The following is a 115,343-nucleotide window of genomic DNA, read 5'->3' as shown; positions in this document are numbered from 1 at the left end:
GCCCAAGCGGCTCAGACTGCCGTTGAGTCAGCGCCGCCCGGTATTGAGACGGCTCCCCCACAGCAAGCATCGCAGCAATTCGCAAGGTCCCAAGCGATCGCCGATGTTATGCAGATCGGCGACTTCGATATCAATCTCCGGAGTTGCCCAGGGACGACCTGTTCAGCATTGGTCGTAATCCCGAAGCATGGGCAGGTCAGCGTCGATGCGACATCGATTCGCAACGTTACTGAAGCGTCAGGTGCACAGACGCCGTGGGCACGGATCACTTATTCTGGCCCGTATTGCGAACCGGCGACGCTGGATCAGCAGCGAGGGTGCGTCACCTTGCATGAGCCAGGCGACCCCGTCGTAGGCTGGGTGAACTTCCAGCGATTGTCGGCTGCTCCGACTAGCCAGTAGCCAGCAACGTGTTCGCCCACTGAGCGTTGGACTGGGAAGATGATGCGCATATCCGTGGAGTCAGGAAATAGGGCAACGCCGAAGGGCGACGTAAATCTGGCGAAAGGTGTCGAACGATGCGATGGCCGCCGAACTTCCGGGTTCGGCCACCAGCTGCCGTTCACGATTTGCGTCATATGGCCATTTGAGCGGCGGCTCCACATTTTGAACCAGCCATTGCGAATGCCGTGACCCGAGTGACTGCCGAGACTCGATGTCAGCAATTCCCGAGAACAAAGCGATCCCTGCGGCGGAGCCTTCTTCTACTGACTCGTTGGCGACATGCGCACGTCGATTTGCGTTTCGATTGTGTCAAACGCAGCTTCAAAACCTAATTCGGTGAGTATGCGCCTCCGGAGGAACCTCGGTCAAAGCCGATATTCCTCGATTTGGAGTTAGAAGGCCTTTAAGTTTAGTCACAGAGTGGCTCATTGAGATCATGAGGCGGCGATCAGCAGGCATGGGATTCGCGCATTGGTCCGCGCTGTGCGTTAGCAATCCGTGACCCAGAGGTCTAATTTTGACTGAGCTTGTGCGCGAAATGACTTGTTGTTCGACTGGAGGTCCCGTTTCATATTGCTTACCATGGGCTAGGTGGTAGAAGTCAAAACGCCAAATACACGATTCAAACGCGAACCTCGGCGGCGCGGGCTCACAATGCGGCACTAATTGAGTTTAGCCATTTGTTGTCATGGCGATGACGCGCGAGCGTGGCTGGCCGCCCCCGTCGCACTCCTGTAGTCTGCGAATCATTTCGGCATCGAATCCTTTTACATATAGGAATCCTGTACACCTTTGCCGACGGTTCGTATTGCATGCGCCCGCCCTCAAAACCCGAGCGTTTTCCGGTGTGATGACCAGTAGAGCAAGGAGAAACGAAATGTCATACGCGCTTTTTGACGGAGCAAAAAAGTGGCCCTCCGGCAGAGTGCCTTTTGCCATTGACGAGCTGTCGTTTCCACCCGGCTCACCCCAGCGGCTAAACATCGATAACGCGGTTGAGGCATGGAACACCACAGCAGCAGTCGTGCGGGTCGTTCCCCGCGTTGACGAGCGGGACTACGTGCGGTTCATTCCGGATGAGCTTGCCACTGCCTCTGTAGTCGGCCGCCGGGGCGGGCGCCAGGATATCAACGCCGCTTATTTCCCGGCAATCCCGGCCGGTGCGGGAGTGTCAGCGATTAATCAACTCGCGCATCAGGTCGACTGCTTTTACTTTGACGGCGCTGGCGCGCTGCGGGTTAACTGGGTTGTCGACATCGGCACGTGGACTGGACCGAATGCGCTGACCGGGGAGAATGCCGGGAAAGCCGGGCAGCCAATCGCGACCGCTCGTCAGTCAGCTTGACGACCAAATCGACGTGTTCTTTGTGGACAATAATGGCGTGGTGAATGTGATGTGGGTCGCGGACGCCGGGGCGTGGCAGGGCCCAGCGGGACTAACCCCGCCCGGGACTGCGGTGCCGAATTCACCCATTGCCACAGATCGACAGACAGATCACCAGATCGACATATTCTTCGTCGACGGCAAGGGCGTGGTCAACGTGATGTGGGCGGTGGACACCGGTAACTGGCAAGGACCGGTCGGGCTGACACCACCTGGCACCGGCGCACCGGGCAGTCAGATAGCGACGGCGCGGCAGACAGACAATCAGATCGACATTTTCTTCGTCGACGGCAAGGGCGTGCTCAACGTGATGTGGGTGGTGGACGCCGGTAACTGGCAAGGACCGGTCAGACTCACTGCCCCTGGTGCTGCTGTGGCCGGCTCGCCGTTGGCGACGGCGCGGCAGACAAAGAATCAGATCGACATCTTCTTCGTCGACGGCAAGGGCGTGGTCAACGTGATGTGGGTGGTGGACACCGGGAACTGGCAAGGACCGGTCGGGTTGACACCAGCTCGCACCGGCTCACCGGGCAGTCAGATTGCGACGGTGCGGCAGACAAAGAATCAGATCGACATCTTCTTCGTCGACGGCAAGGGCGTGGTCAACGTGATGTGGGTGGTGGACACCGGGAACTGGCAAGGACCGGTCGGGCTGACACCAGCTGGCACCGGCGCACCGGGCAGTCAGATAGCGACGGCGCGGCAGACAGAGAATCAGATCGACATCTTCTTCGTCGACAGCCTCGGGGGGCTCGACGTGATGTGGGTCGTCGACGCCGGTGCCTGGCAAGGACCCGTGGCATTCTTGCCTAACCAGTATGCAGCAGGATCGGTAATCCACGAACTCGGACATACCTTTGGACTGTTTCACGAGCATCAGCGGCCAGATTCGGGAGCATTCGTAAAAATCGTGGGTGGCGGGCCGCCTAGTTACGGGACGGTGTCCGGAGCCGCCCCGATCGGTCCGTACGACTGCGGATCGATCATGCACTATGGGCCTAGCAATACGCCGCCGACATTGCAGGTCATCAATCCAGCCACCTGCACCAACGTCGGCCAGCGCGTTGCTCCAAGCGCAGAAGACATTGCCGCCGTCGACTATCTGTATGGGCGGGTAACTACAGCTGGCGCGCCGGTCGTCGCCCGCGACCAGACGCCCGGCCAGCTTGATATTTTCGTCGCGGACCGCTTCGGCTCAGTGGCCGTTAAGTGGGTGCAAGGCGTTGGCGCCTGGAAGGGGGCCATCGAGATGAGCGCTCCGGGAAGCGTCACGCCCAGTCAGCCGCTGGCGACCGCGCGGCAGGGGGATCACCAAATTGACGTGTTCTTCGTTGACGGAAACGGTGTGGTCAACGTGATGTGGGTGGTCGATGGCGGAGCGTGGCAGGGACCTATCGGATTGACGCCGCCGGGCACGGCCGTGCCACGGTCGCAATTGGGTACGGCACGGCAAATGGATCACCAAATTGACCTCTTCTGCGTCGATAAAAACGGTGTTGTTAACGTGATGTGGGTGGTCGACGAGGGCGCGTGGCAGGGACCGGTCGGACTGACGCCGCCGGGGTCCGCCGGGCCGGGTGCGCCTATCGCGACCGCAAGACAAACCGAGAATCAGATTGACCTGTTCTTCGTGAACGGTCGCGGCGTGGTCACCGTGATGTGGGTAGTCGACGGCGGAGCGTGGCAGGGACCGATCGGATTGACACCCCCGGAGTCGGCTGCGAGAGGATCGGCATTGGCGACGGCCCGGCAAACAAAGAATCAAATCGACCTGTTCTTCCTGAACGGTCGCGGCGTGGTCAATGTGATGTGGGTGGTCGATGCCGGCGCGTGGCAAGGACCAGTCGGGCTGACCCCGCCCGAGTCGGCTGACGGGGGCGCGGCTTTGGCGACGGCCCGGCAAACGGATAATCAGATTGACCTGTTCTTCGTCGATCGCCACGGCACGGTCAACGTGATGTGGGTGGTCGATGCTGGCGCGTGGCAAGGACCAGTCGGGCTAACGCCCCCGGGTGCCACCCGTAGTGGCGCGCCCATAGTCGCGGCACCGCAGACGGGCAATCAACTGGACATCTTTTTCACCGACGGCAACGGTGCAGTGAACGTGATGTGGGTCATCGATGCGGGCGCGTGGCAAGGTCCACCTGTCATTCAATAGGCAAACGCCGGTCTAAGAGGATGGCCACCGGGCGAGGAGAACGTAACCGGCCGAGCATCTGTCTCTGTACTTGGGTCGACGAACGGCCGTTGCACCTCGAAAGCCGTCCCAAGATTGAGTTGGCTCGACGGACTGTAACGGGTGTGCGCCGTGAAAAGGTGGCGCTTTCCAGCGGGTGCAAGCCCCGCGCGGCAAATGCTCCAGCCGGAAGCAACCTATAAGGACTTTCCCTTTTTGCAAGCTTGAGGTTTATTCGGTCATTGATTGATTCCGATGTTGTGGCGGACACGATGGCAGATCGGCGGCGGGGCAGACTGCATACCTATAAACGGCCTTGTTGGGGCACTGTCGCTTCTGTGCCCGGGCCCGGATAGTAACCGCGCAGCAGGACTCCATCCGGAGCGCGGCGCCACGCATGAGATGCGTCGCCTGAAGCTTCCTCGAGTTCGCCTGCTGCCGGTCTGACCTGTCGCTATCCATGCCTGTTGCGTCCTAGTGTTGGGAGTGGCCCCTTTGGGGTGCTGTACGGTGGTGTCCTGTGTTTCGGGGATCGTGGTGCGGCTCACGAGTCACGACGGACGGATCGGGGTATGGGAGGGATCGAAGCGCTCGCCTTTGGCGAGGATCGCCCAGAGGATTCGCGCGTGTTTGTTGACGATGGCCACCAGCGTTCGATACCAGCCCGCCCGCGGGCGGAGCTGAACGATCCAGCGCGACAGCCGGTCTGTTCGTCGATGCGCACTCGTTAGGGCCGAGCGAGCACCTTGGAACAGCAGGGTGCGCAGATAGGTGTTGCCCTGCTTGGTGATGTGGCCGAGCCGGGTTTTACCGCCACTGCTGGCCTGTTTGGGCACAGAGCCAAGCCAGGCGGAAAATTGCCGTCCGTTCCTGAACACGCGCGCGTCACCGACAGTCGCGACGGCGGCCGACGCGGTGAGCGGCCCGATACCAACGATGGCCATGAGGCGTTGCGCGTTGGCGTCATGTTTGACCCGCGCGGCAATCTGCGAGTCATACCACGCGATCTGCTCGTCGAGGGCGTGGATGTGATGCCAGCCGGCGAGGAGCGCGGTGCGTGCGATACCGTCCAGCTCCGTGGTCCCGTCCTCCAGTGCCTCGACGAAGTGGTCACGGAACGCGTCGATGCCTTGCGGGAGGAACACGCCGAACTCGAACAGTTCGCCACGCAGGCGGTTGACGAGTGCCGTACGCTCCTCGACAAAGCCGCTGCGCATCCGGTGCAGCACCAGAACGTTCTGCTGGTCAGCGGTCTTCAGCGCGACGAAACGCATATGGGGGCGGCTCGCTGCTTCACAGATGGCTTCCGCGTCCAGCCGGTCGTTCTTCACGTGCTTTCCGCCTTTGCGGTACGCCGCGGCGAACTGTGGGGCGATCAGGCGGACTTCGTGGCCGAGCGCGCGAAGCTTTCGGCCCCAGTAGTGGGCCGCGCTGCAGGCTTCCATGGCCACCAGGCAGGGCTCGAGATTGGCGAACCATTCGAGAAACTTCTGCCTTGGGATCGCCTTCCTGACCGCCACGCGCTCCATTGAGTCGACTCCATGTACCACGATCAGGTTCTTGGCGAGGTCGACGCCGATACGAGTAATCTTCTCCATGACTTTCCCCTTCTCAGATGGGTTGCCAGCACCAACCATCGTGGCATATCGCTACGCCACGGAATGGGGAAAGTCCTTTCTAATTCGGAGCAATCGTGGAGGCAACGAAATGGCTGAAGCCTTCGGTGATGCGTGTCACAAATTGGTGACAGCGCGAGTGTGCAGGCCGTAACGCGAGTGAACGCCGAGCAAACCTCGAAAAGGTCGATGCGCAGGCCGACCCGACAACCCTATCGGGGAAGGCTGATACGGCTGGGCGAATGAGCAGGCTGGACGCCCAGTCGCTGCGCCGGGGTAGTGGCGACAGCATGTACACAAGGAAAGCGTACGCAACACGGGAAGTCCCTCGGCGTGGTCAGGGATGACCAACCGGACGCCCGTGAGGGACAGGCCGGGCGCCTTGGGATGACGGAGAGGCCCGTAGTACCGCTGAAGCCGGGTAATGCCGGTGGAGGGAAGGGGCCTCAGTTCAAGACGAACGCAATACGTAGTGAGGACGTGGAGATTGGGCAACCTATCAACTCCGATTCGTGTTCAGAAGCTGCAGATGGCGTTACACGCGAAAGCGAAGGCAGAAGCCGGGTATCGCTTCTACGCGCTGTACGACAAGATCTATCGCGAGGATGTGCTGGCGCATGCGTACGCCCAGTGTCGCTCGAACAGGGGCGCGCCGGGTGTCGACCGGCAGGACTTCGCGGATGTTGAGGCGTATGGGGTGCAGAAGTGGCTCGGCGAACTGGCGCTTGCGCTCAGGCAGGAGAATTACCGGCCGGACCCTATCAGAAGAGTGTTTATCCCGAAGGCCAATGGCAAGTTGAGGCCACTGGGCATCTCGACCTTGCGAGATCGGGTGTGCATGACAGCAGCAATGCTGGTGCTCGAACCGATCTTCGAAGCGGACCTTCCATCAGAGCAGTACGCTTACCGCCCGGGGCGCAACGCCCAGCAAGCGGTGACCGAGGTGGAGGAACGGCTGCATAGAGGGCAAACGGACGTTGTTGACGCCGACCTCGCGGACTACTTCGGAAGTATTCCTCACGCCGACTTGATGTTGTCGCTCGCGCGACGCATCGTTGATCGGCGGGTGCTGCATCTGATCAGGATGTGGCTGGAATGCCCCGTTGAAGAAACCGATAACCGAGGCCGGAAGACACGTACGACGGAGGCCAGGGACAGCAGACGTGGCATTCCGCAAGGATCACCCATCTCACCTTTACTGGCAAATATGTATATGCGCCGGTTTGTGCTGGCATGGAAGAAGCTTGGACTTCAGCGCAGTCTTGGCGGTCGCATCGTGACCTATGCGGACGATCTTGTGATCTTGTGCAAGCGGGGTAAGGCCGAAGAGGCTTTGTCGCGACTGCGCGCGATCATGAGCAAGCTGAAGTTGACGGTCAACGAGGAGAAGACACGAATCTGTAAAGTGCCGGAAGGCGAATTCGACTTCCTGGGTTTTACGTTTGGGCGGATGTACTCAGCGACAACTGGTCAGGCCCGCATGGGCATGCGCCCGTCGAAGAAGAGTATCCGGCGCATGGTCGAAAAGATTCATGCAATGACCGCCCTCAAGACGGCATGGCAAGAGACCACGGAACTGGTGGGCAGGTTGAACCGCACGCTGCGCGGCTGGGCGAACTACTTCCAGGTAGGGAGCGTTAGCCGGGCATACCGTGCACTCGACAGCTACACCGCGACGCGGTTGCGCCGGTGGTTACGCAACAAGTACAAGCTCAGACGTCGCAGGGGCGGGACCTATCCATCCTCGCACCTCTACGGGCACTTCGGTCTCGTACGTCTGAGCGCCCGCGGGGGCGTAGCCTGGCGTGTGTGACGGCGTGAGGTCTTGTCCGAGAGCCGGATGCGGGAGATCTGCATGTCCGGTTCGATGAGCGGGGTGTGGAAACGGGGTTAGGGTGAAGTTATTCGGGCACCGCCAGACGAAAGGGGCGGCAACAGACAAACCGAACCTACCGCTACCGCGCCACATCTCGACTCTACCGGCTCATGCCTTTTGCATCGCGTTCGCGGCCAAGATGAACGTCGCGCTCGGTCGTCGGGCGCTGATCGGCCAATTTCGGCCACTCGACGCCTTGGCGGTAATCGTCAACAATCGAACTCTTCGCGCTGCGGCCGCGAGGCCGGTGCAAACATTCGCAAACTCGACGTCTAAATTCGAACTAAACGAAACTATGGAACCGCTTATTTCTGTTGCATGGCTACAAGAAAACCTGACAAGACCGGACCTCATCATTCTGGAGGCAGGCCTGCCATCGGCGGTGTCAGCTGGTGCAGTACCACCGCCTGAGGACGAGGGAATTCCAGGATCCATATACGTTGACCTCAATAAGTATTTCGCAGACGAGGATCAGGTTTTACCTCACATGCTAGCCACACCATACAAATTTTCGGAGGATGCGCAGGCGCTGGGAGTAAATCAAGACCATACGATCGTTGTGTTCGATAAGTTTGGCATTTACGCAAGCCCGCGACTGCGGCTCGCATTCAAGGCCATGGGGCACGACAAGGTCGCGGTGCTCAATGGTGGCCTGCCTGCCTGGCGAGCGACCGGTCCCACGAATGCACCGAGTCAGGTCGGCTCGCGCAGACAGCCAGGCAACTTCGTTGCGAACTTTCGACCGAGGGTGTTTTGCGACGCTGAATCTGTCTGCGAAGCGATGCAATCCGCTGACCATGCGATTGTCGATGCGAGGTCTTCGGGGCGATTCAAGGGAACGGCTCCCGAGCCTCGTGCGGGCCTGCGTGGCGGACATATCCCAAGCGCAGTAAATATGCCCTTCGACTCCGTGCTGGATCAAGGCGTTATGCGTTCGGCGGACGAATTGCAAACAATCTTCGACAGTCATTCTTTAGCATCGAAGCGACTCATTTTTAGTTGTGGCTCCGGAGTGACGGCGTGCGTTCCCGCCCTAGCGGCGGAGGTGATCGGCGTAACCGATATAAAGGTATATGACGGCTCTTGGTCTGAATGGGGTGCCCGCCATGACTTGCCAGTAACCACCGACTAATTGACACGCTTAGTCCCGCTTCACTGACGGGGAACCGGAACTCGCGGGATAGCGTTCGAGTCGGCTACTCGCAGCGCAAGCCACTACGCCCGCGAATGACCGTTCAAGAGAAATGCGAGCGGCCGGAACGGGTCGAGGGTGTGTGGAAACGCATGCGAAATGCGGTGCTCGAAAAAATTGACCCTCCAGACCGCTCTGTATTGGCCTAGTGCCAACTCGGGAAGGGTATAGCGACACCCAAAAACCGAGTACTTTGGCGTTTTCACACATCCTCGGTCGACATGAGCCCGATTGGATTTTATGCAATCTGAGCTAGGGGCAGTTGACCATCGGTCGCTAAGTGGACGGTCGCATTCGGACGATCGGCTACTTTGCAGCCAAACTATAAGTATTATCCCTTAAGTTTCCGTCCTTCTTGTCGTTATACAGAATTGCCCGGCAAGCCGGTGACCAGGTGGCAGATCTTGAAAGATGGAACTCCGATATGCGGTTGAACAACATGAAAATAGGAGCGCGCCTCGCGCTGGCGTTCGCAGTCACGTTGCTTCTAACGTTCGCACTTGCAGCCGTATCACTGAGTGGACTGAGTGGCTTCAACCAGGACGTCAATAACGTCACGCGCTCGCGCATGCCGGTGTTGTGGGATCTGCACAAGCTGCTCGAAATCACTCGCGGGCAGGCGGTGATGGAACGCGACGCATTGGCCGCGTTGGCAGGCAACCAGTCGGAGGTCGTAAGCGGCAATCTGCAATCGATCGGCAATGGTCACGATATCGTGTCCAAGGCAGTCGAAGAAATCCAGCAACTCCTCGACACGGACCAGGGCAAAGAGCTCTGGGCCCATGTAGCGTCCGCCCGTCAGGCGTATTTGTCCGACCGGGCGGCAGTCATCGCGCAGATCAAGGCCGGCGACGCCGAAGGGGCACGCCAGAAGTTACTGAGCGAACAGGTGCCGCTGGAGAACCAGTATCTCGGCGCAGTGCAAGCCCTGATCGATTATGTCGGCAACCAGGTGGCGACCGAGCACGACGCATCGAGCGCATCGTATGCCAACGCTCGCCTGCTCGTACTGGTGCTCGCGGCGCTCGCGCTGGCGGTCGGAGGGGCCTGCGCGCTGCTGGTCACGCGCTCGATCGTCCGGCCGCTGCAAGTAGCCGTCGATGCGGCTGAGAAAGTTGCGCAGGGCAACCTGGCCACGCGGATCGACGCGGATGGCAGGGACGAGACGGGGCAACTGCTTCGCTCGCTTCGCAGCATGACCGAAAGCCTGTCTAACACCGTCGGCGAGATCCGCCTGGGCGCCGAGTCGGTAATGACGGGCGCGCGACAGATCGCGCAGGGCAACATCGACCTGTCTTCTCGCACGGAGGAGCAGGCGGCGTCGCTGCAGGAAACGGCGGCGAGCATGGAGGAACTCACGGCTACCGTCAAGCAGAACTCGGAGAACGCTCGCCAGGCGAGCGGCCTCGCGGACAGTGCGCATGCTGTTGCCAAAGAAGGTTCGGCAATCGTCGGGGAGGTAGTCGGGACGATGGCGGGCATCGAGGAAAGTGCGGGCAAGATCGCCGAAATCACCGGCGTGATCGAGGGCATCGCGTTCCAGACCAACATCCTCGCACTCAATGCGGCGGTGGAGGCAGCGCGTGCGGGCGAGCAGGGTCGGGGCTTCGCGGTGGTAGCCAGCGAAGTGCGCTCTCTGGCGCAGCGCTCGTCGGTAGCGGCGAAGGAAATCAAGGAGCTGATCGAGACCTCGGGCAGCCGCGTGCAAGCCGGAACCGACCTGGTCGCGCGGGCAGGAGAGACGATGGACAAGGTTGGCACAGCGATTCAGCGCGTGACCGACATCATGGGCGAGATCGCGTCGGCTTCGAGCGAGCAGAGCCGCGGCATTGAACAGGTGCACCAGGCGATCAGTCAAATGGACCAGGTCACGCAGCAGAATGCGGCGCTGGTCGAAGAGGCGGCGGCAGGGGCTGGCTCGCTGGAGGACCAGGCGAAGCAGTTGCGCGCTGCGGTGGCGGTGTTCCGCACGGCGCAGGCCGATATCGCCGCGCCAGCCGCGCGCCCGCTGTCTGTTGCGAAGCCGCCAGCAGCGAAGCGGCCCGTCCGTGTGGCCGAGCGTGCCGTATCAACCACGAAAGTCCCCGCGCCGATACCGCGGCGCGCTGACTCGCCGGTGACGGTCGAGGGCGCAGACTGGGAAACGTTCGACAGCGTCGCATGAAGAGAAGACATCAACGCCGGTCAGCCAGTAGATCGCCACGGTAACTCGTCCCATCGTCTGGCGGACAGTCTGCAACGGTTTTGAACGGCGGCTTTCCGCAAAACCAACCTTCTCTTTGGGGTCGATCCCGGCCTCTCGTTGCCACTGCGAAAAGCACGCCGCTCGCTCAACATACCATACGCAATCACCGGTCCAGGCACGACGCCGATAGCCACGTCGGTCCCGCCGATGCCCGGCCTTTCTGGCCTAAGATATTTCAAAGAAGATCCGTGCGAGGGGCATCATGAAAGCACTTATCGTTGCTGCGACATTGGCGGCTGGCTGTTAGTAAGCACCTCACGACGACCGTCGTAGACGGCGGCGAGAACCGACATCAAAGTGGTGCCCATCATTTTCGATTTGATGGACATCACTGTGACAGAGTCGGAAGCCAGGCCGGGTAGCCGCAAGGGACGCCCGAATTATGATCGCGAGTTTCGACGCCGGCTTGCGGCCGCGGCATGTGAGCCTGGTGCGTCGGTCGCGAAGCTGGCGCGGGACAATGGCATCAATGCAAACATGCTGTTTACCTGGCGGCGTCGCTATCGCGAGCAATTGCAGGCGGAAACGACGTGCCTGATTCCAGTGGCGGTGGTTCATGAGACGCCGCCGCAGCGCGTGGCGATGCCCCCAGATCCAAGGGACGTCTGCAACCGGACTGCACGAGCCGGGACGATCGAGATTCGGTTCGGTGACGTGGTAGTCAAGGTCAACGGCGTTGTCGACGCCGACACGCTACGCGTCGTCCTGGGGAGCGTGCGATCGTGATCTCTCTACCCACGGGTACACGCGTCTGGCTGGTGGCAGGCGTCACCGACATGCGCTGCGGGTTCCAGGGGCTGGCGGCAAAGGTGCAGACGGCGCTCGAGGACAATCCGCTGGGTGGCAACGTGTTCATCTTCCGGGGCCGGCGCGGCGATCTCGTGAAGGTCATGTGGGCGACCGAAGACGGGCTCTGGCTTCTTGCGAAGCGGCTTGAGCGTGGTCGCTTCGTCTGGCCACACGCCGATGGCGGCAAGGTCCATCTGACGGCGGCGCAACTGTCGATGTTGCTCGAAGGCATCGATTGGCGGCAGCCGCGTCGTACGGCTGCGCTGTCGATGTTGTAAACCGCGAGGAAGGCTCGTAAACTGCGCCACATGTCGAACGGCGCTGAACTTCCTGACGATGTTGCAACCCTGCGGGCCTTGCTGGTCGAGGCGCGTGCCCAGCTTGCCGAACGCGATCTGGAGATCGGGCAGCTCAAGGCGCAGATCGACAAGCTCAAGCGCATGCAGTTCGGACGCAAGTCCGAGCAGTTGGACCGGGAGGTCGCGCGGCTCGAAACCGCGCTCGAGGACTTGACCGGTGAGCGTGGTGTCGCTGATGTGCGACGCGCCCACGAATCAGGCGCGAGCACGCCTGTGGGCGACGCATCGCCGAAAGAAGCGCTGCCGCCGCATCTGCCACGCGAAGAACGCGTACTCGACGCCGACGCGACCTGCCCGAAGTGCGGCAGCGCCATGCAGCCGCTCGGAGAAGACGTGTCCGAGCAGCTCGCCCGCGTCGCGGCAATGTTCAAGGTGATTCGCACGATCCGGCGCAAGACGGTCTGTCCGTGCGGCCACCACTTCTCGCAGCCGTCCATGCCCGGCCTGCCGATCACGCGCAGCATTGCCCATCCGAGCCTGCTGGCCGACATCCTCGTCTCGAAGTACGCTGACCACGCGCCGTTGTACCGGCAGTCGCAGATTGCCGCGCGCGACGGCGTGAAGCTGGATCCGGCCAGCATGGGACGCTGGGTCGGCCAGTGCGAGGCCCTTTGCGTGCCGCTGACCGAGGCGCTGCGCCGCTACACGATGGCACCGTCGAAGCTGCACGCGGATGACACGCCGATCCCGGTGCTCGAGCCGGGCAGGAAGAAGACAAGGACCGGGCGACTGTGGGTGTATGTGCGCGATGACACCCGTTCGGGCTCGACCGAACCGGCCGCGGTGTGGTTTGCTTACTCGCCCGACCGCAAAGGCATCCACCCCCAGACCCATCTCGCTGGATTCGAGGGCATCCTGCAGGCCGACGCCTACAGTGGCTTCAACGAACTGTACGAGAGCGGCAAGATCCGTGAAGCTGCATGCTGGGACCACGCGAGACGGTACCTCTACGACGTGCATGCCCGAACGCCTACCGAGGCGACCCGAGAGGTGCTCGAACTGATCGGTGGACTTTACGGCATCGAGGCGGACATCCGTGGCAAACCCGCTGCTGAACGGCTGTGCGTGCGGCAGGAGAAAAGCGTGCCGCTGCTCGCGACCATCAGGACGTGGATGACGGACAAGCTCGCAACGCTGTCGAAGAAATCCGAACTGGCCAAAGCGATCCGTTACTCGCTCAACCAGTGGGACGCGCTCGCGCTGTACTGCGAAGAGGGTCGTGCTGAGATCAGCAACGCCCTGGCCGAAAACGCGCTGCGCTGTGTGAGTCTGGGCCGCAAGAACTTCCTGTTCGCCGGCTCCGACAGCGGAGGCGAGCGGGCAGCCGCGATGTACGGTCTGATCGGCACATGCAAGCTCAACGGGATCAACCCGCGCGCCTACCTCGAATACGTCCTGACCCATATCGCTGACCATCCCATTAACCGCATCGACGAACTGTTGCCCTGGAACGTGGCCACGAAGCTGCCTCGGCAGTCTGGCCCATCGGCGTCTGCTGACACGTAACCCGATTCCCGATCATGCCTCACGCGGGCGCCGCGTTGCGGACGGCCGTCGCGAGGTGCTTACGGCTGTTCCATCACCTACGCGCAGACTTACCCGCAGGGAGCGCTGGCTGACCAAAGCACGGGGGCCTATAGAGCGCAATTGGAAGCGCAGAAGCAACAGATCGAACTCCAGAACGAACAACTCCAATTACTGAAACAACAGCGCGACCTGGATTTGCTGAGGCAGCAGCGCGAACTCGATTCGCTGAGACAACAGCGCCAATTTGACTTGCTCAGACAGAAGCGCTAGATCGCAGTGAGGCGCGGCACACGCCTCAAGATCCGGCTGAGGCGATTCCCGGCCATCTTGAGACACTCGTAGGCGCGCCGCGGCGGACATTGCAAAGTCGGCTTCGAGCCAGACAGCGGACGCTGGCCGATCGGCCATAGCTGCCGCATCGCCGGCTCAGCCGGCTCGCGGACCGCAACCGCCAGAAAAGTGCTCGTGCTGCGTGCAATCACGATAAAAGTTCTGGATAAACCGGCACGGTGAACTGAAAGATAGCGCCGCGCGGCACGTTCGCGCTCGCCCACAATCGGCCGCCGTGTGCTTCGATGATCGAACGGCAGATTGACAGTCCCATCCCCAAACCGGCGGACTTCGTTGTGTAGAACGGGGCGAAGACGTGTTCGGCGCTGTCCGCGGCAAAGCCCGGCCCCGAATCGAGCACCGCCACGAGCACGCAGCCAGCGTCGGCTGTCCCGGTGGTGACTATTATTTCTCGTGCGCCATCGCTGACGCCGCTCATCGCCTCGATCGCGTTGATGACCAGATTGAGGAGGACTTGTTGCAGTTGCACTCGGTCGCCTTCGATATGCGGCAAGCCCCCCGCGAGTTGCGTCTGCACCGAGGCGCCGCGCTTCGTTGCTTCGCCACGCGTGAGCTCGATCACCTCGCGGATCGCCTCGTTGAGGTCCATCCGTTCCTTCCGTGGTGGCGCCTTCTTGATCAGCTCACGAATCCGGCCGATTACGTCCTCCGCACGATTGGCGTCTTTCACGATACGGCCGAGCGCCTGCCGGACCTTCTCCGCGTCAAGAGGCTGCGCGCTCAGCCAGCGCAGCGCCGCCTGGGCGTTAGTAACCGTCGCGGCGATCGGCTGGTTGACCTCATGGCCGATCGAGGCCGCGAGCTGGCCCATGGTGGCCACGCGGTTCGCGTGTGCCAGCTCGATCTGCACCTCACGCAAAGCCTCCGCTGCGCGCCTGGCCTCGGTGATGTCCTCGCACACGATCAATACGACCGGTCGCTTCTTGATCAACATCGTTCTGGCCGTCTCGCGAACCCAGAGTACCGCGCCATCCTTGCGGACCTTGCGCAGTTCCCAGCTCATCGGTCGGCCGAGTTGTTCGAGACAAAGGGCGGTATTCCTCTGGACGGCCTCCCGGTCCGCCTCGAGAAACAGGTTCTGCACGGGAGAACCGATCAATTCGTCGGCCGTGTAGCCAAGCTGCTCGGCACCAAGGAGGTTCACGGACAGGATGATGCCGGCCGCATCCACCATGAAGAACATGGTCGGGTTGTTCTCGAAGACGGCCTTCCATTGCTCCTCGCTCTGCCGCAGCGCCTCTTCCGCCCGCTTGCGCTCGGTCAGATCGAGCACGAACGCGACACCTTCCTTCCGACTTGCTTCAAACGCGGCCGTACCGATCATGACGGGCACACGGCTGCCGTCCTTCCTGATGTACTCCTTTTCGAAGGGCTGCGCGCGCCTCGTCTGCCCGGCCTCCACCAGGGCCCGTTCGCTGCCCGGGAGCCATTCCTGCGGCGTCAGATCCCTCCAGCCTACGCGACCGGGGCCTATATCTTCACGCTCGTATCCGACGATGCGCAGAAATGCGTCATTGGCCTCGAGAATCTCACCATCGAAGTTCCAGACAATGATCCCGATGATGTTGGCATCCACGAGGCGCCGGATCTTCGACTCGCGTTCGAGCAGTATTTGTTCGGTGCGTTTGCGCTCGGTGATATCCATGACCGCGCCCACGAAACGAAAGCGATCCGGATCAGAGCCGCTCACACCATGCGCCACAGCTCGAACGTGCTTGATAGAAGCATCAGCCATCAGCAGACGATGCTCGACCGTAAATGCCTTCCTTTCGCTTGCGGCGCGGTGAATGATTTGCTGCACACGGACACGATCGTCCGGATGCGTCCGGTCGATGATGGCCTGCACGGTGGGCTTGATGGCAGCGTCGAACTCGAATATTCGATAAGTCTCATCTGACCAATAGAGCTCGCCGCTCGACAGGTTCCAGCCAAAACTCCCTGTGTGGCTCAGTCGCTGGGCTTCCGCCAGATACATCTCGCTCCGGCGTAGCGCCTGCTCGACATTCTTGCGTTCGGCTCGCTCACCTGCTTCGCGCAGCGCGCGCCGCACTGCGGGCACGAGCCTCGACAGCCGCGTTTTCAGAACAAAATCGGTAGCCCCACGCTTCAGCGCCTCTACCGCCAGTTCTTCGCCAAGCGTGCCGGAAACCAGGATAAAGGGCACCCCGGGACGTTCGCTCTGAGCGATCTCCAGTGCCGAGAGGCCGTCGAACGCCGGAAGTTGGTAATCCGCGAGAATCAGGTCGATTCCAACGGTTTTCACCGCCGCCTCGAAGTCCGCGCGCGATTGCACGCGAACGATTTCGCAGCAGAGATGATCGGCTTGAAGGAGCTCTTGAATGAGTTCGGCGTCATTCGCGTTATCTTCCAGCAACACAATGCGAAGCCCCGACATTATTGCCCCTTCCTCATGCTGCCCGGCGGTGGCTCATTGATGACTGCCCAGAAGATGCCCAGCTCCTTGATGGCATTTACAAATTCATGAAAGTCGATCGGCTTCACTACGTACGCGTTTACCCCGAGCTTATAGCTTCGCATCATATCTTTCTCTTCGTGGGACGATGTGAGCACCACCACGGGGATGAGCTTCAAACGTTCGTCCGACTTCACGGTGTCCAGGACTTCCAAGCCATCGACCTTGGGGAGTTTCAGATCCAGTAACATGACTGAAGGGTTCTCGTTGTAGCGATCGGCAAATTCCGCCCTGCAATAGAGGTAATCCAGGGCTTGTTCTCCGTCCCGGGCAACCACTACCTCGTTTGCCAAGTTACAGTCTGACAGCGCGGCCAGAGTGAGTTCGACGTCTCTCGGGTCATCCTCGACGAGCAGAATGCGTCCTAGTCGGTCCATGGTGTCCTTGCAGTCATTGCCGTTGCACCGTGTGCCTTAGGCAGTGAGAAAAAGAAAGTAGCGCCCTGATCCACCCCCCCCTCGGCACGGACCTTGCCTCCGTGGCGGACGATGATGCGTTGAACGATAGCTAGTCCGATGCCAGTACCTTCAAACTGCTCCGGGAGATGCAGACGTTGAAAAACGCCGAACAGCTTATGGGCATACCGCATGTCAAAGCCTGCACCATTATCTTTCACGAACATCTCCACCACGTCTTTATTCGGGTCCACGCAACCGATCTCGATTTCGGCCCGCGTTCGCATGCGTGTGAATTTGACCGCATTGGCGACGAGGTTGGCGATAACCAGTCGGAGCATGGGACGATTCCCGTAGCAGACCGGAAGAGCGTTGATTGTCCATACAATGTCTCGCCCGCTCGTGTCTTGCCCGATCTCCGCAACGACCTCCCTGACGAGCTGATCGAGGCTCACCGGCATCTTTGTGGTCTCCACCTGTCCGACCCTGGAAAAGGCCAGCAAATCGTCGATCAGGTTACTCATTCTTTTTGCCGCCTCGATAATCGTCTGTATGTAGCGACGACTTTTATCATCGAGCGAAGAAGCCGCCTGTTTTTGCAGTAGCTCGGAGTATCCGATCACATGGCGAAGTGGCGCGCGTAGATCGTGCGAGACGGAATAGGCGAAGGATTGCAGTTCCCTGTTACTCGTTTCAAGCTGCTCAGCCCGCGCGGTGACTTCCTGATTGAGCCTGTGAATCTCGCTTTCTTTATGCTGACTCTGTTGCAATTCGGCCTGAAGGCGATCGCTGGTGTGACGAAGCTCAGTTTCGATTCGCCGTCGAGCAGCGACGAAACCGGCAAAGATCAAGCCCCACGTCGTGAAAACTAAAAAACGCGGAAAATTTTTGCTTGAAAAATCGATGGTGTACAGCGGCTCCGAAAGAAAATAATCGTAGGATGCCACCGATAGCACGACTGCCAGCACGGAAGGTCCTACCCCTACATACCAGCAAACAACGCCGATGGCGAAGTTAAAAGGGGACCCGTAGATGTCGTGGACCCCGAAAGACCGGAACACGAGCGCCAGCCCAAGTGCAGCCCCAACGCAGACGACGGAAAAGCCGTAGCGCAGAATCGGTGAGCGACTTTGCAAGTCCAGATGCGAGTGCGCCAAGCTTCGCCTCATTGCCAACGGTGCGGACCCCCCTGAACCAAAAATTATAGTCGTCCGGGTTCCGATCGTTAAGGAGGCGGGGACGCCAACGCGGAGGCGTTGGCGAGCCGGCTCATGCTTGTGTCCGTTGTCGGCCTCAATCATCGCAATGGTGCGGGTGTAGTCCACCAACGCTTCGTCTGCCAAATAGACCGTCAGAAGTCTTCCGCTGAACCGATCCACACCGCTTGACAAACACGGATATGCAAATCGGCGAGCGGCAGTTCAGGGTTCAATAGCTGCCGCCGATGGGGTGCCGGGTTCAAGGTCCGGAGTGGGTCGGCCACGGCCTTCTGCGCAACTCGTAGCTTGGGGTTCAGGAGTAGGAACGTCGGCGCCGTGCCGCCGCCGTTTCCGCGCTCCGACCGCTTCGAGCAGCGGCCCAACGATGTCAGCCAATTGCTCCCAAAGCCGTGCTCAACGCACCGTTCACATGGCTGACAGGGCGAGATTGCCCTTGTGCGGAAATTTGCTCACGAAATGTGCAGTCGATTTCATGCATCCGTTCCCGTGCTGGTTCCCGGCCGTGCGCGGATGCGTGTCAACACCAGCCATGCGAAGAGCGCCACACTGATACCGACAACAATGGAGGCCAAGCCGATTACCGGCTCCACGGCTGTATAGCCCTTGAGCCGCAGCGCCAGCGCGCTCAGCATCACGGGCAGACCGATGTTGTGCAGCCAGAACTGCACCGTCGCTACTGGCCCCTCAGCGATCGCCGGATGGGCCATGCCGATTAGCGCGAACAGCACCATCGTGACCCAGCCGACGAGGTTGAGGTGCGCATGTACGCAGTGAGCGTATGGTCGCCGGAGGCTCCCATCACGATGCCCAGCGCCACTGCAGCGGCGAAATAGACGACGGCTACGCGGAACCAGGCGCGGCTGCGAGCGTTGTCGGTCATGGCATTGCTCCTTGATGGTCAGTGGCCGTTACGGCGCAGCCACAGTGGCGTCCAATTGCTGCATGATCGAAGCGAGATCGATCCACACGTTCTCGCGCCGGATCAGGCCATCGGGCGCCATGTCGAACACATGCAGCAAGCGGAAGCTCAGCCGCCGACCGCCGCCGGGAATCCCGAAGGGCGTGCCCGGCGCAGTGCCCTCCCACACGCTTTCATCGACGACGAAGTCCGGTCCGTAATAGCGGCGCAGCGAGGTCACCTTCTCGCCTGAAAGGTCCGCGAACAGCGCGTCGTAGAAGACGCGTGCCTCTTGTCTGCCGTGCAGTGGGCCAGTGGGCGAGCCCACCACGTCATGTTCGACGTCCGGGACCATCGTGCTCAGCACGCCCTCGACGTCGTCTTCTGCCTCGAAGCGGAAATGACGATCAATGATGCGATCGAACTGCTCCTTGAGAATCGGTTCCATGGTGCTCCTCCGTAATGTGACGATCACTTATAATAAGATCATGTCTTTTCGTGAGACTGCGGTCTCATTATTGAACGATGAAAATCAAAACGTCAAGCGCGACCGCAGGTCCCGCGCCGGCCGGTGAAGGCCGCGCCAATCAACGCCGGCGCACACGGCTCGCGCTCATCGAGGCGGCGCTCGCGCTCTGCGAGGGCGGCCGCAAGCCCAGTTTTCCGGAGGTCGCGGAGCGCGCAATGGTGTCCCGCGCCACGGCTTATCGCTATTACTCCTCGGTCGAGGACCTCATCAGTGACGCAATGTTCGAGCGGGCGGTGCCTCCGCTGGAAAGCTTCTGCCGTCCTGGACACGACGATCCGGCCGAGGTGGCCGCCCGCGCCGCGCGCACCATGAACAAGCTATTGCTCGATGATGAGGTCGGCCTGCACGCGGTGGAGCGTTCATTTATGTCGGCATGGTTGGACAACCCGCCGGAATCGCGACCGCCGCGGCCGGCGCGGCGCCTGCAGTACGTCGGTCCGATCATCGAGGCATTGAAGAACGAGTTGACCCCGGCCGCGCGCCGACGGCTCGCCCACGCGTTGACCATGCTGATGGGAACTGAAGCCGCACTGTCGCTGCGCGACGTCGCCGGCGCGAGCACCGACGAGGCGTTGGCTGCGAGTAGCTGGGCTGCGCAGGCCTTGGTGCGGCAGGCGCTTGCCGAGGCCCGCGAACGACCCCGCAAGCGCTAGGTCAGGCGACCGGTCTCGCCAGGAAGAGACAAAAAGTCGTATGAAGGGAGGGACAGCCACGGGCCGATTGCGGGTTGCCGCACGGGGCAGAAATCGGCCCAGATTGTGTCAAAACGGTTTTTGGAGCGCTAAAATTTGCCATCCGACAGCGAGGGATAAGCAGGATGAAACGGTTCGTTCAAGGCGACAATCGTACGCAAAGCTTTCTCCTCCCTGAAGCGCTCGATGACTACGTGACGGACACAAATCCCGTGCGCGTAGTTGATGTCTTTGTAGATGAGCTTGATCTTCATAAGCTTGGGTTTGAAGGCGTCGAACCAGCGTTGACAGGTCGGCCGTCGTATCACCCCGAGGTGATGCTCAAGATCTATATCTATGGTTACCTGAACCGGATCCAATCGAGCCGTCGCCTTGAACGCGAGGCCCAGCGCAACGTCGAACTCATGTGGCTCACGGGCCGCCTGGCACCGGACTTCAAGACCATCGCGCGGTTCCGCAAGGACAACGGCAAAGCGATCCGTAGCGTCTGCCGTCAGTTCGTCGTGCTGTGCCAGCGTCTGGACCTCTTCGCCGAAGCGATCGTTGCGATTGACGGCAGCAAGTTCAAGGCGGTGAACCACCGCGACCGTAACTTCACGAGCGCGAAGCTTGAACGACGCATGCGCGACATCGAGTCAAGTATCGCCCGCTATCTCGATGCGATGGACACAGCGGATCGTCAGGAGCCTGCCATCGCAAAGGTCCGGACAGAGCGATTGCAGGACAAGATTGCGGCCTTGAAGGAACAGATGCGAGGCCTCAAGGAGATCGAGGTCCAACTCAACGCAGCACCCGACAAACAGGTATCGCTCACGGACCCGGATGCCCGTTCGATGAAGACACGAGGAACGGGGGTCGTCGGCTACAACGTCCAGACTGCGGTTGACACGAAGCACCATTTGATTGTCGCGCATGTCGTTACCAATGATGGCCTCGATCGTGATCAGTTGACGTCGATGGCGAAGCTTGCCCGCACGGAGATGGCCGTCGACAAGCTCACTGCAGTTGCGGATCGGGGCTACTACAAGAGCGAGGAGATACTTGCATGCCATGAGGCCGGAATAAGCGTGTTCATTCCGAAGTCGGTGACATCGAGCGCAACAGCTAATGGTCGCTTCGGCAAGGATGACTTCATTTACGACGCACAAACGAACGAATATCGGTGCCCGGCAGGCGATCGGCTCATCTGGCGATTTTCAACTGTTGAGCGCGGTCTGAAGATCAGCAAGTACTGGAGTTCAAACTGCCAGCAATGTTCGCTAAAAGGGGACTGTACGCCAGGCCCTCAACGTCGCGTGGCGCGCTGGGAACACGAAGCTGTTCTTGACGAGATGCAGGCGCGACTTGATCACGCCCCTGAGATGATGCGCATCCGGCGACAGACTGTCGAGCATCCGTTCGGGACGATCAAGGCATGGATGGGCGCCACTCATTTCCTGACGCGGACCCTCGAACGTGTGAGCACGGAAATGAGCTTGCACGTGCTGGCGTACAACATGAAGCGAGTGATCAAGCTACTCGGTTCAGAAGCGGTGATGACGGCGATGCGGGCGTGACGCCCGCCGGGAGGTGCTGCGCGGTCGCGATACTTTCGACTTTGATTTGACGTCCGGCCGCCGCAATCGAAAAGTCGCGACCTGCGGCAAGCCAGGTTTCGTTAATTTCCGGTGTCTACGCGTTTTGACACGCTCTGGGCCAGGAGCAGCCGTTCGACATCGACGCCTAGATCGTTAGCAATCGATGCTCAAATCTCGAAGCTTGCGGGAACGTAGGCGACAAAAACCGCGTCGCCGGGGGGCGACGCGGGATATTAAGGGATGGCATACTTCGACTCACTGCGCCTTGAGATATCCCACATAATAGACGCCGATAGTGTTTCCGCCGGGATCCCTTATCGGTTCATAGCCCGTCACGTAAGGCTTACCGAGGATGTCGGCTTCGCCATAGTAGGCACTGCCGTTGCGGATGGCCGCGATGGCCTTACCCTTTGGGTCGAGAACGGTGCCAATAGCCCGCGACCCGTCGTCTTTCTGCACGTTCGTCGCCACACGGACGAAGTCATCGCCGCTCTTCACGAATAACGTCGCAGTTCCGCCAATCTCCTGTTTCACTTCATCGACCACGGCGAAGTTGTTATTGATCTTGGTCATGCCAAAGTACAACGCCGGGACAGGTTTTCCCGCAACAGCATCTTCTCCCTTGATTCCTGGTGCACCCAACTTGGCGGTTTTTGCCTTCAGCATGCTCATGGCCTGCTTTACGTTCTCCGTAGGCTGCGCATGGCTCATGACGGGGAGAAATAGCGACAATGCTATTCCATACACTCCAAGGACAACCCAACGCGGAATGAAACTCATTCCTTTTTTGTTAGGCATCATGTTATCCACTGATCAATATTGCCGATTAGGTAGGGCGACAATGTCCCCATGATGGGCCGATCACCCATCCTTTCATTTTCATTTTAGGTCGCAGCGAATCGCCAGTAAGCAATTCTTGCCAAAGCGCGGCGTTCGCCGAGTTGTTGATGCACGAACAGTTTGCCTCCCTCTGTCGGTGTGCGAGTCTCAGACCTTGGTTTCGTTCGTTAAGCCGCCTTTCTTCGCCGAGTGTCAGCTTAAGAGAACGACAACCGGCTGCTTCGGGTCGCGTGCTGTCGATCGCTGGCTGACGAGGTTTAACCTGCATATGCAAAATCGTATGGGTCGGCACCCGGCCGAGGCCGTGTGAAAACGCAAAAGTACTCGGTTTTTGGGTGTCGCTTTACCCTTCCCGAGTTGCCACTAGGCCAACACAGAGCGATCTGGAGGGTCAATTTTTTCGAGCACCGCATTCCGCATGCGTTTTCACACGGCCTCGGCCATGAACCGCCATTCAGAGAGACGGGAAAGCTGCCGCTGGAACGGCCGCAATGGTCCGAAACCTGACTGACGCGCTACGCACGCAACTCGGCCTTATGGAAAGCTTCGCATAAGGCCGACGACTTGCCCGTCAGTTCACGCCTGATGCACAACACCTTTGACCGACAATAGTCCGCGAGCGAAAGCAGGGAATGTCAATACACGTCCATTGCTTTTGGACGGCGCTGCCGCGAAGCAGGCGTACAGCCGTCGATGGGCACCGCCGGCGATGCCTATGACAACGCGATGTGCGAGTCGTTCTTCGGCACACTCGAAGCCGAACTGCTCCGTCGCGAACACTTCGCGACCCACGAACAGGCAAAGGCGGCGTCTGTTCCCGTTTCTGGAGAGCTGGTACAACATACGCCGCCTGCACAGCAGCATCGGCTACTGTTCGCCGCTCGAGTTCGAAAACCTGCATGCGCAAGGTCAAAGCTTATCGCCGCGCGGGTTGTCCACCGCCAGGCAGCGTCGTGGTCGTGACAGGCGACCCGCCGCCCGGCCGTGGACCACCCGCGATCCAACATTATTGGCAGGTGCCACACCGCATTAAACTCAACTGCAGATCTATCCGTCGAACCGGTCAACCTCAGGTGTGCGCGTTCCTTTCGGCGCATGAATCAACAGTTTTCCTTCGATTCGCGCGCCATGGCAATGCCTAGCTTGGCAGTCACTTGCCGACCGAGTTGACGCGTTTTCACACCCTCGGTCCGATAGTACCCTTCGTTTAGCATGCTCCAGCGGGGGATGCGGTCACCGTCGCAGCGATGCACAATATTATGGAGGTGGCGAGCGCGCAATAACCACGCGCTAGTCATGATCTGGCGAAGGAGCGTGCGATGGGAACCATCGAAAACTCAACTAACCTGCTCACGAAACTCGGAATCGCCGTACCGATCATCCAGGCGCCGATGGCCGGTTGGGCTACCCCGGCGCTGGCGGCAGCGGTGTCCGGTGCGGGTGCGCTGGGCTCCCTTGGTCTTGGCGGCACCACTGCCGAGAGTGCTCGCGCCCTCATCCGCGAAACACGTTCGCTCACCGACCGGCCATTTAGTGTCAATGTCTTCTGCCACGTTCGCCCCGTCGCGGACCCAGCGCGCGAGGCCCGTTGGCTCACGTATCTGAAGCCGCATTTCGCGCGTTTCCATGCGCAGCCACCAACGGCCCTCGGCGCGGGGTACGCGAGCTTTGTCGACGACGACGCGATGTTGACGATGCTGTTAGAAGAACGCCCAGCTGTCGTGAGCTTTCATTTCGGGCTGCCACCCTCGCAAAAAATTGCCGCGCTACGCGACGCCGGCGTTGTGCTGATGGCGACGGCCACCAATTCGGACGAAGCGGGCCAAATTGCGGCAGCGGGAATCGATGCCATTGTTGCGCAAGGGATCGAGGCGGGCGGCCACCGCGGCATGTTTGATCCGGCGTTGGCGGACGAACGGCTCGGTTCGATGGCTCTCGTCCGATTGCTGCTGCGCGAAACATCGCTGCCCGTGATTGCCGCAGGTGGGATCATGGACGGCGCATGTATCGCAGCTATGCTCGCGCTGGGTGTGCAAGCGGCCCAGCTCGGAACTGCTTTTCTTACCACGGCTGAGTCTGCTGCGAACGAAGCCGACCGTGCCGCGCTTCTTGACCGCCGAAGCAGGACCGTCTTGACAAGGGCAATCTCTGGCAGGCCGGCTCGTGCCATCGAAAATCATTTCACTAAACTCGGGCAAGATCCCGACTGCCCCCCGGTACCGGAGTTTCCGTTGGCGTTCGCGGCGGGCAAAGCGCTCAATGCTGCGGCACAGGCGCACGGTAGCTCGGAATATGCAGCGCAATGGGCGGGGCAGGCTGTACGCCTGTCGCGAGCAATGCCGGCTGCCGACCTCGTTGCCATACTCGTGCACGAAATGGTCTGTTCAATCACGTCGTTATCAGCTGACTCGTTATCACTTTCGGATTTCGGGGCATCGAAGTCGACTACTTAAATTGGTATGGTGCTCGGGCTTTCATCGGAACCGGCTGCGTTGAGCGGCGGCACGGTCATTGAGCGGGTGGTCTCGTCGCGGGAAGGAACTGCCGTCACCGGGCGCTTCCGCTTGCGTACACCTTGGATGGCCAGCCTCTGCGGTGATCGGCGTCGTTTTGAGACGACGGAAGATATATGGTTGATAACTGTTGAGGTCGGAAGTTATTTGCGTAATAGGTATAGTGAAAGGCCGCCGCTTTTGAATGAAAAATGGCCCAGAGCGGAAGTTATTTGGTTAATTTTTCGGAAGCCAATCGAGTTCCTCTACAGAGATTTTTTTGATTACCGATCGCGGACTGGCCCCGACCGGCCTGTTCACGCATCAGCAGCCGCGATCGCCAACCAAAAAAATCTCTGCTTTATCGCGGCCAGCACAGTCGCTGGAAGCCTTCGAATCAGCCACCCTGCAGGGCTGGCTTGCGACTACCTCGGCGACGACCCACGGTGCGAGTTCGTCGATGCGGTCGATCAGGCTCGGACAGTTGAAAGCGCCAGATTTAGCACGAAAGGGACGATTGCCCCATAAACCTCTCGCTGCGTAGCGGGGAGTCATCCATCACATCAGAACCCAAAGACACACAAACGATCTCAGTCCACGGTTCCAGGGTACACCGATGGGAATGAACATCTATCTGGAAAATTCGTCCTTGAGCGCCGCGTATATCCTGCGATATCGTGCGAGGCGGTCCGCGGCCAAGGACCGCTGCGCTGCATCAGGCTCGCATACCTCGATCGTTGCCGGCGATTTACACACCTGCGTGACGTTTTCTTTCGTGACGGCCAACCGCGCAAGCCGTGCAGCGCCCAAAGCGCCACCGACATCTCCGCCATGATGACGGCGCATCGCAACACCAGTGGCTGTTGCACAAAGGGTCGCCCAGAAACGGCTACGCGAGCCGCCCCCGATGAAGGAGGCGATGTCCAGCGTCGTCCCGGCATCTTGTAGCGCGGCGTAACCGTCGGCCATCGCGAAAGCCACGCCTTCCATCACGCTGTACGCAAGGTCGGCCTCACCGTGAACACCGGTTAGTCCCCAGAACGCACCTTTTGCATTCGCGTCATTGTGTGGCGTACGCTCACCGCTCAGGTACGGCAGGAACAGCGGCGCGCCTCGCGCGTCGGCCTGCTCGGCGAGACTGGCGAGCTCGCTGACGCCCTTCCTGAGCACGTTGGACAGCCATGCGAGACTCGAAGCCGCCGACAGGATGACGCTCATCTGATGCCAGCGGTCCGGCAGGCAATGGCAGAACGCGTGCACCGCCTGCGCGGGATTCGGCGCAAACCGGTCAGTCCCGGCAAACAGCACGCCAGACGTGCCCAGTGACAGGAAGGAGCTACCAGCGTCGGTGACGCCCATGCCGATCGCGCTGGCCGCGTTATCACCCGCACCGCCGCACAGGAACACCGGGCTGGCGATGCCCCATTCGCGCCGCAATGTATCGTTTAACGGTGCCGCGACTTCGCTGCCTTCTACCAGCCGGGGCATGTGCTCACGCGAAAGGCCGGTCGCGCAGAGCATCCTGTCCGACCAGTCACGCTTCGCGACGTCGAGCCACAGCGTGCCCGACGCATCGGACATGTCGGAGACGAACTCGCCAGTTAGCCGCCACGCCACGTAGTCCTTCGGCAACAGGACCTTGTGTGTCGCGTGGAATACAGCCGGTTCGTATTTGGACAGCCAGAGCAGTTTAGGCGCCGTGAAACCCGGCATTGCGAGGTTGCCGGTAATCGAGCGCGACTCTGGAACCAGCGCTTCGAGTTCCACACATTCAGCAAACGCCCGCGTGTCGTTCCACAGGATGGCCGGGCGCAGTACTTGACCGGCGCGGTCAAGCAGGGTCGCGCCATGCATCTGTCCAGATAACCCAATCCCGCGTAGCGTCGCAAAGCCCGCGGGATGGGACGCCCGCACCTGCGCGATCGCATCGAGTGTGGCGTGCCACCACGCCTGCGGGCTCTGTTCGGACCAGTGGGAGTGGATTTTCTCGACTTCGAGTCGCGCGCTGCCGGTCGCGATCATGCGCGATTCGTCGTCTGTGAGTAGCGCTTTTACCTCGGAGGTCCCAAGGTCGATTCCAAGGAAGGTCAAAAGTATTGTCCTGGTTCTTGCGGTCGACTCGTCTTGCCGAAGCAAAACGTCAAGCCGCGATCATGTGTTCGTTAAGCTGATGCAGCGCGCGAAACTTCGACGGCGGCATCGCCTTCGTTGAAAGGAATTGACGATTGAAGTTCGATAGATTGTTGAAGCCCACGCGATAGCAGATCTCCGTCACGCTAAGCGTCGAACACATCAGCAGTTCACACGCTTCGTTGATCCTGAGCCGGTTCTGGTACTGCACGAACGTACACCCTGTATGTCGCCGGAAAAATCGTGTAAACGTGCTCACGCTCATGCCGGCAAGCTCGGCGACATCAGCTTCACGCAATGTGCCCGGAAGGTTCTGCTGGATGTACGAGAGCACCTGATTGATCGTGGACTGCATGTAGCGATGCGCGTTGACGTTGTATGCCGGCCCGGCCAGCAAGGTTCGCTCAGTACACGACGACAACCTGTCGAAGATTGACATCAGCAATTCGACGCGGCGGCAACCGTGTGTAACGGCGAGCTCCAGCATCATCGGTGCGATGGCCAGACCCACCTCATCTGGAAACTGTGTTCCGCGCGCCGCATCGTCGACCAGGCCGACGATCGACTGCAGCTCGGTGAACGCAGCCACCATGTGTTCGACCGCGTCACGCGAAAATTGCAGAACCACGTCGCGCAACGGCACGGTTTCGCTCTCGCCGATTTCGCTGATCCAGTTGTGCGGCAAATTCGGCCCGGTGATCACCAGGTTACCTGGCGCGAAGTCGCCGATGAAATCGCCGACAAAAAACTTGCCGGTCGACGCCCGGATGACGTGAATCTCATACTCAGGATGAAAGTGCCATTTCGCCACGGTATGCGGATAGTCGTGCGCCCAGGCACGGAACGACTCGTCCTTTCGCGTGTGCACCAACTCCAGGTCTGGATTCATACCGCGTCTCCTCCTCGGCGGCCTCGACGCCGCGTCTTCTTTATCAATGCAAGGCCGTCCGCTGCACGTCCGTGTCTCGATGTGGCGGACTGGCGAGCGTTGCTCCGGTGCCGCGTGAAACGGGCAATGAGACGTTTTGCTCCGTCTCGGCGTCGAAAACGTGCAGGTCGGCTACTTTGAACTGAAACGTTACCACGCTATCCAGTTCAGGGAGATCACTCGCAGGTACCAGGGCGGTCAGCCTCTCGCCGGCGAATTCGAACGTGACAAGCGCCTCTGCGCCGAGCAGTTCGATAAGCTCGACCTTGCCGGGAAGCCTTTGCGAGCTGGGTTCATCGTCCGCGGAGGTCACCTTCAGATAGTTCGGCCGAATCGCCAGCTTCACCTTCTGGCCCGGCTGCAAGCGGGCGAAACGCGGCCCGGCCAGAGCCCAGCGCTGGCCCTGCACCTGGACGAAGCAGGTTTCGTCTGTCCGCTCGACCATCCCGGCGATGAGATTCATCGCGGGTGTGCCGATGAACCCCGCGGCGAATAGCGTATGAGGGAAATGGTATAGATCGGATGGCGTGCCGGCCTGCTCGATCCGTCCGCCCCGCATCAGGATCACACGATCGGCGAGCGTCATGGCTTCGAGCTGGTCGTGCGTCACATACACCGTCGTGGTCTTCAGACGCTGGTGTAGCCGCTTGATGTCGCCTCGCAATTGGGCTCGCAGTTTCGCGTCGAGGTTGGACAGCGGCTCGTCGAAGAGGAATACCTCGGGTGTCTTGATCATTGCCCGGGCGATCGCAGCGCGCTGCTGCTGGCCGCCCGACATGGCCCGTGGTTTGCGATCGAGCAACGTATCGAGGTTCAGCATCGCGGCGACTTCCCGCACGCGACGGTCGATCTCGGCGGCCGGTGTCTTCAGACGGCGCAAGCCAAAAGCGATGTTGTCATACACGCTCATGTGCGGATACAGCGCATAGTTCTGGAACACCATCGCAACATTGCGCTCGCGCGCCGGCAAGTCGTTCACGATGGTGTCGCCGATCGCAAGATCTCCGCCCGTGATACCTTCCAGACCCGCGATCATGCGAAGCATCGTGGACTTGCCACATCCGGATGGCCCGAGCAACACCACGAACTCACCGTCGTCGATTTCAATATCGAGGGGATGCAGCACCGGCGGCCCGCTGTCGTAACGTTTCGTGAGGCCGTTGCAGACGATTTTGGCCATGGCTCAGTCCATCTCGATCTGGATCTTGACATCGTTCGGGCGACCCGCCGCCGCCTCTTCGAACGCTCTGAGGCCGTCGGCAAATGCAAACTTGCGCGAGATGAACGGCTTCACATCAATCATGCCCGAACTGATCAGCGCCAGCGCGCGTGGGAACACATTCGCGTAGCGGAACACCGATTCGAGACGCACTTCCTTCGCCTGCATGGCGACGACATCGAGTGGCACGCGGTCGACCGGCATGCCGACAAGGACTGCGCAGCCGCCAGGGCAAAGCAGATTGAACAGGTCATCGTAGACCTTTGTGTTGCCGCTCGCTTCGAATACCACATCGGCACCCCAGCCTGCGGTGACATCGCGAACGATGTCGGTGAGTCGTTGCTCGCGCACGTCGACTGTAGTCACCGCTGGATTATCGGCAAAGAGCGCCAGTTTTTCCTTGATCACGTCCGCCAGAATGACGCGCGACGCGCCGCCCGCCAACGCGGCCAGGGCGGTCATCGCGCCGATGGTCCCCGCGCCGATCACGACCGCGACATCGCCCGGTTCCATCGCAGCCTTCTTGGCGGCCTGTAGCCCGATTGACAGCGGCTCGACAATCGCGCCCTCCGCGAAGGACACATTGTCGGGAAGACGGAAGGTGAAGGCGGCCGGATGTACGACATAAGGCGTCAGGCAGCCGTGAATCGGCGGGGTTGCCCAGAAACGCACGGTGGGGTCCAGGTTGTACAGTCCGCGCATCGTTGCCGGCGAGTCGAATTGCGGAATGCCCGGCTCCATGCAAACCCGATCGCCCACCCGCAGGTGCTCGACCTCGCTGCCGGCTTCGACCACGGTGCCGGACGCTTCGTGACCCAGCACCATCGGTGCTTCGACCTTGAACGGTCCGATGCGTCCGTGCGTGTAGTAGTGGACATCACTGCCGCAAACGCCAACCGTATGAATCTTGATCTTGACATCGCGAGGGCCGACTTCGAGCGGCAGGTCGATATCGCGCAGCGCGAGTTGGCGCGCTTCTTCGAGTACGAGGGCTTTCAAAACAGTCTCCTTACTTGCCTTTGAGCATTGAATTCAACAGCCGGCTCAGGATGCCGACGAAAATGATAGGAGGAAGCGCGAGCAGGACGGTGGAAGCATTGATCACGCCCCACGGCACCTCCTGTCCGAGGGAAGTGAATGCGGAGGCCACGACGGGCAGCGTCGCGCTTCTCGACGACGTCAAGGCGAGGGCGATCATCAGTTCGTTCCAGACCAGTACGAAGCTGAACACGATGCCGCCCATCAGCGTGGTTGCGCTGATCGGCAATGCAATCCGCCAGAACACCCCGTACGGGCCGTACCCGTCCAGCGTGGCGGCTTCTTCGACTTCACGCGGCAGGCGCTGGAATACCGGAATGGACAACCACGTGATGGTCGACAGCGTGACCAGCAGATAGGTCACCACCATCGACAGCTTCGTGTCATACAGCCCAACATCGACCCAGATAGCAATCAACGGGACGGCGATTGCGACCGGCGGCAGAAACCGCAGCGACAACAGAAAGAACTGGATGTCGCGCTTGCCCGGCAGGTGATATCGTGCGATGACATAGGCTGCGGGTACGCCGAGCAGCGCGCCCAGCACGACAGCAGAACCGACGATAGAAAGACTGTTGGCGAGTCCGATGAGTACCTCGGGGCTAGACACGACCTGCCGGTAGTTGTCGAGTGTCGGCGTAAAAAAGAAGCGCGGCGTCGGCGTAACGATGTCGAGCAGGTTTTTCAACGAATTGAGAAACGCCCAGAAGATCGGAAACACGGCCACTATGGCGAGCACCGCACCGAACGACCAACTGGTGCTTCGCGAAATCAGTCTTCCCATTTGTTCACCCGCTTCCAGATGAAGGTGAAAATCAGTGTGGTCGCGACCATCATCAGCACGGCCATACTCGAGGCATACGAGACCTTTCCGGACAACCCGATGCCTTGCGAATACGCGTACATGTCGAGGGTTTCAGTCGTGATCCCGGGGCCGCCTTTGGTCATCACATAGACCAGATCGAACGAGCGCAGCGACTCGACCATCTTGATGAACACCAGACTCATGATCGGCACCTTCAGCATCGGCAATGCGATATACGCGTAGACCTGCCAGGTGCGCGCGTAGTCGAGACGGGCGGCTTCGAGCGGCTCGGGCGGCAGCGTTTCAAGCAGTTTCAATATGACGACCCCGAAGAACAATCCCCACTGCCAGATATCGACGACTGCTACCGCGTACAGCGCGAGATGCGGATCGGAAAGAAAAGCCGTGTTCTCAACGCCCAGCAGACCAAGAAACCAGCTGAGAATGCCGGTGAGGGGCGAATACATGAACTTCCAGATGAAGGCCGCCGAGACTCGCGGTAGAAGCACGGGCACGATTAGCAACAGCGAAATGACGCTGCGCATCCGGCCGTGGATCTGCTCGAACAGATAGATCGCAACCAGAACGCCGACCACGACCGCGCCGACCACCGTGGTGATTTCCCAGATTGCCGATACTTCGATGGAATTGAGGAACCGTCTGTCCGAGAACAGCCGGGCGAAATTGCGCAGCCAGACGTACTCGCTGTCCGGATAGCGCAGCACGCGATTTCTCAATGCGAGGTTGATTGCCGCGACAGTGGGAACTAGACCGAGGACCGCCATCAAGGCAAGAGGCGGGCCAAGAAATACGAACGGAAGGCTGGTTTTACCCCGATTGAACATTGACTTCTCCAACAACGTAGAATCCGCGAACTCAGTGTTCCTGTGAGACCACGACTGGATCGGCGGTACCCCTTGCAGTACATCGCGTGCTGCAAGGGGCATGCGCGTTACTTCTTCGCGCTGTGTTCCATCGCGTCCTGAGCGTACTGAACGGCGTCGTTCAACGTTGCCTGAACATCCGGCTGCGTACCCGTGAACACCTCCTCCAGCGCAATACCGAGGTTGTCGCCGATATCCGGCCACTGCGGGCTTGACCAGATCGTGACCTTTGTCACCGGGTTGGTATCGTTCAGGCCAGCGAGAATCTGCGGCTTGACGTGCTTCTGGAAGTAATCGCTCTTGATCGTGCTCGAGCGGTTGTAGTCGCTAAAGACGTTGTCGCGAAGGCGGGCCTGCTCCTGATCCTTGCCGGTCGCCCAGGCAATGAACTTTCCTGCCGCCTGACGCGTGCATTCGTCCTTGGCGCCGACAGAGGAAATCGCGAGGCCATGACCGTAGGCAGCCGACGGCAACGGTGCCGGCGGCCTGACGTATCCCACCTTGTCCGCCACGCTCGACTTGGTCGGATCTTCCATCCAGTCGGCGAACGGCGTTGACTCGATCATGAAGGCGACCTTGCCGGAACGGAACGCTTCGAGCGCATTGCTCCAGTCGTACGTCGCCGAACCGGGAGGCGCGTATTTGAAGAGGTCCCGATATAGTTGCGTCGCCTTCACCGCGGCCGGCGAATTGAAGGACGGCTCCTGGCTCCTGTTGGTCCAGGTGCCGCCCTCTGCGAGCATGAACGGCGCCCAGCGCCATACATTCATGCCGGAACCGCGTTGTCCGCGTGCGACCCAACCGTACATGTTTGGCGGCGCATTGAGCTTCTTGATGTCCGCAACGAGTTCGTCGAGCGTTTTCGGCACTGGGAGATGCGCTTTCTCGAGAAGGTCACGACGGTAGAACAGGAAGTCGCCTCCGCCGATCAGGGGAGCGAAATAGGCGACGCCCTTATAGCTAGCCACGGCGCGCCTGCCTGGCAGGAAGTCGTCGTAGTCGGCGTCTTTCGGGTAGTACTTCAGCAGCGGTACGATCCAGCCCGCCGACGCAAACTCGGCGACGTTCGCCTCATCGACGTAATAGATCTGATAGGAACCTGCGCCCGTCGACGCGTCGAGTCGCGATTTCGAACGACGGTCGTTTTCACCAAAGTAGTTGATTTCAATCTTGGTACCGCTGCGCTTTTCATAGTCGGGCAGCGACTTCTCCATGACTGTCAGGCCGAGGCTCTTCTGGGCAAGCACCTTGAGCACGGGAACATTGCAGGTTTGTGCCGTCGCCAGCATGGGAAAGCTTGCGCCGAGGAATGCGCAAGCTGTCAACAATCGAATTGGTTTCACGCTCGTCTCCGCTTTTGAACTGTTCTTTGGCATCGCCATACGGGCGCTGCGATTTGGAAGCAGAGCAGACGTACGGTGATGAGAACTGTAGTGGTCGTGGCCAATGACCAGCCACTGCAAAAGGCGAAAGCCGGTGATACTTTTTGCTCATGCTTTGGATGCGGTGCACAAAAATGTGTCAGTGCTCGAAGCGGCCCGGTATATGCCCACGCCGTGGGGGGCGCCGGTCAGCGGTCGCTTCGATTGCTGTGGACACAGCCTTCGACAGGCTTGCACCACAACCCTCACCGACAAAGACAATGTTCAGGCTGCTGATCAACGAGTTTGACCAGATACCGGATTCAGCCCTCGTCGCGCTGGGTGCGAGAACGAATCCGGACGCCTTCGCCGTTTGTTGTGACTTTCCTCCGCGCTTATAGAGCGGATGATTGACGCAAACGCGCGTACGGCCGGAGAGCGCGTTTATCGCTGTGCCACAGCAGGCCGGGCGCACGCGTCGGTGTCGGGATTTCGAGGGGAATCAGCCTTACGTCTTCGCGCCTGGCTGCGTGTTCCGAGACGATTGCGGCGATGTCGGTGGAATTCACCAGTTCCATCATTGGCGCGATAGCATTCATTTCGGCAACGACAACGGGCGTTGCGTTAGCCATGCGGGAGCACTCTTCAGGAAGCGACCGGATGGCGAACGAGCGGGGAAGAAGAACGATCTTCATGCAGATGCGGTTCTGACATCCGGACAAAGCGCCGCGTCAAGAAAGGATGCGCTGCGCCGACGGCCAGCATCATCTCTTACGTGTACAACGCCTCGAATCGCAAGATGGATGCGTTTTGGGGTTTGTACGTCACGCCAAGGTCGAGTTCGTTGCGTGCAAGAGACGTCGCGATGTCGTCTCCTGACATTTCCATCACTTCGACACGAACGGACGGATGACGCGCTACGAAAACCGACATGCATCTCGGGATAATGCGCACGGCCACCGTTTCCCCGCTGGGGTTATCAGTTGCGCCGTGCGTTGGTATTTACGCTTCCAGTTGAACTTGCGCGACATTGAGAAGTTGCTCTTCGAGCGCGGCGTGGTCATGACGTATGAGACGATCCGATGCTGGTGCGACAAATTCGGCGCAGACTTCGCTCGTCGCGTGAAAGCGGCGCGACACAAGACAGGCAGCACCTGGCATCTCGACGAGATGTTTGTGACGCTGCGTGGCGAGCCTTACTTGCTTTGGCGTGCGGTTGATGAACATGGTGCCGAACTCGACATCGTGTTGCAGAAGCGACGCGACAAGGCGGCCGCCAAACGCTTCTTCAAGCACGTGCTTCGTTCGTGTCCGGTGCCATGCAAAATCGTCACTGACCAGCTGCGGAGCTATCCGGCCGCGAAGGCGGAGTCCGCGAACTGGCTAACGTCAGGCATGTGTTCGTTAAGGCGAGAGTCGAGTGATAAGGAAGGGAATACGGGTGAGAAAGGAGAACGGCGTCTGCTGCAGACGTCGTGCAAATGCATCACCGCGCAATCAGATTAGACGTGCAAGACGAACAAGACAATTCCACAAATGGAAGGGATTGCCCCTGCTTATGAACGACTCCCTTGTACCTGCGTATGACTGGTCGATGGCAACTACTTGCGGGACGCTTGCTAAGGCAAATCCTTCCCGTCACCACATCGATGATATACGCACGTATAAGAGCACTATGCTCACGGAGGACTGCCACAACCGTTCGTAGAATGGCCTTCGTGGGTCTGTCGGCTTATTCTGATTTCGTCGAGGTGGTGTTATCACAATGATCCCCGCCGGTTCCATGCGCCTCAAGTGGACAAATGGAACCACCTTTCGAGCCGGCTCAGGCCGGCTCTCTTTTTCACCGCGAAGCCGGTGAGTGGCGGCAAGGATCGGCGCATCGACAAGGACGCGCTCGCGGTGTTTTCGCGTCGTGGTTGCGGACGTCTCGGTGCTGAGCTGATAGCGGCCGCACGAGGTCTACCTCGTCCGTTGCCGTCCCATGTCCCCGACGGCGCACAATGATGGATTGGCGCGATGGCTATACGCTCCTTTACCTTTTCGACTAACGTGAAAGCTAAATTTTTCAGGCATTGGTTGCAGGATCCTATGTCTGTCGGCGCTATTGCACCGTCTTCCCGATATCTCGCCGCTGCCATGGCTGAAGGGGCGGAGGCTTTTGACGCAATTGTCGAAGTGGGCGGGGGAACAGGCGCCATTACCCAAGCACTCGCGAATCGTAATCCAGAGGCGCGTCTGGTTGTATTCGAACTGTCGGAGCAACTCGCTGACGGCCTGCATGCGCGGTTTCCTCATGCTCAGGTGGTCGCCGGCGCATTCCACGAAAATGTCTCCGTGCTGCACGACCTTCCTCCGAGAACGGTAGTCGTGTCGGGCTTGCCCTTCAGGTCATTGCCGGCCGGGATTGTGCACCCAACAGTGGAAGCGCTGGCTGATGTTTTGCGCGCAGACCAGGCGCGCCGCCTCGTTCAGTTCTCGTACCGGCTGCGCGCTCCATTTGCGGCGCCTGCGGATTTTGTCTGGCGTCGGGTTTGCACTGTCTGGCGAAACGCCCCGCCTGCCAACGTGTGGGAACTCCGGGGCAAACCGGTTTCAGCCTGATGCGATACTGAGGGGCAACGGTTCAAGGTTGGGCAAACGCCTCGGCACGCATCGTGGTCGTGGCGGAACTCTCTCCAACGCGACGTCCGTCTGTTAGTGCATCGCGGCTGCGACAAGAAGACGGAATGGGAGCGCGGTCAGCATTGCAGCGGCAAACCCTACGCACCACAGAATGACAAAACCACATCATTCGGGTTCCGTATAGACGGCTCCAATTTTCAGTTTTTTTCTGGCATCACATTCTCCGTTTATAAGATCATTAGTCATGCGAACGCGTCGGACCGTACGTGTCGGATCAACTCCGGGCCGACGGCGAACACACGAAGGCGATGAGCTTGCTCACAACCAGTAGCGTGGCCTTGGCAGAGGATCCGCCTTGGGATCGATCCCTCGCGCCGCGAGATTCGTTCGAATGACAAGAAAGGCGGACGCCGCAGAGAAGACGATTCTACGAACGGTTGCCGCAGTCCTCCGGGACCGCCGCGTTCTCATACGTGTGTATATCCCGAAGAGTCCAGCAACCGACGGGTCGTGGTTTGCGGCATGTTCCGAGAGCTGTTTTCCGTCACTCCGCCATACGCAGGTATAAGACAGCCATTCCCCTATAGGCGCGGTCTATGTCGTTCGTAGGATGGTCTTGTTTGTCTCGCCGATCTAACCTGATGTTCAGCCGGGGCATTTGCGCGATGCATGTCGTCAAACGCAAGCGCACCCTTCTGTCATCACGGAGCCGGGGTTTAGCGCCGCGATGCGTTGCGGTCGTGCTCACGCTTTGCATTGGCGGCTGTATGAGCGGTCGAACTGTTCAGGTCGATACCGCGAGCCTCTTTCCCATGGTGACGGCGAACGCGTCGGGCTCTCGCACCGGCATGGGCGCCAATGCTGCATCGGCTGCAGGGAATGCCACGGTTGGCTCAACTGTCGCAGGCGTACGCAACACCGTCTCGGTCAGCACAGGCGACGGACGCGCAACTGGCCGGCGAGCGCAGCCGTTTTCGAGCAGTGATGGATCGTTCGCCCTACGAGCGCTGCATGGGTTCGACGCGTTGCACGCCGAAGTCCTTGAGCGCATTGCTTGGCATGTCGACGGCCTGCTCGGTAACGGCGTTATATAGCGACGCGCACTCGTCGGACTTCCAGTGACGCTCCGAAATGACTGAAACGTCATCCAGCGGCCATGTCGTGTTAACGATCGAAGTCCGATAATGACAACCGAGACCATTCCAGTCCACTCGAGACTGACTGGGCGAGCAAACCGCAATCGATGCAGTACGCGAAGAGCAATTGATGTTGGCTCGAGTCTCCATGCTGGGCGGCTCGCGGCATGATTGTCGCCGGATATGCTCTCGGATCGCCGACGTGATAGTCTCGGCCTCAGGTATTCAATCTTCACGCCGCCCCGGACCAACATGCACACACGGTGGACCACTGACGACATTGCGCCGCAGACCGGCAAACGAGTGCTCATCACGGGAGCGAATAGCGGTATCGGCTATCAGGCCGCGCTGACGCTGATGCGCAAAGGGGCACGGGTCATCCTGGCATGCCGCGATAAACGACGCGCAGAAAAAGCTCTCGCCCGCCTGAAAGCCGAAGTTCCCGGAGCAAGCGCGGAACTGGCGATTCTCGACCTCGCTTCCCTCGCGTCCGTCCGCTCGTTCGCGCAGAAAGAACTCGCGGAGCAACGCCGCATTGATATTCTGGTGAACAATGCCGGCGTCATGGCGCCGCCGAAACGTCTTGAGACCACCGACGGCTTCGAGCTGCAGTTCGGCACCAATATGCTTGGCCATTACGCACTCACGGCGCTGCTCATGCCCGCTCTCGAACTTGCCGCGGCTGAATCGCCTGACCGGCCGCGTATCGTGACGATTGCTTCCATCGCGCACAAGCAGGGGAGAATTGATTTCGACGATCTGCAGTCGGAGAAGCATTATTCGCCGATGCAGTCGTATCGCCAGTCGAAGCTGGCGAATTTGATCTTCGCCTTTGAGCTCGACCGTCGACTGCGCGCGGCGAATTCCCGTGTCATGTCTGTAGCCGCCCACCCCGGGGTCGCGAACACCAATCTGTTTCGTTCCGGCGATCGATCCACGCTCTCACGGGCTGCTCGCAGCCTCGCTGGCCACGTTATCAGCGTCGCGCTGAATAGCGAATCCGCCGGCGCGCTGCCGACGCTCTACGCGGCGACGTCGCCCCACGTCGATGACGGCGGCTATTATGGGCCGCAAGGTTTCCTCGAGGCACGCGGGCGCAGAATCGGCGAAGCGAGTGTCGCGACGCAGGCCATGGATGAATTGACCGCCCAGCGTTTGTGGCAGGTATGCGAATCGCTCACGCAGATTCGCTTTCATCTGCAGTCCGAGCGGACCGCGTGAGTTGGACGCACGATGCCGCCGGATTTTTTTTGAATCGCGTTAATTGAACGACAGGTTGCAGCACCATGCGAATACTGATTATCGAGGACGAGCCGAAAATGGCTACCTATCTCCGCAAGGGGCTCATGGAAGCGAGCTTCCAGGCGGATACCGCCCTTGACGGCAAGGAGGGCCTCTTCCTTGCGCTTAGTGAAGACTACGATCTGATTCTGCTTGACGTGATGCTGCCCGAACTCGATGGGCTCGAAGTCCTCAAGCGCATACGGGAGAAAAAACATACGCCGGTACTGCTGTTGACGGCTCGCGACACGGTCCAGGACAAGGTCGTCGGGCTCGAGTCCGGTGCGGACGACTACCTGTCCAAACCGTTCGCCTACGCCGAATTGCTGGCGCGGGTCCGTGCGCTGCTGCGAAGGCCGGCGCAGTCGTCGGTCACTGTTTTGTGTGTCTCCGACATGGAGATCGATCTCGTCAGGCGGCGCGTGCGGCGCGGCAACGTGCGCATCGAATTGACGGCTCAGGAGTTTGCACTGTTGAAGTTGCTCGCCGAGCGCCAGGGCGAAGTGCTGACCCGGGCTTTCGTGACTTCCCACGTGTGGGATATCAACTTCGACAGCGACACCAATATCGTGGACGTCGCGGTCAAGCGTCTGCGCACGAAGATCGACAGCCCGTTCGAAAACAAGCTGCTGCATACGGTTCGCGGCATGGGCTACGTGCTGGAGGACAGGGCATGATTGGGGCCGGCGCGCCGTATTCACTGCTGAAGCGGCTCGCGCTCGCATTTTCGATTCTTGCCATCCTGGTGCTGTCGCTCGCCGGCGGCCTTCTCTACCATACGCTCTCACTGGAACTGCGACGCCGCGACGACAGCGAAATTGCCGTGAAGCTTCAGGAGTTCATGGCGCAGGCTCGCACATTGGGCAGCGCGGTATCGGTCGCGCAAAACGGTGCGGTATTTCAGGAGGCGCTGCTTTCACATCCCGCGGTGTCTTTCGCGATATCCGGCGGGGGTGGTGAACTGTTGGTGTACACCGGGGGACGCGGGCAGCGTCTGGCATCCGGGCTGGGCAAAGACGCCGGATCTGGTCCGTTCACCTGCAATCCGCCGGTCGTCGGGCCTGCCCGCTGCGTTGTGGGGCGAGAAAAGCTGTCGTCCGGGGAAACGATCCAGATCGTTCTCGCGCACGCGTCTCATGTACGGCGCTCGGTGCTGCGCGCTTTTCAGGAGGACCTATTGCTCGTGCTCGTCGGCGGTTCGCTGCTGATGGGCTCACTCGGTTATGCGATCGCGAAACGGGGCCTCGCGCCTGTGAAAACGATTGGTGCTCGCATTTCCAGCATCGAGGCACACAATCTGGACAATCGTCTGCAGATCGGCGGCGGCCCCGTCGAGCTTCACGACATAGCTGTCCCGGTCAATCGCATGCTCGACCGGCTCGAGCGCGCCTTCACGCGCCTCTCGCAGTTCTCGTCGGATTTGGCGCACGACATGCGCACGCCGCTCGCGAATATCATCAGCTCCTCGCAAATCACGCTGTCCAGGCCGCGCACGATTGATGAGTACGAGACGCTCATCGATTCGAATATCGAGGAGTGCGAGCGACTGCAGCGCATGATCGAGACCATGCTGTTTCTCGCGAGGGCGGATCATGCCAGACAGCAACTCAAGCTAGGGTCGCTCGACTGTCAAAGCGAATTCGCCAAACTCACCGCATTTTTCGATGCCGTCGCGGAGAATAAGAGCGTTCGGTTCTTCATCGATGGGCCCGTGCAAGTGCGAGCCGATCCGACGCTGTTCAGGCGCGCCGTCAGCAATCTGCTATCCAATGCGCTGGAGCATGCCGGGACCGCGTCCGAAGTCGTGCTACGAGCGTTCCGCGCGGGAGAGTATGTGGCCGTGCAGGTCATGAATAACGGCGAGAGCATTCCGCCCGAACATATCGATAAAATCTTCGAACGCTTTTATCGCGTCAATGCTGCCCGCGAGGGATCGGCGAAGAATACCGGCCTCGGTCTTGCGATCGTCAAAGCGATCATGGAATCGCACCGAGGCAAGGTCGAAGTGCTGAGCCGCGCAGGCAGCACGGTGTTTACGCTGTATTTTCCGGCTCTCGTCTAAAGCGCGGCGCGCCGCGCCGCAGCCCGTTCTCCTCTTCTACCTCGCGCACGTCGCCAGCCTCAATGTCAAAAATGACATTTAGCCGCAATGTGTGTATCAGCCGCAGATTTCGATAATTGACACCAGGCGATCGAGGGCATTAAGTCCTCGCTCTTCGAGTGTGTCAGGTCAATTCGATTCTGCGAGGGACTCATTGAAAACCAACTACCAGAGACGCCTGTATGCGTCCGTCGCCGGGGCCGGCTTGATCGTTCTGTGCGGCGCCTTCGCGATTCATTCGCGGACCACGCGGGCAACGGCCGAACCCGTAGCGGCTGAATCTGCCACGTCAGCGGCAGCGAGCAGTACGCCTACCGTTTCCAACGCCGTCGACCTGGCGCCCGAGGCGCTCTCGAACCTGCATCTGCAGATCGCCGACGCGGCGCTTCGCCCAGGCGTGCGGACCATCACCGCGCCGGGCGTGATCGCCTTCAACGGCAAGCAGCTCGCACAACTGAGTTCCCCATCCAGAGGTCGGATCGAGGCCGTCGACGTCGCGGTTGGCGACCACGTGCGTGCGGGGCAGCGACTTGCCGTGCTCGACGAGTTCGACCTCTCCGATGTGCGCAGCCAGCTCGCCAGCGCGCAAGCCGCGCTCGCCGATGCGACGGCCGCAGCCGAAGCGGCACACGCCGCGCTCGCGCGCGGCACTGAGTTGGTCGACGCCGGCGGCATTGCGCAAAGCGAACTCGAGCGCCGTCGCGCGATCGCGGCCAATGCCGATGCCACGCTGCGCTCCCGGCAAGCGGATCTGCAGAAATGGCGCGGCATGACACAACGATTGATGCCGATCGATGCCGCCGCGAAGGCAAAAGGCGACATGCGCACCCTTGCCGCATTGAGTCCGCGCGACTCGCTCGGCGCCGTGGTCGCGCCATTCGACGGTGTCGTCACGGCAGTGAGTACGGCCGCCGGCAACATCGTCGATACGTCGCAGTCGCTCGTCACGGTGACGGATCTGTCGACCGTGTGGCTGCAAGTCAGCGTGCCGGAACACGACGCCGCTGCCGTGCACGCGGGTCAGACAGTCGCGGTGAACGTCGATGCCTATCCGAATCAGCCGTTCAACGGACGCGTCATCGACGTCGCGGATCAGGCCGATCCGAATACGGGCACCGTCACGGTGCGTTGCGAAGTGCCGAACCCCGGCGGCCTGCTGCGCGCCAACCTGTTCGCCACGGCAAACATCGCGGCGCCGCTCGGCCACGATTCCGTGCTGGTGCCCGATTCCGCGTTACAGGACGTGAACGGGCAGACGGTCGTATTCGTGCCTGCGGGTCAGGGTCACTTCCTCCCGCGCACGGTCCATACCGGCGTGGCCGAGAGCGGCATGACCGAGATCGTGAGCGGGGTCAAGGCCGGAACGCCGGTGGTCGCCGACGGCAGCTACTGGCTGAAGGCCGCGCTGATGCAAACCACCATTCCCGACGAAGGCTGAACCGCGAGCGCAGGTCATGATTACGAAGATTGTCGATGCGGCGCTGAAGAATCGCGCCATGGTACTGATCCTGGTCGCCGTACTGATCGCCTTTGGGCTCGTCAGCATGCAGCGACTGCCATTCGATGCGCAGCCCGATATCTCGCCGGTCCAGGTGCTCGTGACGACGCAGGCGCCGGGGCTCGCTCCGGTCGATATCGAACGCTCGATTACCGCGCCCGTCGAACTCGCCCTGCAAGGGTTGCCCGGCATGCAGGCGCTGCGCTCCATTTCCCGTTATGGGCTGTCGGTCATCTACGTGCGCTTTGCCGACGGCTCGAACATCTATCAGGATCGCAATCTGATCGGCGAGCGCCTGCAGACGGTGCAGCTTCCGCCCGGTACAAATCCGCCTCAGATGGGACCGCTGTCGGATGGCCTGAGCGAGATCTATCAATTTCAGGTGCGTGGCCACGGGCAATCGCTGATGACGCTGCGAACGTTGCTCGACTGGCAGATCGCGCCGAAATTCCGCGAAGTGCCGGGCGTGGTCGACGTCAACGTCAACGGCGGCGAATTGAAGACCTACGAAGTGCAGGTGGCGGACGACGCGCTCACGCGCTACGGCCTTTCGACCGCCGACATCTTCAATGCCGTGCAGATGAACAACGGCGCGGCCGGCGGCGCGACCATCGAGCACAACGGCGGGGAGGCCATCATTCGCGGCGAAGGGCTGCTTCGCAACGCGACCGACATCGGCAACATCGTGTTGCGCACCGAGCCGGATGGCACGCCGCTTTACGTTCGCAATGTCGCGCGCGTCGTCGAGGCGCCGATGCCCCGGCTTGGCGCAGTCACGCGCGACGGCCAAGGCGAAGCCGTTGTCGGCGTCGTTCTGATGGGACTCGGGCAGAACACGCGTATCGTCGCGCAGCGGGTTCAGGACGCCGTCAGGGAAATCAACAAGACGCTGCCGCCCGGCGTCGAAATCGCACCGTACTACAACCGCGCCGACCTGATGAACCGCGTGCTGCATACGGTTGCTCACAACATGGTCGAAGGCGCCGTGCTCGTGATTGCCGTGCTGCTGCTGTTGCTCGGCAATGCGCGCGCCGGCCTGATCGTCGCGCTGGCGATTCCTTTGTCGATGCTGGCCGCGGCGATTGCCATGTACAGCGCGGGTATGTCCGGCAATCTCATGAGCCTGGGCGCCATCGATTTCGGCCTGCTCGTCGACGGCGCGGTGGTCATGATCGAGAACATCGTACGGCGGCGCGCGGAAGCACCGGCGCGGCCCATGCGGGCGGTCGTGCTCGAGGCATCCCGGGAAGTGGCGCGGCCCGTCACGTTTGCGGTCCTGATCATTACCGCCGTCTATCTGCCGATTCTCAGCCTCCAGGGCGTCGAGGGAAAGATGTTCCGCCCGATGGCGTTGACGGTCGTGTTCGCGCTCCTCGCGTCGCTCGTGATCACGTTGACCGTGATGCCCGTTCTCGCGAGCTTTCTGCTGCGCGGCAAGGTGGCCGAACACGAGAGCCGCATCGTCCATTGGGTACGGCGGCGCTATGAGCCGGTGCTCACGCGCGCAGCGCATCGTCCCGTGCTGACTATCGGGCTTGCCGTGCTGCTGCTCGCGCTCGCGGGCGTTCTCGGCTCGCGCCTCGGTGCGGAATTCCTGCCGCGTCTGGAAGAAGGGGCGCTCACGGTCACGACCACGAAGCTGCCCGGCATTTCCGTGCCGTCGGCGGTCGAGTCACAGACGATGGTCGAGCGAACGCTAATGCGCTTTCCCGAAGTCCAGTCGGCAGTCACGCTCGGGGGCAGTTCCGAGATTCCCACCGATCCGATGGGTGTCGAGCAAAGCGACACTTTCATCATGCTCAAGCCGAAATCGGAGTGGAAGACCGCGCAGACTCAGGAGGGACTGGTCGAAGCGTATTCGGATGCGCTCAATCGCGCGGTTCCCGGCCTCACGCTCGATTGGGCCCAGCCGATCCAGATGCGCATGGACGACATGCTGGCGGGCGTGCAGGCGGATGTAGCCGTGATGATTCACGGCAACGACCTCGACGCGTTGCACGATACCGCGCAGCGTATTGCGAGCGTGATCGCTCGCGTGCCGGGAGCCGCCGACGTGCAGGCGCAACAGACGGTCGGCCAGCCGTACTTGCGCATCATCGTGAACCGGGATGCGGTGGCGCGCTATGGCCTCAATGCGAGCCAGGTGCTCGACGTGGTGCAGGCGCTTGGAGGCCGCACGGTTGGCTCGATTTCGAATAACGATGGCCGCTTCGATATACGCGTTCGTCTGACGCCGCAAGACCGCACTGATGTGGCGCGAATCGGCGCGCTACGCGTGAGCAACGGCGCGGGCAAGGCCGTGCCGCTCGCCGAAGTCGCCGACATCCGGATGGAGCCCGGTCCTTCGACGATCGAGCGCGAAGAGGGGCAGCGCGTGATCATGGTGCAGGCCAACGTGCGCGGCCGCGATCTCGCCGGGTTCGTGCTCGCTGCGCAACATGCCGTGGCCACGCAGGTCAAGCTTCCGCCCGGGTACAGCCTGTCCTGGAACGGCAGCTTCAAGAATCTGCAGGAGGCGATGTCGCGGCTCTACGTGGTCGTGCCCGTCGCCCTGGCGGTGATCTTCGTCCTGCTTTATCTGATGTTCGACAGCGTGAGCCTGGCGGCACTCATCTTCTTCAACGTGCCGTTTGCGGCAATCGGCGGGATCCTGGCGCTCTGGACTCGCGGCCTGCCGTTCAGCATTTCGGCCGCCGTCGGCTTCATCGCGCTGTTCGGCATTGCGGTGTTGAACGGGGTCGTGCTGGTCAGCTACATCGTCGAGAAGCGGGCGAGCGGCCTTGGCGCTATCGAGGCTGCGCGGCAGGCTGCCTTGACACGGCTGCGTCCCGTGCTGATGACGGCGACTGTCGCGAGTCTGGGCTTCCTGCCTATGGCTTTTTCCACGAGTTCCGGCGCGGAAGTTCAACGGCCGCTCGCCACGGTGGTGATCGGTGGACTGATATCGGCCACGCTGCTGACCTTGCTGGTGCTGCCGTCCCTGTACCCGTGGTTCGACCGCCGCAAGCGCACGGTGCCGCAAGAGCAGACCGTACCGGAATACGCAGAATGACACAGGGTGCTACTCACATGATCACCTTCAAACGTTCGTCCAGCCTGTTGATACCGTTGCTGCTCGCGGGTTGCGCGGTCGGTCCCAACTTCACGCAGCCTGCCGCACCGGCTGCAGCCGGCTATACGCAAGCGCCGTTGCCTTCGAGGACCGCGGCGGCGGCCGGCGCGGATGGGCCGCCGCAGGACTTCGTCGCCGGCGGCGATATACCCGGGCAATGGTGGACGCTGTTCCAGTCTCCGCAGTTGAACCAGCTGATCGATCGCGCGTTCAGGCGCAGCCCGACGATCGACGCCGCACACGCTGCACTCACTAGCGCGCGTGAAAACATGCTGGCGCAGGAGGGGGCGTTCTTCCCCAGCATCGGTCTCGATGCGTCGGGCAGCAGGAACGGGACGCCGACTGCGAGCCTCGCACCGGTCGCGGCGAACAACCAGCGCATCTATTCGCTCTACACAGGCGAGCTGACTGTTTCATATTCGCTCGACGCATTCGGCCTGAATCGCCGGACCGTCGAATCGGCGGCCGCGCAAGCCGAGAACCAACGCTTCGAACTCGAAGCGGCCTATCTGACGTTGAGCAGCAACGTGGCGCTCGCGGCGATCGACGAAGCGGCCTTGCGAGGTCAGCTTGCCGCGCAAGAAGAGATGATCAAGGCCGACACCGAACTCGCGGACATCGTCCGCCGTGAATACACGCTCGGCGAAGCCGCACAGGCCGATCTGTTGCAACAGCAGGCTGTGCTCGCCCAGGCGCAAGCGGCGTTGCCGCCGCTCGAAAAGCAACGGGCGCTACAGCGCGATGCGCTGACTGCTCTGGTGGGAGGCTTTCCGAATGAAGACCTGGCGGTGCACTTCGATCTGGCGGACCTGCACCTGCCTGACAATCTTCCGGTGAGTCTGCCGTCCAGGCTGGTCGAGCAACGCCCGGATATTCGCGCCGCTGCCGCCACGCTGCACGCGGCCTCCGCACAGGTCGGCGTCGCCATCGCCAACCGGCTGCCGCAGATCTCACTGACCGCCGCACTGGGCACCTCACCGAATGCTCTCGCCAACGCGTTCACGCCCTACAACCAGTTCTTCAACGTGGTCGGCAAGGTCGCGCAGCCGATCTTTCAGGGCGGGGCGCTGCTGCACCGCCAGCGCGCCGCACAGGCGGTCTACGAGCAGGCCGGGGCGCAGTATCGCCTGACGGTCATCAACGCGTTCCAGAACGTTGCCGATGTCTTGCAGAGTGTGCAAGCCGATGCGAAGACGCTGGAAGCGTCCGTGGCCGCCGAACAGGCTGCATCGCGCAGCCTCGAGATCGCTCGCCGGAAGCTGCAGACGGGGGAGATCGCTTACCTGTCCGTGCTGACGGCACAGCAAAGCTATGAAACGGCGCACGTCGCCGCGATCCAGGCGAGAGCTGCGAGGCTCGCGGACACGGCGGCGCTCTTTCAGGCCGTCGGCGGCGGTTGGTGGAACAGGTCGGACGCGCTGGTCTCGAGCGCGGCGCTGAAAGAAGCTCATTGAGTCGGACCACGCGACACATTCCCCATGATACGAACTCTCATTGGCCTGATCTTCGTCGCTCTGCTGAACGGCTGCGCCTATTCGTCGGCACAGGCTCACCGTGCGCCGCTTGCGCAGACTGCGACAACCCGGACCGTCGACTATGCGGGCCTGCCCTGTGGCAATCAGCAAGTGCACGTCAAATCGCCGCCGTGCTACTTCCCGCGCGAAGCGCAAATACCTGCCGCCACGCTGCAGGCGGGGACGGCGTCATCGCATTGAGTACGACGCATTGCGCCCGGCAGTCGAAGCGTCCAGCTTGCCGGGCGCGCTGCCGACTCGACTGGGCGTGCGACAGCATCGACCCGCTCGCGGCGCTGATGTCCTGCTTCGCGCCCGTGCAAGCATTTGGGCGCGCTGGAACAAGTCCACGGAATTTCGTTCACCTACCCTTGGTTTCGTGCGATGCAACGAGGCGTACATAGGGTGGGCCTTTGACATCTGCCGTTCAGGAGTATGGGGATGAACAAAAATATTGTCGGTCATGGACGTGGCATGCCGCGCGCAGGCGGTTTTGGCCGCCGCTGGCGCGAGCTGCTTCTCGGCGCTGCCAGTCTGCTGGCGCTGCTGATGTCGGGTCACGCTCAAGCCGCCGCGCCGGTGCCCGCCGAGTGCGCCGCGTTGCAGGCGAAATACCCGCAATTCAAGGGCAAGACGCTGATCAACGCGATCAACCCGCACACGCCGGGTTACGAAGCGCTGGACCCGAACGATCCGACGAAATACATCGGCTTCGACATCGATCTCGGCGAGGCGATCGGCAATTGCCTCGGCTTCAAGATGGCGTACAAGCCTGTCGCGTTCTCGGCGCTGCTGGCGACGCTGCAAAGCGGTCAGGCTGACATCGTGATCTCCGATATCTATGCGACCGAGGAGCGCGCGAAGGCGGCAGACTTCATCACCTATTCGAAAGTGTTCGACGGCGTGCTGGTTGCGAAGGGCAATCCGAAGAAAATCAGCGGCATCAACCAGACGATGTGCGGCACGACCGCTGCGGAGAACACCGGCTACGTCGAAGTGCCGCTGATCCAGAAGCTCGCACCGGCTTGCAAGGCGGCGAACAAGCCGGAAGCTGCCGTGCAGCTGTACGACAACAACGCGAACGCAATCCAGGCGATTCTCTCAGGCCGCGCCGATACGTACATCAACGACGTCAATACGGTGGACCAGGCGGTCAAGGCGTATCCGGGCCAGCTCGAAAAGGCCAATGCGGTGACACTGCCGTATTCGATTGGTATCGGCGTACCTAAAACGAATCCGGCAATGCGCGCGGCGGTAATGGCGGCGCTCGTCGCGATCCAGAAGTCCGGCACCCAGACCGAGCTGCTGAAGAAGTGGTCGCTTGGTGCTGAAAATCTCGAAACTCCCAAGCTGATTGCCTCGAACTGATGAATTTGTTCCTGCACTATGTCGGCCTGCCGTATCTGTTAAGCGGCATCGGCTTCACCATCGCAGTCACGCTCCTCGGGCTGGCTGGCGGTCTGATCGTGGGACTGGTGCTCGCGAGCATGCAACTGAGCAAGGTGGGGCCGCTTGCCGTCATCGCGCGCGGCTACACGGTGATTTTTCGCGGAACGCCGCTGATCCTGCAACTCGTGTTCGCGTACGACGCGCTGCCGCACATCGGTTTGAAGTTGAGCGCGATGGGCGCCGCGGGTCTCGCGCTTGCGGCGAACGAGGGGCCGTTCATCGCGGAAATCCTGCGCTCCGGCGTGCTCGGCGTCGACCGTGGGCAAGTTCTTGCGGCGCAGGCGCTCGGCATGACGCCGACCGTGTTGCTGCGCCGTGTGATCGCGCCGCAGGCGATCCGCACCATGGTGCCGGCGCTCGGCAACGAATCGGTCAGCGCGTTGAAGAACTCGTCGCTGGCCTCCGTGATCGCGGTCGACGAACTGACCTTGCGCAGCACGCAACTCGCGTCGTCGACGTTTGATTTCTTCTCGATCTTCTTTGCGTCCGGGCTGATGTATCTCGTGCTGACCGGCTTGATTGCCGCGATCCAGCTATTCGCCGAAACCGCGCTCGATCTCGATCGCAGTCCGTCCGTACGCTTTGCGCGACTGCTGCCGTGGCGCCGGGCCGCGCTCGCCGTGGAGCCCTCCTCCGCAAGCGCGACGCTATCCGTCGGTGCGCCGCTCGACGCCGCGCCCGTGCCGGTTGCGCGCAAAGCCCATGCGGAGCGCGCAAGCCGCTACGAGCTATTGCAGACGCAGAAAGCGGCGGTGCAGGTGAAAGGGCTGAGCAAGCGTTACGGCAAGCAGACGGTGCTCGACGGCTTCGACCTCACGGTCCGCTTCGGCGAGGTCATTGCGCTGCTCGGGCCGAGCGGATCGGGCAAAAGCACGCTGCTGCGCTGTATCAATCACCTGGAGCAGTGGGATGCCGGCGAAATCCGTATCGGCGGCAAGCGCATCGGTTTTCGGGTCGACGGTCAACCAATGACACAGGGCGACCTCGCCAACGAGCGAGCGAGTGCCGGCGTCGGCATGGTGTTCCAGCATTTCAATCTATTTAGCCATCTGACGGCATGCGAGAACATCGCCGGGCCGCTGCGCTGGGTGCACGGGATGCCACCGGCCGACGCCGAGCGCCGCGCGCGCGAACTGCTCGAACGCGTCGGCCTCAGTCATCGCGCGGATGCGTTGCCGCGACATCTGTCGGGCGGCCAGCAGCAGCGCGTCGCGATTGCCCGCGCGCTGGCGCCGAATCCTCGCGTGCTGCTGCTCGACGAACCGACCTCCGCGCTCGACCCCGAACTCGTCGGCGAGGTACTAGACGTGATTCAGCGGCTCGTGGACGAAGGCGGCCTGACCATGATCATCTCCACGCACCAGTTGCGCTTTGCCGATCAGGTCGCCGATCGTGTCGTGTTCATGAGCGGCGGCGCGGTGGTCGAACAGGGACCCACGCATGAAGTGCTCACCCAGCCGCGCCATCCGTTGACAGCTCGATTTCTGAGCGTGATGGGCGCGGACGACCGGCTCGAAGTCGCGTCTTGACGACGCACGCCATTCAGCATCGCCCGGCCGTTCGTGCCGGGCGTCTTACGAGGTTCGAACAGACATGAAGCACCATACACTCCCGGTTTCGCCTGAAACGGTTCACTGGGGTTACTTCAGCAAACAGGTCGCGCCCGCGTTGACGCTGCGTTCCGGCGACCGGGTCACCATCGAGACGCTGACCCACCATGCGAACGACGACCACGAACGGATGGTCGCGGGCGACCCCGGCGCCGAAAGCATCTTTCAGTGGACCCGCGAGCACAAGGCGATGCCGCGCCGGGGCGCGGGGCCAACCGATGGACCGTTTACGCTTGGGTCGGGCGAAGGTGTCGGCGTGCATCTGCTGACCGGGCCGGTCGCGGTCGAAGGGGCCGAGCCCGGCGACGTGCTCGAAGTGCGAATCCTCGACGTGCGCCCGCGGCCGAGCTGCAATGCGTGCTATCGCGGCCGTTGTTTCGGTTCGAATGTCGCCGCATCGTGGGGCTTTCATTACCACGATCTCATCGAGGAGCCGAAGCCCCGTGAAGTCGTGACGATCTTCGAGCTCGATACCTCGGGCGAGCCATTTGCGCGTGCGGTCTACAACTACGTGTGGACGCCGCAAACCGACCCGGACGGCGTGGTCCACGCGATGATCGATTACCCGGGCGTCAAGGTCGACCCTACGCTGGTGAAGAAACGCGAGAACATCCTGCCGAACGTGAAGGTGCCGGCCAGGCTGCATTTCGGCACGATGGGCCTCGCGCCGGCGGAGCTCGACTATGTCAGCTCGATTCCGCCCAGCTACACCGGCGGCAATATCGACGATTGGCGCGTCGGAAAAGGTGCGCGGATGTATTACCCGGTCGCGGTCGAAGGCGCATTCTTTTCTGTCGGCGATCCTCATGCGGCGCAGGGTGACAGTGAACTTGGCGGTACGGCGATCGAAACCTCGCTCACCGGCGACTTCGAGTTCGTGCTGCACAAGAAGAATGACCTCGGCGGCACGATTCTCGAAGGCCTCACGCACCCGATGCTGGAAACCGACGACCAATGGTCGGTGTACGGATTCACTTTCGCCAACTACCTGGCGGAACTCGGCCCGGCCGGACAGACCGAGGTGGCACAGCACGCGAGCCTCGACAAGGCAATGCGCGACGCGTTCCGCAAGCTGCGCCGTTTCCTGATGACCGTGCACAGGCTAAGCGAGGATGAGGCCATTGCGCTGATGTCGGTCGCCGCGGATTTCGGCGTCACACAGGTGGTCGACGGCAATTGGGGCGTGCATGGATCAATTCGCAAGAACGTCTTTGTCGGCGGCGCCGGCCGCTGAGACGTGCCGCTCGGGCCGCAGGCGATTCGCCGCGCGTGTGCGCGGGCGTCCCGTATGCGTCAGGTTAGTGCACAGGGGCGTTGCTGGTGCCTGCGCGCGCAATCATCGCGGTCGGGCGGCCACCGGCGCTCGGGCCGCCGCGCCCTCGCGATGCACCCGACCCGAGTTGGTGCGGTTATTGCTTTTTTGGGCGACCCGTACCGCTCGTCGAATCTGTCCTCGGGTAGCGGGCGTTGCGCTCGTGCGACGCGCGTCTGTTCTGGAGTCAACGTTGGATTTGCTGCGCTTTACTACCGAGTCCTATTCGGAGGCCGAACGGCTTCGCGCGTGGGTTAAAGCGCTTGACACGATGGGGTGGCGTAGCGGTGCGATTGCTTCTGTGCGGGCGTTGCGTGGCACGATCGTCGCGCAGAGGTCGCCCGGCGGTTTCGATCTGGGCCTGCTGGCGTCGGTGGCGCAGACGCTCGAACCAAATGCTGCCTGTGGCGACGGCGTGCTGATCGTGCTGCACCTTGACGGTGTGGCGACGCTGCAGGCCAACAGCGGACGTCAGCCTCTGGCAGTGAACGACCTGGTCTTTCTGCCGTCGGGCGAAGGCGCCTCGCTGCTCTTCGCGACCGATTTCCGCGCTTTTGTCGCGCGTGTACCGCGCTCGGCGATCAGGGGGCGGCTGTTTGCATCGTCGATGAACGCCGGCCGGATCGCCGGAGATGCCGGTGTCGGGCACGTGTTTTCCGGTTTTCTTGCGTCGCTTGCGGAAGGCGTGGAGATGTTGTCCGCCAACGACCTGCGTCCGCTTGAACTCGCGCTGGTCGAGTTTCTGGTGGCGATTCTGTCCGTGCAACAGCGCGAAACGCCGATTAGCGGACTGACATCGTCACAGGCGGCCATCTTCTCGCGCGTGTGCCGCAGTATCGATGCGCAGCTTGGCGACCCCAACATCAGCCTCGCGCGTCTCGCCACAGAGGAGCGCGTCTCGCAGCGCTACCTGCAAAAGCTGTTTGAAACTGCCGGCCAGAACTTCTCCACGTATTTGCGGCTGCGCCGCCTTGAACGCTGCAGGGCCGAACTCGTCGATCCGCTCCACGAAAAGACGTCGATTTCGGATATCTGTTTTCGTTGGGGCTTCAACGCTCCCGCGCATTTCAGCCGTGCGTTTCGCGAGCAGTACAAGACGTCGCCGCGCGCCTTCCGTCATGAAGCGAGCCTCGATTTGGCCCGACATGTGGTGCAGCGCATTTCGCGCGGATTGCCGCTCCACACGGATGCGCTGCTGGCTCCCGCGCAAACCGCGTCGCGGGAAGCAACGCTCGACGCTGACGGTGCGATCGTGGCCAGTCGCCCCGTCGACACGCGAACCGGTTCGAGGCAGGCAATCAGCAGCCGGTCCGGCAAGCCGCGCCACCATCTGTTGCGTGCAACGGCCAACACGGTACATTGGGGCTATTTCTCACACGACCTGAAGCCGGTGCTCGAAGTCGACAGCGGCGATAGCGTGACGATCGAGACACTGACGCAGCATGCGTCGGACGACTGGGCGCGTATGGTGGCCGGCGATCCAGGCGCTGAAAGCGTGTTCCACTGGACCGCCGAGCGCAAAAACGTGAACCGGCGCGGCGCCGGACCGATCGACGCATCGATCTACGGTCGAGGCGCAGGCGAAGGGTTTGGGGTGCATATCTGCACCGGCCCGATTGCGGTACGTGGCGCCGAGCCGGGCGACATACTGGAAGTCAGGATCCTCGAGGTGCATCCGCGGCGCTGCGCGAATCCGCAATTCAGCGGGCGGGCGTTCGGCAGCAATGCGGCCGCGTGGTGGGGTTTCCATTACCGTGAATTGTTGACCGAGCCTAAACCGCGCGAAGTCGTCACGATTTATGAACTCGACGCAGAGCCCCGGCCGGACCAGGGCACGCCCTTTGCGCGCGCGGTCTACAACTACCGCTGGACGCCGCAATGCGATCCGTTCGGTGTCGTGCATCCGACCATCGACTATCCGGGCGTTCCGGTCGATCATTCCACCGTTGAGGAAAATTATGGAATTCTCAAGGGTGTCAAGATTCCGGTGCGCCCGCATTTCGGTCTGATCGCGGTCGCGCCGCAACAGGACGGTCTCATCGACTCGATTCCGCCGTCCGCGTTCGGCGGCAACCTGGACAACTGGCGCGTCGCGCAGGGTGCGAGCGTCTATCTGCCGGTGGGTGTTCCCGGGGCATTGCTGTCGGTCGGGGATCCGCACGCATCGCAGGGCGATTCCGAGTTATGTGGGACGGCGATCGAATGCTCGCTGACCGGCGAGTTCCAACTGATATTGCACAAGAGAGCGACTTTGGCTGGCCAACCGTACGCGGATCTCACGTATCCGCTCGTCGAAACCGCCGACGAGTGGGTACTGCATGGATTCAGTCATGCCAACTATCTGGCTGAATTCGGCACGCACGCGCAGAGCAAGGTCTACGAGAAGTCGACGCTGGATCTCGCGATGCGTGACGCGTTCATCAAGACGCGCCGCTTTCTGATGACGACCAAGGGCCTTACCGAAGACGAAGCAATCTCGTTGATGTCGGTCGCAGTCGACTTTGGTGTGACACAGGTCGTCGACGGCAACTGGGGTGTGCACGCGATCATCCGCAAGGCCTTGTTCACGGAATAATCATCTTGTCGTGCGTGCGCGATCGGTCTGCCGAAGCGGTGCGCACGGTGCTTTCCTTTTTTCGGAGTTACCTCGAATGGACGTATCTACAAAATTCTGGATGGTCGAGGGCGGCCCGACACCGGTAGGCCCTTTCTCCCATGCAACCGAGCACGACGGCTGGGTGTTTCTCACCGGCCAGATGCCGACGTCGCCGGAGGACGACAACGCACCGCTTCCCGAAGGCGTGGCCGCCCAGACGACACGAGTGATGGACAATCTGATACTGGTGATGACGGGGATGGATCTGGGCCTCGAACATGTCCTTTCGGCGCGGATTTTCCTGACCGAATTCAAACGGGATTACGCGACGATGAACGCCGTCTATGCAGCTTATTTTCCGACTGGGAGATTGCCGGCGCGGACCTGTATCGGCGTAACCGGATTGGCGCGTGACGCGCTCGTCGAAATTGACTTCATTGCTCGCAGGCCGGGTTGAACAGCGACTCGATGCAGCCGTTATACCTGGCAGTCAATGTGCCCATGCTACCGCGTCGTCTCGACGGTCACCTCGCCGTGCAACAGGAATGAGGTCATCTCAGGTGCGTCGCGACGGGCATCGGTCACGAGCGTCCACTCGCGTTCGAGCGGTGTCCAGTGTTGCTGGCTTGCGCGGTCCAGCTTGTGCGAGGTGACCAGTACGAAGAGTTGGGCAGCCTGCCTGATAACGCATTCCTTCAGGTAGGCCTGCTCCGCTGACGCCTCGCAGAGGCCTCGGTCAGCCACCACGCCGTCCGCGCCGAGAAATGCCTTGTCGACCGACAGGCGGCTCAAGGCAAGCTGCGCAAGCGGGCCGAGCGTGCTCATGCTGGTGGGACGCAGATCGCCGCCGATCAGCGTGACGGGCACTTCGCTCGCAGCGAGCGTGTTGACGGCCAACAGATTGTTGGTCACAACGCGAACCTCGCGACGGCCGGCGAGCAAACGTGCCATTGCCGCGGTGGTGGTGCCGCCGTCGAGAAAGATGGCGTCGCCATCCTGCACATGGCTCACGGCCACGCGCGCGATGGCCTCCTTTTGCTCACGAAAACTCTCGCGGCGGCTATCGAGCGATTCCTCGGGTTCGTGAATACCGAGCGAAGCGGCCGCGCCTCCGTAGGTGCGCACGACGCGCCGTTCGTCGGCGAGCGCGCGCAGGTCGCGGCGAACCGTCGCCTCGGACATGCCGAAGTGCTCGCACAACGCGCTGACATCGGTCATGCCGGAGAGGACGGCCTGCAGCATTGCCTCGCGGCGGTTCGTAACTTTCATGGTGATGGTTTGCCTGGGTGGTGCGCCGTGTAAAGGCGTCGAATCGCGTAAGTGTAATCAAACGGGCTGGCGGGGCAATGGGGCGGGGCAGGCAGGTGTGCGCCGCGCGAATGTGCCCGCCTGCGGCTGCAGGCCTGCTGCGTCAAATTAACTGAATTGATTGAATCGATCAATTCAGGCGAAAGCCATCGCCACCATCATTTTCCAAATTCCCTCTGCAAAAAGACGTTATTCCAGAAAAATTTGCGCGAAGCGGGGGGCGGGCGTACACTCATAAATGATTGAATCGATCATTAAAGTGATCATATCGATCACAAACAACCGTGAGACAACTATGGCCCAACTACCCATCAAGCGCGCCATCGAACGCGTACCCGGCGGAATGATGATCGTCCCGCTCCTGCTCGGCGCAGTCATCGCCACCTTTCTGCCGGGCATGCCGAAATTCTTCGGCTCCTTCACGAATGCGCTGTTTACGGGTGCGTTGCCTATCCTTGCTGTGTTCTACGTGTGCATGGGCTCGTCCATCGATATCAAGGCGACGCCCTATCTGCTGAAGAAGGGCGGCGCGCTGTTTGCCGCGAAGGTGGGGACGGCGATTGTCGTCGGTTTCGTGCTGGGCCATTTTCTTGGCGAGATGCCCGTCTCCTCCGGACTGTTCGCCGGCATGTCGACGCTTGCGGTCGTCGCCGCGATGAACGACACCAACGGCGGCCTCTACATGGCGTTGATGGGGCAATATGGCAAATCTGAAGACGTCGGCGCGTACACGATCATGTCGCTCGAATCCGGCCCGTTCCTCACCATGGTCACGCTCGGCGTGGCCGGGCTTTCGGCGTTTCCCTGGCAGACGCTGGTCGGCAGCGTCCTGCCGCTGGCGGCCGGCATGCTGCTGGGCAATCTCGACCGGGAAATGCGCGCCTTTCTTGGCCGCGCCGTGCCGGTCATGATTCCGTTCTTCGCGTTGGCGCTCGGTGCGAGCCTCGACCTGCACAAGGTATGGCAAGCGGGCCTGCTGGGCATCGGCCTCGGCATTGCCGTGGTGATCGTCACGGGCATTCCCCTTTACCTGACCGATCGGCTAACGGGCGGCACGGGTGTCGCTGGGGTGGCGGCCGCCAACACGGCGGGCAACGGCGCGGCGGTGCCGGCGCTGATCGCCGCGGCCAATCCGGTCTACGCTGAAGCCGCCAAAAGTGCGACGCTGCTGGTTGCCGCGTGCGTGGTCGTGACGGCCATCGTCTCGCCCATACTCACCGCGGCTGTCGCAAAGCGTGTCGCCACGCGCACGGAAGCGAGAGACTCGACCGTCGGAGCGACACGTTGAGCATGAGTAAACTTCTGATCGTCGCCGACGACCTGTCCGGCGCCGCCGATTGCGCGATTGCCTTCGCCGCTGCTGGTCTGCGCACGGCGGTGAGCCTCACGGCGGCGCAGGCAATACCGCACGCCGAAGTGATCGCGGTGGATACTGACACGCGCCGTATGTCGCCCGCTGACGCGGCACGTTGCACGGGCGCGGCGTGGCAGGTATACGGCGCGCCGGCCTGCCGGTTGTACAAAAAAATCGATTCCACCTTGCGCGGCAACTGGGCGGCCGAAGTCGCCGGCTTGCAGCCGCTCGCGGGGCTCGCCATTGTCGCGCCGGCTTACCCGGCAACCGGGCGTACTGTGTGTGACGGCCGGGTCTTCGTGCACGGCATTCCGCTCGAAGAGACCGAAACCTGGCAGCTCGAACACGCTGAACGTTCTGCCGATCTCGCGACGATGCTGGAGTCCGCGGGCCTCACCACGGCGCTGCTGACGGTCGCGGCGCTGCGCGGCGATCGGCGGACATTGCGCGAGACGCTTGGCGCGGTGATGCGCGGCGGCGTGCAGGCGCTGGTCGTCGATGCGCAAACCGATGCGGACCTCAGGGCGCTCGCCGAGGCCACGGCGTCGCTCGACGGCGCGTTCTTCTGGGTCGGCTCCGGCGGACTGGCTCGCGAGCTGGCTTTGGTGAGCAGCCATTCCTCGCCCGCGCCGGACCAAAACGCGGCGGCGCCGCAGATGTACCGGCAGGACGGCGCGGTGCTGATTCTGGTCGGCAGCCTCTCGGCGGTCTCGGAGCAGCAATGCGCGATGCTGCGCGAGCGTGCGGGCATCGCCGAGTTCGTGGTGCCGCCCGCCTTGCTGCGAGACGCCGAGCGGCATCCGCAATGGCCGGGCTGGCAGGCCCGCGTGGCCGCTCACCTTGGCGAACGCACCGATCTGCTGCTGCGAATCGGGCGCGACGAAGCGTTCAATCCGGCCGAAGGTGCGCACCTGTCGAAGGCGCTGGCGGCGCTCGTTGCGCCATCGTTTGCGCATCTCAGCGGACTGATCGCCACCGGCGGCGAAACTGCGCGCGCGATGCTGAGCGCGGTCGGTATCGCCAGTTTGCAATTGCTGTCGGAGATCGAGCCGGGCGTCGCGGTAGCGCGTCCGCATGGCCGCGAGCACCTCAGGATTGTCACCAAGGCCGGCGCATTCGGCAGCGCGCATGCGCTGTACGGCGCTTACCTTCATCTGAGGAGCGCGACCGACTCCGCGCACGGCGGGCCGGAAGTCAGCAGCCCGGCCGGCCCCTCCACACCCTCAACGGCTTGCAACACGAGCCCACGGAATTCAGCCAAAACACTATGAGCAACTACCTTCCTGTCATCGGCATCACGATGGGCGACGCAGCCGGCGTGGGTCCCGAGATCGTGGTCAAGAGCCTGACGCACGAGTCGGTCTATCAGCAGTGCCGCCCGCTTGTCATCGGCGATGCGGCACGCCTGGAACGCGCGAATGAGATTCTCGGCGGTAGCGCCACGGTGCGTCGTATCGAGAACGCGTCGGAGGCCCGCTATGAGTCGGGGACCATCGAGTGTATCGACCTCGCGCTGATTCCCGTCGACCTGCCATTTGGCAAGCTGTCGGCACTCGCGGGCGACGCCGCCTACCGCTACATTGCGCGCGCGGTCGAGCTGGCAAAAGCCGGCGAGATCGACGCGATCTGCACGGCACCCTTGAACAAGGAGGCGCTTCACGCTGGCGGTCACAAGTATCCTGGCCACACCGAGATGCTCGCATATCTCACAGGCATCGACGAAGTCTCGATGATGCTCGTCGCGCCTAAATTGCGCGTGATTCACGTGACCACGCACATTGGCATCATCGATGCGATTCGCAAGATCGAGCCGGGCCTCGTGCAGCGCACGATCGAACGCGGTCATGCGACGCTCGTGAAGGCCGGCATCGCCAATCCGCGCATCGCCGTGTGCGGCATCAATCCGCATGCGGGCGAGAACGGCCTGTTCGGTTACGGCGAGGAAGGAGAAAAGATCGTTCCCGCGGTGCAGCGTCTTCGCGAGCGAGGCTGGGACATTGAAGGTCCGTTGCCTGCCGACACGCTTTTCTTCCGCGCCGGACGCGGCGATTTCGACCTGGTGGTCGCGATGTATCACGACCAGGGTCACGGTCCGGTCAAAGTTCTTGGGCTGGAGGCGGGCGTCAATGTCACGGTCGGTCTGGATGTGATCCGCACCTCGGTCGATCACGGCACGGCGTTCGACATCGCCGGCAAGGGCATTGCCGATGAGCGCAGTCTCCTCGAAGCCTTGCGTCAGGGCGCCGAGCTCGCCACGCGGCGAACCTGAGGCGCGGCGATGGGAGTACCTGTGCGCAGAACCGCGGACTTTCACCAGAAGCTGCTGGAGGCCGGCGTCGCGCTGTTTGCCGAAACCGGTTATCACGGCACCGGCGTGAAGGACATCGTTGCGCGCGCCGGCGTGCCGAAGGGTTCGTTCTACAACTACTTCGACAGCAAGGAAGCGTTTGGCGCGGCGATCCTGCGTCACTACGCGGACGAGCAGGCGGCAGAGTGGCAGCAGTATTCGATCGAAGCGGATGCGCCTGATCCGCTGCTCGCGCTACGCGGCATCTACGAGCGCATGGTGGCCGACTACGAGGCTTGTGAAGATCGTTGCGGATGCCTGTTAGGCAATTTTGCCGGCGAGATCGCGCAGTCGAGCGATCTGTGCCGTCGTGCGGCGCGCCTGACGGTCGACGAATGGCGCATGCGTTGTGCGGAGTACCTGCGCCGAGGACAGGAGTTCGGTTCGGTGCGCCGCGATCTTCCGGCTGAAGCAATGGCAGACCTTTTCTGGAATATGTGGGAAGGCAGCCTGTTGCGGATGAAGCTGGAGGACTCGGTCGAACCTTTGAAGACCTGTGTGCATTCGATGTTCGATCTGTTTTTCAAGTCCCGGCAATAACAGTAAGCGAGGTCGGCGCGCCGGGCGGCGCGCAGTCGCTCTGCGGTGCGCGGTTTGTCCGCAGTTGAGACGACCGGTCATATCAATGCAGGAAAGCAAGGTCCCCATGCAAAACTTCATGTTCCACAATCCAACTCGCATTCTGTTCGGCGAAGGCCAGATCGCCGCACTCGACACGGAGGTCCCGCCCAACGCGCGCGTGATGATCACGTGCGGCGGCGGCAGCATCAAGAGCAATGGCGTGCTCGCGCAAGTACAGGCAGCGCTCGGCGAGCGCCCCTATTTCGTGTTCAGCGGCATCGAGCCCAATCCCACCTACGAAACCTTGATGCAGGCGGTCGAGTTGGCACGTGAGCGCGACCTCGACTTTCTGCTCGCAGTCGGCGGCGGCTCGGTGATCGACGGCACGAAGTTCATCGCGGCCGCACTGAAGTTCGACGGCGAACCGTGGGACATCCTCGCGAAACAGGTCGAAGTGCGCGACGCGATGCCGTTCGGCAGTGTGTTGACGTTGCCGGCCACGGGTTCCGAAATGAACAACGGCGGCGTGATCAGCCATCGCGCGAAAGGCGACAAGCTGCCGTTTCGCAGCGATGCAACCTATCCGCGATTTTCCGTGCTCGATCCGGTCACGACCTACTCGCTGCCGCCGCGGCAGATCGCCAACGGCGTCGTCGACGCATTCGTTCATGTCGTCGAGCAGTACCTGACCTATCCGGTCGATGCGAGAGTGCAGGACCGCTTTGCTGAAGGGCTGTTGATCACGCTGACCGAAGTGGGTCCGCAGGCGCTTGCCGAGCCGCACAACTATGCCGTGCGCGCCAACCTCATGTGGACCGCGACGCTCGCGCTCAACGGCCTGATCGGCGCGGGCGTGCCGCAGGACTGGGCGACTCACATGCTCGGCCACGAAATCACCGCGCTGCACGGGCTCGATCATGCGCAGACGCTCGCGATCGTGCTGCCGGCCATGCTGAGCGTGCGACGGCAACAGAAGCACGCCAAGCTGCTGCAATACGCGGAGCGCGTCTGGAACATTACCGAGGGTAGCGAGGACGAGCGCATCAACGCGGCGATCACCGCAACCCGCGTGTTCTTCGAGCGCATGTCGCTCGGGACCCGGTTGCGCGACTATCAGATTGACGGCAGCTCCATCGGCACGCTGATCAACAAACTTGAAGAGCACGGGATGACGGCGTTGGGCGAGCATGGCAACGTGACGCTCGAAGTCAGCCGCCAGGTCTATCAACTTGCAGTCTGAGCGATCCCGTGTCCGCTTGACTGTTCTCCTGGATTATCACCATGAAGATTGGATTCGTAGGTCTTGGCTCGATGGGCGCCGCAATTGCGATGAACCTGATCGAGTCGGGGCATGAGGTGCATGTTTTCAACCGCACGGCCGCGAGGGCGGAGCCTTTGCGCGCCGCTGGCGCACGGGTCGCCGCAAGCCCGGCGCACGCCGCGGAGTCGGCTGACGTCGTTTTCACGATGGTCGCCGACGATGCCGCGCATGCCGCCGTCACGTTCGGCGAGGCCGGTATTGCTAGCGCGCTGCGACCGGGCGCGCTGCATATCTCGATGAGCACGATTAGCGTGGCGGCCGCGCAGGATCACGCGGCGCGCTACCGCGAAGCGGAGCTCCCTTTCGTGTCCGCACCGGTATTCGGCCGGCCCGACGCCGCTGCGGCGCGCAAGCTCTTCATCATGGCCGCGGGCGAGGACACGCATCTCACCGTCGCGGTCCCGCTTCTCGAGCAACTCGGACAGTCGGTCGGCATCGTCGGCACGGATCCTTCGCAGGCGAACCTCGTGAAGCTGATCGGCAATTTCATGCTGTCCGCGATCATCGAGACTTTGGGCGAGGCCTGTGCGGTGGCCGGCAAGGCGGGCATCGACCCGATGCGCCTCGTCGAATTGCTGACGAGCGCGAACTTCAACGCGCCGCCGTACAAGATCTACGGCCCGTTGATCGCGTCCCAGCAGTTCCAGCCGCCGGGTTTTTCGTTGCCGCTCGGCCAGAAGGACAACCGTCTGATGCTGGCGGCCGCCGAGGCGCTGGGTGTGCCGTTGCCGTTGGCGAGCCTCGTGCGTGACCGCTTCCTGACCTTGCGTTCGCAAGGGATGGGCGCCGCGCACGACTGGTCGGCCGTAGCGTTGTGTGCGTTGTCCGATGCGGGTATGAGCAAGCCGGTCCACTTCCCGACCTAGCCGCCTCGCGGCTGATTCGGCGGTCTTCACGCTGAGCCACACGATGACGAGCGCTGCCGCGGCCAGCCGCGGCAGCAGTAAGCCGTCCAGGGGCTACCATCCGAATCTTTGCCGGAGACTGTCTGCACTGAACGAGGATGTGAGCCGCACGGCGAAGATTGTCATGTCATCGGTGGCCTCAGCATGGCTCTTTTCAGACCCCTCTCCGAAACGCGCCACAGCGGTAATCAAATCAGGGTATCGCGTGGCGGGTTCGTCTGACCTTGGCAATGACCGCGCCGATGGCATGCAGTGGGAGCGTTGTTTTACGAACGTGGACTGAAGGTCGGCTGGCAAATGGTGACTGAGTTCCTGCAGCAGTCAAGCGAGACCGGCCAGTTGCGCAAGCGTGACCCGGCCGTCGCGGCAGCGCATCTTCGGGCGCTGTGCGAAGCGGAGTTGGTGGAGCTTTGCCTGTTGGGCGTGCCGGCGGACACGACGCCGCGCAACGTCACGAAAGTCGTTCACAGAGCGGTTGACGTGTTCCTGGCCGCGTATGGATGCGCACAGTCGCCGGGCTGATAGCGCTTCACGTCAGTCCGGCAAACGCCCGGAATGGACGTGCCACAGCTTCCAGACAGCTTCGCGTTGGATCCAGATCTGCGTGACGAGCGCGCGAATCTCGACCTCAGATCCATCCGTCCTGCGCACCAGCGATTGCTCAAGCCGACCCGTCGTAATCACCATGTCTGGCAGAAACCGGTACGCGAGCGGCTGCGGACGTTCAATCTGCCGTGTCTCGATCTTGTCGGTGAGGAAAGTCAGATACTCCGACTTGCCATGAACGTAGCCGGATGAATGAACGAACATCAACTCGTCGTCGAGAAGCGAGGCCAGTGTCAGCATGTCCCCTGACACCGTAGCGTCGCAGCGTTGTTTTTCCATTGCGTCGACGGCGGTTTGAGCGAACGCATTCTTCATCATGATTCCCCTGCGGATGCGGCATGCGCGCGGCCCGTCAGGAACGGCACCGGCTGCCAGTTCAGTTGTATGTTCGTGGGCATTTTCCGCACCGCGAGTCGTTCGCCGCGGTCAACGCAATAATTCGCCGCTCAGTCGATTTCCCTGCGAAATGGGTTCGGCCGCGAACCTTCCCATCGGCAATGCACAGCTTGCAATCAGCGCGACCGCGGATGCGCCCATAACGTAGTAGGCTGGCGCTGCGAGGGAACCGGTCTGGCGAATCAGTAGAGTGGCCAGCAACGGCGCAAAACCGCTGAATACGACGACAGACAGGTTGTATGCAAGCGCGATTCCACTGAATCTGACCTGGACAGGAAATTGATCGGCGAGTACCGACGCCCACGTACCGCTTGCCAGTGAGAAAACGACGCCGGCGAGGACAAATAGCACGACCGGATCGACGGTATGGTTGACGAGCGCTTGATAGAACGGGTAGCTCAACAGGATCAATAGCGCCGCGGACGTGCGCAGGAGATACCGGCGCGGGATCTTGTCCCCGAACCAGCCCGCAGCGAGCAGGCCGAAAGAGCTGACAATCAGATAGGCGTTCTGGGCAATCGCCGCGGTCCGGGGCGCGTAGTGCAACTGCTGCACGAGATAAGCGGGCATGTGACCGTACAGTATGCCGTTGACGCCGGCCATCACCGCGATCGTGAGCGCTCCCGTCGCAACGGCCTTGCCATGACGTCGCAGCGTCTCGCGAAACGGTTGTTTGACTACGGCTCCGTGCATCTCCTTGAACTCGGGCGACTCGTCCAGATTGCGGCGCATCCAGTAGGAGACAATCCCGCAAACGCCGCCGAACAGGAACGCGATCCGCCAGCCATATGCCGCCGCATCCGCACTCGACAGGTAGGTCTGGATGCCGAGGTTGACGAACGTAGCCAGCAACACGCCCACGTTGACCGCGCAAATGATGATGCCCGCGGCAAGGCCCGCGCGATGCGGTGCCGCTTCCACCGCATAGGTGATGGCGCCGGGCATTTCTCCGCCGACGCAAAAACCCTGCAGCATGCGAAGCATGATCAACAGGATCGACGCGGTCATGCCCCAGCTCTGGTAGTTGGGCAGCAGCCCCAGACAGATGGTCGCGGTCGTGACCACAATGATCGAGCCAAGGAATACCGGACGCCGGCCATAACGGTCGCCCCAGCTACTGAGCACAATCCCGCCGAGCGGCCGGATCACGTATCCGATCGCAAGCACGGAGAAAGTCGCGAGCATGCTGATCAGCGACGACGCATTCGGGAAAAACTGGGCCGCGATGTTATGCGCAAAAAAGCCGTAGACGATGAAATCGTAAAACTCCAGCGAGCCGCCAAGGCTCGCGATGAGAATCATCTTCCACTGCGACCATGTCAGGCCGGGGGGCTGCGGTTGGTCGGCGCCGCCGACCGGATTACGGGTTGTCTCCATGACTCCTCCAGTGATTGTTGGCTTCTGTGTCCAATGATGTGCGTGCGTTGGTAACGATGTCTCTCGCGCTTCAACGCGTTTTGCGGGCTTACCAGGTCATGCGCTCTCTGTCTGCAGGCCAGGTAATGCGTGTTCAAGCAGACAGCACAAGGATTCCGCCTCCTGAGCGACGCCATACACATACCGGTCGGGACGTATAAGCACAGCCGAAGCGCCGGTTGAAGCTAACCACTCACGGACGGCAACCCCTTCGCTGGCGACGATCTCGACGCCAGCCTGCGCGGCGCGACTGGAAATGTCGCTACATTCAGCGAGCAACTCCGGTAGCACGACGAGTGCAAAGCGATAACCGACCACGTCGTCCAGCAGGCGTCCGTCCGCCAGACGGGGTTGGGGTGCGATTTGTCCAACAACGCCTGACGGTTCATCGAGACAGGCTCCCGGGCCGAGCTTCGGTTGCGGGGTGACGAAATTGCGAATCGCTGCGCTCATTTCGCTGTCACGGCTGCTAGCAAGTTCCGGACGGGTCGTCTGAATCACGGACCCGAGCTGTACCGCTGTTTTGATAAATTCGCGCACGTGCGGCGAACGCTCGGATTCGTACGTATCGAGCAGGGTATCAGGCGCCTCTGCGCGGATGACGGCACCCAGCTTCCATGCGAGATTCGACGCGTCGCGAATGCCGGCCGCCATCCCCTGGCCCATGAAGGGCGGCGTCTGATGCGCTGCATCTCCGGCAAGCAGAAGTCGTCCACGGCGCCAGCCGTTGGCCACCACCGAGTGAAAGGTGTAGATGGCGGAACGTTCGAGGCGTGCGTCGGCCGGCGAAATCCAGCGAGCGAGCTTGCCCCACAGCCACTCATGAGAACCGAGTTGTGCCGCATCATCGCCGGGCATCACCATGATCTCCCAGCGGCGGCGATTGCCGGGGCCGCGCGTGTAGGTGGTCGGGCGCGCCGGGTCGCAGTATTGAATCGAGTAATCGCCGAGGTCGGGCCGAGGGGTGTCAAGCAATACGTCGACGACCACCCAACGTTCATGCGATTTCAGATCGGTGAGTTCAGTGCCCATGAAGCGCCGCGCAATCGAGCGTGCGCCGTCGCAGCCGACGACGTAACGGGCAGTGGCATGGCCGAGCTTGCCGCAACTCGTGTTTTCGAAGCGGAGCCGGACGCCATTGCTCGTTTCGTCTAGCGCGAACACTTCGTGACGCAGGCGCACATCGACATTCGGCTGGCCGGCCAGGCGTTCACGTAACGCGTTCTCGAGATCGGGCTGATGAAACTTGTAACTCGCGCACCAGCCGTGCGGCCCGATGCAAGTAGGGCGCTGCCAGTCGATCAGCAACGTGCCCTCGGCGTTCACGAATTTCATGCCGGGACCGACAAACAGCTTGGGAAGCAGTGAGTCCGCGATGCCGACGGTCTGGAACACGCGCATGCATTCGCCATCGAAGTGCACTGCGCGAGGCAGCGCGAAAATGTCCTTGTCTCGCTCCAGCACCAGCACCCGCAAGCCTTCGATTGCCAGAAGGTTGGCCAGCGTCGCGCCGGTGGGCCCGAGGCCGATGACTGCCACGTCGTAATCACACGCGTGCGTCGAAATGGTTTTATCTGACATGTCTGAGTCCGTCTGGAAGACGCCGGGCGCACGCACAGCGTGAGTCCGGCGCCGGGTGTTACTCGTCGGCAACCGGATTGGACAGCACACCGATCCGGTCAACCTCCACTTCTGTCACGTCGCCCGGCTTCATGAAGAGCGGCGGGTTGCGTTTCGCCCCGACGCCGCCGGGCGTGCCGGTCACGATCACATCTCCTGGAGAGAGCGGGGTGAAGGTCGACAGGTAGGCGATCTGTTTGGCGATGCCGTGGATCAGCATCTGCGTCGTCGCGCGTTGTACTTCCTGGCCGTTCAGGCGGGTGACGAGCGTCATTACCGCGTTGGGTTCGATCTCGTCGCTCGTCACCATCCACGGCCCGAACGCGCCGGTGCGATAAAAGTTTTTACCCGGCCCCCACTGGCTCGTATGGCGCTGCCAGTCCCGCACGGAGCCGTCGTTGTAACAGGCGTAGCCAGCGATGTGATTCCACGCGTCGGCTTCGGCAATGCGCCGTCCGCCGCGACCGATGACGACGGCAATTTCGCCCTCGTAGTCGAACTGCTGCGACTCCGGCGGACGCAGCATCGGCTGGCCATGGCCAACCTGCGAAGCCGGCACGCGCATGAAGATGACCGGCTGCTCGGTGGTCTCGCGATTGGTTTCCTTGACGTGCTCGGCATAGTTCAGCCCGATACAGAAGATCTGCCCGGGGTTCGTAATGACCGGCAACAGCGTGACTTCCGACAGCGGGTAGTCGCCCTGCGTACCTTCGGCCGCCTGGGCAGCCTCACCGAATGCATCGGCGGCAATCAGCGCTTTCAGATCCGCATAGCGGCCGCCAAGACGCTTGCCGAGGTCAAATACGGTTGCGTCGCGAACGATGCCGAACGAGGGGCCTTGATGGGTAGAAAAGCTGGCGAGTTTCATTGATGCTCCGGTGGATAAAAAGTCGATGCGATCAGCGCTTCGATCCTTCAAAAAGTTGTGCATTTATCTTATTTTGAGAATAAACTAAATTTAACAAAGGACACAACGTCTTTTTTGTTAGGGTTTATCACTATGTGGAGACAAGCATGAACGGTATGAAGCAAGCGCGAGCGGGCCTGTCGCTGAGTCACATGGGTTTTTATGTGAGCGACATGGCACGGCTGGAGGACTTTTATTCCCGGGTGCTGGAGTTCACCGTAACGGATCGGGGAACGCTGCAGACGCCGCACGGCACTGTGCGACTCGTGTTCTTGAGCCGCGATCCCGCGGTGCATCACCAGATCGTGCTCGCGAGCGGCCGCCCCGAACACTTGACGTTCAATCCGATCAACCAGATTTCGTTCGAAGCGGACAGCCTTGCCACGCTGAGGCAGTTTTACCAGCGGTTCGTCGCGGAAGGCCTGGAGGAAATCAACCCCGTCACTCACGGCAATGCGATCTCGATCTATGCGCGCGATCCCGAAGGCAACCGCCTCGAACTCTTCATCGACACGCCGTGGTATGTCGATCAGCCAATGCGGGTGCCTGTCGACTTCAACTTGCCCGACGCTGAACTGATCGCGGCCGTCGAACACCATGCGCGCGCGCTATCGGGGTTCAGGCCGCGCAGCGTCTGGCAGGCAGAAATGGCCGAGCGGATGGGGCTTGCATAAGCGCGGATATAATCCGTTCACACACGAGGAGCCCTGCACAGAGATGTCGAGCATCACGAGACTGTTATCCATACTCGAGCTGTTTTCGGAGGCGAAGCCGTTCCTGTCCGTCGAAGACGTTGCCACCGAACTCGACTGCTCGATTCCAACGGCTTACCGCTATGTGCGCGAGCTCGTGGACGCCGGCTTGCTCATCCGCTTTGCAGGCGGGGACTATGGTCTCGGCCCTCGCATCATCAAGCTTGATTACCATCTGCGCGTGTCGGATCCGCTGCTTGCGATCGGCCAGCCGATCATGCGCGAGTTGAGCGAACACTCGGGCTTCGATGTGGTGATGTCGCGCTGGTACGGCAGCGAGCTCGTTGACACGCATCGCGAAACGCACGAGGCGGCGCTTGACCTCCGATACGGCCGGGGCCGTCCGCGGCCCCTGTTTCTCGGCGCCGCTCCAAAAGCGATCCTGTCCACGTTTCCGAAGGCCAAGCTGGCGGTTCTGTTCGATCAGTATGCCGAAGAGATCGCGCAAAGCGGCTTGGGGACGACACTCGACGAGTTTCGCGCGTCGCTGCTCAAAATCCGACGCGCGGGCTTTTACCTGTCGAGGGACGAACTGGAAAACGGCGTTTCTGCACTGGCGTCGCCGCTGTTCACGGACGATTCGGGCGAAGCAGTCGGATCGCTTGCGGTGATCGTACCGACGCAGCGCCTCGAATTTGCGAATCTGGACCGGCTCGTGGAATCGATCCGGGAGGCAGCGGCGCGAACCTCCCAGCGCACGCGTGCGGTCATCGAAAGTAGGGGAATCGGAGCCGTCGCTTCGTCGCACACGATATCGCGAGCCAAGCGCTCCGCTTAGTCACAAGCTGAAGGCCATTCATCAGCGGTCCAGGGATGGCGACCTCGCCTCCAGTGTCAACGGGGCATTCAGTTGATGTCGTGGCCGACCCGCAAACTCTTTCCGATAGGCTGCGGGAGTCGTCTTTTTTAGCGCGCGAAATTGACGGTTGAAATTGGCAACGTTGGGAAATCCCGAATGCGCGGCGATAACCGACACGGGCCATGAGGTGTCTGCGAGCATTCGACATGCGTGACCGATTCGCACACGGCTCACATACTTCCCGACACTTTCGCCGATATGTTGAACAAAATATCGATTGAGTGTGCGCTCTGAAAGGGTTGCGGCGGCGGCTAATTCCGCCAGTGTCAGCCGTTCGGCAAACCGTGCCTCGATAACTGCTAACGCCCGATTTATCCGCTCCGGCTCGTGGCCGGAAGGCCGCCCCACGTTGCCCTGATCAAATGCGCTGGCGGACGCGAGTGGCCGTGCTTCCTCATCGGCCAATGTGCACAGGATGTCCAGCGCAACGCTGAGTCTCTCTCTGGGAGACACTGACAAAAGACCCTCGAGTCGACTACGCACCGTTGCCCCGGCTTCCGCTCTGAACGCAAGGCCGCAGGCAGCGCGTCGCAGAAGCCGATGAAGTGCTTCGTACTCGGGGCAGCAATCTGCCAGTCGTCGCGCCCAGTCGCCTTCGAACCAGATGACGATGGCGACCTGCGGGGCGCTGTCGTCGATCGAACGGTTCGACGACCAGGTATGAGGCAAGTCCGGCGGGACGAGCACCAGGTCATCGCCCTCGTACCCGGCGATCGAGTCACCGATGTAGCGCTTGCCACGGCTATTCATCGTCAAGGTGAGTTCATATTCCGGGTGATGGTGCCATTCGAACGGAATACGCGGAAGCTTCCGGTGATAAACCCGCACGGAGCATCCGGCGCTCATCTCGACATGTTCGTATAGAGGCTTCATGGCTGGAATCGCAAAGAAGTTGACCTTATTGTATCACCCGTCCATCGTGGCCCAGGCTAAGCTTCAGTCATCAAAGAACACCAGGAGACGCCACCATGGAATCCCTTCACATCGACGATTTGCCGACCGCTATTCGGGCGGCTAAAAAGCTGTTGCGCGCCGGCCTTCCGAACTATAAGGAAGTATTCCAGCAGGTCGAAGCTGAAATTCAGCGCAAGGTCGCTACCATCGTGGCGCAGCGTGCCCGCGGTGAGTCCGTCATTCCTGAAATCCAGTATGCGGATATCGCGGCTGACCGGGTGAGCGCCGCGCAGATCGCATCGATCAAGGATCGAGGGGCCTGCGTCGTCCGGGGCGTGTTCAGCCGCGAGCGCGCTGAAGGCTGGGACGCGCAGGTCGCTGAGTATGTCGAGTCCAATGACCTCGACGAAAAACTCGCGCATCGCGCAGAAGACAAGTACTTCGGCAACCTCGCTTCGAGCAAGCCCCAGATCTATGGCATTTACTGGTCGAAGCCTCAGGTCGAAGCGCGCCAGGCGCCCGAACTCACTCAGACGCGCGTCTTTCTGAACCGTCTCTGGAAACACGACAGCGAAGGGCGCGTTCATTTCGATCCGGACCGCGTTCCGGTGTACGCGGACCGGCTGCGACGTCGCCCCCCCGGCTCGGAGTCGCTCGGGCTGTCTGCTCATTGCGACGGTGGGTCAGTCGAACGTTGGCTTGACGACAATTTCCGGCGTGTTTATCGACACGTGTTTAGTGGCGACTGGCGCCGCTACGACGCGTTCGATGCCGCGTATCGCCCCGAGGCGAGAGAGATTCCGTCACCGACTGTCTGTTCGATGTTCCGTACTTTCCAGGGCTGGACAGCGCTAACTCCGCAAGGTCCGGGAGACGGCACGCTTCAGCTTGTGCCAATTGCCAACGCCATGGTGTATGTGTTGTTGCGCGCTCTCCAGGATGACGTGCCAGAAGACGATCTGTGCGGCGCATTACCTGGCCGCGCACTTTCGATCAAGCGGGAGTGGCATGGTCCGCTTCAAGAAGCGTTGTCCTCCATTCCACTGATGCAGGCAGGGGACACCGTCTTCTGGCATAGCGACGTGATTCACGCGGTCGAAGATGCTCATCGTGGCAAGGGCTACAGCAACGTCATGTACATATCGGCTGCGCCAGCGTGTGCAAAGAACGACGCCTACCTTAAACGCCAGCTGTCGACCTTTCTCAACGGAGATAGCCCGCCGGACTTTCCTGCGGACAATTTCGAAGTCGACTTTGTCGGACGTGCGGCGGAGGCAGACCTGACTGAACTCGGCAAGGACCAGATGGGCTTTACGCTGTGAAACGCCCTCGCTGGGGGTTCAAGGCAATCGCCGATTCGTAGGCGGGTAGCCTGGTCGGTTCGGGGTTAGCCCAGGCGGCCCGACACGATCCGGCCAGGCTCTCTGGCTGACGCGCGATGTATCAAGGGGACAGAAGTCTATTGCCGCTGGCCTGCAACGCGACGTTCTGTGCGGGTGGGATCGATCGACAGAGACGGGTGGCGCCCCGCGGAGCCCACGCTTGATTCCCTGACGACTAGCTGCGGAACGGCGAAGTACTGCACAGGTGGTTCTTTTCCGTCCGCCGCTGGATCGAGCCTGGCCAGCAGCGTCTCACTAGCGATCGTGCCGAGTTTGTCCGCGCCGGCGGAAAGAGTAGTGAGCGGCGGATTGGTATGTTCTGCCGCCACCACATTGTCACAGCCAACGACCGCGAGCGCCTTGCCCGCACGTTTGCCCATTCGGTCCAGCTCATGCAACACGCCAAACGCAACCTGGTCGTTATAGCAAACCACCGCCGTCGGACGAGGCCGCATCTCGAAGATGGCGCGGACTGCCTTGCGACCGCCCTCCGGAGTCAGTTCAACATCGATGATCCACTCGTCGGCGACAGTCAGGGCATGATTGGCCATCGCCGCGAGGTAGCCCTGCCTGCGCTGATTCGCAACCGCATATCCGGTTCGATTACCGGCGAATGCGATACGTGTGTGGCCCTGAGCAACTAGATGTTCCGTCGCGAGAGCGAATCCAAAGCTGTTGTCGACTCCGACCGTGTCGACATCCGTGCCCATCGGTCGCATGACAAGGACAAGTGGAATTCCCCAGGACTTGATCTCGTCCGGCAGTTGCTCAGGTGTTCCCAGCGCAGGAGACATGATCAGGCCGGCCACATTCTGCTCACGCATCGATTGCAGAACACGGGTTTGGGTCGCGACGTTTTCGGCAGTGTGCGCCATCAGCGTCGTGTATCCGGACTGCGCGAGTACCCGCTCGATGGCGACGAGCAACTCGACGAAGAAAGGGTTAGTCAGATCATTAATGACCATGCCGACGATGGTACTTCGGGTCCCGCGCAGATTTGCTGCGCCGCGGTTGTAGACGTAGCCGAGGAGCTGTGCCGCCGCCCGAACCTTGTCGGCCGTCTCCGCCTTGATTTTTGGGCTCTGCTGAAGGACCAGCGAGACTGTCGACTTGGATACCCCCGCAGCCGCTGCAATGTCCTGAATCGTCGGAATGGTTTTCATGTTGCTTTGCACAATTGGAACGTTCCAAAAAGTGTTTGACACGGTGAAATGAGTCTACTACAGTTGGTTGGAACGATCCAATAGACGCGCGTTGGAACGTTCCAATGGAGAGAGACAATGGCTACTAATATTCGCTGGGCGCTAGTCGGCGCCAGCACCATAGCGGACGAGTGGATGGTCAACGCGATCCGGTCGCAGCCGGACGGCACGATCGAAGCCGTCGTCAGTGGCAGCGCCGGGCGCGCTCGCGAGTTCGCCGACAAGCATCGGATTTCAAAGTCCGGCACGAACCTCGATGAGATCCTCGCCGATCGCGACATCGACGCGGTCTACATCAGCAGCACCAACGAAAAACACCTGCCTCAGGTACTGGCGGCCGCTGCCGCCGGCAAACACGTGCTCTGCGAAAAGCCGCTTGCGCTCTCAGAGGCTGACGCCGCTCAGATGATCGAGGCGTGCGCTGCGCATAAGGTCATCCTCGGCACGAATCATCACCTGCGGTGTGCAGCGACACACCGTCGTCTGCGTGAACTCATCCGTTCAGGCGCGGTGGGCACGCCGCTTTACGTGCGTGTCTTCCACGCGGTCTCCCTGCCTCCGCACCTGCGCGGCTGGCGAATCGAGCGCCCTGATGCGGGCGGCGGCGTCGTGCTCGACATCTCCGTGCACGACGCCGACACCCTTCGCTTCATTCTGGATGCAGAACCCGTCGAAGTGAGCGCGATGACCTCGTCCGGAAGCATGGGTACACGCGGCCTCGCCGACGGCGTGATGGGAATCATCCGGTTCAGTAACGGCGTGCTTGCCCAGATACACGACGCGTTCACCGTGCCGTACGCACCGACCGGCCTCGAGGTCCACGGGACCGAAGGCTCGCTCATCGCACGTGACGTGATGACCCAGCGCGCCGTTGGAGAAATCGAGCTGCGTTCAGCAGCAGGTTTCGAAATCATCGAGGTCGTCCATCAGGACCTCTATGTCACGGCAGTCGCCCAGTTCCATCGCGCTGTTCTCCTCGGTGAGGATCCCGCGGCGACCGGCCGGGACGGATACCGGTCACTGGTTAGCGCGCTTGCGCTTCAAGAGTCGGCTTCGACCGGTGCACACGTCGCCGTCCCGCAGCAGTTCGCGCGCTGAGTCAGTTTGAGGAGATCTATTGTGGGTTCCAGCAAAGTTATTTCGATGGCGACTGCCGCAGGCCTGATCAACGATGGTGACGTTGTGACCGTCAGTTCGTCGAGTGGCCTTGGCTGCCCCGACGCCATGCTGGCGGCGATCGGGACGCGCTTTGAAACCGAGGGCCATCCTCGAGCACTTTCGCTGCTGCATCCGATCGCAGCCGGCGACATGTATGGCGTCAAAGGTATTGACCATCTGGCAAAGCACGGGCTTATCAAGTCGATTATCGCCGGTTCGTTTCCCAGCGGCCCATCGAGTCTACCGATGCCCGACATCTGGCGGATGGTCGTCGACAACGAAATCCGCGCATACAACCTCCCGAGCGGGGTGATGTTTGACATGCATCGGGACGCGGCCGCGAAGCGCCCCGGTGTCCTCACCAAGGTGGGGCTCGACACTTTCGTCGATCCGGACCGGCAGGGCGGCGCAATGAACAGTCTCTCGGAATCCGAGCCGATCGTGGCAAAGGTCACGTTCGCGGGCGAGGAGTGGCTCTTCTTTCCGAATATCGTGCCGCGCGTCGCAATCGTGCGTGCCACCACAGCGGACGAGCGGGGCAACCTGTCTTACGAACACGAAGGCGCGCTGCTTGGCGGCCGCGACCAGGCGCTTGCGGTGCGCAATAACGGCGGCATTGTCATCGCCCAGGTCAAGCGAGTCGTGAAGGCTGGGTCGCTCGGTACGCAGCAGGTGCATATTCCGTGCAACCTCGTTGACTACGTGGTCGTGGACCCCGAGCAGAAACAGACGACGCAGATCGAATACGACCCGGAGATCAGCGGCGAAATCAAGGTTCCGGACAGCGAATTTGCATTGGCCGACTGGAACGCAGAAAAGGTGATTGCCCGTCGCGCGGCGATGGAGATCGCGGACGGAGACGCGGTGAATCTTGGCTTCGGCATTTCGGCCAACGTTCCGCGCATTCTCCTTGAAGAAGGACTCAACGGCCGGGTGACGTGGGCCATCGAGCAGGGTGCGGTGGGCGGTATGCCGCTGCTCGGCTTCGCCTTCGGTTGCTCGGCAAACGCCGACGCGATCATGCCGTCGCCTTCGCAGTTCATCTACTTCCAGGGAGGCGGCTTCGACGTTTCGCTGCTGTCGTTCCTGCAGATCGACCGCAACGGCCACGTGAACGTGTCGAAGCTGCCCAGCAAGCCGTACCTGACTGCCGGATGTGGCGGCTTCATCGACATTACGACGCACGCGAAGAAGCTCGTCTTCTCGGGCTTTTTCACAGCCGGCGCGAAGCTGGAGGTCGGTCACGGACGGCTGACGATCCTTCAGGAGGGCAAATCGAAGAAGTTCGTCGGCGAGGTCGACCACGTCACGTTCAGCGGCCGCATGGCGCAGCAGCGTGGTCAGCAGGTGCTGTATGTGACTGAACGCTGTGTGCTGCAGCTCACGAAGGAAGGTCTTGAAGTGATCGAAGTAGCGCCGGGCATCGACCTGAACAAGGACGTGCTCGAGCAGGCGGACTTTCCTCTGATTGTTTCACCGGATCTGAAGACCATGAATGCGGCGATTTTCAGCGAATCGCCGTACGGCCTGCAACTCGGGGAGGCACGTCGTGGCTGATATCGATGCAATCCAGTTCGAGCGCAGCGGCGCAGTCGCTGTTGTCACGTTGAACCGCCCCGAGAAGCTCAATGCCTTGACCCCACCAATGCTGATGCGTCTGGAGGCGGTCGCCGCTGAGCTTGATACGTGGACCGATGTGCGCGCCGTGGTCCTGACGGGTTCGGGAACGAAGGCTTTCTGCGTGGGTGCGGACATCAATGAATGGTCCGCGCTGACGCCACTTGATATGTGGCGTCAGTGGGTACCGCGCGGACACAGGATCTTTGATCGTTGGGCTGCGCTTCGTGTACCGGTCATTGCCGCTATCAATGGACACGCGCTCGGAGGCGGGCTGGAGCTTGCCGCAGTGGCGGACATCCGGATCGCAGACCCTGCCGCGACCTTCGCGCTTCCGGAAGCCGGTATAGCGACATGTCCGGGCTGGTCTGGCACGCAACGGCTTGTCTCGGTCATTGGGGCGAGCAAGGTCAAGATGCTCGCGCTCACCGGCAGACGTATCGACTCCACGCGCGCTCACGAGATTGGTCTGATCGACGAGCTTGCATCAGCGGGCGGTGTATTGAACGCCGCGCTGGAGATGGCCGAACAGATCGCACGTCTCGCGCCCGTGTCGGTGCAACTGACCAAGCAACTGGTGAACGCGGCAAATGGCGAGGGTGCTGCGGCCACCCTTGAGGCAATGGCGGGTGCATTGGCGGCAACCACCGCGGATGCGCGTGAGGGAATGCTGAGCTTTCGCGAAAAGCGGCCGGCGAACTTTGAGGGTAACTGACATGACGACTGCAAACATGAATCCGGAACTGGCGCCCTTGCTTGTGGCGTCTCATAAGACTGACTTCGAGGTGTATCACGGCCGCCTCTACATCGACGGGCAGTGGCGCGAGGCTGGTGGCGGCGAACGTGTCGAGCGGCTCAGTCCGGCTCACGGCGAGCTGGTCAGCACCTATGCCGTGGCGACGCCCGAGGACGTCGACGCGGCGATCGACGCAGCCCATCGTGCATTTCACAACGGCCCCTGGCCAAAGATGAAGGGAGCGGAGCGTGCCCGCGTGCTGCTGGCGATCGCGGATGGCATCCAGGCCCAGATTGAGCGTCTTGCGCTAATCGAATCGCTGGAGAACGGCAAGCCGCTCACCCAGGCGCGCGCGGAGGTCGCCGGTTGCGTCGATCTGTGGCAGTACGCTGCGAGCCTTGCTCGCACCACCAGCGGTGACGCCTACAACACCTTGGGCGAGGACATGCTAGGACTGGTGTTGCGTCAGCCGATCGGGGTGGTCGGCATCATCACGCCATGGAATTTTCCGCTGTGGATCCTGTGCCAGAAACTGCCATTCGCGATGGCAGCGGGCTGCACATGCGTGATCAAGCCCAGCGAGCTGACGTCCGGCACGACCGTCATGTTGATGGAGATCCTTGAAAAGGCGGGCGTACCAGCCGGGGTCGCGAATGTCGTGACGGGCAAGGGCTCACGCGTCGGTCAGCCTCTCGCCGAGAGTCCGCGGGTCGACATGCTCTCGTTCACGGGTTCGACCCATGTGGGGTCGATGCTCGCCGGGGTGGCCTCGAAGAAACTCAAGAAAGTCGCCCTGGAACTGGGCGGCAAGAATCCTCAGATCGTTTTCCCGGACTGCGACTGGGATGCCATGGTCGACGCGGTCGTGTTCGGCGTGTACTTCAACGCCGGCGAATGCTGCAACAGCGGTAGCCGGGTTCTGGTGCATGAGTCCATCGTGGAGCGGTTTGCCGCTGCTGTTATCGAGCGCGCCCGCGAAATGCCTGTCGGCGATCCGCTTCATCCTGATGCGAAGGTCGGCGCGATCGTCAGCGAACAGCAAATGAACGACATCCTTGGTCATATCGAGACCGGTGTCTCGGCAGGTGCGAAGGTGCGTCTTGGCGGCGGGCGTTACGCAAGCGCTAACGGCCTTTATCTGCAGCCGACCGTCCTGACCGATGTCACCGCAGACATGAGTGTCGCAAGAGAGGAAATTTTCGGCCCTGTCTTGAGTGTCATCGCGTTCCGCGATCTGGATCATGCCATCGAAATCGCAAACGACACGGCGTACGGCTTGTCGGCCGCGGTGTGGAGCAGCGATATCGATACTTGCCTGAAGGTCGCACGCGGTGTCGACGCAGGGACGATCTGGGTGAACACCTTCCTCGACGGATATCCGGAACTCCCGTTTGGCGGATTCAAGGCGAGCGGCGTCGGCCGCGAACTCGGCAAGCAGGCGGTCGAGGACTATACGGAGACGAAGACGATTCAACTGCATATCGGAGAACGCAAGAACCTCTGGTTGCCGGCGAAGAAATAGCGGGCAGGAAATAAGCCTCGGGCGGAAGGGGCCGCCGGGAAAAAGACTGAAAACCCTCTCCATCAGAGAGAGCAACCCATCTGGAGTGAGACATGTTGAGGAAGACACTTTTTGCACTCGTGGCAGCCATCGCCGTCAGTGGCAGCAGCACGGTATCGGCGGCCGACACCAAATCCGTCGAAGTGATGCACTGGTGGACCTCGGGCGGCGAAGCCCGTGCGCTGGAGGTATTAAAGGACGGTTTGAAGCAGCGCGGATACGCCTGGAAGGACGCACCGATTGCAGGGGGCGGCGGCGAAGCAGCGCGCACGGTGCTGAAAGCTCGCGTTGCATCCGGCAATCCGCCTGACGCCATCCAGATGCTCGGCTTTACCATTCCTGAATACGCGTCGCAGGATTTTCTGACCAACCTCGATCCGATCGCGGCAAAGGAAGGATGGGACAAGCTCGTGCCCGGTCCGATTCAACGTTTCTCGAAGGTCGATGGTCATTGGGTAGCGGTGCCGGTCGACGTTCACCGGACCAACTGGATCTGGGCGAACAAGAAGATTTTCGATCAGTTGCACCTGACTCCGCCGCAGACGTTCGACCAACTGGTTGCCGATGCCGCCGTGATTCGCAAGGCTGGCTACACGCCGCTCGCCCACGGCGGGCAGCCGTGGCAGGAAGCGACGATTTTCGATAGCGCTGTCATGTCTGCCGGCGGCCCGAAATTTTATACCCAAGCCCTTGTCAATCTCGATCCTGCCGCGCTCGGCTCAAAGACGATGGAAAAGGCATTCGACCAGATGCGCGCGCTGCGCGGTATGGTCGATCCGAATTTCCCGGGGCGTGACTGGAACCTCGCAACGTCGATGGTCATCAACGACAAGGCCGCGATGCAGATCATGGGCGACTGGGCGAAGGGTGAGTTCGTGAACGCCGGCAAGAAGGCCAATGTCGACTACCTGTGCTTCCAGTATCCCGGCACCCAGGGCGACTTCATCTTCAATACTGACCAGTTTGCGACGTTCAAAAAGAGCGATGCCAGCGTGCCTGGTGAAAATGCGTTCGCGTCGACCGTGATGGACAAGGGCGTCCAGGCGAAATTCAATCAGATCAAGGGAGCGATTCCGGCGCGTCTCGATGTGCCTTCCGATGGGTTCGACGAGTGCGGCCAGAAATCGATGGCTGATCTTCGCTCCGCGTTGAAGAGCGGCACGATGGTGGGCAGCTTCGCGCACGGACACGCAATGCCCGATGGGCCGAAGAACGCGGTCTATGACGTCGTCACGCATTTCTTCAACGCCAACGAGTCATCTGCCGATGCGGTGAAACAGCTGGTCGACGCTGTCAACAACGCCAAGTAGGCCGTACACCGTCTTAAAACTCACGGGGGCGCACCAGCGTGCCCCTGCGAAGACCCGATGCTCCCGAAGTAGAGGTGGTTGCCATGCACACTACACACCGGACCGTCCATACCTCGGCACGAGGTACTACGGACGAATCCCAGCTTCACGACAAACGCCGGTCAAGCCTGAGAAACCGGTTCGAGCAGGTATTGCCAAAGCTCGTGTTGTCGCCCACGTTGATTACGACGCTGATCTTCGTCTACGGTTTTATCGTCTGGACGACGGTCCTGTCGTTCACGCGCTCACGCGCGTTTGCCAATCTGCACTGGGGCGGCCTGATGCAGTACGGACGCGTCTGGACACATCCGCGCTGGCACATTGCGGTCACCAATCTGGGAATCTATGCATCGCTGTATGTCGTCCTGTGCATGGGGATCGGGCTGGGCCTCGCCATTCTTCTCGACCAGCGCATCAGGGCGGAAGGCGGTCTGCGCGCGATCTTTCTTTATCCGATGGCGATCTCCTTCATCGTAACGGGCACAGCCTGGAAATGGATACTGAATCCCGGTCTCGGGCTGACGAAGCTTTTCCACGACTGGGGTTGGACCAGTTTCCGGTTCGACTGGATCATCGATGATCGAATGGCCATTTACACCGTGGTCATCGCCGCGGTGTGGCAGGCGTCCGGCTTCGTCATGGCGATGTTCCTCGCAGGCCTGCGGGGTATCGACCAGGACATGGTCAAAGCCGCGTCGATCGATGGGGCAAGAATGCCGGCTATCTATCGACGCATCATCATTCCGCAACTGCGCCCGGCTTTCGTTTCCGCGTTCGTCATCCTCGTTCACCTCGCGGTCAAGAGCTATGAACTGGTGGTGGCCTTGACAGGCGCAGGTCCCGGCTATTCGACGGAGTTGCCCTCGACGTTCATGTACTCATTCACCTTCACGCGAAACGAGTTGGGAATGGGAGCGGCGAGTGCGGTCATGATGCTGTGCACGGTCGCCGCGATCATGGTTCCGTATCTCTATTCAGAGCTTCGTCCGCGCAGCGGCAGCGGCTCGCATTAGTCCAGTCAGGAGATCGTCATGTTGAAAAAAGGCTGGGACTCGCCGCAAATGGTGATGGGCAAGCATAACTACGTATCGAGGATCGTGATCTATGGACTACTGGCGGTTTTCGCCGTGGTCTATCTGATCCCGCTCGCGGTAATGATGCTGACGTCGTTCAAACCTCTTTCGGAGGTGTACAGCGGGAACATTCTCGCGTTGCCTCGTGCATGGACACTGGAGCCGTGGCTTAAAGCCTGGGGGGAAGCCTGCGTTGGCCTCGATTGTTCTGGCGTGAAGGGGTTTTTCTGGAACTCGACAAGGATGGTCATTTCCGCCGTTGCGATTTCTACCTTCCTTGGCGCGCTCAACGGGTACGTGCTGACCAAATGGAGATTCAAGGGCGACAACATCCTGTTTGGACTCGTGCTGTTCGGATGCTTCATCCCGTTCCAAATCGTGCTCATTCCGATGGCTACCTTCCTCGGGAAGATCGGACTGGCACAGTCCATTACGGGTCTCGTCTTCGTGCACATCGTCTACGGTCTGTGCTTTACGACTTTGTACTTCCGTAACTTCTATGTCGCGTTTCCCGATGAACTGGTGAAGGCCGCAATGATCGATGGCGCGCGCTTTTTCAGGATCTTTCTGCGCATCCTGTTGCCGTGTTCCGGCGCCATCATCACTGTAACGGTGATCTGGCAGTTCACCAATATCTGGAACGACTTCCTCTTCGGTGCTTCATTTACGACGGGCAGCACGGCGCCTATTACGGTCGCACTGAACAACATCGTGAATACGTCGACGGGCGTGCGTGAGTACAACGTTCAGATGGCAGCCGCCGTGATTACCGCGCTGCCCACTCTTCTGGTCTATGTGATCGGCGGCCGCTATTTCGTGCGCGGCATGATGGCCGGTTCGGTAAAGGGGTAAGGAAATGGCTTCTCTGCATATTTCAAATGTCCGCAAGGCCTACGGCCCGACGGAAATCCTGAAGAACATCAACATCGATGTGACCGATGGCGATTTCCTTGTACTTGTCGGGCCGTCCGGTTGCGGAAAATCGACCCTGCTGTCGCTGATCGCGGGACTCGACACTATCTCCGGCGGGGAGATCCGGATCGACAACGACCGTGTGAACGACCTGCATCCCAGCGAGCGGGATATCGCGATGGTCTTTCAGAGCTACGCGCTGTATCCGAACATGACGGTCGGCCAGAACATCAGCTTCGGTCTCGAGATGCGCAAAGTGTCGAAAGTGGAGAGGGATAAGGCCGTCGCGGACGCTGCTAGACTGCTTCAGATCGAGCACCTGATCAAGCGCCGCCCGGGCCAACTCTCGGGCGGTCAACGGCAGCGTGTCGCCATGGGACGGGCGCTGGTGCGGGACCCGAAAATCTTCCTGTTCGACGAGCCGCTGTCCAATCTTGACGCAAAACTGCGCGTTGACATGCGCACCGAAATCAAGAAGCTGCATCAACGGCTCGGCGCGACCATCGTGTACGTGACTCACGATCAGATCGAAGCGATGACACTCGCGACCCGGATTGCGGTGATGAAGGGGGGCGTGATCCAGCAGTTCGGCACGCCAGCCGAGATCTACAGTACGCCGGCCAATACCTTTGTCGCGACGTTCATGGGCTCCCCGTCGATGAACCTCATTCCGGCAGTGCTCTCAGCCCGGAACGACACACTCGTTCTGACGATGGGCGAAGGCAGTGCAGCGGTTAGCCTTGATCTGCCGGACCAGTCCGCCGCAGTCGCGCGATACGCGGGCAAGAAGGTGATTGCCGGCCTTCGGCCAGAAGCGATCGGTGTGGAATCCTCGCGGGTCCCGGATGCGGTGCGCGAGGTAGCGGTGAAGGTGCTGGTCATGGAGCCCACGGGACCGGACACGCTGGCGGCGCTTGAAATGGGCGGGGTCGAAGTCGCGGCCCGACTGGGCGCCGACATTCCGCATAGCCCGGGCGAGCACTGCAACCTGCGGGTCGATCTGTCGAAGCTGGTCCTCTTCGATGCGCAAACGGAAGAAAGGATAGCGTGATGCATGCCGATGTCGTCATCGTTGGTTCGGGCGTCGGCGGCAGCGCGATTGCCCTGCGACTCGCCGGTACGGGTGCCAGTGTCGTTGTGATCGAGCGGGGCGACAATCTTCCCCGCGAACTGCAGAACTGGGACGCGGAAGCCGTATTCGGCCAACTCCGGTATCGCACGCGCGACACTTGGCTCAACGGCGCTGGCGAGCGCTATCGCCCTGGCCAGTACTACTTTGTCGGCGGGCATACGAAGTTCTTCGGCACCGCCATGTTCCGGCTGCGTGAAGCCGACTTCGAAGAACTCGCGCATGAGGAAGGCGTGTCGCCCGCGTGGCCCATCAAGTACCAGGACCTCGAAAAATACTACGACCAGGCCGAGGAACTGTTCGGTGTGAGAGGGTCCGCTGGTCAGGATCCGACCGAGCCGCCGAGATCCGTCAATTATCGTCATGGACCGATACCTGACGAACCTGTGATTGGCAGGCTCCGGGAGAAGCTTCGGCAGCAGGGCCTGCATCCGTTCTTTATGCCGGCTTCGGTCGATTTCGGCGACGGCGGCGCGTGCGTGCGCTGCGGCACATGTGACGCTTTTCCTTGCCGCATTGACGCGAAAGGAGACGCCGAGATGTGCCTGTTGCGTCCCGCGCTGAAACAAGGAGGCGTGTCCCTGCTGACGGGCGCGCGCGCGACACGACTTGTGACCGACCCGACAGGGCGAAGAATTTCGAGCCTCGAAGTTCAGACGCGGGACGGTCCGCTTACGGTCACTGGCGACACGTTTGTGCTGTCGGCAGGCGCGATCAATAGCGCTGTTCTGTTACTCGCCTCGGCTAACGACAAATTTCCGAACGGGCTTGCGAACACGTCTGGAGCGGTTGGGCGGTACTACATGAACCATAACTGCACCGCGATTCTGGCAATCGATCCGAAGACGGTCAACGACACCCGTTTTCCGAAGACGCTTTCGGTCAACGACTTCTACTTTGGCGGCGTGCATGACCGGTGGCCGCTGGGCAATCTGCAAATGCTGGGAAAAATCCGCGAACCCATGCTTCGTGGCGCGCTTCCGTATGTGCCGAGGAAGCTTCTGGAATACATAAGCCGTCACAGTGTCGATCTTTACGCGATGTCGGAAGACTTGCCGAGCGCCGATAGTCGCGTAGAGCTAACGTCGTCCGGTGACATCCAGCTTACGTGGAATCGTACCAACCTCAAACCGCATGAACGCTTCGTTCAGAAAGCGAAGCGTCTGCTCAAGGACGCGGGCTATCCGCTGGTAGTCAGCAGACGCTTTGGCGAGGACACGCCGTCCCATCAATGTGGGACGGTCCGGTTCGGCAATGACGCTGGGTCCGCGCCGCTCGATCCGTTCTGCAAGGCGTATGACCACCAGAACCTGTACGTCGTTGACGCGAGCTTTTTCCCCTCGTCTGCTGCGGTCAATCCGGCACTGACGGTAGCAGCCCAGGCTCTACGGGTCGGCGAACACCTTCGTTCGGAGCTGACGCGCAGCCGCACGGCTAGCGGAGACCACGCTTTTGACGGAGGCCGACATGCCTGATGACGCAATGCAACCTCTCGCAGCGCTCGTCACGGGCGGCCGCCGCGGAATCGGGCGCGCGATCGCTGTGGAGCTCGCGTCGCGCGGCTACGACGTGGCCATTACCGACGTCGTCGATGACGAAGATACCGCTCTGACGCTAAGGGCGATTGAGGACCAGGGACGGCGGTCTCTCTTTGTCCAGGCGAATTTGCAGGACGTAGCGTCACACACGCGAGTGCTCGAACGGGTGCTGGCATGGTGCGGCGATCTGGATTGCCTGGTGAACAACGCGGGAATCGGCTCGCCCGCGCGTGGTGATCTGCTGGATGTGACTTCTGAGGCGTTCGACACCGTGCTTGGAGTGAATCTGCGCGGAACCTTCTTCATGACTCAGGCGGTTGCTCGCCATATGTTGAGCGGAGAGCCAGATCGCCCGCGCGCGATTATCACGGTCTCGTCGGTATCAGCCACGATGGCGTCACCTGAGAGGGCCGAGTATTGCCTCTCGAAGTCCGCTTTGCCGATGATGACAAAACTGTTCGCACTACGGCTTGCTCATGCAGGCATCCCGGTTTTTGAGGTGCGGCCTGGGATTATCCGGACGCCGATGACCGAAGCGGTTGCGCAGAAGTATGAGGCGCGTTTCAAGGAGGGGCTCGTTCCCATGAACCGTTGGGGCGAGGCTGACGATGTCGCGAAGGCGGTCGGTCAGCTTGCGGGCGGTGCGTTGCGGTTTGCCACAGGCAGCGTGCTCCAGGTTGATGGTGGCCTCTCGATTTCTGCCTTTTGAAGGTGAGCAGCATGAAGACCGATAGCTACGACTACATCATTACGGGCGGAGGGTCGGCCGGTTGCGTACTGGCGAATCGCCTGAGCGCCGATCCTTCCATGACGGTTTTGCTGCTTGAGGCTGGCGGCGGCGACCGGAACCCGCTTTTCCACATGCCCGCTGGTTTCGCGAAGATGACCAAAGGCATCGGTTCATGGGGCTGGCATACCGTGCCTCAAAAGCATCTGAAGGACCGTGTCTTGCGCTTCACACAAGCGAAAGTCATCGGTGGCGGCTCGTCGATCAACGCGCAGATCTATACGCGCGGCGTGCCAGCGGACTACGACGAGTGGGAGAGCATGGGTGGCGCAACGGGCTGGAGTTACCGCGATGTACTGCCTTATTTCAAACGATCGGAGAACAATCAGCGCTTCGCGAATGAATATCATGCCTATGGTGGTCCGCTAGGCGTGTCAAATCCGATCAGTCCTCTGCCGGTCTGCGAAGCGTTCTTCCAGGCAGGTCAGGAGATGGGCATGCCCTTTAACGCCGACTTCAACGGCGCTCAACAGGAAGGTCTCGGCTACTATCAGCTGACGCAGTTCAACGCGCGGCGCGCATCGGCATCCGTCGGGTTCCTTGAGCCGATCCTCGGGCGGCCGAACCTCACTGTCAGGTTACAGTCACAGGCGCTGCGCGTGATCGTCGAAGGAGGGCGCGCAGTCGGCGTAGAACTGGTCAGTGGAACCGACCGCACGCCAGTTGTTGTGCGCGCGAGGCGCGAAGTGATCGTGTCTTCCGGGGCCATTGGATCCCCCAAGCTGCTGATGCAATCAGGCATCGGCCCGGCTGATCATTTGAGGTCATCGGGTGTACCCGTCGTGCATGACATGCCGGGCGTCGGCTCAAATCTGCAGGACCATCTCGACCTGTTTGTCATCGCTGAATGTACTGGCGATCATACGTACGACAAGTACAACAAACTCCAGCATGCAGCGTGGGCAGGCCTGCAGTACCTGCTTCTGAAGAAGGGCCCGGTTGCTTCGAGCCTGTTCGAGACGGGCGGCTTCTGGTATGCGGACGGAATCGCTGCGACACACGCCCGGTCGCCCGACATCCAGTTCCATCTCGGCCTGGGTTCAGGAATCGAAGCGGGCATGGCGAAACTTCGCCATGGCGGCGTCACCTTGAATACCGCATATCTTCGGCCCAGATCGCGCGGCAGCGTACGTCTGGCAAGCGCCGATCCTGCGACAGCGCCGCTGATCGACCCGAACTACTGGTCGGAGCCGGAAGACCGGCATGCAGCGCTCAAGGGCCTGCGCCTTGCGCGCGAGTTAATGAATCAGCCCGCGTTGAAGCGTTTTGTGCAGACGGAAGTCCTGCCCGGTCCGCGTGTCAACACGGACGACGAGCTGTTTGATTATGCGTGTGCCAATGCCAAGACCGATCACCATCCGGTCGGTACGTGCAGGATGGGGCGCCCTGAGGACGAACATAGCGTAGTCACACCTGACCTGCGAGTGATTGGCATTGACGGACTTCGCGTGGTCGATGCCTCCGTGATGCCGCTCATTCCGTCGTGTAACACCAATGCACCGACCATCATGGTCGCGGAGAAGGCAGCCGATCATATCCTCGGTCGCATCCCGGCGCCAAACGCTGTGCGTGCCAAACGAGGTGCGAACGAGATCCCGACATCGACCGCCTTCTGAGAGATAGCCATGAAAATCCTTCTGCCAACCCGTAATGGCGAATTGAATCCGTATACGTTGAAGACCTTGGAGGAGAACATCACGCTGGAGTCGAAATGTGAGTTCAATCGCGTGGCATACGCTGCAGCGCATGTCGTGGTTGATCCCGCGCTCGGCTATGAGCCGTGGTCGGACGCGCCGGCGATCGATTGGGACAGGACGCTCGCGTTTCGGACCTATCTGTACGGCCTCGGTTTCAAGGTTGCCGAAGCCATGGACACCGCGCAAAGAGGCATGGGTCTGGGCTGGAAGACGGCATCCGAACTCATTCGCCGAAGCATCGCGCACGCGAGAACGATCCCAGAAGCGGATCTAGCCTGCGGTGCTGGCACCGATCATCTGGACGACCGGCGGCGGCATAGCCTGTCGGATGTGATCCAGGCGTACAAGGAGCAATTCGAAGTCGTGGAAGCGTCCGGTGGCCGGGCCATCATGATGGCAAGTCGTGCATTGTGCGCCGCAGCCCGATCGCCTGATGACTACAAGAAGGTGTATGACGCTGTACTTGCCGAGAGTCGCAACAAGGTCGTGCTTCACTGGCTGGGCGAAGCATTCGACGCTTCGCTCGCAGGATACTGGGGCAGTGGTGACGTTCGCGCCGCAATGGCAACTGTACTCGACATCATCCGCCTGCATTCGGGCAAGATCGAAGGCATCAAGATTTCGTTGCTGAACGCCGAATACGAGTGCGAGCTTCGCGCCCAGTTGCCGGACGGCGTGCGGATGTATACCGGTGACGATTTCAACTACGGCGATCTGATCGCAGGTGACAGCACGGGCATATCGCACGCGTTACTGGGCATATTTGATCCGATTGCACCAGTCGCGGCGAAAGCGCTGGGCCAGTTGGCCAGAAACGATATCGCGGCCTACCACAACACGATGCGACCCACGGTGGCGCTGTCGCGTGAGCTCTTCAGTTCGCCGACACAGTACTACAAGGCGGGGGTTGTCTTCCTCGCGTGGCTGAACGGACATCAGGACCATTTCTCGATGGCCGGCGGCATGGAGTCGGCGCGGTCGGTGCTGCATTTCGCCGAAGTGTTCCGGAAAGCGGACGCCTGTGGCGTGTTGATCAGGCCCGAACTCGCCACGCAGCGAATGAAAGCCTTCTTGCAGGTGCGGGCAGGAATCGTCCAATGAACTGGATCGCAATGGCTGCGGACCGGATTGCGCGGTGAGAGGGTGAGATGCCGAGTAGAGCCTTGAGTTTGAAAGATGAGACATTCGATCAACAGGCGATGCGATCGATGTTGCCTGCTTTCAACGCGGAAGTCGCGCGCAAGCTTGGAGAGATCGTTGTGAATATCGCGTCCCGTCGCAGCCTTCCTGTCGCCGTGAGTGTGGTTCATCCGCGCAGTGCGCTCTTTTATTGCGCGCTGGAAGGAAGCTGTGCAGACAACGGCCAATGGATTCGCCGCAAGGAGAAGAGCCCCTACGAAGCCTTTTTGAAACCGTTTCTTAGTCTCTTGATCTTTCGACCTCTCAATCTCTCGAAGGCGCAGCGCATGCACTCACACGCTGCGCCCAAGCGCATCGTCACAAACGCGGCACCGCCGCAATGCCGATCCTGAAGTTGCCACGCGTATCGTCGGCGGCCTGACCGCGCGCTTCGTAACGTTGCTGCACGACGCCGTTCTTGCCGAAGCCGGGGATCATCGAACGCGGCGAGCCGCGGCGCAGCCACAGACGCAGCAGATGACGACGCCGTTGCGGCTCCGGAAAATCCGTGAAGCGCGTGCGCGAATGCAGCGCCGCGTAGTTCGAGAGCCACTGGATATCGCCGGGCCGGAAATCCATCGCGAGCGACATACCCGGCTCGTACGTGATTGCCTCGAACAGTTCGAGTACCTCCTTCTGTTCAGGCGTGAGCCGCGGCACTTCTGGATAGTCCTGCGCGGTCAGGATATACAGCGATCCCGCGTACATGCTGAACACGCCGTCGACGAAGCTCACGATCGGCGAAACATACGTATTGGCAGGCGAATTGTGGTCCTGGCGGCGCCAGTCCCAATGAAACGGCTCGAGCAGCAAAGGCGCGAGGTCGGGCCGGCGCTTGAGGATTTCGTTGTAGATCTCCGCGCCGGACACGATGCACGAGGCGCCGCCTTCGAGCGCGGGGCGCAGGCACATCAAGGCGACCACATCCGAGCTGTCCGAGTGAAACGGCAGCAGGTCGCGGATCTTGGCGGACAGCGCGTCCGGATCATCGAGCATCTTGTCGGAGGTCGCGTAGACATGATCGAGCAGATCGCCGAGTTCGTTCTGGCGGATCGGGTCGCCCATATGCAGACCGAGTATGTAGTAGATCGACGCCGACATCGCATCGGAATAGAGATGCGTACGCAGCCCGCGCACGAGCACGAAGCCGCGGCCTTCGTCGATGTCGCTGCACCATTCGTCGATGGCGGCGGCGCATGCGTTTAGCGGATAGTCGGACGCCTTGACGAAACGCAGGTCCGGGTCGTCTTCGACGAAGCGCCGGCCGAGCGCCTCCAGTTCCTCGATCTGGTCCTCGTTCAGATAGTAGATCCAGTCCTGCTTGTCGAGGAGCCTGTCGCCGCGCCAGGCGGCGGCGCCGGAGACAGGGGACAGCGCTACGGAAGTCGTCATGATGGTCTTGGGGGAGTGGTGACTAAAAACGTGATCGTCGATCACGAACGTATCATGGCCAAATTGATGCGTGCATTCTTGTCTGCAGGCGTACGGCCTCTTGCCGCTTCAGTTTTTATACGACGATGCGGCGCTCAGGCGCTCAGGCGCTCAGGCGCTTGAGCGCGGGCAGATAGCTGTCGGTGGCAAACGGGCCGAGCATCGAGAGAGCCGCGAGCAGCAACGTGAGCGAGCGGATTTGCATATGGACGACATCGCTCAGCCGTCAGACGGGCTGGTTCGTCGCCGCGAGCATGATCTCGCGGATGCAGACGTTTTGCGGCATTTCATAGGCGAAACGGATCGCCTCGGCCACTTCCTCCGGCTGCAGGATGACGCCGCCGATCGACTCCTTCCACATCTTGAAGCCGGCCTTGATCGCGTCGTTGGTGGTGATCGTCGTATTAGGCAATTCCAGCGAATCGAGGCGCTCGAGCCGGCGCGCGAGCAGCAGCAGCGGATAGCCGAGCTGCGAGAGCAGATGGGCGGTCGCCTCGCCGATCCCGGAACTCGCGCCTGTGATGATGACGAGACTCTTCGACATGTTCTTTCCTTTGAGCGGTGAGCTTTCAGCAATGGCAACGCCAACTGCGGCCTTGCGAGCTTAGGACGAAGCGCCGGCCGATGCTTGTCTGCGCGCGCGTGAACTCTTGCCGAAAACCCGGCTTTTTGACGGGTGAGACGCGAAGTTTTTTGACGGGGTATTAGTCAATTCGCCGCGCGCATTTGGTCAAGATTTGCCGAAATTGCCTGGATAGCGTTGAACGTATCGAATTTCGCTGACTGTAAGGCACGCGGCAGCGGTTCGTTTTGAACAACTCCGTTCCCCTCTATCCAGGATCACGCTAATGAAAAAGTATTTGACGGGCACTGTCATGCTGGTTGCGATGAGCGGCGCGCATGCGCAGAGTTCGGTCACGCTATACGGTCTCATCGATGCCGGCTTCACCTACATCAGCAATCAAGGAGGCGGCCGTCTTTATAAGTTCCAGGACGGCGCCAACTTCGGCAACCGCTTCGGCTTCAAGGGCAGCGAAGATCTCGGCGGCGGTCTGAGGGCCATCTTCACGCTGGAAAACGGCTTCTCGCTCGGCACCGGCCAGTTGGGCAACAACGGCGCGCTGTTCGGCCGGCAGGCCTTCGTCGGCATTGCGAGCCCTTACGGCACGGTGACGATGGGCAACCAGTACGACTTCATCGCCGACTACATCACCCCGTTCAACCTGAACGGCTATGCGAGCGTCTACGCGGGGCACATGGGCGACATCGACCGTATTTCCGGGGTGCAATTGCCGAACTCGGTGAAGTACCAAAGCCCGACCTACCGCGGCTTTAGCTTCGGCGGCATGTGGAGCTTCGGCAACGTGGCGGGCAACTTCAAGCAGAACAGCGCGTGGAGCGTAGGCGCGGGCTACAAGGACGGCGGCTTCAGTACGGCGGCGATCTACGAGCGCCTTTACGACGTCGACATCTATCCGTATGCGCAGTTCGGCGTGTTCAATTTCCTCGGCCAGACGGTCGCGACGCGCAACTCAGACGGCAGCGTGACCGATCTCTTCTACTCGTCGCCGTTTACCGTCGACAGGCAGTCGGAGTTCGGCGTCGGCGCGAGCTACACGCTCAACAGGCTCACGCTGTCGGCCAACTTCACGTCTACCCATCTGCAAAGCACCACCGGCAGCGCGACGATGAACGTCTACGAAGCCGGCGCGATGTATTTCGTGCGGCCCGATATCGCGCTGATCGGCGGCTATCAATACACGACCTGGGATCACACGCACTGGCATCAACCCACGCTGGGCGCGCAGTATTACCTGAGCAAGCGCACGAACTTCTACGTGAACGTGTCGTACCTGCACGCACAGCCGGGCGTCGACGCGAACCAGGGGGCGGGCTTCTATTCGCTGCCGTCGAATTCAAACACGCAATTGACTTCCCGCATCGCCCTGATTCATCAGTTCTGACGCCGTCCGGCCCGCGCGCGAAAGGCAGGAATGCGTGCGCGCGCCGACAAGACAGCGTGGTTTTGTCCTCTTAACCTGATGCCATGCCGTGACAGTTTCACGGCCTTAGCGGCAACGAGGCGCTTCGCGCAAGGAACGGATTTCTCCATGACTACACGCAGAAACTTCATCCAGATGCTGGGCGGTACGTTGGCGGGACTCGCCACGCAGGCCGCCGGCACCCTCGGCGGCCTCGGCGCACTGACGGCGAGCAGCGCCGCTCTCGCCGCGAACGCGCCACTCACCATCGCCTTTCCGACCGACGTGCCGTCATGGGACCCGCTCGTGCGCGTCGCGCCGAATCCCATCTCGATCTACCGCAGTGTCTACGACGCGGCGCTTGACATCGACGCGAAGGGCAAGCTTGGCCCGGGCGTCGTCACCGCGTGGCGCTGGAAGGACACGGCGGGCAAGGTGCTGGAGCTCGACTTTCGCCGCGACGTGCTGTTCCACAACGGCGACAAACTGACCTCCGACGACTTCAAGTTCACGCTGTTCGATCGCCTGCAGGCCGACAAGTCGCTGCAGCTCGGCGGCATCTGGTGGGCGCTCGAAGCCATCGAAACGCCGACGCCCACGCGCGCGGTGATGCACTTCAAGGTGCCGATGGTCACCGCGCCCGCGTTCCTCGGCTACATGGGCAGCTACATCCTGCCGCGCAAGTACTTCGAGCAGGTCGGCGCGACCGGCTTCATCGCGAAGCCGGTGGGCTCGGGGCCGTACCGGCTTGTCGCGTATGAGCGCGATTCGCGCGTGACGCTCGCCGCATTCGACAAGCACTGGCGCGGCGCGCCGAAGATCCGAGATGTCGTGTTCCAGGTGGTGAAGGACCCGACCGCGCGCGTTGCGGCCGTGCAGGCGGCGCAAGCGGATGTCTCCGGGATGCTGCCGTTGCGTGAGGCGGTGCGTCTGTCGCAAGGTGGCACGGACGATAGCAAGATTACGCCTACCATCGATTCGTATCTGATCCATATGATCAACGGCGGCCCGACGCAGGACCGCAATGTCCGCCTCGCGATGCATCACGCGATCGACAAAGAGGCGTTGGTGCACGCGTTCTTCAACAACGTGCCCGCGCCGATGTCGACCCCCGCCGCGCCCGGCACGCCTGCGTTCGATCCGGACTACAAGTTCGCTTTCGACCCCGCGCTGGCGAAAGCGCTGCTGGCGAAGAGCGGCTATTCGACGGACAAGCCCGTGCGCGTGAAATTTCTCGCGACCAACGGCGTGTATCCGAGCGATTACGACATGGCCCGCGCGATCCAGCAGATGTGGAAGAAGGTGGGCATCGAAGCGGAGTTGAGTCCGATCGAAACCGCGCAGTTCTTCTCCCAGGCCGTCGCGGGCACGCTGCCCGGCCCGACCTTGTGGATGTGGCAGAACGGCAGCGGCGACCCGGAACTGTCGGCGGGCTCGTATCTGAATCCGAAGACGGGCTTCTCGGTGTGGCGCAGCGCCGACGTGTCGCCGCATCTCGATCCGCTGCTCGTCGAACTGGATGAAGCGAAGCGCATCGCGGGCTACAAGGAATTCCACCGCTGGGCGGTCGGCGAAGGTTACGCGCTGCCGCTGATGCAGGGTATCGCCACGGCGTCGTATCGCAAGGGCGTGCGGTACACGCCGTTCCTGAGCGGCTGGATGCTGCCCGCTTACTGGAGCGCGTGAGCGCGCGCCGTGGATCCGTCAGAGAAATCAAGAGAATTGGCAATGGTCAACAAACCCTTCAATCCGAAGTTCGACGCCGCTTTCTTTGCCGCGCTGGAGCGCTCCGCCATGCATGTCAGCCAGGCGGAAACGCTGCCGCCTTCGTGCTATACGGACCCCGACTTCTTCGAGTTCGAGAAGGAAGCGCTCTTCAATCACGAATGGCTGTGCGTCGGACGCGAAGACTGGATCAGCAATCCGGGCGACTACTTCACGACCTCGATCGTCGGCGAGCCGCTCGTCATCACGCGTAATGCGAAGCGAGAGATCAAGGCGATGTCGTCGGTGTGCCAGCATCGCGCGATGGTCGTCGCCGAGGGTTTCGGTAATGCGCGCGCGCTGCTGTGCCCGTATCACCACTGGGCCTACTCGCTCGACGGCGAACTGATCGCCGCGCCCGCGATGGACGAAACCGAAGGCTTCGACAAAAAGGACTTCTGCCTGCCGACGATGCAGGTGGAGTGCTGGCAAGGCTTCATCTTCATCAACTTCGATCACGCCGCGCCGCCGCTCGCGCCGCGCCTCACCGCGCTCGACGCCGTGCTCGGCAACTTCGATCTGAAAAGCGCCGAAGGCCCGCGCCCCGAGCGGCCGTTTCACTTTAAGTGGAACTGGAAGGTGATGTTCGAAAACAATAACGACGGCTATCACGCGAACCGTCTGCATCACGGGCCGTTGCACGACTTCGTGCCGAGCGCGCTCGCGACGTTCCCGCCAGAACTGCCGCAGGACACGGCGGGCTATTACCGCTTCAACGGCACACTGCACGTCGACGCCGCGTTCAACCCGACGCAAAAGGCGTTGTTTCCGCGCTTTCCCAAGCTCACGGACGAAGAGCGCAAGCGCATGCTGTTCGCTAATCTCCCGCCGACGCTTTCGCTCGTCGTGACCGTCGATAGTGTGATCTACATGATCCTGCGCGCCGATTCCGCGGGCACGCACTATCTCGATCAGGGCGTGTTGTACGCGCCCGGCACGATGAAGGATCCGCTCTTTGCCAAGCGTGTCGAGATGAGCACGAGCGCAGTGTCGGACATCATTGCGCAAGATCTGCATGTCGACGAGATGGTGCAGGTGGGCCTGCAATCGCGCTATGCCGTGCGCGGGCGCTACTCATGGCAGGAGCGAGCGCAGCAGGAACTCAACGCGTGGCTCGTGCCGCGTTATCGGGCCACGTTCCAGCGCATGAGCGAGACTGCCGCCAGCGCGCAGGGCCGGCTCGCCGCGATCGACGTGGTCGTCGCGGACTGACGACGAGACGCCTATGAGCACGTCCATCGAAGTGAGCACGCCGCGTGAGCGTGGCTCGTTCGCGCAGCATCGAGCGGTGAAGTTCGCGCGGCGAGTCGCACGCCGCGTGGTCATATTGCTGGCGGTGTCCGTCGTGATTTTCGGCGCGCTGCGGCTGTTGCGCTCGGACCCGGCGGCGATGCTGCTGCCGCCGAACGCGAGCGTCGCGCAGATCGCCGAAGTCAGACACACGCTCGGGCTCGATCAGCCGCTTGCCGTACAGTACCTGCACTGGCTCGCGGGCATGCTGAGCGGCGACTTCGGCCGCTCGGTGCAGAACGGGCAGCCGGTCGGCGCGCTGATCGCGAGTGCATTGCCGACGACGCTGCAACTACTCTTTGGCGGTCTGCTGCTCGGCGTCCTCGCAGGCATCGTGAGCGCGGTGTATGCGTTCAGCCGGCGCGATACGCTTGCCGAGCGTCTCTGCGAAATGCTCAACGGCCTGGCGATGGGGGTGCCCGATTTCCTGTGGGGCATCCTGCTCGTCCTATTGTTCGGCATCGCGCTGCGATGGCTGCCGTTCCTCGGGCCGATCGACAATGCGTATGCCGTCGCGCGTCACACGGGCTTCCTGCTCGTCGATACGCTGCTCGACGGTCAGTGGGCCGCGTTCGGCAATGCGCTCCAGCATCTCGTGCTGCCGTGCATGGCGCTCGGCATGGGCATCGCGCCGTCGCTCATGCGCATCCTGCGCTCGAGCCTGCTCGATACCTACGCCGAGGAATACATCCACGCGGCGCGTTTGCGCGGCCTCACCGAAGCACAGATTCTGCGTCAGCACGCGTGGCGCAACGCGGCCCTACCGACGCTGAACATTCTCGCGATGCAAGTGAGTCTCTTGATCGGGGGCACGCTGCTCGTCGAAAAAGTATTCGGTATGCCGGGCATCGGCACGCTGATGATCAACGCGATCGGCGCGCGCGATTTGCCGGTGATCGAAGCGCTGGCGCTCATCTACGCGGTCGTCGTCCAGTGCTCGAACGCCGCCGTCGATGCGCTCGAAGTCCTGCTCAATCCGCGTCTGAGGGTCGCATGAATACACCTTCTGTTTCTCAGCCGGCCGTGCGGCCATCGTCGCTTTCGCGCGCCGCACTGTGGCGCATCGCCCGCGAGCCTCGGGTGCTGTTCGGCGCGACCGTGCTGGCGCTCCTCGTGCTCGCCGCGCTGTTCGCGCCCGCCGTTGCGCCGTTTCGTCCGGACGATCAGGATCTGCTCAGCACCTTGCTGCCGCCCGCTTGGGCGCCGGGGGGTTCGCGCGAGCACCTGTTCGGCACCGATCCGCTCGGCCGCGATGTGCTTAGCCTCGCGCTGTACGGCGCCCGCATCGCGGTGCTGGTGGGCTTTATCGCGCCGCTCGGCACCGCGCTGATCGGCTGCGCGCTCGCGCTTCTTGCGGGCTGGTGCGGCGGCAGAATCGACTGGGCCGTGCTGCGTGTAGTCGAAGTGTGGATGTCGTTCCCGGCGGTGGTGCTTGCGCTCGTGCTGGTGGTCGCGCTGTCGCCGAGCATTGCCAACGTGATCATCGCGCTGATCTTCGTCGACTGGACGCGCTTTTGCCGCGTGCTGCGCGCGGAGGTCGTCGTGATCCGGCGGCGCGACTACGTGGCGGCGGCGCGCATCGCGGGCGCCGGACCGCTCGCGACGATTCTGCGCGACCTGCTGCCCGCGTTGCTGCCGACGCTCATCACACTGATGAGTCTCGAGGTCGGCATCGCGATCGTCGCGGAGTGCAGTCTGTCGTTCGTCGGGCTGTCGGCGGACGCGAGCCAGCCGAGCTGGGGCAGCATGATTTCCGATGGCCTCGCCAACGTGTTCAGCTCACCGTGGGGCCTGATCTTGCCGATCGCCTGCATGGTGCTCTCGGTGCTCGCGACGACCTTCCTCGGCGAAGGCTTGCGGCGCGCGACCGACGCGCGTCTTCTCGAACGCTCGGAGCAACGCCCATGATCGGGCTCTTCAAGACTTCAGCGCGAGCGGCGGCCGTCGCGACCAGCGCGGGCTTCATGGACGATGCGCTGCTCACGCTCGTCGCGCTCAATGTCGAGTGCGACGGCGTCGCGTTGCTGCGCGATATCGCGCTGTCGGTGCGGCGTGCCCGCACGCTGGGGCTCGTCGGCGAATCCGGCGCGGGCAAGAGCATGCTCGGCCGCGTGCTCGCGCGCAGCCTGCCGCGCGGGTTCGAATTAAACGCGCAGACGCTGCGTTTCGCGGGCATCGATCTGCTCGGCGCGAGCGCGTCGCAACAGCGTGCGCTGCTCGGCAAGCGCATCGCCTACATTCCGCAGGAGCCGATGAGCGCGCTCGATCCGACGCTGGCCATCGGCAAGCAGTTCGCGCTGCATCTCGCAAGGCTCGGCGTCGCAGGGCGCGAGCGCCGTCAGCGCAGCATCGACGCGCTCGCGGAAGTGCTGCTGCCCGCCCCGGCGAGTTTGCTCGCGCGCTATCCGTTCGAGCTGTCGGGCGGCATGTGCCAGCGCGTGTGCATCGCGATGGCATTCGCGAGCAATCCGGACCTCGTCATCTCCGACGAAGCCACCACCGCGCTCGACTCGACCACGCAACGCCACGTCGTCGAATTGATGCGCGAGATGCAGGCGCGGCGCGGCACCAGCGTGATTTTCGTCACGCACGACATCGGCCTCGCGCTGCACGCGTGCGACGACATTGCCGTTCTGTATGCGGGCGATCTGGTCGAATCGGGTCCGGCGCGGGAGGTGGTTGCGTCTCCCCGCCATCCGTATACGCGAGCGCTGTTGCGCGCCAATCCGTTGCTCAAGGGCGAACGCGTGCGCGTGGAGCCGCTGAACGGCCACATGCCGGGTTTCGAGGAGCTGCCGGCGTTGCGCGGCTGCCGCTTCGCCGCGCGCTGTGCCGCTGTCACGCCCGCCTGTGAGAGCGCGCCGATCCCTTTGCGTGACGACACCCGCGCCGGCGAAGCGCACGCCGTGCGCTGTCTACGCGCCGGTGCATTGCCTGATGATCCCCCACGCGCGCCGCTCGCCGCGCGCACGGTGATGGCGAGCGCGCCGTTCCTCGAATTGCGCGGCGTCGGCAAGCGCTACGAGAAGTCGTCGGTGGCCGCATTGCGGCCGCTCGATCTGAGCGTCGCGCCGGGCGAATTCATTGGCGTGGTCGGCGAAAGCGGCAGCGGCAAGAGCACGCTCGGGCGCCTCGTGATGGGGCTCGACACGCCGAGCGAAGGACGGATTCTGCTCGACGGCATGCCGCTCGACGCGAGCCGCGCGATGTGGCGCAAGCGCATCGAGGCGATCCAGATGATCTTTCAGGACGCGCGCGCCGCGCTCAATCCGCGCCGGCGGCTCGCGAGCATCGTCACGCAGCCGATGGAGAGCCGTCCGCATCTATACGTGGACCGCGCGCGCCGCGCGCTCGATCTGCTCGACGAAGTCGGGCTCGCGCAGAGCTATGCCGCTCGGTTTCCGTCGCAACTATCGGGCGGGCAGCGACAGCGCGTGAACATCGCGCGCGCGTTGTGCGAAGTGCCGCGTCTCCTGGTTGCCGATGAAATCGTGTCGGGGCTCGACGTTTCCGTGCAGGCCCAGATCATGGAGCTGCTGCTCGCGCTGCGCGAGTCGCACAAGATCGCGCTGATGCTGATCTCGCACGACCTCGCCGTCGTCCGCTACCTGTGCTCGCGCGTGATCGTGATGCAGCGCGGCGTCGTGGTCGAGGCCGGGCCGACCGAATCCGTGCTCGCGAATCCGCAGCATCCATATACCCGCAGCCTGATCGACGCGGCGCCGCACGTCGCGCAGGCTGCTTCACTTTTCCGGCTCGAACGCCTAAACGTATAAGCGCATAACGACCATGTCCCTGAACCCGACCCGCATGCCCGTGATGTTCTTCGGCCACGGCAGCCCGATGAATGCGCTTGACGACAATCGCGCCACCCGCGCGTGGGCGTCGATGGGCACCGCTGCCGGTACGCCGCGCGCGATCCTGATGATTTCCGCGCACTGGCTCACCCACGGCACGGCCGTCACCGCGATGCCGCAACCGCGCACGATCCACGATTTCGGCGCGTTTCCGCCCGCGCTGTTCGCGCAGCGCTATCCCGCGCCCGGCGATCCCGAACTGGCGCAGCGCATCGTGAAGTTGCTCGCGCCGCTGCCGGTGGCGCTCGACGAGCACTGGGGTCTGGACCACGGCGCGTGGTCCGTGCTGCTCAAGGCGTTTCCCGCTGCGCAAATTCCGGTCGTGCAACTGAGCATGGACCGCAATCGCGATGCGCGTTACCACTACGAACTGGGCCGCGCGCTGCGGCCGCTGCGCGACGAGGGCGTGCTGATCGCGGCGAGCGGCAACATCGTGCACAACCTGTCGGCGATGGACTGGGGCACGCCCAACTCGGGCTACGGCTGGGCGCAGACGTTTCACGATCACATCGCGAGCGCGATTGCCGAAGATCGGCCGGCCGACGTGATCGACTACGAGCGCATGGGCGCGCCCGCGTTGCGCTCGGTGCCGACGCCCGATCACTACTGGCCGGTGCTGTACGCGCTCGGCGCACGTCACGCGGGGGACGCCGTGAGCTTCGCCAGCAACTTCCTCGAATACGGCTCGCTCGGCATGCTGAGCTTCACGCTCGGAGAGTCGGTCGACGCACGTATGCGGGGGGCCGCATGAACCTGCGCGAGGCACCGCATCTGCAGGTCGAGACGCGCCTGAAGCTGCGCGTCGTGGGCCGCGCGAAGGTCGCGCGCAACGTCGTCGCGTTCGAGTTCGAAGCGGCCGACTATCTGCCGCTGCCGGCCTTCGAGGCGGGCGCGCACCTCGAGATCGACTGCGACGGCCTCGCGCGGCAATACTCGCTGTGCAGCGATCCCGCCGACGCGATGCGCTATCGCGTCGCCGTCCAGCACGACGAGGAGGGCCGGGGCGGCTCGCGTTTCATGTGCGAACGGGTGCAGGTCGGCGACGCGCTCGACGCGCTCGGCCCTCGCAATCACTTCCCGATGACAATGTCGCCGCTGCCGCCTTTGCTGATTTCGGGGGGCATCGGCATCACGCCGATGCTGTCCATGGCGTGGTCGCTGCACGCTGCGGGCGCGCGCTTCGCGCTGCACGATTTCGCGGCCACGCCCGAGCGCCAGGCCTTCGTCGACGAGATCGCGCGGGCGCCGTGGAGCGCCAATGTCACGCGTCACCTCGGGCGTTGCGACGACTTCGCGACGCTGATCGGCCGCTTCGAAGCGGGACGGCATCTGTACGTCTGCGGACCGTTCGCGATGATCGATGCCGTGCTCGACACGGCGCGCGCGCTCGGCTGGTCCGACGATCATCTGCACTGCGAACGCTTCGCCGCTCCGTCCTCAACGGGGCGCGAAGCGCCTGCACGAGCCGGCCTTCCGTTCGACGTGGAACTCGCGTCGACCGGACGACGCGTGAGCGTTGCGGTAGGACAGAGCGTGTGCGCCGCGCTCGCGGACGCCGGCGTGCATGTGCCAATGTCTTGCGAGCAGGGCGTGTGCGGCTCGTGCATTACGCGCGTGCTCGACGGCGTGCCCGATCATCGTGACTGGATATTGAGCACAGAAGAGCAGGCCTCCGGCAAGGTGTTCACGCCGTGCTGCTCGCGCTCGAAGACTCCGCTTCTCGTACTCGACCTCTAACTTTCGACGAGCAATTCCATGGCATTGATTCCGACCGAAGGCGCAGCGCGTGTCCATATTGAACCCAGCGCGCTGCACACCTTGCGTGCGACGCGCGAGAACGTCCACTGGGGTTATTTCGACGCATCGCTCGCGCCCGCATTGACAGTGCGAAGCGGCGATCTCGTGTATGCCGAAGCGCTCACGCATCACGCGGGCGACGCGCCCGATCTGATGATGGACGACGCGATGCGCGCACTCTGGCGGGCTATTCCCGAACACGACCGCAATCCGGGCGTGCACATCATGACCGGCCCGATTCATGTCGAAGGCGCGCACCCGGGCGACATGCTCGAAGTGCGCTTTCTGCATATGACGCCGCGCTGCCGCTACGGCTCGAACCTCGCGGCGAATTGGGGCTATCTCTACAAGGAGATGGGCGAGAAAGAGCGCGTGACCATCTATGAACTCGACGAAGGCGCGAACCATGCGTCCGCCTTGTACGCCTACGATTTCAAGGGCAAGTATCTGACTCCCGGCACCATCACCGATTGCCCGGTTTGCGACCGTCAGCCGGCGCTCGACGGCGTGCGCATTCCCGCGCGCCCGCATCTGGGCACGGCCGGCGTCGCACCCGCCGTCGACGGCCGGATGAGCACGATTCCGCCCGGACGCCACGGCGGCAATATCGACAACTGGCGCATCGGCGCCGGCGCGACGATGTATTACCCGGTGCAGGTGGCGGGCGCGTTGTTCTCGATCGGCGATCCGCACGTCTCGCAGGGCGATGGCGAGATCAGCGGCACGGCCATCGAGTCGTCGCTGAACGTGACGATGCAGATCGTTGTGCGCAAGGACTTTTCGTTTCCGACGCCGCTGCTGGAAACCGCCGACAGCTGGATCGTGCACGGCTTCGATCCGCAGCTCGAGAGCGCGTTGCGCAACGCGTCGCTCGATACGATGCTGCTGCTCGAAGAACATGTTGGGCTGTCGCGCAACGACGCGTATTCGCTGATGAGCGTGGCGGGCGATGTCGGCATCACTCAGGTCGTCGATTCGACGCTCGGCGCGCACGTGCGGCTGCCGCGCGGTATCTTCCCGAAGCTTGGCAAGAAGTGAACCGACTGCGCGAGATCGAATCGTTCGTGAGCGTCGTCGATGCGGGCGGTTTCGCCGCGGCGGCGGACGCGAGCGGCGTGTCGCGCGCGCTGATGTCACGGACCATTCAGGGCCTCGAAGCCCGCCTCGGCGCGCGACTCCTGCATCGGACCACGCGCAAGGTCGCGTTGACCGCGGCGGGCGAGGCCTACTATCGCTCGTGCCGCGACATCCTTGAGCAGCTCGATACCGCCGAGCGGGCCGCGCAGGACGAGCGCAGCCGCGCGTCGGGCGAGCTGCGCATCAGCGCGCCGGTCAGTTTCGGCATCGCCCATCTCGCACCGTTGTGGGCCGGGCTGTTGCTGCGCGCGCCCGAGGTACGGCCTGTCATTGCGCTGTCCGACGCGCTGGTCGATATAGTCGCCGAAGGATTCGATCTGGCCATTCGCATCGCCCGGCCGGTGGCATCGTCGCTCGTGCATCGCCGGCTGGCGAGCACGCCGCTCGTGATGTGCGCGTCGCCTTCGTATCTGGAACGGCATGGCGTCCCCGGCACGCCGGCTGATCTGTCGGCGCATCAGTCGGTCGCATATGGCTACTTCAGCGAGCGGCACGAATGGCGCATGCGCGAGCGCGCGACGGGGCGCGAGCATACCGGCCGGCCGCGTCCGGTGATGAGCGCCAACAACGGCGAGACCTGCGTCGCCGCCGCCGAAGCGGGCGTCGGGCTGGTGCTGCAACCTGCGTTTCTCGTTATGGACAGCGTTGCGCGCGGGCGCCTCGTGCCGGTTCTCGACGAATTCACGCCGCCGCCCATCGGCATCTATGCCGTCTATCCCAGCCGGGTGCAATTGCCCGCGAAGACGCGTGTGACGGTGGATTACCTCGCCGAGCAATGGCGCGATGCGCCGTGGACCGCTGCGCCTGCGCGCGATTGATCACGACGGTGCAGCGTGCACAAACAAGAGTCAGACGGATCGTTCGCGGGGCAGGAATCGCGGCAAACGGGCCTGCTTATCATTCATCTGACATGGTGCGGCAATTGCATACGTTGACGAAGATCAATGAATGTCGGAGAGCAGCGTATGTCGCTAAAGTCCTGGCACTTTTCCACGCAGGCGATCTCGACCGAAGAGCGTCCTCAGGTCTGGCGTGACGCGATGAACGCGGCGTGTCTGCCACACGACGCCGCGCCGATCAATGAGGGCTTCGAGGGAGACGTGGTTGGCATCGTCTCGCCGACGGGCATCGAGTTCTCGCGCGTGCGGGCCACGCCGCTGACCATCTCTGGCAGCTTTCGCAATCAGCAGGCGGCGCTGTGGCTCGCGTTGCTGCTCGAAGGGCGCTCGATGTTTCTCGGTTCCAACGAGCGGGTGCCCGTCGCACGCGGAGACATGCTCTACGGACCGTGCGGCACGGATTCGACGCTGGAGTTGCGCGCGGATTTTCGCCTGCTTTACGTACGCGTGCCGACCACCTTACTGCACCCTGGGCTCGTCGATCCGCGCCGACTTACCTGCGGCGTGCTGCCGGGCGACTCGAGCCTGACGCGCGTGCTGGCGGCGATGCTGCGGGCCGTCGGCGACGAGCTGGAGGGCCTGGACGCCGAGGACATTCACCCAATCGAGGTGGCGCTGTCGGAGTTTCTGGTCGCGAGTCTCGCGAACCATCACGCGGTGCACACGCTCGGTGACCGCAAGCGCTCGGAGCATTTTCTGCGCATCTGTCAGTCGATAGATCAGCAGCTCGGCGATGTGGAACTGTCGCTGAACACGATCACGGAGCAGCAGCGCGTTTCCTCGCGCTACGTTCAGAAGCTCTTCGAGGATGCGGGCATGAGCTTTACGGGCTATGTGCGCGACCGGCGGCTCGAGCGTTGCCGGCAGGAGTTGATGAGCCCGGCGCATCGGGGCCTGTCGGTGTCGGAGATCTGCTTTCGCTGGGGTTTCAACGATGCCGCGCATTTCAGCCGCAGCTTTCGCGCGAAGTTCGATATGACGCCGCGTAGTTGCCGCAAGGAGAGCGGAGTGAGCGGTGACGTGTGAGGCGTGAAGCGTGAGCCCTCGGGCGTGAGACCGACGGCCTGACAAAAATGCAAACACCGCCTCTGCCGGTCAGGCAGAGGCGGTCTGCATCGTCAGACCAAGTGGCTGGATCAGCGTTTGATCCACGTCGGCGAGATCTGCACACCGAGACCTGCCCCATAGCCAAGATAGATGTTCAGTCCGGCGACGGCTTCGAGATAACGCGCGTTCTTGAGGCCACCTGCATCGACGCTCGAAAAGCCCATGGACTCGGCCACGGCGGCGACTTTCTGCTTTGCGTCCGGTATGTCGCTCGCGACGAACACCGAAGCCGGCTGCGACGGGAACGCCGCGCCGCCGTCGAGCACTTGCGCGAACAGCGTGTTGAACGCCTTGACGACCGACGCGCCGGTCAGCTTCGCGATTTCCTCGGCGGCCGACGTGGTGTGACCGATGGTGAGGCCCATGTAGTCGTCGGTCAGCGGGTTCGTCACATCGACCAGCACCTTGCCTTCGAGCGATCCCAGTTCGGCGAGCGCGGCGGCGGCATTGCCGTACGGCACGGCGAGCACGACGAGTTCGGCCTCTTTCGCGGCACCAGCCAGCGACGCGCTTTTGGCGCCATATTGCGCGGCCACTTTTTCTGCGCCTTCGGGCTTGCGGCCGGTGACTTCAACCTGGTGACCGGCAGCGCTCAACTGCTTGACCATCGCCGCGCCGACATTCCCATATCCGACTACCGTGATTTGCATTTCGCTTCTCCTTGTTGAGTTTCGTTGGAGAAGAATTTACGTGAGGTGTCCAATACGATAAATGCCGAGGATGTTGACAATGTGTTGACCGGTGAGTCGTTTGGCCGGATGGCGGCGGCGCGTGTCTGAGCGCGGCCATGTGTGGGTGTGGATCACGCTGGTTGAAGCAAGCGGCTGCGCCGTGCACAGCCTCCGTGAATCAGTGCACCGAAACAACTGCGAAACGGTCCACGATGAAGCGCGCCTGGCTCTGCGCCGCACGACTTGTGCCGTCAGGAAATAGTCGTCGATAGTCGCAAAGCCTTTCCGGATAAGCATTTGCGGTCTGTGCCAGCAAATCTGGCACAAAGCCTGCATTCCATCGCTCAACTTGTATTCAAGATTGAACTCATGGAACGCATTGCTCCGTTCAAGGTTCGCGCGCTGCTAGACGCCTATCGTCAAGGCGAAACATCGCCATGCGACACGGTCGCCACAGTGCTGCAACGTCTTGCCACCACCCATCGTCCCGAAGCGTGGATCCTTCGCGTGTCCGAAGCCTCGCTCGTCGCGCGCGCCACCGAACTCGAACGTCTGCTCGCCGACGAGGGCCCGGCGCTCTTCGCCCGCATGCCGCTCTTCGGCGTGCCGTTCGCGGTGAAGGACAACGTTGACGTCGCCGGCCTGCCGACAACCGCCGCATGCGATGCCTTCGCCTACACGCCGGACGAAACGGCGTTCGCGGTGGCGCGTCTGCTGGACGCGGGCGCGATTCTCGTCGGCAAGACCAATCTCGATCAGTTCGCGACGGGTCTCGTCGGCACGCGTTCGCCGTACGGCGCGGTGCGTCAGATCACGCGCGATGAATACGTGTCGGGCGGATCGAGCTCCGGTTCGGCGATTGCGGTCGCGACGGGCATCGTCGCGTTCTCGCTCGGCACCGATACCGCGGGTTCGGGACGCGTGCCTGCGGGCTTCAACGGGCTGGTGGGGCTCAAGCCGTCGCTCGGGCTCGTCAGCAAGCGCGGCGTCGTGCCGGCGTGCCGCACGCTCGATACGCTGTCGGTGTTCGCGCACGACGTCGCCGATGCTTGGCAAGTGCTCGACCGGCTCGCGTTCTACGACCCGCACGACGGTTACTCCAGGCCGCTGCCCTCGCGCGGTTTGCAACACGCGCCATTGCGCATCGCTATTCCCGACACGCTCACGTTCTTCGACGACCACCACGCATCGGCCGCCTTCGCCGCGACCATGGATGGCATCGCCAGGCATCTCGCGTTGACGCCGTCGACATTCGCCTTCGCGCCGTTGCAGCAGATCGCCGCGCTTCTTTACGACGGCCCGTGGGTGGCCGAGCGCCGCGCCGCGCTCGGGACGTTTTTTATGACGCATCACCACGATATCGACACAACCGTCGCGAAGGTGATCGGCCAGGCGGAGCGTTTCGATGCGGCCGCCGCATTCGACGGGCAATACACGCTTGCGAGGCTGGGGCGCCAAGCCACAGCGCTTTTCGAGCACGCCGACGTGCTGATCGTGCCGACCACGCCGACGCACCCGACCATCGCCGAGGTGCAGGCCAACCCGGTGGAGGTGAACAGCCGTCTGGGCGTCTATACGAACTTCGTCAATCTGCTCGATCTGTGTGCGCTCGCCGTGCCCGGCGTGCCGCGCGCCGACGGTCTGCCTGCGGGCGTGACGCTGATCGGACCATCGGGCGCGGACCAGCAGCTCGCGTTGCTCGGCGCGCGTATTCAGGCGCTGTTCAGCGAAGCCGTCGAGCAACGCGATGCCGACGCGATCGCGAGCCAGCCGCTGCCGATCCAGGAACCGGTCGTCATGCTCGCCGTGGTCGGTGCGCATCTGCGGGGCGAGCCGTTGAACTGGCAACTGCTGCAAGCCGGCGCGCGCTTCGTCGAAGCCACCACGACCGCGCCTCGCTACCGCCTCTATGCACTCGCCGGCACGTTGCCGCCGAAACCCGGTCTCGTGCGCCGGACGGGCGACGTGGCAGGAGGCGAAGCCATCGCTATCGAACTGTGGGAGGTGCCGCTGCGCACCTTCGGCGCGTTCGTCGCCGCCGTGCCCGCGCCGCTCGCCATCGGCACGCTCGAGACCATCGACGGACGCAGCGTGAAGGGCTTCGTCTGTGAGCCCTCGGCGATCGAGCACGACGCGGGCGCCCTCGACATTACCGCTTACCGCGGCTGGCGCGCGTATCTCGCGCACCGCGCGCCGCAGCCGAACGCCTGATGCCCGTCATCGGAAATCCAGCATTCAGAACGCAGTGCACGACCAACTCAAGGAAACCACACCATGACTCAACGTCGCGACTTCATCAAGCAGGCGGGCGCGTTCGCGCTCGGCAGCCTGCTGCCGCTCGAAAGCGTGTTCGCTGCCGAAAAGCTCACCGTCGGCGTGATCTACGTCGGCTCGAAGGGCGACTATGGCTACAACCAGGCGCAGGCCCAGGCCGCCGCGGTCATCAAAAAGATGCCGAACGTGAAGGTGGTCGAAGAAGAGAATGTGCCGGAAACGGTGGCCGCGCAGAAGTCGATGGAAGCCATGATCGAGCAGGACGGCGCGACGCTCGTTTTCGCCACCTCGTTCGGCTACTTCGATCCTCACGTGCTGAAGATGGCGGCCAGGTATCCGAAGGTGCGTTTCGCGCATTGCGGCGGCCTCTGGAAGCAGGGCAACCCGCCGAACATCGCGAGCTACTTCGGCTACATCGACGAATGCCAGTACCTGAACGGCGTCGTCGCGGGCCACATGAGCAAGAGCAAAAAGCTCGGTTTCGTCGCGGCCAAACCGATTCCGCAAGTGCTGCGCAACATCAACGCGTTCACGCTCGGCGCGCAGTCGGTCGATCCGGCCATCACGACACACGTCATTTTCACGGGCGACTGGTCGATGCCGGTCAAGGAAGCCGAAGCGACCAACAGTCTCGTCGATCAGGGTTGCGACGTGCTGACCTGCCACGTCGACGGTCCGAAGGTCGTGATCGAAACGGCGGAGAAGCGCGGCGCGATGAGCTGTGGTTACCACGCGAGCCAGGCGGCGCTCGCGCCGAAGGGCTATCTGACGGGCGCCGAGTGGGACTGGGCGACGCCGTACAAAACGCTCGTCACTCACGCGCAGACCGGCACGCCGCAGCCGAACATTCTGCGCGGCGGCCTCAAGGAAGGTTTCGTGAAGATGTCGCCCTATGGCGCCGTGGTGACGGCCGCCGCGAAGACCAAAGCCGACGCCGTCAAGGCGCAGATGATGGCCGGCCAGTTCGTCATCTTCAAGGGCCCGCTGAGGGACAACAAGGGCGGCACCGCGATCGCGTCCGGCACGGCCTACGCTCAGACCGACATCACGCTCGAAAGCATGAATTATCTCGTCACGGGTGTGGTGGGCCAGATCTGATCCAGCGTGCTGACAGCGCAATTCGCGCAATTGAAGGAGAGACCATGCGTGCTCATGCTTCCACGGTGACGTCGTCCGGCATTGCCCGCGCGCTGCTCGGCGTGCTGCCCGCACTGCCGACGCTCGCGGCGGTCGCCGGCACGCTGCTGCTGTTCGCGATCTTTCTGCTCGTGCAGGGCCAGCCCGCGGGCGACGCGATCGTGCTGATCGCGCAAGGCGCATTCGGCTCGGCGTTCGCGTGGCAGAGCACGCTGCTGCGCGCCGCGCCGTTGATGCTCACCGCGCTGTGCGTGGCGCTGCCTGCGCAGGTCGGCCTGATCGTGATCGGCGGCGAGGGCGCGCTCGCGCTCGGCGGACTCGCTGCGGCCGTCACGCCGCAACTGCTGCCGCACGGCACGCCGTGGTTCGTCGCGACGCCCGCGATGGCGCTGGCGGGCATGATCGTCGGCGGTGCGTGGATCGGCACGGTCGGCGCGTTGCGGCAGTGGCGCGGCGTGAACGAGACCATCAGCTCGCTGCTGATGTCGTATATCGCGATTGCGTTGTTCAAGCATCTGGTCGAGGGGCCGTTGCGCGATCCGGCGAGCCTGAACAAGCCGTCGACGCTGCCGCTGCCCGATGCGTTCACGGTCGGCTCGCTGCCGGGACTCGATGTGCATTGGGGACTCTTCTGGGGCGCGCTCGCGTGCGTCGGCGCGTGGATCTTCGTGCGTCACAGCACCAAGGGTTTCGCGATGCGCGTGACGGGCGGCAACGCGCGCGCCGCGCGCCTCGTCGGCCTGCCAGTCAACTCGCTCGCGTTGACCGCATGCGTGCTCGGCGGCACCGCCGCGGGACTCGCCGGCGTGTTCGAAGTCTCGGCGGTGCAGGGCAGCGCGAACGCGTCGCTGCTCGCGGGTTACGGCTACGCGGGCATCCTCGTCGCATTCGCTGCACGGCAGAATCCGCTCGCGATCATCGCGTGCGCGCTGATGATCGGCGGCATCGAGGCGAGCGGCAGTCTGCTGCAACGCCGCCTCGATCTGCCCGACGCAACGACGCTCGTCTTGCAAGGGCTGCTGTTCGCAAACCTGCTCGCGTGGGAAGCGCTCGGCGGCCGGCTCGCCGCGTGGCGCGTGAAGTTGCAGGCGGTCGCGCAATCCGGACTGCCGCATCCGCTGGAGCAAACTCATGCCTGATCTGCACTCGCCCGTTGCCGTGCTGCTGCTCTCGCTCTTTGCGGGCGCGATTCGCGTCAGCACGCCGTATCTTTTCGTGAGCCTCGGTGAATGCCTGACCGAGAAGGGCGGTCGCGTGAATCTCGGGCTCGAAGGCATTCTCGTGTCGGGCGCGATGAGCGGTTACGCAGGCTCGTACCTGACCGGTTCGCCTTGGCTGGGCGTGCTTATTGCCGGGTGCGCGGGCCTGCTGCTCGGTTGCCTGCACGGACTCGTCTGCTCGCTGCCGCGCGTGTCCGACATCGCGTTCGGTATCGCGTTGATGCTGTTCGGCACGGGCCTCGCGTTCTATCTCGGCAAGCCGTTCATCGAGCCGCAGGCGGCGATGCTGCGCTCGTTCGACTTCGGCGCGTGGAGCGCATCGCCGCAATTGCATAACGCGCTGCATGTGAATCCACTCTTCCTGATCGGCGTCGTGCTTGCGTTCGTTCTGCAATGGGGTTTGCGCTCCACACGCTGGGGCATGACGCTGCGGCTCGTCGGCGAAAACGCGGAGAGCGCACGGGCGATGGGCTATCCGATCACGCGCGTACGCATCGCAGCGACGGCGGTCGGCGGATTTTTCGCGGGCGTCGGCGGCGCGTATCTGTCGCTCGTTTATCCGGGCAGCTGGAATGAAGGCCTGTCGAGCGGTCAGGGGTTGATGGCCGTCGCGCTCGTGATCTTCGCGCGCTGGCAGCCGCTGCGCTGTCTGTGGGCGGCGCTGCTGTTCGGCGCGGCCGGCGCACTCGGCCCCGCGCTGCAGGCGGTCGGCGTGACGAGCGGCTACTACCTGTTCAACGCCGCGCCGTACGTGCTCACGCTCGCAATCATGATCGTCAATTGCCGGCCGGATCGCACGCTCGCGGGTGCGCCCGGCGAACTGAGTCTCACGCGCTGAAAACCGCCGAAGCGATCCACCTACTTTTCGTCTCACCGGGAGTCCGACATGGCCCGTTTCATCGAAGCCCGACCGTATCCGTGGCCCTACGACGGCGCGTTGCGCGCCGACAATACGGCGCTCATCATCATCGACATGCAGACGGACTTCTGCGGCATCGGCGGCTATGTCGACAAGATGGGCTACGACCTGTCGCTGACGCGCGCGCCGATCGAACCGATCAGCCGCGTGCTGGCAACGATGCGCGAGCAGGGTTTCACCATCATCCATACTCGCGAAGGACACCGGCCCGATCTGTCGGATCTTCCTGCCAACAAGCGCTGGCGCAGCCGCCGCGCGGGCACGGACGGCATCGGCATCGGCGACGACGGTCCGTGCGGCAAGATCCTCGTGCGCGGCGAACCGGGCTGGGACATCATCGACGAGCTCGCGCCGCTGCCGGGCGAGATCGTCATCGACAAGCCGGGCAAGGGCTCGTTCTGCGCCACCGATCTCGAACTCATTCTGCGCACGCGCGGCATCGTCAATCTGGTGCTGACCGGCATCACGACCGACGTGTGCGTGCATACGACGATGCGCGAAGCGAACGACCGCGGCTTCGAATGCACGGTTCTCGCCGACTGCTGCGGCGCGACCGACAAGGGCAATCACGACGCGGCGCTGAACATGGTGCTGATGCAGGGCGGCGTGTTCGGCACGGTGTCGGATTCCAGCGCGCTGATCGCGGCGCTCGGACGCTGATCATGTCGACGCTCGCCAGCATGAAACCGCTGCCGTCGCACACCGGTGCGCTCGGCATCGAGGTGCTCGGCGCGAGCAAGCGCTTCGGTGCTTTCCGCGCGCTCGACGACGTGACCCTCAAGGTGCGCGCAGGTACGCTGCACGCGCTGCTCGGCGAGAACGGCGCGGGCAAGAGCACGCTCGTGAAAGGTCTCGTCGGTTATGGCGTGCTCGACAGCGGCCAGATCGCCGCGGACGGCCGCGAAGTGCGCATTGCTTCGCCCCGCGATGCGCAGGCGCTCGGCATCGGCATGGTGTACCAGCATTTCACGCTGGCGGCGGGTTTGTCGGTGGAAGAGAACCTGCTTCTCGCACGTGGCCGGATGCCGTGGAAAATCGACTGGCAAGCCGAACGCAAGGCGCTCGGCGCGTTCATGCGCGGCATGCCGTTCCGGCTCGCACTCGACACGCCGGTGTCGAGTCTCGCGGCCGGCGAAAAGCAGAAGCTCGAAATATTGAAGCAACTGTATCTGCGTCAGCGCTTCCTGATTCTCGACGAACCGACCTCGGTGCTGACGCCGCAGGAAGCGGACGAAGTGCTCGGCCTCATGCGCGATCTCGCGACGCGCAGCGAACTCACCGTGCTGATGATCACGCACAAATTCCGCGAAGTGATGGCCTACGCGGACGACGTCACGGTCCTGCGCAAGGGCCGCTTAGTCGGCAGTTGCGCGGTGCGCGACACCGACCGCGACCGCCTCGCATCGTGGATGATGGGCAGCGACGCCGGTTTCGACGCGCGCGCGACGGCCGGCATCGACGACGTGCGGCCTGCGCGCCGGCCGCTTGTCGTCGGTGCGCCGGTGGCGCTCGAACTGTCGGCGCTGACGGTGGTGGACGATCGTGGACACGTGGCGGTGCGTGATGCGTCGCTCGCGGTGCGCGCGGGCGAGATTTTCGGCCTGGCAGGCGTGTCGGGCAATGGCCAGAAGGAGCTGATCGAGGCGCTGGTCGGCCAGCGGAGCCTGCGATCGGGCGACATGCGCGTGAAGGGAGAAGCGTACCGCGCGACGCGCGAAGCGATGACGCGCCTGAAAGTCTTCGCGTTGCCCGAGGAGCCGCTGCGTAATGCGTGTGTCGCGAATCTGAGCGTCGCGGAAAATCTCGCGTTGCGCGACTTCGATCGCGCGCCGTTGCGCGCGGGCGGCTGGCGGCTCAACCGTCGCGCGTTACGCGAACGCGCCGAACAGCGCGTTGCCGAGTTCAACGTGAGGCCGCCGGTGCCGGAGCGCGCGATCGGCACGCTGTCGGGCGGTAACGTGCAGCGCGCGGTACTGGCTCGCGAACTCGGCCAGCCGGTCGATGTGCTGATCGTCGCCAATCCGGTGTTCGGCCTCGACTTCGCGTCGGTGGCCGATATACACGCGCGCATTCTCGCGGCCCGCGACGCGGGCGCGGCGGTGCTGCTCGTGAGCGAAGACCTCGATGAATTGCTGGAACTGGCCGACCGCATCGCAGTAATCGCGGAAGGGCGGCTCGTTTTCGAAACCGCCGTGGAAAACGCGGATCGCGTGGTGCTCGGGCGCCACATGGCGGGCCACAGCGACGATCGGCAACCCGAAGCGGCGGACACCGCCGCCGCCTTTCATGGAGCATGACAGATGAGTTCGAGTGGACTGGGCGGATTGAACCGCTCGCCCGCGGGCGTCGTAATCGGCCTCGTGCAATTGCAGAATCCCAATGTAGAAACGCCCGCGCAGCTCGCGGCGCAGACGCAGCGCGTGGTCGAACTGGTCGGCAAGGCGCGGCGCAACAACGCGGCGATGGATCTCGTCGTGTTTCCGGAATACGCGTTGCATGGCCTTTCCATGCGCACCGACGACGCGATCATGTGCAGCCTCGACGGCCCCGAAGTGGCCGCGTTCAAGGCGGCGTGCGTCGAGCACCGCATCTGGGGCTGCTTTTCGATCATGGAGCGCAATCCAGGCGGCAATCCATACAACAGCGGACTGATCATCGACGACAAAGGCGTGATCCAGCTCTACTACCGCAAGCTGCATCCGTGGGTGCCGGTCGAGCCGTGGGAGCCGGGCAATCTCGGTGTGCCGGTCTGCACCGGGCCGCGCGGCGTGCAGCTCGGCCTCATCATCTGCCACGACGGCATGTTTCCGGAGATGGCGCGCGAAGCCGCCTACAAGGGCGCAGAAGTGATTCTGCGCACGGCGGGATACACCGCGCCGATCCGCCCCGCGTGGCGCATCACCAATCAGTCGAACGCGTTCCAGAATCTCGCGCAGACGGCGAGCGTCTGTCTGTGCGGCAGCGACGGCACGTTCGATTCGATGGGCGAGGGCATGTTCTGCGATTTCGACGGAACGGTGATCGTGGAGGGCAGTCATCGCCCGGACGAGGTCATCGTCTGCGAGATGCGGCCCGATCTCGTGCGCGAGGCGCGTATCCATTGGGGCGTCGAAAACAACATCTATCAGTTCGGACACCGCGGCTACGTTGCGGTGAAGGGCGGCGCGCAGGATTGCCCCTATACGTTCATGCATGACATGGTGCGCGGCGAATATCGTTTGCCTTGGGAGGCCGAGGTGCGCGTGACCGATGGCACTCCTTGCGGCTTCGCACCGCCGGAACGCACTTACAAGGGGTGACTGCCATGCCGACCGTCAACCAGGCGTTACCGTCGCCGTTCGCGTTCGAGCCGTCGAAGACGGCGCTGGTCGTGATCGACATGCAACGCGATTTCATCGAGGCGGGCGGATTCGGCGCGGCGCTCGGCAACGACGTGTCGCTGCTCGCGGACATCGTGCCGGATGTCGCGCGGCTGATCGCGCATGCGCGCACGCACGGCTGGCACGTCGTGCACACGCGTGAATCGCACGTGCCTGATCTGTCCGATTGTCCGCCGGCGAAACGTCTGCGTGGGCAGCCGCGCGCGCGCATCGGCGACAAAGGGCCGATGGGACGCATACTCGTGCGAGGCGAACCGGGTAATGCAATCATCGACGCGCTCGCGCCGATTGAAGGTGAACTCGTGATCGACAAGCCGGGCAAGGGTGCGTTCTACGCGACGCGGCTCGGCGAAGAGCTTGCGATGCGCGGCGTCACGCATCTCGTGTTTGCGGGCGTGACGACTGAAGTGTGCGTGCAGACCTCGATGCGCGAAGCGAATGATCGCGGTTACGACTGTCTCGTGATCGAAGGCGCGACCGCGAGCTACATTCCCGCGTTCAAGGAAGCAACGCTGGCGATGATCCGTTCGCAAGGCGGCATAGTCGGCTGGACTGCGACGCTCGAACAATTGCTGGAGGCCGACGCTTGACCACATCGACTGTCATCAACGACCCGGCGATCGTCGCCGAAGTGACCGCCGTGTTCGAAGCCTATGAACGCGCGCTGGTCGATAACGACATCGACACGATGAACGTGTTGTTCTGGGACGCACCGGAAACGGTACGCTATGGAATTGCCGAAATCCAGCACGGCGGCGAGGAGATTCGCGCGTGGCGGGAATCGTGCGTGCCGGTGCCGGCTTCGCGCAGACGGCATCGCACGGTCGTGACGACGTTCGGCCGCGACTATGCGACGGTCAGCACCACGTTCACCAGCGACGCCACGCCGCTCGTCGGCCGTCAGATGCAGTCGTGGGCGCGGCTTGGCGCGCACGATGCGCCGTTCGGCGGCTGGATCGTCGTTGCTGCGCACGTGAGCCTGATCGAAGCGCCCGATGTGCCCGACGTGCAAGCCGCCCACGGGAAACGCGGATAATGCCGGGACGATTTGCAGGAGACTGGTCATCGAACCCAAACGGCTGACCGAAGCTAAAGACCCGATCGACGAACCCGACGACGTGGCGCCTGATGCGTCGAAAGTCGTCTATGGCGCGAACCCGCTTGCCGAGCAGGTGTATCTGCAACTCAAGCAGGACATTTTCGACTTCCGGCTGTTTCCGGGCGATCGCTTCTCGGAGACTGACATCGCGCAGCATTACGGCGTGTCGCGCACACCGATGCGCGACGCGCTGTTCCGTCTGCTACGCGAAGGCTATCTGGAAGTCGGCTTCCGGCGCGGCTGGAAAGTGTGCAACATCGACTTCGAGCGGCTCGATCAGCTGTACGACCTGCGCATCGTGCTCGAATTGGCTGCTATAGAGCGTGTGACGAGCGGCTCGAACAATCGCGCGATCGACGCGCTCAAGGCCATCTGGTGCGTGCCGCGCGACGCACGCGAGACCGATCCGGCGCGCATGTTCCGGCTCGACGAAGGCTTTCATCGCGGGCTGGTGGAAGCGACGGGCAACGCCGAAATGCTACGCGTGCATAACGAAGTGACCGAGCGCATTCGCATCGTGCGACGACTCGATTTCCTGAAGCCGCATCGCACCGACGCAACCTACGACGAGCACGCCACGATGCTCACGCTGATCGAACGCGGAAAGCTCGCCGAAGCGGGCATTATGCTGCGCGCGCATGTGACGCAGAGCAAGCTCGAAGTCCGCAAGATCACTGTTTCGATGCTCGCGCAGGCGCGGGACAGCAAGTTGCCGTTTGTGAGTTGAGGTAGGAGGGGTCGTGACTGATCTTCACGTCGCGCGCGGCCAATTTGAATGGAATGAACGCCCCCCACACAGTCGGTCCGTGTGGGCGATCCACTGCTATGCGGCACTTCTGTCAGTTGGAGAAGTGGTTGATCATACTCATCTGGTCACCCGAACCAAGGGATCTGTCATGGCACATATGATCGTGGGTGTGGACATCGCAAAGAACGTAATGCAGGTTCACTGGGGCGGATCCGGATAGCGGCGAAATCGTGATACATCAGCACCCAGGGCCGGTCTGATCGCTATGATCTTCCATTCGCAGCAGGCGCCCCGCATTGGCAATTACAATGAACGTGCCAAGGTTATGCAACAGCGCGATCCAGACGGCGCTTAACGTGCCCGTCGCTGCCAGCACAATCACCGCGACCGTCCACGCCAGGCCGATCGCTACATTGGTGGTCGCCGTGTGCAGGCAGCGCCGCCCAAGCCGCACGCAGGTCACAATACGTCGCAGATCGTCGCCGAGCAGGACGACATCGGCCGAGGCCACCGCAATGTCGATGCCGCGCTCGCCCATTGCAATGCTGGTAGGCCCCGCCTTGATGGCAAGCACGTCGTTCAAGCCGTCGCCGACCATCAGGGGATGATAGCCGGCCGCCATTTCCTGCACGACATAGTCAAGCTTGTCATGCGGCAATGCCTCAGCTACGACGATCCCAATACCCGTTTCCGCCGCGAGCTTGCGAGCAATGGGTTCGCGATCGCCGGTCAGAAGAGTCTGCCGCGTCAACCCGAGTTCCCGCAATTCGGCGAGGGCGTCCTTCGCCTCCGCGCGCAGCGCGTCGGCGAAACCGAACCACGCCAGCAAGCGGCCGTTCAAGGCGAGTCCCACGCAGGGACCCTCGATCTCGCGCGGCGGTTGCGGCAAGGCCTGCACGTAGTCCGCGAGCAAACCGTGGCGGCCAAGCACGGCGACGCCTTCAGCAGTATCGGCCACGATGCCGAGGCCTCTCAGTTCGCGAGCCTGTTCGAGCGGCGCCTCTTCGACGCCCGGATTGGCATCCGCCGCATAGCGCACCAGCGCACGACTCACCGGATGCGCACTGCCTCCGCCAAGGCGCCCCGCCAGTTCCAGCACCTGCGAAGCATCGACGCCCGGTTCCAGCAACACCTTCTCGACGCGCAATTCGCCGTAAGTCAGCGTGCCGGTCTTGTCGATCACCAGCGAATCGATCTGCGCAAACTTGTCGAGAAACGCTGCGTTCCTGAACAGGATGCCGTGCCGCGCGCCCGCGGCGATTCCGGCAATAGCCGTGGACGGCGCGGCGAGCACCAGCGCGCACGGGCACGCCGCAACGATGACCGCCAGCATCGCCGAGGCATTCGCCGAGGCGAACCATACGATTGCCGCGATCAGCAGGACGAGACACAGATAACCGCCCATGTAGCGCTCGAGTATCTGCGCAATCGGTGGCTTTGCCTGCTCGGCTCGCTGCATCAATTCGATGATCCTGCCGAGTGTCGAGTGTTTGCCCGCGTGCGTGACGTCGATGCGTAGCGGACCGTCGAGGTTCATTGCACCGCCGAAAACGGCTGTCCCCTGCGCGACGTCGAGCGGCACGGACTCGCCGGTAATCGGCCCATTGTCGACGCTCGACTGGCCATGCTGGACGACGCCGTCGGCGGGAATCCGTGCGCCGGCCACCACTTCGATCTGATCGCCGGCCTGCAGCGCGTCGTAGGGCACTTGTTCGATCGAACCGTCTGCCCGAATGCGTCGCACCTTGCCCGACGCCAGCCGGCCGAGCGCCCGGATCGCCTCCTGCGAGCCGAGTACGCTGCGCTCTTCAAGCGCGTGGCCGAACGTCATGACGATCGGCAACAGAGCCGCCGTGGCCATATCTCCCACGGCCCACGCAGCCAACATCGCCAGCGCGATCAGGCGGTCGGTCACGCCGTGCAGACTGGGCGACTTGAGGCTATGCCACGCGCTTGCGAACACCGGCCCGGCCACGACCAGCGACGCAAGTCCGGCGAGTACCTGCGCCAGCGTTTCATCCGCCGGGGCGAAAGCATGCCACGCTGTCGACAACGCCAGCAGGCCGCCGGCCAGCAGCGCAAGCGCGACGTGCCGCGTCATCGCCCGCTGTTCAGTTGCCGACAAGGCGATCGGCCTGCCCTGAGTGAAGCCGTCGGTGTGATTCGCGTGCGACGCGTGGTCGTCAGTGTGTCCTGGGTGCCCGATCCTCGCGCTCATCTCGCATTCCCCGGCAGGATCAGGTTTGATGTGTTGTGCGGGTCGACGGTCGTCACGCTGGCCGCTTTCGAGAGGATCAACTGCACCCGGTCCCGATAGACGCGCGCGAGAAGGCCCGGATCGCTGTTATTGCGCAATGGCGCTTCCAGTTGCTGAATGGTCAAGGTTTTCGC

Annotated in this window: 101 protein-coding genes and 3 pseudogenes (2 of these 104 cut by a window edge); 74 read left to right on the top strand and 30 right to left on the bottom strand. The window is 62.2% G+C overall.

Going from position 1 to position 115,343, the window contains the following annotated elements:
* The 3 genes from OKW44_RS11005 to OKW44_RS10995 all read left to right on the top strand — a co-directional run.
* Nucleotides 1-402 carry the 3' portion of a hypothetical protein gene (locus tag OKW44_RS11005; RefSeq protein WP_162634094.1) on the top strand. It extends 720 nt beyond the left edge of the window, so 402 of the gene's 1,122 nt are visible here — the last part of the coding sequence; its start codon lies beyond the left edge, outside the window; its stop codon occupies nt 400-402.
* Between the two features lie 919 nt (nt 403-1,321).
* Nucleotides 1,322-1,789, top strand: coding sequence for a M12 family metallopeptidase (locus OKW44_RS11000; RefSeq protein WP_018424357.1), 468 nt, complete (start codon nt 1,322-1,324; stop codon nt 1,787-1,789).
* Nucleotides 1,740-3,986 carry a beta propeller lectin gene (locus OKW44_RS10995; protein ID WP_429410131.1) on the top strand — a complete coding sequence of 749 codons (2,247 nt, stop codon included), beginning with the start codon at nt 1,740-1,742 and terminating at the stop codon, nt 3,984-3,986. The genes OKW44_RS11000 and OKW44_RS10995 overlap by 50 nt, the downstream gene beginning before the upstream one ends.
* 569 nt (nt 3,987-4,555) lie before the next feature.
* Here OKW44_RS10995 and OKW44_RS10990 read toward each other — a convergent pair.
* Nucleotides 4,556-5,602 carry an IS110 family RNA-guided transposase gene (locus OKW44_RS10990; RefSeq protein WP_280784104.1) on the bottom strand — a complete coding sequence of 349 codons (1,047 nt, stop codon included), beginning with the start codon at nt 5,600-5,602 and terminating at the stop codon, nt 4,556-4,558.
* A gap of 442 nt (nt 5,603-6,044) precedes the next feature.
* On the opposite strand from OKW44_RS10990, the gene ltrA reads away from it, so the two are divergent.
* The 7 genes from ltrA to OKW44_RS10955 all read left to right on the top strand — a co-directional run bounded on the left by ltrA (nt 6,045) and on the right by OKW44_RS10955 (nt 13,878).
* Nucleotides 6,045-7,433 (top strand): group II intron reverse transcriptase/maturase, encoded by a 1,389-nt coding sequence (gene ltrA / locus OKW44_RS10985; RefSeq protein ID WP_348524888.1) that lies wholly within the window; start codon nt 6,045-6,047, stop codon nt 7,431-7,433.
* 202 nt (nt 7,434-7,635) lie between these two features.
* Nucleotides 7,636-8,628 carry a sulfurtransferase gene (locus tag OKW44_RS10980; protein WP_051103844.1) on the top strand — a complete coding sequence of 331 codons (993 nt, stop codon included), beginning with the start codon at nt 7,636-7,638 and terminating at the stop codon, nt 8,626-8,628.
* 484 nt (nt 8,629-9,112) lie between these two features.
* A complete protein-coding gene (locus OKW44_RS10975; RefSeq protein ID WP_018424360.1) occupies nt 9,113-10,852 on the top strand; it encodes a methyl-accepting chemotaxis protein in 1,740 nt (579 codons plus the stop codon).
* A 414-nt stretch (nt 10,853-11,266) separates the two neighbouring features.
* The gene (tnpA, locus tag OKW44_RS10970; protein ID WP_280784007.1) at nt 11,267-11,659 is read left to right on the top strand and encodes an IS66-like element accessory protein TnpA; all 393 of its coding nucleotides are present in this window, start codon (nt 11,267-11,269) and stop codon (nt 11,657-11,659) included.
* Nucleotides 11,656-12,000 carry an IS66 family insertion sequence element accessory protein TnpB gene (gene tnpB / locus OKW44_RS10965; protein ID WP_026225368.1) on the top strand — a complete coding sequence of 115 codons (345 nt, stop codon included), beginning with the start codon at nt 11,656-11,658 and terminating at the stop codon, nt 11,998-12,000. The genes tnpA and tnpB overlap by 4 nt, the downstream gene beginning before the upstream one ends.
* A gap of 30 nt (nt 12,001-12,030) precedes the next feature.
* Nucleotides 12,031-13,587, top strand: coding sequence for an IS66 family transposase (gene tnpC / locus OKW44_RS10960; protein WP_429410124.1), 1,557 nt, complete (start codon nt 12,031-12,033; stop codon nt 13,585-13,587).
* A gap of 141 nt (nt 13,588-13,728) precedes the next feature.
* A complete protein-coding gene (locus OKW44_RS10955; RefSeq protein WP_018424362.1) occupies nt 13,729-13,878 on the top strand; it encodes a hypothetical protein in 150 nt (49 codons plus the stop codon).
* A 208-nt stretch (nt 13,879-14,086) separates the two neighbouring features.
* On the opposite strand, the gene OKW44_RS10950 is transcribed toward OKW44_RS10955, so the two are convergent.
* The 7 genes and pseudogenes from OKW44_RS10950 to OKW44_RS10920 form a co-directional block, all read right to left on the bottom strand.
* Nucleotides 14,087-15,934, bottom strand: coding sequence for a PAS domain S-box protein (locus tag OKW44_RS10950; protein WP_429410861.1), 1,848 nt, complete (start codon nt 15,932-15,934; stop codon nt 14,087-14,089).
* A 90-nt stretch (nt 15,935-16,024) separates the two neighbouring features.
* Nucleotides 16,025-16,354, bottom strand: a pseudogene (locus tag OKW44_RS10945) (response regulator); the annotation flags it as partial.
* Complete coding sequence (locus tag OKW44_RS10940; RefSeq protein ID WP_018424366.1) at nt 16,354-16,809, bottom strand: response regulator; 456 nt, start codon at nt 16,807-16,809, stop codon at nt 16,354-16,356. The pseudogene OKW44_RS10945 and the gene OKW44_RS10940, both read right to left, overlap by 1 nt.
* On the bottom strand, nt 16,797-18,152 hold the full coding sequence (locus OKW44_RS10935) for a PAS domain-containing sensor histidine kinase (protein WP_018424367.1): 1,356 nt from the start codon (nt 18,150-18,152) through the stop codon (nt 16,797-16,799). The genes OKW44_RS10940 and OKW44_RS10935 overlap by 13 nt, the downstream gene beginning before the upstream one ends.
* 365 nt (nt 18,153-18,517) lie before the next feature.
* The gene (locus tag OKW44_RS10930) at nt 18,518-18,778 is read right to left on the bottom strand and encodes a hypothetical protein (protein WP_018424368.1); all 261 of its coding nucleotides are present in this window, start codon (nt 18,776-18,778) and stop codon (nt 18,518-18,520) included.
* Nucleotides 18,760-18,927, bottom strand: a complete 168-nt coding sequence (locus tag OKW44_RS10925; RefSeq protein ID WP_204357179.1) for a hypothetical protein — start codon at nt 18,925-18,927, stop codon at nt 18,760-18,762. The genes OKW44_RS10930 and OKW44_RS10925 overlap by 19 nt, the downstream gene beginning before the upstream one ends.
* 28 nt (nt 18,928-18,955) lie before the next feature.
* Nucleotides 18,956-19,393 (bottom strand): ester cyclase, encoded by a 438-nt coding sequence (locus tag OKW44_RS10920; RefSeq protein ID WP_018424369.1) that lies wholly within the window; start codon nt 19,391-19,393, stop codon nt 18,956-18,958.
* Between the two features lie 77 nt (nt 19,394-19,470).
* Between OKW44_RS10920 and OKW44_RS10915 the strand changes: the two genes are divergently transcribed.
* Nucleotides 19,471-20,127: a TetR/AcrR family transcriptional regulator gene (locus tag OKW44_RS10915; protein ID WP_018424370.1), complete on the top strand. Its 657-nt coding sequence runs from the start codon at nt 19,471-19,473 to the stop codon at nt 20,125-20,127.
* Between the two features lie 164 nt (nt 20,128-20,291).
* A complete protein-coding gene (locus tag OKW44_RS10910; protein ID WP_026225909.1) occupies nt 20,292-21,722 on the top strand; it encodes an IS1182 family transposase in 1,431 nt (476 codons plus the stop codon).
* Between the two features lie 276 nt (nt 21,723-21,998).
* Here OKW44_RS10910 and OKW44_RS10905 read toward each other — a convergent pair whose 3' ends face one another.
* Nucleotides 21,999-22,475: a Cache 3/Cache 2 fusion domain-containing protein gene (locus OKW44_RS10905; RefSeq protein WP_239499246.1), complete on the bottom strand. Its 477-nt coding sequence runs from the start codon at nt 22,473-22,475 to the stop codon at nt 21,999-22,001.
* A 744-nt stretch (nt 22,476-23,219) separates the two neighbouring features.
* Between OKW44_RS10905 and OKW44_RS10900 the strand changes: the two are divergent.
* From OKW44_RS10900 to OKW44_RS10890, 3 genes and pseudogenes are all read left to right on the top strand, one after another.
* A pseudogene (locus tag OKW44_RS10900) lies at nt 23,220-23,484 on the top strand (transposase); the annotation flags it as partial.
* Nucleotides 23,485-23,902: 418 nt separating this feature from the next.
* On the top strand, nt 23,903-25,036 hold the full coding sequence (locus OKW44_RS10895) for an NAD(P)H-dependent flavin oxidoreductase (RefSeq protein WP_429410116.1): 1,134 nt from the start codon (nt 23,903-23,905) through the stop codon (nt 25,034-25,036).
* 39 nt (nt 25,037-25,075) lie between these two features.
* Entirely contained in the window at nt 25,076-25,603 is a 528-nt protein-coding gene (locus OKW44_RS10890) for a hypothetical protein (RefSeq protein WP_162634095.1), read from the top strand.
* A 102-nt stretch (nt 25,604-25,705) separates the two neighbouring features.
* Here the strand turns inward: OKW44_RS10890 and xylB are convergent, their stop codons facing one another.
* From xylB to OKW44_RS10845, 9 genes are all read right to left on the bottom strand, one after another.
* Nucleotides 25,706-27,166 (bottom strand): xylulokinase, encoded by a 1,461-nt coding sequence (gene xylB / locus OKW44_RS10885; protein WP_026226510.1) that lies wholly within the window; start codon nt 27,164-27,166, stop codon nt 25,706-25,708.
* 49 nt (nt 27,167-27,215) lie between these two features.
* The gene (locus tag OKW44_RS10880; RefSeq protein ID WP_018424374.1) at nt 27,216-28,094 is read right to left on the bottom strand and encodes an AraC family transcriptional regulator; all 879 of its coding nucleotides are present in this window, start codon (nt 28,092-28,094) and stop codon (nt 27,216-27,218) included.
* A 43-nt stretch (nt 28,095-28,137) separates the two neighbouring features.
* A complete protein-coding gene (locus OKW44_RS10875; RefSeq protein WP_018424375.1) occupies nt 28,138-29,313 on the bottom strand; it encodes an ABC transporter ATP-binding protein in 1,176 nt (391 codons plus the stop codon).
* Nucleotides 29,314-29,316: 3 nt separating this feature from the next.
* Nucleotides 29,317-30,351 carry an NAD(P)-dependent alcohol dehydrogenase gene (locus tag OKW44_RS10870; RefSeq protein ID WP_018424376.1) on the bottom strand — a complete coding sequence of 345 codons (1,035 nt, stop codon included), beginning with the start codon at nt 30,349-30,351 and terminating at the stop codon, nt 29,317-29,319.
* A 10-nt stretch (nt 30,352-30,361) separates the two neighbouring features.
* Nucleotides 30,362-31,174, bottom strand: coding sequence for a carbohydrate ABC transporter permease (locus OKW44_RS10865; protein WP_018424377.1), 813 nt, complete (start codon nt 31,172-31,174; stop codon nt 30,362-30,364).
* A complete protein-coding gene (locus OKW44_RS10860) occupies nt 31,162-32,040 on the bottom strand; it encodes a carbohydrate ABC transporter permease (RefSeq protein WP_026226511.1) in 879 nt (292 codons plus the stop codon). The genes OKW44_RS10865 and OKW44_RS10860 overlap by 13 nt, the downstream gene beginning before the upstream one ends.
* A 107-nt stretch (nt 32,041-32,147) precedes the next feature.
* Entirely contained in the window at nt 32,148-33,461 is a 1,314-nt protein-coding gene (locus tag OKW44_RS10855) for an ABC transporter substrate-binding protein (RefSeq protein ID WP_084754393.1), read from the bottom strand.
* 374 nt (nt 33,462-33,835) lie between these two features.
* Complete coding sequence (locus tag OKW44_RS10850) at nt 33,836-34,135, bottom strand: LysR substrate-binding domain-containing protein (RefSeq protein ID WP_026226513.1); 300 nt, start codon at nt 34,133-34,135, stop codon at nt 33,836-33,838.
* A gap of 76 nt (nt 34,136-34,211) precedes the next feature.
* Entirely contained in the window at nt 34,212-34,373 is a 162-nt protein-coding gene (locus OKW44_RS10845) for a LysR substrate-binding domain-containing protein (RefSeq protein ID WP_275426103.1), read from the bottom strand.
* On the opposite strand from OKW44_RS10845, the pseudogene OKW44_RS10840 reads away from it, so the two are divergent.
* From OKW44_RS10840 to OKW44_RS10770, 15 genes and pseudogenes are all read left to right on the top strand, one after another.
* Nucleotides 34,350-34,852 (top strand): annotated as a pseudogene (locus tag OKW44_RS10840) (IS6 family transposase); the annotation flags it as partial. The gene OKW44_RS10845 and the pseudogene OKW44_RS10840 overlap by 24 nt on opposite strands.
* Before the next feature lie 607 nt (nt 34,853-35,459).
* Entirely contained in the window at nt 35,460-36,044 is a 585-nt protein-coding gene (locus OKW44_RS10835) for a class I SAM-dependent methyltransferase (RefSeq protein ID WP_018424380.1), read from the top strand.
* Nucleotides 36,045-37,049: 1,005 nt separating this feature from the next.
* Nucleotides 37,050-37,187 (top strand): hypothetical protein, encoded by a 138-nt coding sequence (locus tag OKW44_RS10830; RefSeq protein ID WP_162634096.1) that lies wholly within the window; start codon nt 37,050-37,052, stop codon nt 37,185-37,187.
* A gap of 266 nt (nt 37,188-37,453) precedes the next feature.
* Nucleotides 37,454-38,422 (top strand): oxidoreductase, encoded by a 969-nt coding sequence (locus OKW44_RS10825; protein WP_018424382.1) that lies wholly within the window; start codon nt 37,454-37,456, stop codon nt 38,420-38,422.
* 65 nt (nt 38,423-38,487) lie between these two features.
* Nucleotides 38,488-39,159, top strand: a complete 672-nt coding sequence (locus OKW44_RS10820; protein WP_018424383.1) for a heavy metal response regulator transcription factor — start codon at nt 38,488-38,490, stop codon at nt 39,157-39,159.
* Entirely contained in the window at nt 39,156-40,544 is a 1,389-nt protein-coding gene (locus OKW44_RS10815) for a heavy metal sensor histidine kinase (protein WP_018424384.1), read from the top strand. Before OKW44_RS10820 ends, OKW44_RS10815 begins: the two co-directional genes overlap by 4 nt.
* A gap of 193 nt (nt 40,545-40,737) precedes the next feature.
* Nucleotides 40,738-42,021, top strand: coding sequence for an efflux RND transporter periplasmic adaptor subunit (locus tag OKW44_RS10810; RefSeq protein WP_018424385.1), 1,284 nt, complete (start codon nt 40,738-40,740; stop codon nt 42,019-42,021).
* A gap of 16 nt (nt 42,022-42,037) precedes the next feature.
* Nucleotides 42,038-45,133, top strand: a complete 3,096-nt coding sequence (locus OKW44_RS10805) for an efflux RND transporter permease subunit (protein ID WP_018424386.1) — start codon at nt 42,038-42,040, stop codon at nt 45,131-45,133.
* Between the two features lie 17 nt (nt 45,134-45,150).
* Nucleotides 45,151-46,647 (top strand): efflux transporter outer membrane subunit, encoded by a 1,497-nt coding sequence (locus OKW44_RS10800; protein WP_018424387.1) that lies wholly within the window; start codon nt 45,151-45,153, stop codon nt 46,645-46,647.
* A gap of 24 nt (nt 46,648-46,671) precedes the next feature.
* Nucleotides 46,672-46,908, top strand: coding sequence for a hypothetical protein (locus tag OKW44_RS10795; RefSeq protein ID WP_018424388.1), 237 nt, complete (start codon nt 46,672-46,674; stop codon nt 46,906-46,908).
* A 240-nt stretch (nt 46,909-47,148) separates the two neighbouring features.
* A complete protein-coding gene (locus OKW44_RS10790) occupies nt 47,149-48,075 on the top strand; it encodes an ABC transporter substrate-binding protein (RefSeq protein ID WP_018424389.1) in 927 nt (308 codons plus the stop codon).
* Nucleotides 48,075-49,685: an amino acid ABC transporter permease/ATP-binding protein gene (locus OKW44_RS10785; protein ID WP_018424390.1), complete on the top strand. Its 1,611-nt coding sequence runs from the start codon at nt 48,075-48,077 to the stop codon at nt 49,683-49,685. The genes OKW44_RS10790 and OKW44_RS10785 overlap by 1 nt, the downstream gene beginning before the upstream one ends.
* 64 nt (nt 49,686-49,749) lie before the next feature.
* Nucleotides 49,750-51,000 carry an acetamidase/formamidase family protein gene (locus tag OKW44_RS10780; RefSeq protein ID WP_018424391.1) on the top strand — a complete coding sequence of 417 codons (1,251 nt, stop codon included), beginning with the start codon at nt 49,750-49,752 and terminating at the stop codon, nt 50,998-51,000.
* A 271-nt stretch (nt 51,001-51,271) separates the two neighbouring features.
* On the top strand, nt 51,272-53,653 hold the full coding sequence (locus tag OKW44_RS10775; RefSeq protein WP_018424392.1) for an acetamidase/formamidase family protein: 2,382 nt from the start codon (nt 51,272-51,274) through the stop codon (nt 53,651-53,653).
* Between the two features lie 76 nt (nt 53,654-53,729).
* Complete coding sequence (locus OKW44_RS10770) at nt 53,730-54,131, top strand: RidA family protein (RefSeq protein ID WP_018424393.1); 402 nt, start codon at nt 53,730-53,732, stop codon at nt 54,129-54,131.
* Nucleotides 54,132-54,178: 47 nt separating this feature from the next.
* On the opposite strand, the gene OKW44_RS10765 is transcribed toward OKW44_RS10770, so the two are convergent.
* Complete coding sequence (locus OKW44_RS10765) at nt 54,179-54,943, bottom strand: DeoR/GlpR family DNA-binding transcription regulator (protein ID WP_018424394.1); 765 nt, start codon at nt 54,941-54,943, stop codon at nt 54,179-54,181.
* A 334-nt stretch (nt 54,944-55,277) separates the two neighbouring features.
* On the opposite strand from OKW44_RS10765, the gene OKW44_RS10760 reads away from it, so the two are divergent.
* The 7 genes from OKW44_RS10760 (at nt 55,278) to OKW44_RS10730 (ending at nt 61,992) form a co-directional block, all read left to right on the top strand.
* Nucleotides 55,278-56,270 (top strand): 2-keto-3-deoxygluconate permease, encoded by a 993-nt coding sequence (locus OKW44_RS10760; RefSeq protein WP_026226515.1) that lies wholly within the window; start codon nt 55,278-55,280, stop codon nt 56,268-56,270.
* Between the two features lie 2 nt (nt 56,271-56,272).
* Entirely contained in the window at nt 56,273-57,607 is a 1,335-nt protein-coding gene (locus tag OKW44_RS10755) for a four-carbon acid sugar kinase family protein (RefSeq protein ID WP_035471800.1), read from the top strand.
* Nucleotides 57,604-58,605 (top strand): 4-hydroxythreonine-4-phosphate dehydrogenase PdxA, encoded by a 1,002-nt coding sequence (gene pdxA / locus OKW44_RS10750; RefSeq protein WP_018424398.1) that lies wholly within the window; start codon nt 57,604-57,606, stop codon nt 58,603-58,605. Before OKW44_RS10755 ends, pdxA begins: the two co-directional genes overlap by 4 nt.
* Before the next feature lie 21 nt (nt 58,606-58,626).
* Nucleotides 58,627-59,223, top strand: coding sequence for a TetR/AcrR family transcriptional regulator (locus tag OKW44_RS10745; protein ID WP_018424399.1), 597 nt, complete (start codon nt 58,627-58,629; stop codon nt 59,221-59,223).
* Nucleotides 59,224-59,329: 106 nt separating this feature from the next.
* Nucleotides 59,330-60,484 carry an alcohol dehydrogenase gene (yqhD, locus tag OKW44_RS10740; RefSeq protein ID WP_018424400.1) on the top strand — a complete coding sequence of 385 codons (1,155 nt, stop codon included), beginning with the start codon at nt 59,330-59,332 and terminating at the stop codon, nt 60,482-60,484.
* A 41-nt stretch (nt 60,485-60,525) separates the two neighbouring features.
* Nucleotides 60,526-61,431: an NAD(P)-dependent oxidoreductase gene (locus OKW44_RS10735; protein ID WP_018424401.1), complete on the top strand. Its 906-nt coding sequence runs from the start codon at nt 60,526-60,528 to the stop codon at nt 61,429-61,431.
* 300 nt (nt 61,432-61,731) lie between these two features.
* Nucleotides 61,732-61,992, top strand: a complete 261-nt coding sequence (locus OKW44_RS10730; RefSeq protein ID WP_239499248.1) for a TetR/AcrR family transcriptional regulator C-terminal domain-containing protein — start codon at nt 61,732-61,734, stop codon at nt 61,990-61,992.
* Between the two features lie 12 nt (nt 61,993-62,004).
* Here OKW44_RS10730 and OKW44_RS10725 read toward each other — a convergent pair whose 3' ends face one another.
* The 4 genes from OKW44_RS10725 to OKW44_RS10710 all read right to left on the bottom strand — a co-directional run bounded on the left by OKW44_RS10725 (nt 62,005) and on the right by OKW44_RS10710 (nt 66,376).
* Nucleotides 62,005-62,394 (bottom strand): nuclear transport factor 2 family protein, encoded by a 390-nt coding sequence (locus OKW44_RS10725; protein WP_018424403.1) that lies wholly within the window; start codon nt 62,392-62,394, stop codon nt 62,005-62,007.
* Between the two features lie 108 nt (nt 62,395-62,502).
* On the bottom strand, nt 62,503-63,849 hold the full coding sequence (locus tag OKW44_RS10720; protein WP_018424404.1) for an MFS transporter: 1,347 nt from the start codon (nt 63,847-63,849) through the stop codon (nt 62,503-62,505).
* Nucleotides 63,850-63,945: 96 nt separating this feature from the next.
* Nucleotides 63,946-65,469: a bifunctional 3-(3-hydroxy-phenyl)propionate/3-hydroxycinnamic acid hydroxylase MhpA gene (gene mhpA, locus OKW44_RS10715; RefSeq protein WP_018424405.1), complete on the bottom strand. Its 1,524-nt coding sequence runs from the start codon at nt 65,467-65,469 to the stop codon at nt 63,946-63,948.
* A gap of 58 nt (nt 65,470-65,527) precedes the next feature.
* Nucleotides 65,528-66,376 carry a fumarylacetoacetate hydrolase family protein gene (locus OKW44_RS10710; RefSeq protein ID WP_018424406.1) on the bottom strand — a complete coding sequence of 283 codons (849 nt, stop codon included), beginning with the start codon at nt 66,374-66,376 and terminating at the stop codon, nt 65,528-65,530.
* A gap of 146 nt (nt 66,377-66,522) precedes the next feature.
* Between OKW44_RS10710 and OKW44_RS10705 the strand changes: the two genes are divergently transcribed.
* Together OKW44_RS10705 and OKW44_RS10700 are read left to right on the top strand one after the other, a co-directional pair.
* Nucleotides 66,523-67,089 (top strand): VOC family protein, encoded by a 567-nt coding sequence (locus OKW44_RS10705; RefSeq protein WP_018424407.1) that lies wholly within the window; start codon nt 66,523-66,525, stop codon nt 67,087-67,089.
* Between the two features lie 43 nt (nt 67,090-67,132).
* The gene (locus tag OKW44_RS10700) at nt 67,133-67,945 is read left to right on the top strand and encodes an IclR family transcriptional regulator (protein ID WP_018424408.1); all 813 of its coding nucleotides are present in this window, start codon (nt 67,133-67,135) and stop codon (nt 67,943-67,945) included.
* Nucleotides 67,946-67,966: 21 nt separating this feature from the next.
* Here OKW44_RS10700 and OKW44_RS10695 read toward each other — a convergent pair whose 3' ends face one another.
* The gene (locus OKW44_RS10695) at nt 67,967-68,899 is read right to left on the bottom strand and encodes a helix-turn-helix domain-containing protein (RefSeq protein WP_084754396.1); all 933 of its coding nucleotides are present in this window, start codon (nt 68,897-68,899) and stop codon (nt 67,967-67,969) included.
* Nucleotides 68,900-68,994: 95 nt separating this feature from the next.
* On the opposite strand from OKW44_RS10695, the gene OKW44_RS10690 reads away from it, so the two are divergent.
* Nucleotides 68,995-70,242, top strand: coding sequence for a DUF1479 domain-containing protein (locus OKW44_RS10690; protein WP_018424410.1), 1,248 nt, complete (start codon nt 68,995-68,997; stop codon nt 70,240-70,242).
* Between the two features lie 137 nt (nt 70,243-70,379).
* On the opposite strand, the gene OKW44_RS10685 is transcribed toward OKW44_RS10690, so the two are convergent.
* Complete coding sequence (locus OKW44_RS10685) at nt 70,380-71,465, bottom strand: LacI family DNA-binding transcriptional regulator (protein ID WP_018424411.1); 1,086 nt, start codon at nt 71,463-71,465, stop codon at nt 70,380-70,382.
* 117 nt (nt 71,466-71,582) lie between these two features.
* On the opposite strand from OKW44_RS10685, the gene OKW44_RS10680 reads away from it, so the two are divergent.
* The 13 genes from OKW44_RS10680 to OKW44_RS10620 all read left to right on the top strand — a co-directional run bounded on the left by OKW44_RS10680 (nt 71,583) and on the right by OKW44_RS10620 (nt 86,593).
* Nucleotides 71,583-72,602 (top strand): Gfo/Idh/MocA family protein, encoded by a 1,020-nt coding sequence (locus tag OKW44_RS10680; protein WP_026226517.1) that lies wholly within the window; start codon nt 71,583-71,585, stop codon nt 72,600-72,602.
* Between the two features lie 45 nt (nt 72,603-72,647).
* Nucleotides 72,648-74,219, top strand: a complete 1,572-nt coding sequence (locus tag OKW44_RS10675; protein WP_018424413.1) for an acyl CoA:acetate/3-ketoacid CoA transferase — start codon at nt 72,648-72,650, stop codon at nt 74,217-74,219.
* Complete coding sequence (locus OKW44_RS10670) at nt 74,212-74,994, top strand: enoyl-CoA hydratase/isomerase family protein (protein ID WP_018424414.1); 783 nt, start codon at nt 74,212-74,214, stop codon at nt 74,992-74,994. Before OKW44_RS10675 ends, OKW44_RS10670 begins: the two co-directional genes overlap by 8 nt.
* Before the next feature lie 16 nt (nt 74,995-75,010).
* Nucleotides 75,011-76,537: an aldehyde dehydrogenase family protein gene (locus tag OKW44_RS10665; RefSeq protein ID WP_051103871.1), complete on the top strand. Its 1,527-nt coding sequence runs from the start codon at nt 75,011-75,013 to the stop codon at nt 76,535-76,537.
* 92 nt (nt 76,538-76,629) lie between these two features.
* The gene (locus OKW44_RS10660; protein WP_018424416.1) at nt 76,630-77,886 is read left to right on the top strand and encodes an ABC transporter substrate-binding protein; all 1,257 of its coding nucleotides are present in this window, start codon (nt 76,630-76,632) and stop codon (nt 77,884-77,886) included.
* 83 nt (nt 77,887-77,969) lie between these two features.
* Nucleotides 77,970-78,938 carry a carbohydrate ABC transporter permease gene (locus OKW44_RS10655; RefSeq protein ID WP_084754398.1) on the top strand — a complete coding sequence of 323 codons (969 nt, stop codon included), beginning with the start codon at nt 77,970-77,972 and terminating at the stop codon, nt 78,936-78,938.
* Between the two features lie 54 nt (nt 78,939-78,992).
* Nucleotides 78,993-79,850: a carbohydrate ABC transporter permease gene (locus OKW44_RS10650; protein ID WP_429410854.1), complete on the top strand. Its 858-nt coding sequence runs from the start codon at nt 78,993-78,995 to the stop codon at nt 79,848-79,850.
* A 4-nt stretch (nt 79,851-79,854) separates the two neighbouring features.
* Nucleotides 79,855-80,961 (top strand): ABC transporter ATP-binding protein, encoded by a 1,107-nt coding sequence (locus tag OKW44_RS10645; protein WP_018424419.1) that lies wholly within the window; start codon nt 79,855-79,857, stop codon nt 80,959-80,961.
* Nucleotides 80,961-82,514, top strand: coding sequence for an FAD-dependent oxidoreductase (locus OKW44_RS10640; protein WP_018424420.1), 1,554 nt, complete (start codon nt 80,961-80,963; stop codon nt 82,512-82,514). The genes OKW44_RS10645 and OKW44_RS10640 overlap by 1 nt, the downstream gene beginning before the upstream one ends.
* Nucleotides 82,507-83,286, top strand: coding sequence for a 3-ketoacyl-ACP reductase (locus OKW44_RS10635; RefSeq protein WP_018424421.1), 780 nt, complete (start codon nt 82,507-82,509; stop codon nt 83,284-83,286). The genes OKW44_RS10640 and OKW44_RS10635 overlap by 8 nt, the downstream gene beginning before the upstream one ends.
* A gap of 11 nt (nt 83,287-83,297) precedes the next feature.
* Nucleotides 83,298-84,980 (top strand): GMC family oxidoreductase, encoded by a 1,683-nt coding sequence (locus OKW44_RS10630; RefSeq protein WP_035472241.1) that lies wholly within the window; start codon nt 83,298-83,300, stop codon nt 84,978-84,980.
* 9 nt (nt 84,981-84,989) lie between these two features.
* Nucleotides 84,990-86,162: a dihydrodipicolinate synthase family protein gene (locus OKW44_RS10625; protein WP_018424423.1), complete on the top strand. Its 1,173-nt coding sequence runs from the start codon at nt 84,990-84,992 to the stop codon at nt 86,160-86,162.
* A 62-nt stretch (nt 86,163-86,224) separates the two neighbouring features.
* On the top strand, nt 86,225-86,593 hold the full coding sequence (locus OKW44_RS10620) for a heme-binding protein (protein ID WP_026226521.1): 369 nt from the start codon (nt 86,225-86,227) through the stop codon (nt 86,591-86,593).
* Here the strand turns inward: OKW44_RS10620 and OKW44_RS10615 are convergent.
* Both OKW44_RS10615 and OKW44_RS10610 read right to left on the bottom strand, forming a co-directional pair.
* The gene (locus tag OKW44_RS10615; RefSeq protein ID WP_018424424.1) at nt 86,559-87,632 is read right to left on the bottom strand and encodes a TauD/TfdA family dioxygenase; all 1,074 of its coding nucleotides are present in this window, start codon (nt 87,630-87,632) and stop codon (nt 86,559-86,561) included. The two genes, OKW44_RS10620 and OKW44_RS10615, sit on opposite strands and share 35 nt — an antisense overlap.
* A gap of 265 nt (nt 87,633-87,897) precedes the next feature.
* On the bottom strand, nt 87,898-88,215 hold the full coding sequence (locus OKW44_RS10610; RefSeq protein ID WP_018424426.1) for an SDR family NAD(P)-dependent oxidoreductase: 318 nt from the start codon (nt 88,213-88,215) through the stop codon (nt 87,898-87,900).
* Between the two features lie 304 nt (nt 88,216-88,519).
* Between OKW44_RS10610 and OKW44_RS10605 the strand changes: the two genes are divergently transcribed.
* The 11 genes from OKW44_RS10605 to OKW44_RS10555 all read left to right on the top strand — a co-directional run bounded on the left by OKW44_RS10605 (nt 88,520) and on the right by OKW44_RS10555 (nt 101,423).
* Nucleotides 88,520-89,635, top strand: a complete 1,116-nt coding sequence (locus OKW44_RS10605) for a porin (RefSeq protein ID WP_018424427.1) — start codon at nt 88,520-88,522, stop codon at nt 89,633-89,635.
* Between the two features lie 147 nt (nt 89,636-89,782).
* Nucleotides 89,783-91,339, top strand: coding sequence for an ABC transporter substrate-binding protein (locus tag OKW44_RS10600; RefSeq protein ID WP_162634097.1), 1,557 nt, complete (start codon nt 89,783-89,785; stop codon nt 91,337-91,339).
* 42 nt (nt 91,340-91,381) lie between these two features.
* Nucleotides 91,382-92,629, top strand: a complete 1,248-nt coding sequence (locus OKW44_RS10595) for an aromatic ring-hydroxylating oxygenase subunit alpha (protein ID WP_018424429.1) — start codon at nt 91,382-91,384, stop codon at nt 92,627-92,629.
* A 13-nt stretch (nt 92,630-92,642) separates the two neighbouring features.
* A complete protein-coding gene (locus OKW44_RS10590; RefSeq protein ID WP_018424430.1) occupies nt 92,643-93,704 on the top strand; it encodes an ABC transporter permease in 1,062 nt (353 codons plus the stop codon).
* Nucleotides 93,701-94,615 (top strand): ABC transporter permease, encoded by a 915-nt coding sequence (locus tag OKW44_RS10585; RefSeq protein WP_026226523.1) that lies wholly within the window; start codon nt 93,701-93,703, stop codon nt 94,613-94,615. The genes OKW44_RS10590 and OKW44_RS10585 overlap by 4 nt, the downstream gene beginning before the upstream one ends.
* Nucleotides 94,612-96,483 carry a dipeptide ABC transporter ATP-binding protein gene (locus tag OKW44_RS10580; RefSeq protein WP_018424432.1) on the top strand — a complete coding sequence of 624 codons (1,872 nt, stop codon included), beginning with the start codon at nt 94,612-94,614 and terminating at the stop codon, nt 96,481-96,483. The genes OKW44_RS10585 and OKW44_RS10580 overlap by 4 nt, the downstream gene beginning before the upstream one ends.
* Before the next feature lie 13 nt (nt 96,484-96,496).
* Nucleotides 96,497-97,315, top strand: coding sequence for a 4,5-DOPA-extradiol-dioxygenase (gene ygiD, locus OKW44_RS10575; protein WP_035471801.1), 819 nt, complete (start codon nt 96,497-96,499; stop codon nt 97,313-97,315).
* Nucleotides 97,312-98,301 carry a PDR/VanB family oxidoreductase gene (locus OKW44_RS10570; protein ID WP_018424434.1) on the top strand — a complete coding sequence of 330 codons (990 nt, stop codon included), beginning with the start codon at nt 97,312-97,314 and terminating at the stop codon, nt 98,299-98,301. The genes ygiD and OKW44_RS10570 overlap by 4 nt, the downstream gene beginning before the upstream one ends.
* 18 nt (nt 98,302-98,319) lie before the next feature.
* The gene (locus OKW44_RS10565) at nt 98,320-99,399 is read left to right on the top strand and encodes an acetamidase/formamidase family protein (protein WP_018424435.1); all 1,080 of its coding nucleotides are present in this window, start codon (nt 98,320-98,322) and stop codon (nt 99,397-99,399) included.
* Complete coding sequence (locus tag OKW44_RS10560) at nt 99,396-100,316, top strand: LysR family transcriptional regulator (RefSeq protein WP_018424436.1); 921 nt, start codon at nt 99,396-99,398, stop codon at nt 100,314-100,316. The genes OKW44_RS10565 and OKW44_RS10560 overlap by 4 nt, the downstream gene beginning before the upstream one ends.
* A gap of 147 nt (nt 100,317-100,463) precedes the next feature.
* Nucleotides 100,464-101,423 carry a helix-turn-helix domain-containing protein gene (locus tag OKW44_RS10555; protein WP_018424437.1) on the top strand — a complete coding sequence of 320 codons (960 nt, stop codon included), beginning with the start codon at nt 100,464-100,466 and terminating at the stop codon, nt 101,421-101,423.
* Nucleotides 101,424-101,533: 110 nt separating this feature from the next.
* Here the strand turns inward: OKW44_RS10555 and OKW44_RS10550 are convergent, their stop codons facing one another.
* The gene (locus OKW44_RS10550; protein ID WP_275426110.1) at nt 101,534-102,190 is read right to left on the bottom strand and encodes an NADPH-dependent F420 reductase; all 657 of its coding nucleotides are present in this window, start codon (nt 102,188-102,190) and stop codon (nt 101,534-101,536) included.
* Nucleotides 102,191-102,544: 354 nt separating this feature from the next.
* On the opposite strand from OKW44_RS10550, the gene atzF reads away from it, so the two are divergent.
* The 10 genes from atzF (at nt 102,545) to OKW44_RS10500 (ending at nt 112,931) form a co-directional block, all read left to right on the top strand.
* Nucleotides 102,545-104,386 carry an allophanate hydrolase gene (gene atzF / locus OKW44_RS10545; RefSeq protein WP_018424439.1) on the top strand — a complete coding sequence of 614 codons (1,842 nt, stop codon included), beginning with the start codon at nt 102,545-102,547 and terminating at the stop codon, nt 104,384-104,386.
* A 63-nt stretch (nt 104,387-104,449) separates the two neighbouring features.
* A complete protein-coding gene (locus tag OKW44_RS10540; RefSeq protein ID WP_018424440.1) occupies nt 104,450-105,547 on the top strand; it encodes a BMP family ABC transporter substrate-binding protein in 1,098 nt (365 codons plus the stop codon).
* A gap of 44 nt (nt 105,548-105,591) precedes the next feature.
* Nucleotides 105,592-106,725, top strand: a complete 1,134-nt coding sequence (locus tag OKW44_RS10535; RefSeq protein ID WP_018424441.1) for an ABC transporter permease — start codon at nt 105,592-105,594, stop codon at nt 106,723-106,725.
* Complete coding sequence (locus OKW44_RS10530; RefSeq protein ID WP_018424442.1) at nt 106,718-107,644, top strand: ABC transporter permease; 927 nt, start codon at nt 106,718-106,720, stop codon at nt 107,642-107,644. The genes OKW44_RS10535 and OKW44_RS10530 overlap by 8 nt, the downstream gene beginning before the upstream one ends.
* A 48-nt stretch (nt 107,645-107,692) precedes the next feature.
* On the top strand, nt 107,693-108,385 hold the full coding sequence (gene biuH, locus OKW44_RS10525; protein WP_018424443.1) for a biuret amidohydrolase: 693 nt from the start codon (nt 107,693-107,695) through the stop codon (nt 108,383-108,385).
* A gap of 2 nt (nt 108,386-108,387) precedes the next feature.
* Entirely contained in the window at nt 108,388-110,022 is a 1,635-nt protein-coding gene (locus OKW44_RS10520; RefSeq protein WP_018424444.1) for an ABC transporter ATP-binding protein, read from the top strand.
* A gap of 3 nt (nt 110,023-110,025) precedes the next feature.
* Nucleotides 110,026-111,024, top strand: coding sequence for a formamidase (locus OKW44_RS10515; protein WP_018424445.1), 999 nt, complete (start codon nt 110,026-110,028; stop codon nt 111,022-111,024).
* A gap of 5 nt (nt 111,025-111,029) precedes the next feature.
* Nucleotides 111,030-111,695, top strand: coding sequence for a cysteine hydrolase family protein (locus tag OKW44_RS10510; protein WP_018424446.1), 666 nt, complete (start codon nt 111,030-111,032; stop codon nt 111,693-111,695).
* Nucleotides 111,692-112,141 carry an oxalurate catabolism protein HpxZ gene (gene hpxZ, locus OKW44_RS10505; protein WP_018424447.1) on the top strand — a complete coding sequence of 150 codons (450 nt, stop codon included), beginning with the start codon at nt 111,692-111,694 and terminating at the stop codon, nt 112,139-112,141. Before OKW44_RS10510 ends, hpxZ begins: the two co-directional genes overlap by 4 nt.
* Nucleotides 112,101-112,931, top strand: a complete 831-nt coding sequence (locus OKW44_RS10500) for a GntR family transcriptional regulator (RefSeq protein ID WP_018424448.1) — start codon at nt 112,101-112,103, stop codon at nt 112,929-112,931. Before hpxZ ends, OKW44_RS10500 begins: the two co-directional genes overlap by 41 nt.
* Nucleotides 112,932-113,190: 259 nt before the next feature.
* Here OKW44_RS10500 and OKW44_RS10495 read toward each other — a convergent pair whose 3' ends face one another.
* Both OKW44_RS10495 and OKW44_RS10490 read right to left on the bottom strand, forming a co-directional pair.
* Complete coding sequence (locus OKW44_RS10495) at nt 113,191-115,170, bottom strand: heavy metal translocating P-type ATPase (RefSeq protein ID WP_018424449.1); 1,980 nt, start codon at nt 115,168-115,170, stop codon at nt 113,191-113,193.
* On the bottom strand, nt 115,167-115,343 hold the 3' end of the coding sequence (locus tag OKW44_RS10490) for an SPFH domain-containing protein (RefSeq protein WP_018424450.1). The gene runs 942 nt beyond the window's last position; only the last 177 of its 1,119 coding nucleotides appear in the window; its start codon lies off the right edge, out of view; it ends in the stop codon at nt 115,167-115,169. The genes OKW44_RS10495 and OKW44_RS10490 overlap by 4 nt, the downstream gene beginning before the upstream one ends.

Source organism: Paraburkholderia lebeckiae, assembly GCF_050436325.1.
GTDB lineage: Bacteria > Pseudomonadota > Gammaproteobacteria > Burkholderiales > Burkholderiaceae > Paraburkholderia > Paraburkholderia tuberum.
The sequence above is the reverse complement of the archived record's forward strand: the minus strand, read 5'-3'. Positions and strand labels throughout refer to the sequence as shown.

Coding starts and splice junctions, on each gene's coding strand:
- OKW44_RS10540 (WP_018424440.1), top strand. CDS start 104,450: ATGACTCAACGTCGCGACTTCATCAAGCAGGCGGGCGCGTTCGCGCTC.
- OKW44_RS10925 (WP_204357179.1), bottom strand. CDS start 18,927: ATGACCGACAACGCTCGCAGCCGCGCCTGGTTCCGCGTAGCCGTCGTC.
- yqhD (WP_018424400.1), top strand. CDS start 59,330: ATGCAAAACTTCATGTTCCACAATCCAACTCGCATTCTGTTCGGCGAA.
- OKW44_RS10510 (WP_018424446.1), top strand. CDS start 111,030: ATGCCGACCGTCAACCAGGCGTTACCGTCGCCGTTCGCGTTCGAGCCG.
- OKW44_RS10915 (WP_018424370.1), top strand. CDS start 19,471: ATGAAAATCAAAACGTCAAGCGCGACCGCAGGTCCCGCGCCGGCCGGT.
- OKW44_RS10555 (WP_018424437.1), top strand. CDS start 100,464: ATGTCGCTAAAGTCCTGGCACTTTTCCACGCAGGCGATCTCGACCGAA.
- OKW44_RS10535 (WP_018424441.1), top strand. CDS start 105,592: ATGCGTGCTCATGCTTCCACGGTGACGTCGTCCGGCATTGCCCGCGCG.
- OKW44_RS10655 (WP_084754398.1), top strand. CDS start 77,970: ATGCACACTACACACCGGACCGTCCATACCTCGGCACGAGGTACTACG.
- ltrA (WP_348524888.1), top strand. CDS start 6,045: ATGCCGGTGGAGGGAAGGGGCCTCAGTTCAAGACGAACGCAATACGTA.
- OKW44_RS10720 (WP_018424404.1), bottom strand. CDS start 63,849: ATGGAGACAACCCGTAATCCGGTCGGCGGCGCCGACCAACCGCAGCCC.
- OKW44_RS10940 (WP_018424366.1), bottom strand. CDS start 16,809: ATGGACCGACTAGGACGCATTCTGCTCGTCGAGGATGACCCGAGAGAC.
- OKW44_RS10610 (WP_018424426.1), bottom strand. CDS start 88,215: ATGTCGAAGAGTCTCGTCATCATCACAGGCGCGAGTTCCGGGATCGGC.
- OKW44_RS10570 (WP_018424434.1), top strand. CDS start 97,312: ATGAACCTGCGCGAGGCACCGCATCTGCAGGTCGAGACGCGCCTGAAG.
- OKW44_RS10825 (WP_018424382.1), top strand. CDS start 37,454: ATGCACACACGGTGGACCACTGACGACATTGCGCCGCAGACCGGCAAA.
- OKW44_RS10920 (WP_018424369.1), bottom strand. CDS start 19,393: ATGGAACCGATTCTCAAGGAGCAGTTCGATCGCATCATTGATCGTCAT.
- atzF (WP_018424439.1), top strand. CDS start 102,545: ATGGAACGCATTGCTCCGTTCAAGGTTCGCGCGCTGCTAGACGCCTAT.
- mhpA (WP_018424405.1), bottom strand. CDS start 65,469: ATGTCAGATAAAACCATTTCGACGCACGCGTGTGATTACGACGTGGCA.
- biuH (WP_018424443.1), top strand. CDS start 107,693: ATGGCCCGTTTCATCGAAGCCCGACCGTATCCGTGGCCCTACGACGGC.
- OKW44_RS10830 (WP_162634096.1), top strand. CDS start 37,050: ATGGATCGTTCGCCCTACGAGCGCTGCATGGGTTCGACGCGTTGCACG.
- OKW44_RS10615 (WP_018424424.1), bottom strand. CDS start 87,632: ATGACGACTTCCGTAGCGCTGTCCCCTGTCTCCGGCGCCGCCGCCTGG.
- OKW44_RS10725 (WP_018424403.1), bottom strand. CDS start 62,394: ATGATGAAGAATGCGTTCGCTCAAACCGCCGTCGACGCAATGGAAAAA.
- OKW44_RS10765 (WP_018424394.1), bottom strand. CDS start 54,943: ATGAAAGTTACGAACCGCCGCGAGGCAATGCTGCAGGCCGTCCTCTCC.
- OKW44_RS10865 (WP_018424377.1), bottom strand. CDS start 31,174: ATGGGAAGACTGATTTCGCGAAGCACCAGTTGGTCGTTCGGTGCGGTG.
- OKW44_RS10585 (WP_026226523.1), top strand. CDS start 93,701: ATGAATACACCTTCTGTTTCTCAGCCGGCCGTGCGGCCATCGTCGCTT.
- OKW44_RS10700 (WP_018424408.1), top strand. CDS start 67,133: ATGTCGAGCATCACGAGACTGTTATCCATACTCGAGCTGTTTTCGGAG.
- OKW44_RS10680 (WP_026226517.1), top strand. CDS start 71,583: ATGGCTACTAATATTCGCTGGGCGCTAGTCGGCGCCAGCACCATAGCG.
- OKW44_RS10500 (WP_018424448.1), top strand. CDS start 112,101: ATGTGCCCGACGTGCAAGCCGCCCACGGGAAACGCGGATAATGCCGGG.
- pdxA (WP_018424398.1), top strand. CDS start 57,604: ATGAGCAACTACCTTCCTGTCATCGGCATCACGATGGGCGACGCAGCC.
- OKW44_RS10980 (WP_051103844.1), top strand. CDS start 7,636: ATGAACGTCGCGCTCGGTCGTCGGGCGCTGATCGGCCAATTTCGGCCA.
- OKW44_RS10755 (WP_035471800.1), top strand. CDS start 56,273: ATGAGTAAACTTCTGATCGTCGCCGACGACCTGTCCGGCGCCGCCGAT.
- OKW44_RS10710 (WP_018424406.1), bottom strand. CDS start 66,376: ATGAAACTCGCCAGCTTTTCTACCCATCAAGGCCCCTCGTTCGGCATC.
- OKW44_RS10820 (WP_018424383.1), top strand. CDS start 38,488: ATGCGAATACTGATTATCGAGGACGAGCCGAAAATGGCTACCTATCTC.
- OKW44_RS10645 (WP_018424419.1), top strand. CDS start 79,855: ATGGCTTCTCTGCATATTTCAAATGTCCGCAAGGCCTACGGCCCGACG.
- OKW44_RS10595 (WP_018424429.1), top strand. CDS start 91,382: ATGGTCAACAAACCCTTCAATCCGAAGTTCGACGCCGCTTTCTTTGCC.
- OKW44_RS10855 (WP_084754393.1), bottom strand. CDS start 33,461: ATGGCGATGCCAAAGAACAGTTCAAAAGCGGAGACGAGCGTGAAACCA.
- OKW44_RS10530 (WP_018424442.1), top strand. CDS start 106,718: ATGCCTGATCTGCACTCGCCCGTTGCCGTGCTGCTGCTCTCGCTCTTT.
- OKW44_RS10630 (WP_035472241.1), top strand. CDS start 83,298: ATGAAGACCGATAGCTACGACTACATCATTACGGGCGGAGGGTCGGCC.
- OKW44_RS10995 (WP_429410131.1), top strand. CDS start 1,740: ATGCCGGGAAAGCCGGGCAGCCAATCGCGACCGCTCGTCAGTCAGCTT.
- OKW44_RS10845 (WP_275426103.1), bottom strand. CDS start 34,373: ATGTCGGTTTTCGTAGCGCGTCATCCGTCCGTTCGTGTCGAAGTGATG.
- OKW44_RS10800 (WP_018424387.1), top strand. CDS start 45,151: ATGATCACCTTCAAACGTTCGTCCAGCCTGTTGATACCGTTGCTGCTC.
- OKW44_RS10805 (WP_018424386.1), top strand. CDS start 42,038: ATGATTACGAAGATTGTCGATGCGGCGCTGAAGAATCGCGCCATGGTA.
- OKW44_RS10875 (WP_018424375.1), bottom strand. CDS start 29,313: ATGGCCAAAATCGTCTGCAACGGCCTCACGAAACGTTACGACAGCGGG.
- OKW44_RS10685 (WP_018424411.1), bottom strand. CDS start 71,465: ATGAAAACCATTCCGACGATTCAGGACATTGCAGCGGCTGCGGGGGTA.
- OKW44_RS10625 (WP_018424423.1), top strand. CDS start 84,990: ATGAAAATCCTTCTGCCAACCCGTAATGGCGAATTGAATCCGTATACG.
- OKW44_RS10785 (WP_018424390.1), top strand. CDS start 48,075: ATGAATTTGTTCCTGCACTATGTCGGCCTGCCGTATCTGTTAAGCGGC.
- ygiD (WP_035471801.1), top strand. CDS start 96,497: ATGTCCCTGAACCCGACCCGCATGCCCGTGATGTTCTTCGGCCACGGC.
- OKW44_RS10780 (WP_018424391.1), top strand. CDS start 49,750: ATGAAGCACCATACACTCCCGGTTTCGCCTGAAACGGTTCACTGGGGT.
- OKW44_RS10640 (WP_018424420.1), top strand. CDS start 80,961: ATGCATGCCGATGTCGTCATCGTTGGTTCGGGCGTCGGCGGCAGCGCG.
- OKW44_RS10735 (WP_018424401.1), top strand. CDS start 60,526: ATGAAGATTGGATTCGTAGGTCTTGGCTCGATGGGCGCCGCAATTGCG.
- OKW44_RS10520 (WP_018424444.1), top strand. CDS start 108,388: ATGTCGACGCTCGCCAGCATGAAACCGCTGCCGTCGCACACCGGTGCG.
- OKW44_RS10990 (WP_280784104.1), bottom strand. CDS start 5,602: ATGGAGAAGATTACTCGTATCGGCGTCGACCTCGCCAAGAACCTGATC.
- OKW44_RS10515 (WP_018424445.1), top strand. CDS start 110,026: ATGAGTTCGAGTGGACTGGGCGGATTGAACCGCTCGCCCGCGGGCGTC.
- OKW44_RS10695 (WP_084754396.1), bottom strand. CDS start 68,899: ATGAAGCCTCTATACGAACATGTCGAGATGAGCGCCGGATGCTCCGTG.
- OKW44_RS10495 (WP_018424449.1), bottom strand. CDS start 115,170: ATGAGCGCGAGGATCGGGCACCCAGGACACACTGACGACCACGCGTCG.
- OKW44_RS10790 (WP_018424389.1), top strand. CDS start 47,149: ATGAACAAAAATATTGTCGGTCATGGACGTGGCATGCCGCGCGCAGGC.
- OKW44_RS10590 (WP_018424430.1), top strand. CDS start 92,643: ATGAGCACGTCCATCGAAGTGAGCACGCCGCGTGAGCGTGGCTCGTTC.
- OKW44_RS10835 (WP_018424380.1), top strand. CDS start 35,460: ATGGCTATACGCTCCTTTACCTTTTCGACTAACGTGAAAGCTAAATTT.
- OKW44_RS10975 (WP_018424360.1), top strand. CDS start 9,113: ATGCGGTTGAACAACATGAAAATAGGAGCGCGCCTCGCGCTGGCGTTC.
- OKW44_RS10795 (WP_018424388.1), top strand. CDS start 46,672: ATGATACGAACTCTCATTGGCCTGATCTTCGTCGCTCTGCTGAACGGC.
- OKW44_RS10880 (WP_018424374.1), bottom strand. CDS start 28,094: ATGAATCCAGACCTGGAGTTGGTGCACACGCGAAAGGACGAGTCGTTC.
- OKW44_RS10600 (WP_162634097.1), top strand. CDS start 89,783: ATGACTACACGCAGAAACTTCATCCAGATGCTGGGCGGTACGTTGGCG.
- OKW44_RS10650 (WP_429410854.1), top strand. CDS start 78,993: ATGGGCAAGCATAACTACGTATCGAGGATCGTGATCTATGGACTACTG.
- OKW44_RS10565 (WP_018424435.1), top strand. CDS start 98,320: ATGGCATTGATTCCGACCGAAGGCGCAGCGCGTGTCCATATTGAACCC.
- OKW44_RS10660 (WP_018424416.1), top strand. CDS start 76,630: ATGTTGAGGAAGACACTTTTTGCACTCGTGGCAGCCATCGCCGTCAGT.
- OKW44_RS10605 (WP_018424427.1), top strand. CDS start 88,520: ATGAAAAAGTATTTGACGGGCACTGTCATGCTGGTTGCGATGAGCGGC.
- OKW44_RS10895 (WP_429410116.1), top strand. CDS start 23,903: ATGGGAACCATCGAAAACTCAACTAACCTGCTCACGAAACTCGGAATC.
- OKW44_RS10770 (WP_018424393.1), top strand. CDS start 53,730: ATGGACGTATCTACAAAATTCTGGATGGTCGAGGGCGGCCCGACACCG.
- OKW44_RS10930 (WP_018424368.1), bottom strand. CDS start 18,778: ATGGTGCTGTTCGCGCTAATCGGCATGGCCCATCCGGCGATCGCTGAG.
- OKW44_RS10815 (WP_018424384.1), top strand. CDS start 39,156: ATGATTGGGGCCGGCGCGCCGTATTCACTGCTGAAGCGGCTCGCGCTC.
- OKW44_RS10760 (WP_026226515.1), top strand. CDS start 55,278: ATGGCCCAACTACCCATCAAGCGCGCCATCGAACGCGTACCCGGCGGA.
- OKW44_RS10665 (WP_051103871.1), top strand. CDS start 75,011: ATGAATCCGGAACTGGCGCCCTTGCTTGTGGCGTCTCATAAGACTGAC.
- OKW44_RS10635 (WP_018424421.1), top strand. CDS start 82,507: ATGCCTGATGACGCAATGCAACCTCTCGCAGCGCTCGTCACGGGCGGC.
- OKW44_RS10910 (WP_026225909.1), top strand. CDS start 20,292: ATGAAACGGTTCGTTCAAGGCGACAATCGTACGCAAAGCTTTCTCCTC.
- OKW44_RS10690 (WP_018424410.1), top strand. CDS start 68,995: ATGGAATCCCTTCACATCGACGATTTGCCGACCGCTATTCGGGCGGCT.
- OKW44_RS11000 (WP_018424357.1), top strand. CDS start 1,322: ATGTCATACGCGCTTTTTGACGGAGCAAAAAAGTGGCCCTCCGGCAGA.
- OKW44_RS10950 (WP_429410861.1), bottom strand. CDS start 15,934: ATGTATCTGGCGGAAGCCCAGCGACTGAGCCACACAGGGAGTTTTGGC.
- OKW44_RS10675 (WP_018424413.1), top strand. CDS start 72,648: ATGGCGACTGCCGCAGGCCTGATCAACGATGGTGACGTTGTGACCGTC.
- OKW44_RS10705 (WP_018424407.1), top strand. CDS start 66,523: ATGAACGGTATGAAGCAAGCGCGAGCGGGCCTGTCGCTGAGTCACATG.
- OKW44_RS10860 (WP_026226511.1), bottom strand. CDS start 32,040: ATGTTCAATCGGGGTAAAACCAGCCTTCCGTTCGTATTTCTTGGCCCG.
- OKW44_RS10850 (WP_026226513.1), bottom strand. CDS start 34,135: ATGAAGATCGTTCTTCTTCCCCGCTCGTTCGCCATCCGGTCGCTTCCT.
- tnpC (WP_429410124.1), top strand. CDS start 12,031: ATGTCGAACGGCGCTGAACTTCCTGACGATGTTGCAACCCTGCGGGCC.
- OKW44_RS10580 (WP_018424432.1), top strand. CDS start 94,612: ATGATCGGGCTCTTCAAGACTTCAGCGCGAGCGGCGGCCGTCGCGACC.